The sequence below is a fragment of the Aeromonas sp. s3 genome (assembly GCF_040907805.1).
Taxonomy (GTDB): domain Bacteria; phylum Pseudomonadota; class Gammaproteobacteria; order Enterobacterales; family Aeromonadaceae; genus Aeromonas; species Aeromonas dhakensis.
On the sequence record NZ_JBFOCQ010000033.1, the window covers coordinates 288,358 to 400,897 of the forward strand.

101 protein-coding genes, 5 tRNA genes, 1 other RNA gene and 2 pseudogenes (2 of these 109 running past the window's edge) are annotated in these 112,540 nt (G+C 62.4%); 64 read left to right on the forward strand and 45 right to left on the reverse strand.

The window, feature by feature from the left end:
* From AB5Y98_RS19525 to AB5Y98_RS19555, 7 genes are all read left to right on the forward strand, one after another.
* On the forward strand, positions 1-1,429 hold the 3' portion of the coding sequence (locus AB5Y98_RS19525) for a VWA domain-containing protein (protein WP_368232821.1). It extends 62 nt beyond the left edge of the window; only the last 1,429 of its 1,491 coding nucleotides appear in the window; its start codon lies off the left edge, out of view; its stop codon occupies positions 1,427-1,429.
* Positions 1,426-2,967: a hypothetical protein gene (locus AB5Y98_RS19530; RefSeq protein WP_368232641.1), complete on the forward strand. Its 1,542-nt coding sequence runs from the start codon at positions 1,426-1,428 to the stop codon at positions 2,965-2,967. The genes AB5Y98_RS19525 and AB5Y98_RS19530 overlap by 4 nt, the downstream gene beginning before the upstream one ends.
* 12 nt (positions 2,968-2,979) lie before the next feature.
* Positions 2,980-3,570: a sigma-70 family RNA polymerase sigma factor gene (locus tag AB5Y98_RS19535; RefSeq protein WP_368232643.1), complete on the forward strand. Its 591-nt coding sequence runs from the start codon at positions 2,980-2,982 to the stop codon at positions 3,568-3,570.
* Positions 3,563-4,306 (forward strand): DUF3379 domain-containing protein, encoded by a 744-nt coding sequence (locus tag AB5Y98_RS19540; protein WP_017764402.1) that lies wholly within the window; start codon positions 3,563-3,565, stop codon positions 4,304-4,306. Before AB5Y98_RS19535 ends, AB5Y98_RS19540 begins: the two co-directional genes overlap by 8 nt.
* Positions 4,307-4,716: 410 nt before the next feature.
* Entirely contained in the window at positions 4,717-6,015 is a 1,299-nt protein-coding gene (locus AB5Y98_RS19545) for an outer membrane protein transport protein (protein ID WP_005301224.1), read from the forward strand.
* A 253-nt stretch (positions 6,016-6,268) separates the two neighbouring features.
* Positions 6,269-7,525: an OmpP1/FadL family transporter gene (locus tag AB5Y98_RS19550; RefSeq protein ID WP_010633887.1), complete on the forward strand. Its 1,257-nt coding sequence runs from the start codon at positions 6,269-6,271 to the stop codon at positions 7,523-7,525.
* 129 nt (positions 7,526-7,654) lie between these two features.
* Positions 7,655-8,878, forward strand: coding sequence for an EAL and HDOD domain-containing protein (locus AB5Y98_RS19555; RefSeq protein WP_005301226.1), 1,224 nt, complete (start codon positions 7,655-7,657; stop codon positions 8,876-8,878).
* Here AB5Y98_RS19555 and AB5Y98_RS19560 read toward each other — a convergent pair.
* Positions 8,875-10,038 carry an acetyl-CoA C-acyltransferase gene (locus AB5Y98_RS19560; protein ID WP_368232646.1) on the reverse strand — a complete coding sequence of 388 codons (1,164 nt, stop codon included), beginning with the start codon at positions 10,036-10,038 and terminating at the stop codon, positions 8,875-8,877. The genes AB5Y98_RS19555 and AB5Y98_RS19560 overlap by 4 nt on opposite strands.
* A gap of 121 nt (positions 10,039-10,159) precedes the next feature.
* Here AB5Y98_RS19560 and AB5Y98_RS19565 point away from each other — a divergent pair, with 121 nt between their 5' ends.
* Positions 10,160-10,555, forward strand: a complete 396-nt coding sequence (locus tag AB5Y98_RS19565; protein WP_005301228.1) for a MerR family DNA-binding transcriptional regulator — start codon at positions 10,160-10,162, stop codon at positions 10,553-10,555.
* 56 nt (positions 10,556-10,611) lie between these two features.
* Here AB5Y98_RS19565 and AB5Y98_RS19570 read toward each other — a convergent pair whose 3' ends face one another.
* Positions 10,612-11,850: a dicarboxylate/amino acid:cation symporter gene (locus AB5Y98_RS19570; RefSeq protein WP_005301229.1), complete on the reverse strand. Its 1,239-nt coding sequence runs from the start codon at positions 11,848-11,850 to the stop codon at positions 10,612-10,614.
* A 269-nt stretch (positions 11,851-12,119) separates the two neighbouring features.
* On the opposite strand from AB5Y98_RS19570, the gene AB5Y98_RS19575 reads away from it, so the two are divergent.
* From AB5Y98_RS19575 to AB5Y98_RS19585, 3 genes are all read left to right on the forward strand, one after another.
* Positions 12,120-12,404 carry a pyrimidine/purine nucleoside phosphorylase gene (locus tag AB5Y98_RS19575; protein ID WP_005301230.1) on the forward strand — a complete coding sequence of 95 codons (285 nt, stop codon included), beginning with the start codon at positions 12,120-12,122 and terminating at the stop codon, positions 12,402-12,404.
* Between the two features lie 204 nt (positions 12,405-12,608).
* Positions 12,609-13,991 (forward strand): L-serine ammonia-lyase, encoded by a 1,383-nt coding sequence (locus AB5Y98_RS19580; protein ID WP_005301231.1) that lies wholly within the window; start codon positions 12,609-12,611, stop codon positions 13,989-13,991.
* A gap of 276 nt (positions 13,992-14,267) precedes the next feature.
* Positions 14,268-15,638 carry an L-serine ammonia-lyase gene (locus AB5Y98_RS19585; protein WP_005301233.1) on the forward strand — a complete coding sequence of 457 codons (1,371 nt, stop codon included), beginning with the start codon at positions 14,268-14,270 and terminating at the stop codon, positions 15,636-15,638.
* Between the two features lie 163 nt (positions 15,639-15,801).
* Here AB5Y98_RS19585 and AB5Y98_RS19590 read toward each other — a convergent pair whose 3' ends face one another.
* Both AB5Y98_RS19590 and AB5Y98_RS19595 read right to left on the reverse strand, forming a co-directional pair.
* Positions 15,802-16,761: a lytic transglycosylase domain-containing protein gene (locus tag AB5Y98_RS19590; RefSeq protein ID WP_042051712.1), complete on the reverse strand. Its 960-nt coding sequence runs from the start codon at positions 16,759-16,761 to the stop codon at positions 15,802-15,804.
* Positions 16,758-17,039 carry a YcgL domain-containing protein gene (locus tag AB5Y98_RS19595; protein ID WP_017764394.1) on the reverse strand — a complete coding sequence of 94 codons (282 nt, stop codon included), beginning with the start codon at positions 17,037-17,039 and terminating at the stop codon, positions 16,758-16,760. The genes AB5Y98_RS19590 and AB5Y98_RS19595 overlap by 4 nt, the downstream gene beginning before the upstream one ends.
* 107 nt (positions 17,040-17,146) lie before the next feature.
* Here AB5Y98_RS19595 and minC point away from each other — a divergent pair, with 107 nt between their 5' ends.
* The 6 genes from minC (at position 17,147) to AB5Y98_RS19625 (ending at position 20,870) form a co-directional block, all read left to right on the forward strand.
* A complete protein-coding gene (gene minC, locus AB5Y98_RS19600) occupies positions 17,147-17,857 on the forward strand; it encodes a septum site-determining protein MinC (RefSeq protein WP_005301245.1) in 711 nt (236 codons plus the stop codon).
* An 18-nt stretch (positions 17,858-17,875) separates the two neighbouring features.
* Positions 17,876-18,688, forward strand: a complete 813-nt coding sequence (minD, locus tag AB5Y98_RS19605; protein WP_005301248.1) for a septum site-determining protein MinD — start codon at positions 17,876-17,878, stop codon at positions 18,686-18,688.
* 2 nt (positions 18,689-18,690) lie between these two features.
* Entirely contained in the window at positions 18,691-18,957 is a 267-nt protein-coding gene (gene minE / locus AB5Y98_RS19610; protein ID WP_005301252.1) for a cell division topological specificity factor MinE, read from the forward strand.
* A gap of 198 nt (positions 18,958-19,155) precedes the next feature.
* Positions 19,156-19,482, forward strand: coding sequence for an HI1450 family dsDNA-mimic protein (locus AB5Y98_RS19615; RefSeq protein WP_005301255.1), 327 nt, complete (start codon positions 19,156-19,158; stop codon positions 19,480-19,482).
* 53 nt (positions 19,483-19,535) lie between these two features.
* Complete coding sequence (mtgA, locus tag AB5Y98_RS19620; protein WP_017784788.1) at positions 19,536-20,243, forward strand: monofunctional biosynthetic peptidoglycan transglycosylase; 708 nt, start codon at positions 19,536-19,538, stop codon at positions 20,241-20,243.
* A 303-nt stretch (positions 20,244-20,546) separates the two neighbouring features.
* On the forward strand, positions 20,547-20,870 hold the full coding sequence (locus AB5Y98_RS19625) for an HI1450 family dsDNA-mimic protein (RefSeq protein ID WP_005301259.1): 324 nt from the start codon (positions 20,547-20,549) through the stop codon (positions 20,868-20,870).
* A 43-nt stretch (positions 20,871-20,913) separates the two neighbouring features.
* Here the strand turns inward: AB5Y98_RS19625 and AB5Y98_RS19630 are convergent, their stop codons facing one another.
* Together AB5Y98_RS19630 and AB5Y98_RS19635 are read right to left on the reverse strand one after the other, a co-directional pair.
* Entirely contained in the window at positions 20,914-21,225 is a 312-nt protein-coding gene (locus AB5Y98_RS19630) for a DUF1289 domain-containing protein (RefSeq protein WP_368232650.1), read from the reverse strand.
* Positions 21,226-22,323, reverse strand: a complete 1,098-nt coding sequence (locus tag AB5Y98_RS19635; RefSeq protein ID WP_017779730.1) for a S1 RNA-binding domain-containing protein — start codon at positions 22,321-22,323, stop codon at positions 21,226-21,228. It abuts the gene before it with no gap.
* Here AB5Y98_RS19635 and AB5Y98_RS19640 point away from each other — a divergent pair.
* The 4 genes from AB5Y98_RS19640 (at position 22,314) to AB5Y98_RS19655 (ending at position 24,696) form a co-directional block, all read left to right on the forward strand.
* Positions 22,314-23,528 (forward strand): UPF0149 family protein, encoded by a 1,215-nt coding sequence (locus AB5Y98_RS19640; RefSeq protein ID WP_214455177.1) that lies wholly within the window; start codon positions 22,314-22,316, stop codon positions 23,526-23,528. The two genes, AB5Y98_RS19635 and AB5Y98_RS19640, sit on opposite strands and share 10 nt — an antisense overlap.
* 169 nt (positions 23,529-23,697) lie before the next feature.
* Positions 23,698-24,168, forward strand: a complete 471-nt coding sequence (locus AB5Y98_RS19645) for a MarR family winged helix-turn-helix transcriptional regulator (protein WP_005301279.1) — start codon at positions 23,698-23,700, stop codon at positions 24,166-24,168.
* A complete protein-coding gene (locus AB5Y98_RS19650; RefSeq protein ID WP_016350843.1) occupies positions 24,165-24,353 on the forward strand; it encodes a DUF4250 domain-containing protein in 189 nt (62 codons plus the stop codon). Before AB5Y98_RS19645 ends, AB5Y98_RS19650 begins: the two co-directional genes overlap by 4 nt.
* A 163-nt stretch (positions 24,354-24,516) precedes the next feature.
* Complete coding sequence (locus AB5Y98_RS19655; protein ID WP_185450550.1) at positions 24,517-24,696, forward strand: hypothetical protein; 180 nt, start codon at positions 24,517-24,519, stop codon at positions 24,694-24,696.
* A 96-nt stretch (positions 24,697-24,792) separates the two neighbouring features.
* Here AB5Y98_RS19655 and AB5Y98_RS19660 read toward each other — a convergent pair whose 3' ends face one another.
* Entirely contained in the window at positions 24,793-25,380 is a 588-nt protein-coding gene (locus AB5Y98_RS19660) for an FMN-dependent NADH-azoreductase (RefSeq protein ID WP_368232652.1), read from the reverse strand.
* Between the two features lie 225 nt (positions 25,381-25,605).
* Between AB5Y98_RS19660 and AB5Y98_RS19665 the strand changes: the two genes are divergently transcribed.
* From AB5Y98_RS19665 to AB5Y98_RS19685, 5 genes and pseudogenes are all read left to right on the forward strand, one after another.
* Positions 25,606-26,496 (forward strand): DMT family transporter, encoded by an 891-nt coding sequence (locus AB5Y98_RS19665; protein ID WP_368232822.1) that lies wholly within the window; start codon positions 25,606-25,608, stop codon positions 26,494-26,496.
* A gap of 85 nt (positions 26,497-26,581) precedes the next feature.
* Positions 26,582-27,760 (forward strand): formate-dependent phosphoribosylglycinamide formyltransferase, encoded by a 1,179-nt coding sequence (purT, locus tag AB5Y98_RS19670; protein WP_368232654.1) that lies wholly within the window; start codon positions 26,582-26,584, stop codon positions 27,758-27,760.
* Between the two features lie 127 nt (positions 27,761-27,887).
* Positions 27,888-28,547 (forward strand): hexitol phosphatase HxpB, encoded by a 660-nt coding sequence (gene hxpB / locus AB5Y98_RS19675; protein ID WP_024941705.1) that lies wholly within the window; start codon positions 27,888-27,890, stop codon positions 28,545-28,547.
* Positions 28,548-28,555: 8 nt separating this feature from the next.
* Positions 28,556-28,678 (forward strand): annotated as a pseudogene (locus AB5Y98_RS19680) (hexitol phosphatase HxpB); the annotation flags it as partial.
* Positions 28,679-28,810: 132 nt separating this feature from the next.
* Positions 28,811-29,014 (forward strand): CPXCG motif-containing cysteine-rich protein, encoded by a 204-nt coding sequence (locus AB5Y98_RS19685; protein ID WP_005301298.1) that lies wholly within the window; start codon positions 28,811-28,813, stop codon positions 29,012-29,014.
* Between the two features lie 85 nt (positions 29,015-29,099).
* Here AB5Y98_RS19685 and AB5Y98_RS19690 read toward each other — a convergent pair whose 3' ends face one another.
* On the reverse strand, positions 29,100-29,711 hold the full coding sequence (locus tag AB5Y98_RS19690; protein WP_139724478.1) for a riboflavin synthase subunit alpha: 612 nt from the start codon (positions 29,709-29,711) through the stop codon (positions 29,100-29,102).
* 130 nt (positions 29,712-29,841) lie between these two features.
* On the opposite strand from AB5Y98_RS19690, the gene AB5Y98_RS19695 reads away from it, so the two are divergent.
* The 7 genes from AB5Y98_RS19695 to AB5Y98_RS19725 all read left to right on the forward strand — a co-directional run bounded on the left by AB5Y98_RS19695 (position 29,842) and on the right by AB5Y98_RS19725 (position 32,222).
* On the forward strand, positions 29,842-30,048 hold the full coding sequence (locus AB5Y98_RS19695; RefSeq protein ID WP_005301307.1) for a YaeP family protein: 207 nt from the start codon (positions 29,842-29,844) through the stop codon (positions 30,046-30,048).
* Between the two features lie 146 nt (positions 30,049-30,194).
* Entirely contained in the window at positions 30,195-31,574 is a 1,380-nt protein-coding gene (locus tag AB5Y98_RS19700) for an MATE family efflux transporter (RefSeq protein ID WP_017764378.1), read from the forward strand.
* 161 nt (positions 31,575-31,735) lie between these two features.
* Positions 31,736-31,812, forward strand: a tRNA-Val gene (locus tag AB5Y98_RS19705).
* Between the two features lie 12 nt (positions 31,813-31,824).
* Positions 31,825-31,901, forward strand: a tRNA-Val gene (locus AB5Y98_RS19710).
* A 16-nt stretch (positions 31,902-31,917) separates the two neighbouring features.
* Positions 31,918-31,994, forward strand: a tRNA-Val gene (locus tag AB5Y98_RS19715).
* 37 nt (positions 31,995-32,031) lie between these two features.
* A tRNA-Val gene (locus tag AB5Y98_RS19720) sits at positions 32,032-32,108 on the forward strand.
* A gap of 37 nt (positions 32,109-32,145) precedes the next feature.
* Positions 32,146-32,222, forward strand: a tRNA-Val gene (locus tag AB5Y98_RS19725).
* A gap of 136 nt (positions 32,223-32,358) precedes the next feature.
* Here AB5Y98_RS19725 and AB5Y98_RS19730 read toward each other — a convergent pair.
* The gene (locus AB5Y98_RS19730; RefSeq protein WP_368232824.1) at positions 32,359-34,797 is read right to left on the reverse strand and encodes a DNA polymerase II; all 2,439 of its coding nucleotides are present in this window, start codon (positions 34,795-34,797) and stop codon (positions 32,359-32,361) included.
* A gap of 195 nt (positions 34,798-34,992) precedes the next feature.
* On the opposite strand from AB5Y98_RS19730, the gene AB5Y98_RS19735 reads away from it, so the two are divergent.
* The 3 genes from AB5Y98_RS19735 to AB5Y98_RS19745 all read left to right on the forward strand — a co-directional run bounded on the left by AB5Y98_RS19735 (position 34,993) and on the right by AB5Y98_RS19745 (position 37,468).
* Complete coding sequence (locus AB5Y98_RS19735; RefSeq protein WP_368232659.1) at positions 34,993-35,487, forward strand: prolyl-tRNA synthetase associated domain-containing protein; 495 nt, start codon at positions 34,993-34,995, stop codon at positions 35,485-35,487.
* Positions 35,488-35,690: 203 nt separating this feature from the next.
* On the forward strand, positions 35,691-36,929 hold the full coding sequence (locus tag AB5Y98_RS19740) for a GGDEF domain-containing protein (protein WP_368232661.1): 1,239 nt from the start codon (positions 35,691-35,693) through the stop codon (positions 36,927-36,929).
* Positions 36,926-37,468, forward strand: a complete 543-nt coding sequence (locus tag AB5Y98_RS19745) for a GNAT family N-acetyltransferase (protein ID WP_368232662.1) — start codon at positions 36,926-36,928, stop codon at positions 37,466-37,468. Before AB5Y98_RS19740 ends, AB5Y98_RS19745 begins: the two co-directional genes overlap by 4 nt.
* A 51-nt stretch (positions 37,469-37,519) precedes the next feature.
* Here the strand turns inward: AB5Y98_RS19745 and AB5Y98_RS19750 are convergent, their stop codons facing one another.
* The 4 genes from AB5Y98_RS19750 to AB5Y98_RS19765 form a co-directional block, all read right to left on the reverse strand.
* Positions 37,520-38,380 carry a PA4780 family RIO1-like protein kinase gene (locus AB5Y98_RS19750; protein ID WP_211050272.1) on the reverse strand — a complete coding sequence of 287 codons (861 nt, stop codon included), beginning with the start codon at positions 38,378-38,380 and terminating at the stop codon, positions 37,520-37,522.
* Between the two features lie 110 nt (positions 38,381-38,490).
* A complete protein-coding gene (locus AB5Y98_RS19755) occupies positions 38,491-39,486 on the reverse strand; it encodes a lipid A biosynthesis acyltransferase (protein WP_017764372.1) in 996 nt (331 codons plus the stop codon).
* A 170-nt stretch (positions 39,487-39,656) separates the two neighbouring features.
* Positions 39,657-40,646, reverse strand: a complete 990-nt coding sequence (gene lpxM / locus AB5Y98_RS19760; protein WP_368232664.1) for a lauroyl-Kdo(2)-lipid IV(A) myristoyltransferase — start codon at positions 40,644-40,646, stop codon at positions 39,657-39,659.
* A gap of 253 nt (positions 40,647-40,899) precedes the next feature.
* Positions 40,900-41,880 (reverse strand): TDT family transporter, encoded by a 981-nt coding sequence (locus tag AB5Y98_RS19765; RefSeq protein WP_201989117.1) that lies wholly within the window; start codon positions 41,878-41,880, stop codon positions 40,900-40,902.
* A gap of 99 nt (positions 41,881-41,979) precedes the next feature.
* On the opposite strand from AB5Y98_RS19765, the gene AB5Y98_RS19770 reads away from it, so the two are divergent.
* Positions 41,980-42,888 (forward strand): LysR substrate-binding domain-containing protein, encoded by a 909-nt coding sequence (locus AB5Y98_RS19770; protein ID WP_368232667.1) that lies wholly within the window; start codon positions 41,980-41,982, stop codon positions 42,886-42,888.
* 122 nt (positions 42,889-43,010) lie between these two features.
* On the opposite strand, the gene AB5Y98_RS19775 is transcribed toward AB5Y98_RS19770, so the two are convergent.
* The 3 genes from AB5Y98_RS19775 to AB5Y98_RS19785 all read right to left on the reverse strand — a co-directional run bounded on the left by AB5Y98_RS19775 (position 43,011) and on the right by AB5Y98_RS19785 (position 45,993).
* A complete protein-coding gene (locus AB5Y98_RS19775) occupies positions 43,011-44,000 on the reverse strand; it encodes a Gfo/Idh/MocA family protein (protein WP_368232669.1) in 990 nt (329 codons plus the stop codon).
* Positions 44,001-44,033: 33 nt separating this feature from the next.
* Positions 44,034-44,879, reverse strand: a complete 846-nt coding sequence (gene nfo, locus AB5Y98_RS19780; protein WP_368232672.1) for a deoxyribonuclease IV — start codon at positions 44,877-44,879, stop codon at positions 44,034-44,036.
* Between the two features lie 160 nt (positions 44,880-45,039).
* Positions 45,040-45,993, reverse strand: coding sequence for a LysR family transcriptional regulator (locus AB5Y98_RS19785; RefSeq protein ID WP_368232673.1), 954 nt, complete (start codon positions 45,991-45,993; stop codon positions 45,040-45,042).
* Between the two features lie 125 nt (positions 45,994-46,118).
* On the opposite strand from AB5Y98_RS19785, the gene AB5Y98_RS19790 reads away from it, so the two are divergent.
* On the forward strand, positions 46,119-46,874 hold the full coding sequence (locus AB5Y98_RS19790) for an SDR family NAD(P)-dependent oxidoreductase (protein ID WP_010633855.1): 756 nt from the start codon (positions 46,119-46,121) through the stop codon (positions 46,872-46,874).
* Here AB5Y98_RS19790 and AB5Y98_RS19795 read toward each other — a convergent pair.
* Together AB5Y98_RS19795 and AB5Y98_RS19800 are read right to left on the reverse strand one after the other, a co-directional pair.
* Entirely contained in the window at positions 46,871-48,181 is a 1,311-nt protein-coding gene (locus tag AB5Y98_RS19795) for an HD-GYP domain-containing protein (protein ID WP_279484308.1), read from the reverse strand. The genes AB5Y98_RS19790 and AB5Y98_RS19795 overlap by 4 nt on opposite strands.
* Before the next feature lie 244 nt (positions 48,182-48,425).
* Positions 48,426-49,859: a glycoside hydrolase family 1 protein gene (locus AB5Y98_RS19800; protein WP_368232675.1), complete on the reverse strand. Its 1,434-nt coding sequence runs from the start codon at positions 49,857-49,859 to the stop codon at positions 48,426-48,428.
* Positions 49,860-50,015: 156 nt separating this feature from the next.
* On the opposite strand from AB5Y98_RS19800, the gene AB5Y98_RS19805 reads away from it, so the two are divergent.
* The 3 genes from AB5Y98_RS19805 (at position 50,016) to AB5Y98_RS19815 (ending at position 53,317) form a co-directional block, all read left to right on the forward strand.
* Positions 50,016-50,888 carry a LysR family transcriptional regulator gene (locus tag AB5Y98_RS19805; RefSeq protein ID WP_042051692.1) on the forward strand — a complete coding sequence of 291 codons (873 nt, stop codon included), beginning with the start codon at positions 50,016-50,018 and terminating at the stop codon, positions 50,886-50,888.
* A 357-nt stretch (positions 50,889-51,245) separates the two neighbouring features.
* Positions 51,246-51,485, forward strand: coding sequence for a hypothetical protein (locus AB5Y98_RS19810; RefSeq protein WP_235589348.1), 240 nt, complete (start codon positions 51,246-51,248; stop codon positions 51,483-51,485).
* A gap of 8 nt (positions 51,486-51,493) precedes the next feature.
* Entirely contained in the window at positions 51,494-53,317 is a 1,824-nt protein-coding gene (locus tag AB5Y98_RS19815) for an ATP-binding protein (protein ID WP_247653963.1), read from the forward strand.
* A 108-nt stretch (positions 53,318-53,425) separates the two neighbouring features.
* Here AB5Y98_RS19815 and AB5Y98_RS19820 read toward each other — a convergent pair whose 3' ends face one another.
* A complete protein-coding gene (locus tag AB5Y98_RS19820) occupies positions 53,426-54,454 on the reverse strand; it encodes an MBL fold metallo-hydrolase (RefSeq protein ID WP_247653962.1) in 1,029 nt (342 codons plus the stop codon).
* 118 nt (positions 54,455-54,572) lie between these two features.
* Positions 54,573-55,556, reverse strand: a complete 984-nt coding sequence (locus AB5Y98_RS19825; protein ID WP_244366813.1) for an aldo/keto reductase — start codon at positions 55,554-55,556, stop codon at positions 54,573-54,575.
* Between the two features lie 193 nt (positions 55,557-55,749).
* Between AB5Y98_RS19825 and AB5Y98_RS19830 the strand changes: the two genes are divergently transcribed.
* Entirely contained in the window at positions 55,750-56,730 is a 981-nt protein-coding gene (locus tag AB5Y98_RS19830; RefSeq protein ID WP_139430937.1) for a LysR family transcriptional regulator, read from the forward strand.
* A 48-nt stretch (positions 56,731-56,778) separates the two neighbouring features.
* Here AB5Y98_RS19830 and AB5Y98_RS19835 read toward each other — a convergent pair whose 3' ends face one another.
* From AB5Y98_RS19835 to AB5Y98_RS19845, 3 genes are read right to left on the reverse strand one after another with little or no spacing between them, the layout of a single operon-like run.
* Complete coding sequence (locus AB5Y98_RS19835) at positions 56,779-57,417, reverse strand: SDR family oxidoreductase (RefSeq protein WP_368232679.1); 639 nt, start codon at positions 57,415-57,417, stop codon at positions 56,779-56,781.
* Positions 57,418-57,466: 49 nt separating this feature from the next.
* Entirely contained in the window at positions 57,467-58,396 is a 930-nt protein-coding gene (locus tag AB5Y98_RS19840) for an alpha/beta hydrolase (RefSeq protein WP_368232681.1), read from the reverse strand.
* 49 nt (positions 58,397-58,445) lie between these two features.
* Positions 58,446-59,363 carry an alpha/beta hydrolase gene (locus AB5Y98_RS19845; RefSeq protein ID WP_368232684.1) on the reverse strand — a complete coding sequence of 306 codons (918 nt, stop codon included), beginning with the start codon at positions 59,361-59,363 and terminating at the stop codon, positions 58,446-58,448.
* Between the two features lie 123 nt (positions 59,364-59,486).
* Here AB5Y98_RS19845 and AB5Y98_RS19850 point away from each other — a divergent pair, with 123 nt between their 5' ends.
* A complete protein-coding gene (locus AB5Y98_RS19850) occupies positions 59,487-60,407 on the forward strand; it encodes a LysR family transcriptional regulator (protein ID WP_368232686.1) in 921 nt (306 codons plus the stop codon).
* Between the two features lie 410 nt (positions 60,408-60,817).
* Here the strand turns inward: AB5Y98_RS19850 and ffs are convergent.
* From ffs to AB5Y98_RS19895, 9 genes are all read right to left on the reverse strand, one after another.
* Positions 60,818-60,914: signal recognition particle sRNA small type (ffs, locus tag AB5Y98_RS19855), an RNA gene on the reverse strand.
* A 102-nt stretch (positions 60,915-61,016) separates the two neighbouring features.
* Positions 61,017-61,805: a sulfite exporter TauE/SafE family protein gene (locus AB5Y98_RS19860; RefSeq protein WP_368232688.1), complete on the reverse strand. Its 789-nt coding sequence runs from the start codon at positions 61,803-61,805 to the stop codon at positions 61,017-61,019.
* Positions 61,806-61,896: 91 nt separating this feature from the next.
* Complete coding sequence (gene arcD / locus AB5Y98_RS19865; protein ID WP_010633821.1) at positions 61,897-63,333, reverse strand: arginine-ornithine antiporter; 1,437 nt, start codon at positions 63,331-63,333, stop codon at positions 61,897-61,899.
* Between the two features lie 388 nt (positions 63,334-63,721).
* Complete coding sequence (locus tag AB5Y98_RS19870; protein WP_017786952.1) at positions 63,722-64,483, reverse strand: SDR family oxidoreductase; 762 nt, start codon at positions 64,481-64,483, stop codon at positions 63,722-63,724.
* A gap of 56 nt (positions 64,484-64,539) precedes the next feature.
* Positions 64,540-65,460: a 3-hydroxyisobutyrate dehydrogenase gene (gene mmsB / locus AB5Y98_RS19875; RefSeq protein WP_042051663.1), complete on the reverse strand. Its 921-nt coding sequence runs from the start codon at positions 65,458-65,460 to the stop codon at positions 64,540-64,542.
* Positions 65,461-65,487: 27 nt separating this feature from the next.
* Positions 65,488-66,591, reverse strand: a complete 1,104-nt coding sequence (locus AB5Y98_RS19880; protein ID WP_139752855.1) for an enoyl-CoA hydratase/isomerase family protein — start codon at positions 66,589-66,591, stop codon at positions 65,488-65,490.
* A gap of 59 nt (positions 66,592-66,650) precedes the next feature.
* The gene (locus tag AB5Y98_RS19885; RefSeq protein WP_099359326.1) at positions 66,651-67,463 is read right to left on the reverse strand and encodes an enoyl-CoA hydratase; all 813 of its coding nucleotides are present in this window, start codon (positions 67,461-67,463) and stop codon (positions 66,651-66,653) included.
* Positions 67,464-67,602: 139 nt separating this feature from the next.
* Positions 67,603-68,760: an acyl-CoA dehydrogenase family protein gene (locus tag AB5Y98_RS19890; RefSeq protein ID WP_368232693.1), complete on the reverse strand. Its 1,158-nt coding sequence runs from the start codon at positions 68,758-68,760 to the stop codon at positions 67,603-67,605.
* A gap of 80 nt (positions 68,761-68,840) precedes the next feature.
* Complete coding sequence (locus AB5Y98_RS19895; RefSeq protein ID WP_368232695.1) at positions 68,841-70,352, reverse strand: CoA-acylating methylmalonate-semialdehyde dehydrogenase; 1,512 nt, start codon at positions 70,350-70,352, stop codon at positions 68,841-68,843.
* A 245-nt stretch (positions 70,353-70,597) separates the two neighbouring features.
* Here AB5Y98_RS19895 and AB5Y98_RS19900 point away from each other — a divergent pair, with 245 nt between their 5' ends.
* The 9 genes from AB5Y98_RS19900 to AB5Y98_RS19940 all read left to right on the forward strand — a co-directional run bounded on the left by AB5Y98_RS19900 (position 70,598) and on the right by AB5Y98_RS19940 (position 82,671).
* Entirely contained in the window at positions 70,598-71,746 is a 1,149-nt protein-coding gene (locus AB5Y98_RS19900; protein ID WP_368232698.1) for an isovaleryl-CoA dehydrogenase, read from the forward strand.
* Positions 71,743-73,344, forward strand: coding sequence for a carboxyl transferase domain-containing protein (locus AB5Y98_RS19905; RefSeq protein ID WP_368232700.1), 1,602 nt, complete (start codon positions 71,743-71,745; stop codon positions 73,342-73,344). The genes AB5Y98_RS19900 and AB5Y98_RS19905 overlap by 4 nt, the downstream gene beginning before the upstream one ends.
* A 9-nt stretch (positions 73,345-73,353) precedes the next feature.
* Complete coding sequence (locus AB5Y98_RS19910) at positions 73,354-74,193, forward strand: enoyl-CoA hydratase-related protein (RefSeq protein WP_368232702.1); 840 nt, start codon at positions 73,354-73,356, stop codon at positions 74,191-74,193.
* 109 nt (positions 74,194-74,302) lie between these two features.
* Positions 74,303-76,267, forward strand: coding sequence for a biotin carboxylase N-terminal domain-containing protein (locus tag AB5Y98_RS19915; RefSeq protein WP_368232704.1), 1,965 nt, complete (start codon positions 74,303-74,305; stop codon positions 76,265-76,267).
* Complete coding sequence (locus AB5Y98_RS19920) at positions 76,264-77,232, forward strand: hydroxymethylglutaryl-CoA lyase (RefSeq protein ID WP_336289422.1); 969 nt, start codon at positions 76,264-76,266, stop codon at positions 77,230-77,232. The genes AB5Y98_RS19915 and AB5Y98_RS19920 overlap by 4 nt, the downstream gene beginning before the upstream one ends.
* An 11-nt stretch (positions 77,233-77,243) precedes the next feature.
* Complete coding sequence (locus AB5Y98_RS19925; RefSeq protein WP_005301493.1) at positions 77,244-77,666, forward strand: MerR family DNA-binding transcriptional regulator; 423 nt, start codon at positions 77,244-77,246, stop codon at positions 77,664-77,666.
* Between the two features lie 38 nt (positions 77,667-77,704).
* The gene (locus AB5Y98_RS19930; protein WP_368232706.1) at positions 77,705-78,466 is read left to right on the forward strand and encodes a substrate-binding periplasmic protein; all 762 of its coding nucleotides are present in this window, start codon (positions 77,705-77,707) and stop codon (positions 78,464-78,466) included.
* Between the two features lie 48 nt (positions 78,467-78,514).
* Positions 78,515-81,415 carry a DUF748 domain-containing protein gene (locus AB5Y98_RS19935; protein WP_368232707.1) on the forward strand — a complete coding sequence of 967 codons (2,901 nt, stop codon included), beginning with the start codon at positions 78,515-78,517 and terminating at the stop codon, positions 81,413-81,415.
* A 659-nt stretch (positions 81,416-82,074) separates the two neighbouring features.
* On the forward strand, positions 82,075-82,671 hold the full coding sequence (locus AB5Y98_RS19940; RefSeq protein WP_017764320.1) for a GPR1/FUN34/YaaH family transporter: 597 nt from the start codon (positions 82,075-82,077) through the stop codon (positions 82,669-82,671).
* Between the two features lie 82 nt (positions 82,672-82,753).
* Here the strand turns inward: AB5Y98_RS19940 and AB5Y98_RS19945 are convergent, their stop codons facing one another.
* Positions 82,754-83,563 (reverse strand): zinc-dependent peptidase, encoded by an 810-nt coding sequence (locus AB5Y98_RS19945; protein ID WP_017764319.1) that lies wholly within the window; start codon positions 83,561-83,563, stop codon positions 82,754-82,756.
* Between the two features lie 18 nt (positions 83,564-83,581).
* Positions 83,582-84,019, reverse strand: a complete 438-nt coding sequence (locus AB5Y98_RS19950; RefSeq protein WP_026139051.1) for a GNAT family N-acetyltransferase — start codon at positions 84,017-84,019, stop codon at positions 83,582-83,584.
* A gap of 316 nt (positions 84,020-84,335) precedes the next feature.
* Between AB5Y98_RS19950 and AB5Y98_RS19955 the strand changes: the two genes are divergently transcribed.
* From AB5Y98_RS19955 to AB5Y98_RS19975, 5 genes and pseudogenes are all read left to right on the forward strand, one after another.
* Complete coding sequence (locus AB5Y98_RS19955) at positions 84,336-85,835, forward strand: sodium:alanine symporter family protein (RefSeq protein WP_017764317.1); 1,500 nt, start codon at positions 84,336-84,338, stop codon at positions 85,833-85,835.
* Positions 85,836-85,928: 93 nt separating this feature from the next.
* Positions 85,929-86,901, forward strand: a pseudogene (locus AB5Y98_RS19960) (replication endonuclease); the annotation flags it as partial.
* A gap of 419 nt (positions 86,902-87,320) precedes the next feature.
* Positions 87,321-87,620: a hypothetical protein gene (locus AB5Y98_RS19965; protein WP_368232708.1), complete on the forward strand. Its 300-nt coding sequence runs from the start codon at positions 87,321-87,323 to the stop codon at positions 87,618-87,620.
* 67 nt (positions 87,621-87,687) lie between these two features.
* Positions 87,688-90,177, forward strand: coding sequence for a hypothetical protein (locus tag AB5Y98_RS19970; RefSeq protein WP_368232709.1), 2,490 nt, complete (start codon positions 87,688-87,690; stop codon positions 90,175-90,177).
* The gene (locus AB5Y98_RS19975) at positions 90,164-91,153 is read left to right on the forward strand and encodes a hypothetical protein (RefSeq protein WP_368232711.1); all 990 of its coding nucleotides are present in this window, start codon (positions 90,164-90,166) and stop codon (positions 91,151-91,153) included. Before AB5Y98_RS19970 ends, AB5Y98_RS19975 begins: the two co-directional genes overlap by 14 nt.
* Positions 91,154-91,400: 247 nt before the next feature.
* Here AB5Y98_RS19975 and AB5Y98_RS19980 read toward each other — a convergent pair whose 3' ends face one another.
* On the reverse strand, positions 91,401-91,652 hold the full coding sequence (locus AB5Y98_RS19980) for an ogr/Delta-like zinc finger family protein (protein WP_368232825.1): 252 nt from the start codon (positions 91,650-91,652) through the stop codon (positions 91,401-91,403).
* Positions 91,653-92,065: 413 nt separating this feature from the next.
* Complete coding sequence (locus tag AB5Y98_RS19985) at positions 92,066-92,872, reverse strand: crotonase/enoyl-CoA hydratase family protein (protein WP_368232712.1); 807 nt, start codon at positions 92,870-92,872, stop codon at positions 92,066-92,068.
* Positions 92,873-93,039: 167 nt separating this feature from the next.
* On the opposite strand from AB5Y98_RS19985, the gene AB5Y98_RS19990 reads away from it, so the two are divergent.
* From AB5Y98_RS19990 to AB5Y98_RS20010, 5 genes are all read left to right on the forward strand, one after another.
* Positions 93,040-94,827 (forward strand): putative nucleotidyltransferase substrate binding domain-containing protein, encoded by a 1,788-nt coding sequence (locus AB5Y98_RS19990; RefSeq protein ID WP_368232713.1) that lies wholly within the window; start codon positions 93,040-93,042, stop codon positions 94,825-94,827.
* A gap of 2 nt (positions 94,828-94,829) precedes the next feature.
* Positions 94,830-95,456, forward strand: coding sequence for a 3'-5' exonuclease (locus AB5Y98_RS19995; protein WP_368232714.1), 627 nt, complete (start codon positions 94,830-94,832; stop codon positions 95,454-95,456).
* A gap of 109 nt (positions 95,457-95,565) precedes the next feature.
* Complete coding sequence (locus AB5Y98_RS20000) at positions 95,566-95,877, forward strand: DUF485 domain-containing protein (RefSeq protein ID WP_010633800.1); 312 nt, start codon at positions 95,566-95,568, stop codon at positions 95,875-95,877.
* Positions 95,874-97,529 (forward strand): cation acetate symporter, encoded by a 1,656-nt coding sequence (locus tag AB5Y98_RS20005; protein WP_017779662.1) that lies wholly within the window; start codon positions 95,874-95,876, stop codon positions 97,527-97,529. The genes AB5Y98_RS20000 and AB5Y98_RS20005 overlap by 4 nt, the downstream gene beginning before the upstream one ends.
* Before the next feature lie 235 nt (positions 97,530-97,764).
* Positions 97,765-99,357, forward strand: a complete 1,593-nt coding sequence (locus AB5Y98_RS20010) for an ABC-F family ATPase (RefSeq protein WP_010633798.1) — start codon at positions 97,765-97,767, stop codon at positions 99,355-99,357.
* A gap of 247 nt (positions 99,358-99,604) precedes the next feature.
* Here AB5Y98_RS20010 and ppiD read toward each other — a convergent pair whose 3' ends face one another.
* The 6 genes from ppiD to tig form a co-directional block, all read right to left on the reverse strand.
* On the reverse strand, positions 99,605-101,518 hold the full coding sequence (gene ppiD / locus AB5Y98_RS20015; protein ID WP_368232715.1) for a peptidylprolyl isomerase: 1,914 nt from the start codon (positions 101,516-101,518) through the stop codon (positions 99,605-99,607).
* A 151-nt stretch (positions 101,519-101,669) separates the two neighbouring features.
* Complete coding sequence (hupB, locus tag AB5Y98_RS20020; RefSeq protein ID WP_005315375.1) at positions 101,670-101,942, reverse strand: nucleoid-associated protein HU-beta; 273 nt, start codon at positions 101,940-101,942, stop codon at positions 101,670-101,672.
* Between the two features lie 240 nt (positions 101,943-102,182).
* The gene (gene lon, locus AB5Y98_RS20025) at positions 102,183-104,537 is read right to left on the reverse strand and encodes an endopeptidase La (protein WP_005301522.1); all 2,355 of its coding nucleotides are present in this window, start codon (positions 104,535-104,537) and stop codon (positions 102,183-102,185) included.
* Between the two features lie 141 nt (positions 104,538-104,678).
* Complete coding sequence (clpX, locus tag AB5Y98_RS20030; RefSeq protein ID WP_005301524.1) at positions 104,679-105,953, reverse strand: ATP-dependent protease ATP-binding subunit ClpX; 1,275 nt, start codon at positions 105,951-105,953, stop codon at positions 104,679-104,681.
* A gap of 146 nt (positions 105,954-106,099) precedes the next feature.
* Positions 106,100-106,723 (reverse strand): ATP-dependent Clp endopeptidase proteolytic subunit ClpP, encoded by a 624-nt coding sequence (clpP, locus tag AB5Y98_RS20035; protein ID WP_005301526.1) that lies wholly within the window; start codon positions 106,721-106,723, stop codon positions 106,100-106,102.
* A gap of 86 nt (positions 106,724-106,809) precedes the next feature.
* Positions 106,810-108,120 (reverse strand): trigger factor, encoded by a 1,311-nt coding sequence (gene tig / locus AB5Y98_RS20040; protein WP_005301527.1) that lies wholly within the window; start codon positions 108,118-108,120, stop codon positions 106,810-106,812.
* Between the two features lie 428 nt (positions 108,121-108,548).
* Between tig and AB5Y98_RS20045 the strand changes: the two genes are divergently transcribed.
* Complete coding sequence (locus AB5Y98_RS20045) at positions 108,549-108,983, forward strand: YccF domain-containing protein (RefSeq protein WP_017764310.1); 435 nt, start codon at positions 108,549-108,551, stop codon at positions 108,981-108,983.
* A gap of 73 nt (positions 108,984-109,056) precedes the next feature.
* A complete protein-coding gene (gene yfbR, locus AB5Y98_RS20050; RefSeq protein WP_368232717.1) occupies positions 109,057-109,647 on the forward strand; it encodes a 5'-deoxynucleotidase in 591 nt (196 codons plus the stop codon).
* An 86-nt stretch (positions 109,648-109,733) separates the two neighbouring features.
* On the opposite strand, the gene lolE is transcribed toward yfbR, so the two are convergent.
* The 3 genes in view from lolE to AB5Y98_RS20065 are tightly spaced (at most 40 nt apart) and all read right to left on the reverse strand, a layout consistent with a single transcriptional unit that may run on beyond the window.
* Positions 109,734-110,975 (reverse strand): lipoprotein-releasing ABC transporter permease subunit LolE, encoded by a 1,242-nt coding sequence (lolE, locus tag AB5Y98_RS20055; protein WP_005301531.1) that lies wholly within the window; start codon positions 110,973-110,975, stop codon positions 109,734-109,736.
* A complete protein-coding gene (gene lolD, locus AB5Y98_RS20060) occupies positions 110,975-111,673 on the reverse strand; it encodes a lipoprotein-releasing ABC transporter ATP-binding protein LolD (protein ID WP_005301532.1) in 699 nt (232 codons plus the stop codon). Before lolD ends, lolE begins: the two co-directional genes overlap by 1 nt.
* 40 nt (positions 111,674-111,713) lie before the next feature.
* Positions 111,714-112,540, reverse strand: the 3' portion of a protein-coding gene (locus AB5Y98_RS20065) for a lipoprotein-releasing ABC transporter permease subunit (protein ID WP_005301533.1). The gene runs 409 nt beyond the window's last position; only the last 827 of its 1,236 coding nucleotides appear in the window; its start codon lies off the right edge, out of view; it ends in the stop codon at positions 111,714-111,716.

Sequence of the window (112,540 nt, forward strand, 5' to 3'; positions counted from 1 at the left end):
GTGGCGCCGTCGCCGCCAGGCCCCGCTGCTGGCCCCCGCCATGCAGGCCTATCTGCTGCCGGGGCAGCGGCGCCAGCGCCCCTGGCTCTGGCTGGCCTGCCTGCCGGTGATCCTGGCCTTGAGCGGCCCGGCCCTGCGTCAGCAGAGCCTGAGCGTGCCAAGCCCGGCCCTCGACATCTGGCTGCTGGATCTCTCCCGCTCCATGCTGGCCACCGACCTGCTGCCGGATCGGGCCACCCGGGTGCGGGTACTGCTGCAGGATCTGCTGGCCGACAGCGAGCGGCAGGAAGCAGCCCATCCCATCGCCCTCATTCTGTTTGCCGGGGATGCCTACCTCGCCATGCCGCCCACCCGGGATCAGCAGGCCATCGCCCTGCTGCTGCCCGACCTGCGCCCGGCCATCATGCCAAGACAGGGCAGTGCGCCCGAACGCGCCGTGGCACTGGCGCTCAAGCAGATCCCCGCCGGCCGGCAAGCCCGCCTGCTGCTGATCACCGATGACCTGACCGCCCGTCAGGCCGAGCGGATCAAGGCGAGCTGGCCCTGCCAGGGCAACCTCTTTTGCCACCCCGAAGTGCAAGCCCGTCTCGATATCCTGTTGGTCAACGCAGGCCAGCCCAGTCAACTGCCCGCCACCCTGGGCGGCGGCCTTGGCCGCGAGCTGCCCGCCCCGGATGTGGCGGCGCTGCAACAGCTGGCCGGCGATCTCGGCGGTCAGCTGCAGTGGCTGCAGCAAGGATTGCCGCGCTTTGCCCCCCTGCCCATGAGCCAGACCACAGGCGCACACCAGGCACAGGATCTCGGCCCCTGGTTGCTGCTGCCCCTGCTGCCGCTGGCACTGCTGGCCCGCATCGGCAGCCTATGGCTGGTGGTAATGGGGACACTCTTGCTGACGCCCCCCTCCCTGCAGGCCAATCCGGCGCTTGCCAGCACGCCCCCGGTCGGGGACAACCTGGCCTGGCAGGCCTTCTTTCAGGGACGCTATCAGGAGGCGGCCCGCGCCTTTACCGATCCCGTCTGGCAGGGCAATGCCTGGTATCGGGCCGGCGACTACGGCCGGGCCGTTGCCGCCTACGGCCGGGCCAACAGCGCCACCGCCCACTACAACCGGGGCAACGCCCTGGTACAGCTGGGCCAGCTGGCCGCCGCCGAGCAGGCCTATCTGGCGGCGCTGGCACTGGCCCCCAACCATGAAGACGCACTTTACAACCTGGCGCTGCTGCGCGCCCAGCCGCCCGCGGCAGCACCAGAGGCGCAGGATCCCAAGCCTGTCGATACCCCCGAACAGGCCGCTACCCCGGATGCCCCGCTGCCTCCATCTCCCCCCGTACTGCTGCTGGAGCAGCGGCTGCGCAAGGAGGATCAGCGCAGGCGCGAGCAGGAGGCCGACAAGGGCCTTCTCCCCACAAGAGGGGAGGATCCCTGGTGACGCGCCTCTTTGCCCCTTGCCATGCGCTCTGCCTTCTGCTGCTCTGGCTGCTGCCGGCGCAGCTCTTTGCCGCCCCGCCCCGGGCCGAGCTGCTGCCGGGTGCCGATCGCCGCGACTGGCTGCTGATCATCGAAGCGGACGGCGAGCGCCAGAGCGATGAACTCGCCATCACCCCCCTGCTGCGCCGCTTTGCGGTGGGCAAGGTGACCATGAGCCGGGTCACGGCCCCGCAGCAAAACCTGACCCGCTGGCAGATCCCCCTGCACCTGCTGGACGACGCAGAGCAGCAGGTGCCGGCTCTGTCGCTGGGGGCAGAGCAGACACCGTCCATCCCCTTTCCGCCGCGCTCCGAGAGCGGCAGCCTGGTGCCAGCCCCTGCCATCTCCCCCATCGAGTTGCAGGCCCGGGTGCTGCAACAGGGGCCGCTCTACCCAGGCCAGCCCTTTGTCTATCAGCTCAGCCTCTGGCTGCCCGCCAACATGGAGGCCCCCAACCTCACCGAGCCGGCCAGTGATGCCTTCACCATCCGCCGTCTCGGCAACGATCAGTGGCAGCCCCCGGCGAGCCCCGGCCTGCCGGGCCGGCTGACCCGCAGCTGGCTGTTGCAGGCCAGGGAGGCCGGGCGCCATCCGCTGGAGTCCCCCCGCTTTCAGGGGCGTTTGCCGCAGGATGACGGCGGCAGCGACCCCCTCTCGGCCCGGGCCGCCACCCTGTTCGTGCAGATCGACGAGCCCCCGCTGCAACCGGTGGCGAGCCGGCTTACCCTGAGCCAGCGGCTGGATCCCCCCACCGGCGCCAGAGCGGGCGAACCGGTGATCCGCACCCTGACCCTCACCCTGGAGGGGGGGGATGGCAACCGCCTCACCCTCTCCAGAGTGCTCGGGAGCACAACCCTGCCCGCCGGCGTGCAGGCCAGACCGGATGGAGAGCAGCAGCAGGAGCGCTATCTCGCCGAGGGGACGCTGCGCTTCGAGCGCGAGTGGCGCCAGGCCCTGACCGTCGACGAGCCCGGCGATTACCTGCTGCCCGCCATCGAGCTGGCCTGGTTCAACACCCAACACAAGCGCATCGAATACGCGCGCCTGCCCGCCACGCCCCTGCACATCACCGCGGGCGTGCAGGGGCAACCAGCACAGGATGGGCCGAACGACGAGAGCCAGCTATGGGTCATCTGGGCTCTGCTGCTGCGCGCCTGCTGGCGCCACGGGCCGCGCTGGCACGCCTTTTACCGCCTGCAACAGGCGCTGTATCGGGCCGATGCCGAACAGATCCGGGCCCGCTTGCTGGCGTGGGCCTGCCTGCGCTGGCCACTGCCCCATCTTCGTCTCGACACCCTGCCCTGTCGCCGCGATCCCGCTCTTGCGCCCCACTTCGCCGCCCTGGAGCGAGCCTGCTTTGCCACCGTCGTCCCCGTTGGCCATAGTGGGCACGACTGGCGCGGCTTTGCCGCGACCCTATGCGGCCAGGAAACTTTTGCGATAGCCTATGGCCTCAGGCTACTGGCCCGGATCTGTGGTTCCGGGCCTTCATTCAAATAAGGAAGCCCAGCGATGGCTTTAGGATTTTTCAGAAATAAAGGTGCCACGGTCGGAAAGGATCCCACGACCTCTCCGGTCTATGGAGATATGGCCGACAAACAAACCAAATACGAAGCCCTGGTGCATGCCCTGCACGGGGACATCTACCGCTACGCCTACTGGCTGTGCCGGGATCCGCAAGTGGCGGAAGACCTGGTGCAGGAGACCTTCCTGCGCGCCTGGAAGGGGATAGACACCCTGGTGGATGACAAGGCCGCCAAGGCCTGGCTCATCACCATACTGCGGCGGGAGAACGCCCGGCGCTTCGAGCGCAAGCAGTTCGATCTCGTCGATCTCGACGAGCACCCCCAGAGCGATCAGGAGGCGCTGCACAGCGAACAGGAGATGGAGAACGAGTGGCTCAGACGCCACATCGCCCGCCTGCCGGCAGAATACCAGGAGCCCCTGCTGCTGCAGGTGCTGGGAGGCTTCAGCGGCGACGAGATCGCGGCGCAGCTGGGGCTCAACAAGAATACCGTCATGACCCGCCTGTTTCGGGCCCGCAACCAGATCAAAGAGGCCATGGAGTCAACGACCCAACAGAGAGGACACACCAATGGATGAGCTGGAATTTCGCCGTCGGGCCATAGCCCATCCACATGAGCAGGATCCCGCGTTTCTCGAGCAGGCCCAGCGCTCCCCCGCCAACCGCAAGCATCTGGAGGAGATGAAGCAGCTCGATCGCAGCCTGCAGCGGGCGATGGAGGTCGAGGTGCCGGCCGGCCTGGCCGAGCGCATCCTGCTCAGACAGGCACTGGAAGCAGATCAGGAGCAGGTGGTGCCCCTGCCGGTGCGCCCGCATAGCAACTGGCGTGCGCTGGCGATGGCCGCCTCGGTCGCCTTCCTGCTCGGCATGAGCACCCGCTGGCTGAGCTGGCCGCAGGCCACCCCGGACGAGCTCTCGCTGGCCCAGGTCGCCATGGCCCACGTCTATGGCGAGGAGCCCTTCATCAAGGATGTGGACGAGCAGGTGAGCTTGCGCACCATCAACGCCAAGATGGAGAAATATGGCGCCACCCTGATGGGCATGCAGGGGCTGAAGATCACCTATGTCAACCACTGCTCCTTCTATCAGGGGCCGGCGCTGCACATGGTGCTGCAGGGCAAGATGGGCCCGGTCACCCTGTTTCTGGTGCCCAAGCATGTGCCGCTCACCCTGCAGCCCACCTTCGAGGATGGCCAGCTCAAGGGGGAGATCCTGCAACTCAAGGGGGCCAACATGGTACTGATCGGTGACATGGAAGAGCCGCTGGCACCGGTGGCGCAGCAGCTGGAATCCCGACTGCACTGGTCGATTTAACAGGTGTTAACGCAATCCTGACCCGAACGACCTCGGGTCAATCCGACGGGCAGACCAGACAACTTGGCTGCCCGTTTCCGCCCTTATCCCCCACGATTTGCCGCCATTTCCGGCTCATTCACAGCAAGTGCCGAAAAATATTTTTGTGATGCAGATCGCCCTATGTGCGTGTTTTTTATCCAATAAATGGTAAAAGAGACTATTTATGCGGCACATTCAAACAAATGATTAACACTCCAGAAACTTTTATGTATTCTGCTGTCACTGGTCTGATTTCTTACCTCCTACCAGATCCATAGAATCACGCCAGAATTGAATGGGAAGAAGCTGAAATAACAACAGATCTTGTCACATACGGAGGCAAAAAAGCCCCGATGCTGACAGAAAATCTGCCTACAAGAGAGAACACTATGACAACTGCCTTTTTCAAAAAGAGCCTGATCGCTGCCGCCGTCACTCTGGCCAGTACCCAAACCTTCGCCGCCGCGTTTCAGCTGAACGAACACTCAGCCTCCGGTCTGGGCCGTGCGTACGCCGGGGAAGCCGCCGTGGCAGACAACGCCTCCGTGTTGTCCCGCAACCCGGCAGCCATGACCCAGTTTGACAAGATGGCGTTCTCCGTATCCGGCACCTACATCAAGCCGGACGTGGATGTAAATGGTGACATCTATGCAGGTTCCGCCAAGATGGCCGGCGCCAGCGAGAGCGGCATCGCACCGAGCGCCTTCGTGCCCGCCACCTACTTCATCCAGCCGCTGAACGATCAGTGGGCCTGGGGTATCGGCCTGTTCTCCAACTACGGTCTGTCGACCGAGTACACCGAGAACTTCAACGGTGGCTCCATTGCCGGCAACACCGAACTCCTGACCTTCAACATCAACCCGAACATCGCCTACCGCGTCAACCAGCACTTCACTTTCGGTGCCGGTGTGAACCTGGTCTATGCCAAGGCTGAACTGAACCGCCGTGCCGGCGTGCTGGCCGCCGTGCCGCCGCTGAGCAGCGTACCGGGTGTCGGCAAGGACACCATCGTCAGCCACCTGAAGGGTGACGACTGGGGTTACGGCTGGAACGTGGGCACCATGTTCGAAGTCAACGAAAACAACCGCTTCGCCCTGACCTACCGCTCCCAGGTGGATCTGAAGTTCAAGGGTGACTACCAGGGTACCTCCTCCGGCTTCAAGACCGTCGGTGGCGAACTGCCGCTGGATCTGCCGGCCCAGGCCGAGTTCGCCGGTTACCACCGTCTGAACCAGCAGTTTGCGGTGCACTACTCCGTCAACTGGACTGACTGGAGCGCCTTCCAGGAGCTGAAGGCCACCAGCGGTCAGTGCAACAGCACCGACGGTGCCGGTGTCTGCCTCTACAAGCCGGAGAAGTTCAAGGACTCCACCCGTTACTCCCTGGGCGGTACCTGGTACGTCAACCCGTCCTGGGAAGCGCGTATCGGCTTTGCCTACGACAACACCCCGATCGAGCCGGAATACCGCAGCCTGAGCATCCCGGACTCCGACCGCGTTTGGTATAGCGCCGGTGCCACCTACCACATCGACAAGGACATGAGCGTCGATTTCGGCATGGCCTATCTGGACGGCAAGAAAGTGGACGTCAACGAGAAGCTGGTTGAAAGCAACGAAGCCCTGCGCTGGAAAGGCACCTCCCACGGCAACGCCTTCCTCGCTTCCGCTCAGTTCAACATGAAATTCTGATCATCAGCGAATTGACCAGAGCGCCTGCGGGCGCTCTTTTTTTATGCGCAATGCCTGTTTCAGCGTACATCTGTAGTAAACAACTGTACGCTTTTCTTTTTTTATCAAGCTATTAGCAGCACATCCTCCAGCATTTAATCCCGTTTTGAACCACCTGCCTCCGCGCCCGTTGCCTTACTGGTCTTACCATATAAAATCCTGCATCCAATCAGAAAAACGTTCGAACCCAAGGTTCATTTTCAAGGACAATGCAATGCACTCCATCATGAAGCCGTCTCTCATCGCCCTGCTGGTGCTGTCGAGCCAGGCCCAGGCGGCAGGTTTCCAGCTGGCCGAGCAATCCGCCACCGGCATGGGCCGCGCCTTCGCGGGCGAAGCCGCCATCGCCGACAATGCCAGCGTGCTCTCCCGCAATGCCGCCGCCATGACCCGTTTCGATACCATGGCCTTCTCCGGTGGCTTCATCTATGTGCACCCCGATGTCAACATCGAGGGCACCACCCGGGTGCCGACCGCCAGAGGGCCGGTCGACCTGGATGCGGCGGCCCACGACATCGCCGATGATGCCTGGGTGCCCAACGCCTACCTGATAGTGCCGCTCAACGATCAGTGGCGCCTGGGGCTGGCCGCCACCTCCTATTACGGGCTCGGCGTCAAGATGCCGGACAACTACAATGCCGGCCACTTCGGCAACGTCTCCGACATCAAGACCGTGGATCTGGGCGCCTCGCTGGCCTATCGCGTCAACCGCGTCTGGTCCGTCGGGGCCGGCCTCTCCGCCATTCGGGGCGAAGGGGAAGTGGGCGGCACCTTCCCCTCCAACAACCAGATTGCCAAGCACCTCAAAGGTGATGGCTGGGCCATGGGCTGGAACCTGGGCACCCTGCTGGAGCTGTCGGACGCGACCCGCATCGGCCTCTCCTATCGCCACGACGTGACCCTGAAGCTCTCGGGCGATGCCATCGGCATCGATCAGAACGGTCAGCCCTTCACCGATACCGGCAGCCTGGATCTGCCGCTGCCCGCCACCGCCGAGCTGGCCCTGTTCCATCAGCTGACGCCGGCGCTGGCACTGCACTCGAGCATCAACTGGACCAACTGGAGCAAGTTCGTACAGCTGGAGTCCGAGCTCGACCACCACGGCGTCATGCACATCAAGGACGAACACTGGAATGACAGCTGGCGCTATGCGCTGGGTCTGACCTACCAGCTGGCGCCGCAATGGACACTGCGCTCGGGCCTTGCCTACGACCGCAGCCCGGTGCCGGCAGATCGCCGCACCATCTCCATCCCCGACTCGGATCGGGTCTGGTACAGCGCCGGGGTGGGTTATCAGTTCGATCGCAACCTCTCGCTGGATCTGGGGGTGACCCTGATCGATGGCAAGAAGGTGGACGTGAGCGAAACCATGCAGCTCAAACCCGGCATCCCGCAGACCACCTCCACCTTCCAGGGCACCTCGGAAGGGGACGCCTGGCTGGCCGGCCTGCAGCTCAACTACCTGTTCTGATCCGGCGGGCCTCCTGGGGCCCGTCTATTCAAGCACTATGCCAGTTATTGACCGTTTCTGGCCTTCACGCGCTGGCATAGTGCTCTGCTTCACAATAAAATCAATCCAGTACACCCGCTGGAGAGATGCATGTATTCCTACGTAGCAAGGCAGCCCATCCTGGATCGGGAGTTGAAGACCCACGCCTATGAGCTGCTGTTTCGCGACAGTCTGGATAACGTGTTTCCTCCCATCTCCTCCCAGCAGGCCACGGCCAGGCTGGTGGCCGAACAGTTCCTGCAACAGAACATCGATCAGCTGCTTGGCGGTCGCCCCTGCTTCATCAACTTCCCCCACTCCCTGCTGCTGGAAGGACTGGCCGAATGCCTGCCGCCGGAGAAGGTGGTGATCGAGATCCTGGAAGACGCCACGCCTGACGACGCCCTGCTGGCCAAGGTGAAGCAGTTGCACGAGCTGGGCTATCAGCTGGCACTCGATGACTTCACCCTGTCGCCGGACTGGGAGCGCTTCCTCCCCTACATCCACATCATCAAGTTTGACCTGCGCACCACCTCCCTGTTGCGGATCAAGGTGTTCATCCAGCAGCATCAACAGCTCAAACTCACCTATCTGGCCGAGAAGGTGGAAGACAAGGCGGAGTTCGAGCGGGCCAAGCGGCTCGGTATCGACCTGTTCCAAGGCTTCTTCTTCAGCCGCCCCGAAATGGTCAAGCAGGCCACCATGGAGCCAGCCCAGGTGGTGGTGATGCAGTTGCTCAACGTGGTCAACCAGGCCGAGCCGGATCTCAACCGCATCGAGCAGTTGCTGAGTCAGGACATCTCCCTGTCCCTCAAGCTGCTGCGTTACGTCAACCATCTCAAGAGCCACGCCAACCCCATCTCCTCCTTTCGCCAGGCGGCGGTCTATCTCGGCCACACCCAGCTCAAGCGTTTCGTGACCCTGGTGGCCGCCACCAGCGCCGGCCAGGGCAAGAGCGCCGAGCTCTATCAGATGTCGATGATCCGGGCCCGTTTCTGCGAGCTGCTGGCCCATACCCATGCGCCGACCCAGGAGGCCCAGCAGGCTTTCATCACCGGCCTCTTCTCCCTGCTCGACGTCTTGATGGAGCAGCCGATGGACAAGCTGCTCGGCACCATTCCGCTGATCGAGGAGATCCGGGTCGCCCTGCTCGAGCGCAAGGGCAACCTGGGGTTCTACCTGTCGTTTTGCGAAGATTACGAGAATGCGAACTGGCAGCGGATCACCGCCAGAACGGCCCGGCTCGGGCTCAATGAAGAGAAGGTCAGTCAGCTCTATCTGACCGCCACCGCCTGGGTCAACCAGCAACTCCAGGCGATGGCGGAGACAGATTAACCCAGCTCGATGGCGACCGCGGTCGCCTCCCCGCCCCCGATGCACAGACTGGCGAGCCCGCGCTTGAGGCCACGTTCGCGCAAGGCGTGGATCAGGGTCACCAGGATCCGGGCGCCACTTGCTCCCAGCGGATGACCGAGGGCACAGGCGCCGCCGTTCACGTTCACCTTGTCATGGGGCAGCTTGCAGCCCGCCATGGCCAGCATGCTCACCATGGCGAATGCCTCGTTGACCTCGAACAGATCCACTTCGTCCACCTGCCAGCCCACCTTGGCCAACAAGCCCTCGATGGCCCCGATGGGCGCGCTGGTGAACTCAGCAGGCAAGGCCGCGTGGCTCTGATAACCCACCAGTCGTGCCAGCACGGGCACGCCGAGCTGCGCGGCGGTGTCGGCCCGCATCAGGATCAGCGCCGCCGCCCCGTCCGAGATGGAGCTGGCATTAGCCGCCGTGATGGTGCCCGTCTTGCTGAAAGCCGGCTTGAGCTGGGGGATCTTCTCGGGGCGCGCCTTGCCAGGCTGCTCATCCTCGGCCAGCAGCAGGGTCTCTCCGGCCTTCACCGGCGCCAACTCTGCTGCAAAGGCACCGCTGCGCTGGGCCGCCAGTGCCCGCTCCAGCGAGGTGATGGCAAAGGCATCCATGTCGGAGCGGGTCAGCCCGGCGCGATCGGCGCTCAACTGGGCATAATGGCCCATCAGCTGACCTTCGTAGGCATCCTGCAGCCCGTCGAGGAACATGTGATCGAGCACGCTCTGGTGCCCCATCCGAAAACCGCTGCGCGCCTTGTCGAGCAGATAAGGGGCACGGCTCATGCTCTCCATCCCGCCGGCGATCACCACGTTCGTGTCACCGAGTCGCAACCCATCGGCCGCCAGCATCACCGCCTTCATGCCGGAACCGCACACCTTGTTGACCGTGGTGCAGGGGATGCTGTCCGGCAGGCCCGCCTTCAACACCGCCTGACGGGCGGGCGCCTGGCCGACCCCGGCACTCAGCACGTTGCCAAGATAAGCCTCATCGATCTGCTCCCCCTTGAGCCCGGCCTGCGCCATGGCTGCGGTGATGGCACAGGCACCCAGTTCGGGTGCGCTCAGGTTGGCCAGGGCCCCTTGAAAGGCCCCCATGGGGGTACGTTTGGCCGCAACAATCACGATATCCATCAATTGCACTCTCCTTGTTACATTGAGCTAACATATGCCGCCGCCGTCTCGGGAACAAGACTTGCGGGGCAGTTGACGTTTGGGTAAGGTGCCAGCCAGGATTGACAGTCAAGATAGCGCCATGAACCGAACCAAGGATGACAAACGGACCTACAGCATCAGCGAACTGGCCCGTGAATTTGATGTTACGACCCGAAGTATTCGTTTTTATGAAGATCAGGGACTTTTGAATCCTGCTCGTCAGGGGCAGACCCGGATCTACAGCCGTCAGGACAGAGTGCGGCTCAAGCTCACCCTGCGCGGCAAGCGACTGGGGTTCAGCCTGGCGGACATCCGCGATCTGTTCGATCTCTACGATGCAGACAAGAGCAGCCGTACCCAGCTGCAGACCATGCTGGGACTGGTGGCCGACAAGCGGGATACCCTGCAGCAGCAGCTGGAAGACATCAAGATGGTGCTGCTGGAGCTGGACGCCGCCGAGCAGCGCTGCCAGCAGGCGCTGGAGCAGCTCGGCTGAGGCAAACAGACAAGCATAAAAAAGGGGCCCGCGGGCCCCTTTTCATTGCAACTGGATTATTTGTTCCAGCGGTCCGGATCGTAATCCGGGCTGTAGCGGTCGACGATGACGGCGCAGGCCGCATCACCGGTGATGTTGAGGGCGGTACGGATCATGTCGAACAGACGATCCAGCGCAAACAACAGCGGCAGTCCCTCGATGGGGATCCCGGCGGCCAGCAGCACGGCGACCACCAGGAAGCTCGGGCCAGGTACGCCGGCCTGACCGATGGCCCCCAGGGTGGCGGTCACTATGATAGCGGCCCAGGCACCCATGGAAAGATCGATCTGATAGACCTGGGCGAAGAAGATGGCGACCAGACCGTAATAGATGGCGTTGCCGCTCATGTTGATGGTGGCACCCAGAGGCAGCACGAAGGAGGCCGTGGCATTGCTCACCTTCAGCTCTTTCTCGCAGGTCTCCATGTTGACCGGCAGGGTCGCCATGGAAGAGGCGGTGGAGAAGGCGACGATCTGCGGCTTCTTCATGGCAGACAGGTACTTGCGCACCGGGGTGTTGGAGAAGATCATGACCAGCAGCGGATAGACCACGAAGCCGAAGATCAGGATGGCGGCCAGATAGACCACGAACAGCTTGATCACCAGGGTCAGCACGTCGAAGCCGTAGGTGCCGATGGCGTCGGCCATCAGGCCGAACACGCCGAGCGGCGCAATCAACATCACCTTGTTGATCATCCAGACGAAGGCATCCACCAGGGTGTTCAAACCATCGACCAGCGGCTTGGCCCGCTCGCGGGGCTGCTTGGCCAGCGCGATGCCGAGGAACATGCAGAACACCAGGATCTGCAGGATGTTGGCTTCGTTGAGCGACTGGAAGACGTTGGTCGGGATCATCCCGAGCAGGGTGGCAACCGCATCGGGCAGGGCGCCCTTGTCGGAATAGTCACCGGAGAACATGGAGGCCATGGAGCCGAACTCGACCCCGATCCCGGGTTTGAAGATCTGTCCCATCACCAGTGCCAGCAGCACCGCCAGCGCCGAGGTGCCGAGGAAGAAGGCCAGCGTGGTGACGCCAATCTTGCCTGCCGCCGGGCTGGCCCCCAGATTGGCGGCCCCCGACAGGATGGCCACCGCCACCAGCGGGATCACCAGCATCTTGATGAGCTGGATAAAGAGCGTACCGAGCGGTGCGAACACGGTGGCTTGTTCACCCATGAACGCCCCCACCAGTGCCCCCAGCACCATGGCAACCACGACCTGGAAGCCAACGTTCTTAATGAGTCCTTTTGTTAACACAGAATGTTCCTTTATGTAGCAATTATTTACACTTTCCCAGTGCAATCAACCAAACAGGGGAAGAACAGCTGTCCATTCTCCTGAGCGCGCGCTTTATCTCATATTTATTGGCTGTTTGAAATCGCCAAATCGTTAACGGGAGTTATTGATAAGTTTGCAATAAAGTTAAGATTCAAAAGGAACACGGAGATTTTTCCCGCTTTCATCATGACAACTGACAAAACATTGTGCTATTTTGGCTTGGCAAACGTGCATACAGGGATGAAAACATGCTGAAAATTAACGAATATTTTGACGGAAATGTAAAATCCATCGGTTTCGAGCAAAAAGGGGACAAAGCGACCGTCGGTGTGATGGAAGCGGGTCACTACCAGTTCAATACCGCCGCCCCCGAGCGGATGACGGTGGTCAAGGGTGCCCTTACCATCCAGCTGGCCGATGAAGATGAGTGGCACACCTATGAGCAGGGTCAATCCTTCGACGTGGCCGGCCACTCCTCCTTCAAGCTGGAAGTGAAGACCCCCACCGCCTATCTGTGCGAGTTCCTCGACTAAGCGGCAGACAAGATGCAGCCCAGGTGGATAAGAGAGCGGACCCGAGTCCGCTCTTTTTCATCTGCTCCCCTTCCCCGTCTCGGCTGCCCTTCGCCGTAACCACCCCCATTTGCGTGCCGCCATCACACCCCTCGGTTTTCCCGCTTTCCATCGACTACAAAAAATTTACAATATTTAGACGAAACCCATAATCGGAGTGGTGTCATGATCAGTGTCTTCGACCTGTTTTCCATCGGGATCGGTCCCTCTTCTTCTCATACCGTGGGGCCGATGCGCGCCTCTTACGCCTTTGTCATCGCACTCAAGCAACAGGGGCTGCTGCCCCGGACCGAACGGGTAGAAGTGGAGTGCTACGGCTCCCTCGGCCAGACCGGCAAGGGCCATGGCACCGGCAAGGCCATCATCCTGGGGCTGGCCGGTTTTGAACCCGAGTCGGTGGACATCGAGGCCATTCCCGCCTTCCTGGCCGAGGTGGAGCGCAGCCAGTCGCTGCGGCTGGCGGGGGAGCAGCCCAGCCAGTTCGCCCGCAGCGGCGCCATCATCTTCAACCGGCGCAAGACCCTGCCCGCCCACTCCAACGGCATGACCCTGCGCGCCTTCGCCGGTGAACAGCTGCTGTTCGAGCAGACCTACTACTCCATCGGCGGCGGCTTCATCATCGAGGAGAGCCACTTCGCCAACGCCAAGGAGGAGGCCGCCCGCTTCGATGCGGCCCACCCCGTTCCCTACCCGTTCGAGAGCGGCGCCCAGCTGCTGGCTCACTGCCAGGAGAGCGGCCTCTCCATCTCAGGCCTGATGCTGGCCAACGAGAAGGTGTTTCGCACCGAAGCCGAGATCAAGGCGGGCCTGCGCAAGATCTGGCAGGCGATGCAGGGTTGCGTCGAGCGTGGCTGTCGCAGCGAGGGGGTGCTGCCTGGCGGGCTCAAGGTGAAACGGCGGGCGCCGGCCCTCTATCGCCAGCTCAGCTGCGAGACCAATTTCAACAAGGATCCGCTGATGGTGATGGAGTGGGTGGATCTGTTCGCGCTGGCCGTCAACGAGGAGAACGCCGCCGGGGGACGGGTGGTGACCGCCCCCACCAACGGCGCCGCCGGCATCATTCCCGCCGTGCTGCACTATTACGATCGTTTCGTGCGCAAGGTGGATGACGAGCTGCTGCTGAGTTACTTCCTCACCGCCGCCGCCATCGGCATCCTCTACAAGAAGAACGCCTCCCTCTCGGGTGCGGAAGTGGGCTGCCAGGGGGAAGTGGGGGTGGCCTGCTCCATGGCGGCGGGGGCGCTGACCGAGATCCTGGGCGGCAGCCCGGCAATTGTCGAAAACGCCGCCGAAATAGGCATGGAGCACAACCTGGGGCTCACCTGTGATCCGGTGGGTGGCCAGGTGCAGGTGCCCTGCATCGAGCGCAATGCCATGGGGGCGGTCAAGGCGATCAACGCCGCCCGCCTCGCCCTGCGCGGCACCGGCGAACATAAGGTGTCGCTGGACAAGGTGATCAAAACCATGTGGGAAACCGGCAATGACATGAAGACCAAATACAAGGAAACCGCCCGCGGTGGCCTGGCGGTTAACATTACCGAGTGTTAAAAATCGGTAACTTGCCCCATTTGGTTCCTAAATACCCGGCATTGTCGGGTATTTTTATGGGCAAACGCTTAACAAAATGGATAAGCATCAAAATAAATTTTATACTCGCCGCTCTGATTCAACAAAAATAGATCTATTTCAACTTTTTTTGGGCTTTGAGCCGTTACACTGTGGTTATCTGGTTCATTGACCTCGGCGACGACGCCCTCGTCCCATGGATCACCCCGTTTCTGCGAGTGGGCATGGCGCCCCCTTCTATCCTGAGGTAATTGTTACATGATCAGCGTTTTTGATATCTTCAAAATCGGTGTTGGCCCCTCCTCTTCCCACACTGTCGGCCCGATGAAGGCAGCCAAACAGTTCGTGGATGAACTGCGTGCAGGCGGCAAGATCCGTGACATCACCCGGATCCAGGTCGATGTCTACGGCTCACTCTCCTGGACCGGTAAAGGTCACCACACCGATACCGCTATCATCATGGGTCTGGCGGGCAATCTGCCGGAAAATGTCGATATCGACGGCATCCCCGAGTTCATCTCCCGCGTCGAACAGACCGGTCGTCTGCCCATCGGCCTGCACTGCCATACCGTCAGCTTCCCGCGCGACGCCATGGTGTTCCATGACGAAGCCCTGCCGCTGCACGAAAACGGCATGAAGCTGACCGCTTTCATCGAAGATGAGGCCGTCTACAGCAAGACCTACTACTCCATCGGTGGTGGTTTCATCGTTGACGAAGAGAACTTCGGCAAGGGCGACAGCGGCGACATGTCCGTCAGCTACCCGTTCAAGAGCGCGGCCGAGCTCATCGCCCACTGCAGCCAGACCGGCCTCTCCATCTCCGCCCTGATGATGGAGAACGAGAAGTGCTTCAACACCCCGGAAGAGATCTACAAGAAGCTCGGCAAGATCTGGACCACCATGCGTGAAGGGATCGAGCGCGGCTGCCGCACCGAGGGCGTTCTCTCCGGCCCGCTGCGCGTACCGCGTCGTGCTGCGCCGCTCTATCGCCAGCTGACCACCAACGAGAACCTCTCCAACGATCCGATGAACATCGTCGACTGGGTCAACATGTTTGCCCTGGCGGTGAGTGAAGAGAACGCGGCCGGTGGCCGTGTGGTCACCGCGCCGACCAACGGCGCCGCCGGCATCATCCCGGCCGTGCTGGCCTACTACGACAAGTTCATCCAGCCGGTTGGCCGTGACGACTACACCCGCTTCTATCTGGCTGCGGCGGCTGTCGGCATGCTCTACAAGATGAACGCCTCCATCTCCGGCGCCGAAGTGGGCTGCCAGGGTGAGGTGGGCGTCTCCTGCTCCATGGCCGCCGCCGGCCTGACCGAGCTGATGGGCGGCAGCCCCGAGCACGTCTGTGAAGCTGCCGAGATCGGCATGGAGCACAACCTGGGTCTGACCTGTGACCCGGTGGCCGGCCAGGTGCAGGTGCCCTGCATCGAGCGCAACGCCATCGCCGCCATGAAGGCGGTCAACGCCTCCCGCATGGCGCTGCGTCGCACCTCCAAGCCGCGCGTCTCCCTGGACAAGGTGATCGAGACCATGTACATCACCGGCAAGGACATGGACTCCAAGTACCGTGAAACCTCCCGCGGTGGCCTGGCCATCAAGGTGATGCAGGTTGCCTGCGACTAAGCAGATAACGGCAAACGCAAAAGGCGGGAATTCCCGCCTTTTTTATTGCCCATTATTTCCCGCTCATCACCTTCCTCATGGCGCCATTTCCCTGGGGCTGGCTCGCTAATTTCCGGGACCATCCTGCTGCCCGGCCGAGATTGATGGCCAGAGCGCCTCGGGCTTATTCCATCAGGCGATCGGCCAGGGTCCCCACCGCCACCACGAAATAGTGGGAGCGATTCCAGTCACGCAGCACCCGATAATTGGGATAGGCAAGATAGGCAGCGCCCCCTGCCCCGTCGGGCTGCACCAGCGAGGCCTGCATCTTCACCGCGGGCAAATCGCCACCATCTGCCTTGCGTACCCCGAGGGCCTGCCATGCCGACAGCGTTCGGGTATCTTCAAGCCCGACCAGCGCAGGATCCAGACCGGTGGGCACCCTCACCCGGCGCCCCCAGGTTTCATCCCCGTGCCAGCCGTTCTGGCGCAGATAATTGGCTGCCGAACCAAACACATCCGCCGGCGTCCCCCACAGATCCTTCTTGCCGTCACCGTCCTGGTCGACCGCGTATTGACGGAAGGATGAGGGCATGAACTGCACCTGTCCCATGGCGCCGGCCCAGGAGCCCTTGAGCTCGGCCGGGGTGATCGGCTCCTCTTCCAGCATGCGCAGGGTATCGAACAGCTGCCCCTTGAAGAAGGCCTCACGGCGCCCCTCCCAGGCCAGGGTCGCCAGCGACGAGACCAGCGGATATTTGCCGGTCAATTTGCCGAAATTGGTTTCAATGCCCCACAGGGCGACAATAAAGCGGGGTTGCACATCATATTCCGCCCCTATTTTTGTGAGCAGCGGCAAATACTGACGATATAGGCGTTTGGCTTGATTGACTTTCCACTGCGGCACCGCGTTGGAAATATAAGTGGCGAGGGTCTGTTTAAATTCCGGCTGATTTTTATCGTGCCGAATGGCGACCTCGATCAGATGAATATCGGCGAAGGCGGCAGCAATGGTCGCGGGCTGGATCCCGGCGGCCAGGGCCTCCTGTTTGAGGCCCGTCACATAATGGTCAAAATCGGGACTGGCCTGCAGCGGGTGGCTCGACAATCCCCCCATCAGCAGCAGTGCCAGCCGCCTCTTCATTTACGTTCGGCCTTCAATTGAGCCTTGTGCTGCTCCAGCAGGTTTTCCGGCGGAGGGGGCATCTGCAGATAGAAGCCCTGACTCTGCAGCGCCTCCATCACCCGGCTGGTGGAGGCGATCCCCAAGGGCTTGGCTGGGTCCAGTTTGGTCATCAATACCAGTTCGGGACGGCCAAATGTGCTCATCAGCACCTCGGGTACGCGGGAAAAGTCCTCTCTTCTTTCAACAAAAAGATAGGTCTCGGCTTTTTTGCGACTTTTATAGACTGCACACAACATGGAAATTGATATAATCCAACCGGTTTATTGCCTCTGAGGATGGCAAACTATAACATCAGGAATTGAATAACAATAACGGATTACCGTCTCTGTCTCGGGGAAGATTCATGGTTGAGCGCGATAACGAATTGAAAGGGACCACCTTCACTATTTCTGTGTTGCATATCAGCGATGGCAAGCCTGAGCGGATCCGCCAGTTGCTGGCGGCCAAAGTGGCCCAGGCGCCCCAGTTCTTTAATTGTGCCCCCCTCGTCATCAATGTGGAACGGCTCACCGAGATCCCCGACTTCGAACAGCTCAAGGAGCTGGTGGAATCGGAAGACTTTGTGCTGGTCGGGATCACGGGGGCCCAGAACGAGGCGATGAAGACGGCCGCCAAGGCGGCAGGGCTGGCGGTGATGGCCTCCGGCAAGAGCCGCAAGGCCGAACCCCAGCCAGAACCGGCGCCGGCCCCCATCGTAGAAGCGAAACCCGTGCCAGCACCGGTGATAGCGAGCAAGGTGCATGTGGGCCCGGTTCGCTCCGGCCAGCAGCTCTATGCCGCCGGCACCTCGCTGGTGGTGCTGGGCTCGGTCAGCCCGGGCGCCGAAGTCATCGCCGACGACAGTATTCATATTTATGGCACTCTGCGCGGCAGGGCCATTGCCGGCGCCAAGGGCAACCCCCAGGCACGGATTTATTGCCAGCAACTGCAGGCCGAGCTGCTCTCCATCGCTGGCACCTTCCAGCTCAGCGATGCATTGCCGGCCGGCCTCATCCAGCAGCCGGTTCATGTCCGGCTGGATAACGAACAACTCCGTATAGACCGTATCAAATAGAGTTACAAGGAAGCGAGAATGGCGCGAATCATAGTCGTTACATCGGGTAAAGGTGGCGTTGGCAAGACCACAACCAGCGCGGCCCTGAGTACCGGTTTAGCCCAGCGTGGCCACAAGACAGTGGTCATCGATTTTGACATTGGCCTGCGAAACCTGGACCTCATCATGGGCTGCGAGCGGCGCGTGGTGTATGACTTCGTCAACGTCATCAATGGCGAGGCCAACCTCAACCAGGCCCTCATCAAGGACAAGCGCTGCGAGAACCTGTTCATCCTGCCCGCCTCCCAGACCCGGGACAAGGATGCCCTCACCCGCGAAGGGGTCGAGAAGATCCTGGATCAGCTGAGCGAGATGCAGTTCGACTACATCGTCTGCGACTCCCCGGCGGGGATCGAAGCCGGCGCCCTGATGGCGCTCTACTTCGCCGATGAAGCTATTGTCACCACCAACCCGGAAGTCTCCTCCGTGCGTGACTCGGATCGCATCCTCGGCATCCTGGCCTCCAAGTCCCGTCGCGCCGAGCGTGGCGAAGACCCCATCAAGGAGCACCTGCTGCTGACCCGCTACTGCCCGACCCGCGTCAACCGCGGCGACATGCTGAGCGTGCAGGACGTACAGGAGATCCTGGCCATCAAACTGCTCGGGGTGATCCCGGAGTCCCAGGCGGTGCTGCGCGCCTCCAACTCCGGCGAGCCTGTCATCCTGGACAAGGAGTCCGATGCCGGTCAGGCCTATGAGGACGCCGTTGCCCGCCTGTTGGGTGACACCAAGGATTTTCGTTTTCTGGAAGAAGAGAAGAAGGGCTTCTTTAGCCGACTGTTCGGGAGTTAAGCATGTCATTATTGGATTATTTTCGTTCCAACAAGAAACAGAGCACCGCACAACTGGCCAAAGAGCGGTTGCAGATCATCGTGGCTCACGAGCGTTCATCCAGAGGGGGGCCGGATTACCTGCCCCAGCTCAAGCAGGATATCCTCGACGTGATCCGCAAATATGTGGAGATAGACCCTGACAAGATCACGGTCCAGCTCGACAAGAAGAGTGATGAGCTGTCGGTACTCGAGCTCAACATCACCTTCGCCGACGACAAGAAGGGATGAGCCTGACGCCCTATGCGTGACCCTTTCCCCCAATGAAGACCGGATCCTGCTGCCAGGATCCGGTTTTTTATTGTCGCAACCGGGCCAAGGGCGCTGCTGCACTCGCCAAGCCGGTGGGGGACGGCTAGAATACGGCGCGTCACCGTGCGGCCGGGCCGTCGGTGTTTTTCTTTATTTATCAGCTGGAACAGACCGCTTATGTCTTTGAATGACGAAATGCACAGCGTCGAGGAACTGCTCGACACCGCCCTCGAACTCTTCATGGAGCTGGCCTCCGACAACCTGCCGGAGCAGGAGATCGCCCGCTTCAATCAGGAGTTCAACGACCGCGGCCTGCTGGCGGAAACCGATCCGGCCGATGACTGGGAAGCGGACGTTGGCTTCGAGGTCAGCGACGCCGAGTACGCCGAGATCTGGATCGGCCTTGGCAACGAGCAGGAAGAATACGAGCACCTGTTCGCCCGCATGCTGCTCTCCCGCCGTGTTGACGAGAAGTTCTGCCACATCGAATGGCTGCCCCAATAATTCCGGATCCCGATGATCCGAGTCACTACGTCTGGGAGTCGGAGCCAGAGCCCGTGCGGCCCAATCCGGCACGGCGCCTGCTGAACTGGCTCGGCAAGCTGCTGCTGGCGGCGCTGCTCAGCACCATCGTCTCGGTGGCGCTGCTGCGTTTCATCGATCCGCCCATGTGGACCTGGCGCATCGAGCGGGCGCTGTTTCCCCCTGCCAAGGTGGCCGAGGTGAAGCACGACTGGGTGCCGCTCGAGCAGATCTCCCGCGAGCTGCAGCTGGCGGTGATCGCCGCCGAAGATCAGCGCTTTGCCGAGCACAACGGCTTCGACATGGATGCCATCAGCTCGGCGCTCAAGCACAATCAGCACAGTGAGCGGGTGCGCGGCGCCAGCACCCTCAGCCAGCAGACCGCCAAGAACCTCTTCATGTGGAGCGATCGCAGCTTCCTGCGCAAGGGGATCGAGGCCTGGTTCACCCTGCTGATGGAGCTGGGCTGGGACAAGTCCCGCATCCTCGAGGTGTACCTGAATATCGTGGAGTTCGGGCCCGGCATCTACGGCGCCGAGGCCGCTGCCAGACACTACTTTGGCAAGCCGGCGATACGTCTCACCCGCTACGAGGCGTCACTGCTGGCGGCAGCCCTGCCCAACCCCTGGCGCTACCGGGTCAAGCCCCCCTCGCCCTACGTTCAGCAGCGCTCGGCCTGGATCCGCCGCCAGATGGGCCAGCTGGGGCAGGTGACCCTCAACAAGGTGCATCAGGCAGACTGATGCCTGATGGGTGTCGGGTTTGTTCACGGTGCGAGCCCGGCCTCGTCGGTGGAGGGTCCCAAGTGCCCGCCCACCGTGCCCCGATGCAGCGGCAGGTAGTGCCACCACCAGGTCTCCCGCCGCCGCTTGATCTGCTGCCGTCTCGTCCGCCGTTTCATGCCCGCTCTCCCTTGCCCTGCCCCTCTTCAACCATACCCAACTCCGGCCTGCCTTGCCCGGCGCTGGCGCACCCTTCCCACTGGTCTGGCCGCCACCGCCAATAATTGTTACAGTAGCGAACCTCGATGTATCTGGAGTGATTTCATGGAACAGCGTACCCCGGATCAGCTGGTCGAATGGGCCTATGATCAGTTTCTTGAGCAGGCCGCAGACATGCTGGCCCCCGAACAAATCGTCGACATCACCCTGGAGTTCGAACAGCGTGGCGCCGTCGAGGCGACCCTGCCCAATGCCGACTGGTCAACCGAACTCGGTGTGCCGGTGGACATGGAGCGCTGGGTCGAAGTGTGGGTGGGTCTGCTGGACCATCAGGAGGAGTTTGAGGTGATTTTCGCCACCTTCCTGCTGCCCCGTCATAGCAATGAGCACGATGTCCACGTGCGCTGGCACCGTCAGCAACAGGCATGAAAAAGGCGCCATTGGCGCCTTTTTCTTTTGCGGTGATCGTTGCTCAGGGCCGGGCCGCGATGGCCTTCGCCAGACAGCGCCGGCACCAGCAGCTATCGGCCTCCCCCATGGGCAGGGCCGGCAGCTGGCTGCACCAGCACTGGTCGATGGTGGCTCCAGCCGACACGGCGCAAAAGGCCGGTTCACCGCAGCCGGGGCAGTGATGGGTGCTGGTGGTACCATCCAGCTGCGCCATCACCGCCAGCTGGGCCTCGCTCTCCATGGCGGACCAGCGACCAATCTCGGTCAGAGTGCGACCACAGCCAAGGCAGAGACCGTCTTTCGCCCGGCACGCACCGACGCAGGGGCTCGGCACTTATTCGCCGCCTTCGCGCTGATCGTCGCCCGTCAATGTGATGCTGTAGTCATCGATGACCAGCTTGCCCTGCTTGTAGAGGCCGCCGATGGCCTTCTTGAAGGTGCCCTTGCTCATGCCGAGCAGCTTGTAGATGAGCTCGGGTTCGCTCTTGTCGCCCACCGCCAGGCTGCCGCCCTGCTTCTTGAGTCGGACCAGGATCTGCTCGCCGGCATCGTCCAGCCGTGCCACACCCGGCTTTTGCAGGGTCAGATCCAGCTTGCCGTCATCACGCACCTGCTTGACCCAGGCGGTCAGCGGACGACCCGTGGTCACCCGGCCGAACACCTCGTTCTTGAACAGCATGCCGGAGTACTCGCCATTGACGATGGCCTTGATGCCGAGCGGCGTGCGCTCGCCAGGCAGGGCAGTCACTTCGTCACCGGCCTTGAAGGGGGGTTTGTCGGTTCGCAGGAACCGCTCGAGGCGGCTGGTGCCCACCATGCGCCCCTCGTGATCGAGCATCAGCCGCACCAGATAGACATGGCCCACCTGCATCGGCTTGTTCTGCTCGCGGCTTGGTACGAACAGATCCTTCTTCATGCCCCAGTCGAGGAAGGCACCAATCTTGTTGGCATTGACCACCTTGAGGCCGACGATGTCGTCCACCATGGCAAACGGCTTGTCGGTGGTGATCACCGGCTCGCAGTCGGCATCCAGATAGAGGAAGACCTTGACGCCGTCCCCTTCCGCCACCCCTTCCGGCAGTTGACGCTTGGGCAGCAGCAGCTCGCCGTACTCTTCGCCAGCCGCCAGCCAGGCGCCCCGATCTTCGAGCTCGACTACGGTAAGGGTGTTCATCTTGCCAATCTGTAGCATGGTGTTCTCTTCTTTCATTGTCCGGATGGCCAATTTTTCATTGCCTGTATGGGCGCGCATGTTACCCCAAGAGCGGTAACAGGGCCTAGTCCCTTGCCCTGTTCGCGGGTGATTTTCAGGGCCTTTTGGCCGGGGCGTGTCCATATAATCGCCAGTCAGCCGCCCTTTTGCTGCAAATAACCCCACTTTTGGGTAGACTTCGCCGCTGTCAAAATCCAGAGGAACTGTCGATGAATCCATCCACTCGTACCCGTCATCTCAATCAATGGATCCAGACCCACAGTGGGCAGGACATGACCTACCCGGCGCTGCACGGCTTTTTGTGTGCCCGCCTGGTCGGGCCGGATGCCCCTGACTGGCAGGCCCCGCTGGCCGGTCTGTTGCCCCATGACGCCGAGCTGGATGAAAAAAGCGCCGAGGCGCTGCGCCACCTGATCGCCGAGCTGGAAACCCAGGCCGATGAGGCCCAGCTAGCCCTGCCGAGCCAGTGCCGCCTCTCCACCGAGAGCCCGGAACAGGTGTTCGAGCAGAGCCACCCCCTCGGTCAGTGGTGTTACGGCTTCAGCCAGGGCTTTGCCACCTGGCCCAAGCCCAGGGATCTGAACGATCCGACCACCCAGTACCGTTTCAGCCTGGCCGCCGAGCTGAGCCTGTTTCGCGACAAGCCCATGGCGCAGATGCTGCACGCGGCCGCCGGCAGTGACCTCCCCTTCATGGAGTTCTGCAAGCGTCAGCGCCAGAACATGAAGACCGCCCTCAACCAGCTGCTGCAATTAGATGAGTATCAGGCCGTGCCGAGCACGGAGCAGGCGCTGGACAGCCAGCAGGCCGAGCAGTGGCAGCAGTGGTTTGAACTGGCCGATGCCAGCCGCGATCCGCACAGCCGCCTCGGCTGGTTTGACAAGGTGATTGCCGACGCCGAGCCGTTGTTCGACACCGCCTTCTGGCAGCAGATTGCCGGCCATGGCTGGAGTGCTCACGAAGCGCGCCCCCTGCTGGCCGCCCGGGCCGGGCGGGCCGACTGCCTGCTGCGCCTCGGCCAGCTGGAACAGGCGCGCAGCGAATATCTGGCCCTGCTCGAGCTGTGTGTGGCCGATGAGCTGGGTTGCCGTTATCCCCTCTCCAGCCTCTATGCCCTGCAAGGGGACTGGTCGGCCCTGCAGGCTCTGCTGGTGCGCTTTGATGAAGCCTCCAGCTGGCTGCTCTACAACAAGGCGCTGATGACGTTCGTCTGCGCTGGCGCCGAGGCCGCGCAGCCGCTGCTGGCCGCCGCTATCAAGGCCAACGCCCATGTACCGGCCTGTCTGCTGGGCCAGCGCAAGCTGCCCAAACAGGAGCCCCACAACTGGCAGGCTGGCAGCCGTGACGAAGCGGCGCTCTACACCCTGCAAAGCCGCGAGGCCTGGCTCAAGCACAACGCCCTGCTCTGGCTGCGCAAAGGCTGAGCCGGCGACAGTAAAACCAGCTTCGAATAGACCCGGTTGCGGCGGATGACGTGCGCAACCGCACATTTCTCTGGTACTTGTTCAGACAAACGGCCCTGTGTTACGTATCATCAAGGTCAAAGTATCAAGAGAAACTGCACCCGATGCAGCCGTCACAGCAGGATGTCATATGTCAAAGATCATAGAGCTGCTTGCCCACTATCCCCCCTATCAGCTGGTACACGCCGCCGAGATGGTGCGCGATACCTTCGAACAGTTTTACCAACAACGCTATCAGCTGACGGTGCCTCAATGGCGCCTGATGATGGTGCTCGGCCCCCACTACCCCATCAGCCAGAAAGAGCTGGTAGAGGCGAGCGGGATGGACAAGGTGCGGATCTCCCGCGAAATTCACCGGCTGGTGGAAAAAGGGATCCTGTTCACCGAGAGCAGCGAGCACGACAAGCGGGTCAGCCTGGTCTCCTTCACCCAGGCGGGGCTCACCCTGTTCCAGCAGCTCAAGAGCGAAGCGGGCAGCTGGCAGCACACCCTCACCGACTACCTGCCGGCCGAGGCGCGCCAATCCATCCGTCTGCACCTGCAAAGCGTCAGCGATGCCATCGAACAACTTCATCTGCTGGATAACGAGCGACCCTCATGAACCTCAACAACTTTGCCACCATGGACGTCAACATGCTGCTGAGCCTGGTCAACATGCAGCTGCGTGATCGCTTTGATGATCTCGATGATCTCTGCAAGGCGCAGGATCTCGACAAGGCGGCGCTGGTCGCCCGGCTCGCCAGCGGCGATTTCCACTATCAGGAAGATCAGAAGCAGTTCAGATAGGGATCCGGATCACAACCCGGCCCATGCCGCTGGCTCCGGCGGCAAAAGCTGCTATGGTGATGGCTACCCCGGTCAACTGACCTTCGGCAAGAGGTATGGATACATCTTGCTGTCACAGACCGCGGTTAGCCTTCTCTTCACCAGCCGTAGCCAAGGATGACCCATGATGTTTCTGACCCGTCCCGCCAGCCTGATCACCCTCTGTGCCTTGCTGATGATCAGCCTTCTCTCGCCCCGCCTGCCCGACAGCGCCGAACAGTGGCTCACTACTCTGCTGCTGGGCTCCCTGGTGGTGGTCTGCCTGATGATCGGCAGCGGCTGTCGCCGCTTTCTGCGGGATTGACCAGACGGGCCGCTTCATCGGGTCAGGCACCAAAAAAACAACGCAGCCCGAGGGCTGCGTTGTTGCTTTCTGGCGTGTGGCTGGTTGCTCTCTTGATCAGAGCGCCAGGGTCTCCAGCTGGCCCTTGGCCTGCTCGATGCCCTTGGCCTGGGCATCCGGACCCATGCCCATGCCTTCGGCGTAGATGAAGTCCACCTCCTTGATGCCGATGAAGCCCAGCACGGTACGCATGTAGGGGGTCACCAGATCGGTGGCGCTGCCGACGTGCATGCCGCCGCGGGGGCTGATCACCAGGGCGCGGGTGTTTTCCACCAGGCCGACCGGACCGATTTCGGTGTAACGGAAGGTCACGCCGGCACGGGCCACCAGATCGATCCAGTTCTTCAGCTGGGTCGGGATGTTGAAGTTGTACATGGGGGCGGCAATCACCACCAGATCGCTCGCCTTGAGCTCTGCGATCAGCTCGTCGGACTGGGCCAGCACTGCCAGTTGACGCTCGTTGAGGTTTTCACCACCGCGCAGGCCTGACGCCAGCTCGCCATCCAGTACCGGCAGGTTCAGGGCCGCCAAATCACGCACGGTGACGGTGTCGGACTGATGGTCGGCCAGGAAGCCGTCGATCAGGGCGTTGGATTGGGAATATTGGCCCAGGATGCTGGACTTGAGTACGAGGATATTGGCCATGGTGAAACTCCATTAGGTTGTCGGTTGAACAGCGGTGCTGTCGATGGAGGTCACTCTAAACATTGGGCTTCTATACAGATAGCGAAAATAGATGCTCAACTTATTCAAAAATTTTGATGGTAGTGCATTCTCTCGCCAGCCGCCTCTCTCACGCCCCGCCAAGGCTTGGCAGAACAAACGATTGCCGTTATGATCCGCCGCACTTTTATCAGCGACCCGGATCCCATGACACCCTCGCGCAGGCACTCCCCCTTTGCCGGTGCAGTCTGGATGATGGTAGCGGGCCTCTGCTTCGCCGCCGTCAACAGCCTGAGCCAGTATGTCAGCTTCAAGCTCGGCCTCCCCTCGACCCAGGTCGCCTTCCATCAATATCTGATTGCCTTGGTCTGTCTGCTGCCCTGGCTCATTCGCCACGGCCTGCGCCAGTCGCTGATGACCAACCAGCTGCGGCTGCACCTGCTGCGGGTTGCCCTGGCGGTGGTCGGCATCCAGTTCTGGCTGTGGGCGCTGGCGGTCCCCGTCCCCATCTGGCAGGGGATCGCGCTGCTGATGACCTCGCCGCTGTTTGCCACCCTAGGCTCTGCCCTCTTTCTCAAGGAACAGGTGAGCCGGGCCCGCATTCTGGCAACCCTGGCCGGCTTTGTCGGCGCCATGCTGATCCTGGCCCCCTGGACCGACGATTTCAGCTGGGCTTCCCTGCTGCCGGTGGCGGCGGCCCTGTTCTGGGCCGGCTACTCCTTGCTGGTGCGCTATCAGGCTGCCAGCGAGTCGTCCCACACCATCGTCGTCTACCTGCTCATCTTCAGCACCCCGTTCAACGCCATGCTGGCGCTGCCGGAGTGGCAATGGCCGAGCGAAGCCCAGTGGCTGCTGGTAGCCGCCTCCGGCGTGCTGTCGGCGCTGGCCCAGATGTCCATCGCCCGCGCCTACAGCGTGGCCGAGGCCTCGTTCGTGCAACCCTTTGATTTTGCCAAGCTGCCCATGAACGTGCTGGCCGGCTGGCTGGTGTTTGGCTGGGTGCCGCCCGGCCGATTGTGGCTGGGAGCCGCCATCATCATCGGCGCCATCACCCTGCTCACCCATCTGGAGCAGCGCGCCCACAAATCCGTTTCCTGAGGTACGCCATGCGTGCCTCTTTTTTTGCCCGCTATTCGTGCGATAGCGGCCCTCAATCACCACCCACGACATCAGGAGAGATCACATGTTTGGAACCGCTACCCGCCCCGGCGCAACCCGCGCCCTGCTGCTGGGCTCCGGCGAACTTGGCAAGGAGGTCGCCATCGAGCTGCAACGCTTCGGCATCGAGGTGATCGCCGCCGACCGCTATGCCGATGCCCCCGCCATGCAGGTGGCGCACAGAGCCCATGTGCTGGACATGCTGGACGGCGCCGCCCTGCGCGCCCTGGTCAACGAGGTCAAACCGGATCTGATCATCCCCGAGCTTGAAGCCATCGCCACCGATACCCTGGCCGCCCTGGAGCAGGAAGGGGTCAAGGTGGTGCCGAACGCCCGCGCCACCCAGCTCACCATGAACCGGGAGGGGATCCGCCGCCTCGCCGCCGAAACGCTGGGCTTGCCCACCTCCCCCTACCGCTTTGCCCAGAGCAAGGAGGAGTTCGTCGCCGCCGTCGAGACCATCGGCCTGCCCTGCGTGGTGAAGCCGGTGATGAGCTCGTCCGGCAAGGGGCAGAGCGTGCTGCGCGATCTCGCCAAACTCGACGAGAGCTGGACCTATGCCCAGGAGGGCGGTCGCGCCGGTCGTGGCAAGGTGATCGTCGAGGGCTTCGTCCCCTTCGAGTACGAGATCACCCTGCTCACGGTACGCGCGGTGGACGGCATCCACTTCTGCCAGCCCATCGGCCATCGCCAGGAAGATGGCGACTACCGCGAATCCTGGCAGCCGCAAGCCATGAGCGAACTGGCTCTTGGCCGCTCCAAGGAGGTAGCGGCCAAGGTGGTTGAGGCGCTGGGCGGCTACGGCCTGTTCGGGGTCGAGCTCTTCATCAAGGGTGACGAGGTGTGGTTCAGCGAGGTCTCGCCGCGCCCCCACGACACCGGCATGGTGACCCTCATCTCCCAGGATCTCTCCGAGTTCGCCCTGCACGTGCGCGCCATTCTGGGGCTGCCCATCGGCACCATCACCCAGTACGGGCCGAGCGCCTCCGCCGTGGTGCTGCACGAAGGTCACAGCCAGGACATCCGCTATCAGGGGATTGGCGAGGCGCTGGCGCTGGTGCCGGGTGCCCAGCTGCGGCTGTTTGGCAAGCCGGAGATCGCCGGTCGCCGCCGGCTCGGCGTGGCGCTGGCGCGAGCCAAGCAGTGCGACGAGGCGGTAGAAAAAGCCAAAGCGGTTGCGGCCGGCGTCAAGGTGCTGTTCTAAGCCCACTTTTTGGCACACGAAATCAAACGTTTGCCAGCATGATCCAGCGCAAGGGGCATGGCAATGCCCCTTTTGCATTGAGGCACCTTGTTTATAATCCCCCCTTCACCTATGTCAGGAGTACAAGATGTTAACTGCCGTGATCTTCGATATGGATGGTGTTCTGATCGACTCGGAACCCTTTTGGCAACGAGCCCAGATGGCTGTCTTCTCCGAACTGGGCCATCCCCACACGGTGGAAGATTGCGAATCGACCATAGGCGTGCGCATCGATCAGCTGGTCGCCCACTGGTATCGGTTGCGCCCCTGGAGCGGCCCCAGCCAGGAAGAGGTGGTGCAGCGCATCCTGGATCGGGTCAACGCCCTGATCCTCTCCGAAGGTCAGGCCAAGGCTGGCGTGCTGGAGGCACTCGACCTCATCGAGGCGCAAGGCCTTAAAATCGGTCTGGCCACCTCCTCCCCCTTTGCCATGGTGGAGGCCGTGCTCGGCAAGCTCGGCATTCGCGATCGCTTCCTGGCGGTTCACTCCGCCGAGGTGGAGCGCTTCGGCAAGCCACACCCGGATGTCTATATCCACGCCGCCGAGAAGCTGGGAGTGGAGCCGGTGCATTGTCTCGCCATCGAAGACAGCTTCACCGGTCTGCTGGCGGCCAAGGCGGCCTCCATGACCGCGCTGATTGTGCCGGACCCGGCGCTGGTGGGTGACCCGCGTCTGGCCATCGCCAACCATCAGTTGCGCTCGCTGGCCGAGCTGGATGCCCAGATGCTGGCCAACTGGGTCAAGTAAACGACCAGCAGGCGCTGATCGTTCCCATGTACCCAGCGCTGGTGGGTGACCCGCGTCTGGCCATTGCCAACCATCAGCTGCGCTCGCTGGCCGAGCTTAATAGCGAGATGCTGGCCAGCTGGGTCAAATAAACCACGCTCTGGCGGACTGACCTCCTGCCTCCCTTGATCCCGGTCATAATCGTGCGCTTGCTCGCGGTCAGGCAGGTGCGATCCAGCTAGAATCTGGGGAGAGAGGCGGCCCACGGGCCCGAGGAGGTCATCATGATCGAGTACACCAGCAAGCGCATCGTCTGCCCCCACTGTGGCCATCATACCCGGGTCGAGCTGGATGCCAGCCAGGGGGATCAGGAGTTTTATGAGGATTGCATGGCCTGCTGCAACCCCATCCACCTGCGACTGCACCGGGATGAGGCGCGCGACTGCCTGCAACTCTTCGTGGATGCTGACGACGAACAGATGTTCTGAGTCGCCCTGACAGGGGATAGCGCAAAACAAAGCGGGGCCCACTGGGCCCCGCTTTCCTTTTTGCCTAAGCGGCCGCGCCTGCGCCTTATTGGCGGGCCGCCAGCACCCGCTCCACCGTGTCGACGATGGCCTGAGTCTGGGGGTCAATCTCGATGTTGGTCTGCCAGCCGGCCTTGACCCAGCCGAGGTTGGTGCGGGCCAGGGTCTCGGGGATCAGGTTGACGCAAAATTCGCAGCCGCGCACCTCGCCCACGGTAAGGCTGATGCCATCGATGCCGATGTAGCCCTTGGTCAGCACGTATTTCATCAGCGTTGGGGCCAGGCGATACCACACCTGCCGGTTGTTGGGGGTGTCGATGACCGAGATCACCTGCGCGGTGCCCATGATGTGGCCGGACATGGCGTGGCCGCCAATCTCGTCGCCAAAGCGGGCGGCCCGCTCCACGTTGACCTTGTCCCCCAACTGCAGCTGGCCGAGGTTGGTGAGGCGCAGGGTCTCCTGCATCAGATCGAAGCTGACCAGCTCTCCTTCGACCCGGGTGACGGTCAGGCAGCAGCCGTTGTGGGCCACGGAGGCGCCCAGCGCCAGCCCCTCGCCCCAGGTCGGGCTCGGCATGCGGATCACATGGGTACGAAAGTTGGGCAGCTCCTCGATGGCCACCAGTTCGGCGGTCCCCTGCACTATGCCGGTGAACATGTCTCGTCTCCTGCTACGAAAAAAGGCAGGGTAACCTCGCCACACGACCCAGACAAGCGCAACCGCTGACAAGCAGGTGGCCGATCGCTATAGTGACGGCATTCAACCAAGTGCTGACAAGGAAACAAAAATGCAGGTATATCAATGCTGTGAGGCCATTCGCATCGCCTACAACCAGATTGGCTCCGGCGAGCAGGGCTATGTGCCGCAGGCCATCGCCGCCACCATCAGGGCGCTCAACGCCGTGGCATCGGACGAGCGGGTGCCGGCGGATCTGCGCGAGCAGGCCGCCTACGCCGCCGCCAACCTGCTGATCAGCGATCACGAAGACGCCTGATCCCGGGCTTGCACCAATCGTTTCGTCCCGGATGAATTTCAGGCTAGAATGACCCCCCCGCACTTTGCACTCCCGCTTCCGGAGTGCAAAGGCTCTTCCCGATACCCGCTCTTTTTACGCTTTATCTGATCCACTCGGAGGTGTCAGTGCAACGTTATTGGTCCGAGGCGAGGCAACTCGTTCGTCTAGCCAGCCCCATTCTGGTCGCCCAGGTGGCCCAGATCGCCATGAACTTTGTCGATACCGTGATGGCGGGACAGGTCAGCGCCGTCGATCTGGCCGCCGTGTCGGTGGCCTCCAGCTTCTGGTTGCCGGTGATCCTGCTGGTGCAGGGCATCATCATGGCGCTCACCCCCATCGTCTCCCAGCTCAATGGCGCCCGCAAACGGGACGAGGTGCGCCCGGCGGTGCATCAGGGCTTCTGGCTGGCGCTGATGGTCACCCCCATCGCCATGGTGGCGCTCTATTTCAGCCCGCTGGCGCTGCAGTTCATGGAGGTGGATCCCGTGATGGCCGCCAAGACCACCGGCTACCTGCACGCCATCCTGTGGGGGCTGCCCGCCTTCGTGCTGTTCCAGGTGCTGCGCAACTTCAGCGAGGGGCTCTCTCACACCATGCCGACCATGGTGATCGGCTTCGTGGGGCTGGCGGTCAACATCCCGGCCAACACCATCTTCATCCACGGCCTGTTCGGCATGCCGAAACTGGGCGGGGTCGGCTGCGGCGTGGCCACCGCCATCGTGCTGTGGGCCATGCTGCTGGCGATGATCGTCTATGTGAAGCTCTCCCGCCACTTCAAGGAGATCAACCTGTTCGCCCAGCTCGCGCGCCCCAACGGCAGCCGGATCTGGCGCCTGTTCCGGTTGGGTTTCCCCATCGCCATGGCCATCTTCTGCGAGGTGACCCTGTTTACCGTGGTGGCCCTGATGCTGGCCCCCTTTGGCGCGGAGACGGTGGCGAGCCACCAGATAGCGCTCAACTTCTCCAGCCTGGTGTTCATGCTGCCGCTCTCCATCGGGGTGGGCGTCACCATCCGGGTCGGTCACAGCATCGGCGAAGGGCTGCCTGATCACGCCCGGGTCGCGGCCCGCACCGGCCTGATGCTGGGCATGACGGTGGCCGCCGCCACCGCCGCCCTCACCGTGCTGCTGCGCGAGCAGATCGCCACCATCTACACCGAGGACCTGCAGGTGATCACCCTCGCAGCCACCCTGCTCTTCTTCGCCGCCATCTACCAGATCTCCGACTCGGTACAGGTGGTGGCGGCGGCGGCCCTGCGCGGTTACAAGGATACCAAGGCGATCTTCTACGTCACCATCGTCGCCTACTGGGGACTGGGGCTGCCCACCGGCATGATCCTGGGCCTGACCGACTGGGTGGTGCCGCAGATGGGGCCCCAGGGGTTCTGGGTCGGCTTCATCGTCGGCCTCACCTCCGCCGCCCTGATGCTGGGTACCCGGCTGCGCTATATCTATGGCCGCTTTGCCAGCCCGGAGGCCTGCAGCGCCCTCTCCAAGGCGCAATAAGGGGAAACTCGCCTGCAAAATCAACAGGCTGCGCAAGAACTGGGCAAACAGTCTCCTTTGTGCGTGCGGCCTGTTGACAGCCTTGGGGGGCATGGGTAGTATGCCGACCACGCCAGCAGTGCTGGCGGGATAAAACGGGTTTTCAATCCGGTTTATGAAGTGGGTTTATAGCTCAGTTGGTTAGAGCACTACCTTGACATGGTAGGGGCCGTTGGTTCGAATCCAATTAAACCCACCACTTTTCCGCGATGCGTCCTTAGCTCAGCTGGTTAGAGCACCACCTTGACATGGTGGGGGTCGGTGGTTCGAATCCACTAGGACGCACCATCCGGAACACTGTTATGCGTCCTTAGCTCAGCTGGTTAGAGCATCACCTTGACATGGTGGGGGTCGGTGGTTCGAATCCACTAGGACGCACCATAACAGTTTGAATAAATTGCAGATATGAATTTGATGTGGGTTTATAGCTCAGTTGGTTAGAGCACTACCTTGACATGGTAGGGGTCGTTGGTTCGAATCCAATTAAACCCACCACTCCCCTGCAATCACACAAAGTCGCCTTGCGCACCCTGCGTCCTTAGCTCAGCTGGTTAGAGCATCACCTTGACATGGTGGGGGTCGGTGGTTCGAATCCACTAGGACGCACCAGATTTGAAAAGCCCGCTCCTCGAGCGGGCTTTTTGCATTTCTCTTCTCTGACGATCCATGCTTTCCCCTCTCATCTGCCTCCTCTTGACCCGCTGCGGCCATTGTCGGGCCATGGCCGCAGCGTTCCCTTGCCCAGTCAGAAGAGATCGAGCTGCTGGCCGCAGATCCGCTCGAACGACTCGCCGATAAAGGGGAGGATGGCATCGGCGATGGGTTTGAGCTGCTTGTCGATGTAGTGCTCGTAGTCGATGGCGCTGCGCCGGTATTCCAGCGGCTCGGGGCCATTCAGAGTCACCAGGTAGGCGATGGAGCCCCTGTGCTGGTAGCGCTGGGGCAGACCGCGGCGCAGGTTCTCCTCGTCCGCCAGGCGCGCCGCCCGCACGTGGGGCGGCACGTTCTTCTGGTACTCCTCGAGCTTCTGGCGCAGCCGCTTGCGATAGACCAGCAGCTCGTCGTGAAGGCCGGCGCGGGTCTCGTCCACCATGGTGCGCACATAGCCGCTGGGATCCTGGTCGTGAAACACCATCTCGTAGAGGCGGGTCTGGAACGCCTTGGCAAGGGGCGTCCAGTCGGTGCGCACCGATTCTAGCCCCTTGAACACCAGCTGCTCCTCTTCACCTGCCTGATGGCCTGCCACCAAACCCGCATAACGCTTCTTGCTCCCCTTCTGCAGCCCGCGAATGGTGGGCATCAGGAAGCGGCGATAGTGGGTCTCGTACTGGATCTCCAGATAGCTCGGCAAATCGAACTCCCGCTTGATCAGCGCAGTCCAGTTGTCGTTGATCATGCGGGCCAATCGCCGGCCAATCTCGTCCGCCTGGGCGGGGCTGGTCTCGCGCCCCAGGTGGACGAAGGTGGAGTCGGTATCACCATAGATCACCTCGAAACCCTCCCCTTCGATCCACTCCCGGGTCTGCTGCATGATGCCGTGACCGCGCAAGGTGATGGAGGAGGCAAGCCGCGGGTCGTAGAAGCGGCAGCCCCCCGAGCCCAGCACCCCGTAGAAGGAGTTCATGATGATCTTGATGGCCTGGGAGAGCGCCTTGTTGCGAGCCGCCTTGGCTCTATCCCGCGCCGCCCACAGGGTGGCGATGAGATCCGGCAGGAAGTGGCGCTCGCGGGAGAACAGGGCGCCGCGAAAACCCGGGATGGCATGGTCGGGATGCTGCAGCCCCTCGATGAGCCCCATGGGGTCGATGCAGAAGGTGCGGATGATGCTGGGATAGAGGCTCTTGAAATCGAGCACCAGCACGTGGCGATAGAGCCCAGGTTTGGAGTCCATCACATAGCCGCCGGGGCTCGCGAGCCCCCCATCGGCCGGCAGGTTGGGGGCCACATAGCCGCCGCGGTGCAGTCGCGGCAGATAAAGATTGGTAAATGCCGCCACCGAGCCCCCTACCCGGTCGAGCTCGAGGCCGGTGAGGGAGGCGCGCTCGATGGCAAAGGGGATGAGGTGGCAGTAGTCGAAGATCTCCCACACCAGCTTGCAATCCTCCAGGTTGTAGCGGGCCAGCGCCTCCTTGTCGGAGTGGAACAGCTCGGTGATCTTCTCCCCCCGGTTGGCCACGTCCTCGATGTCCTTGCCCCGGCCGAGCAGCTCGCTCGCCACCGCATCCAGGCTGTAGCTGGGGAACTGCCAGGTGGCGCTTTTGAGGGTGTCGATGCCATCCAGCACCATGCGCCCCGGGATGATGACGCTGCCGCTCTGGGGGTCGTTGCGCGATGAGCGCCAGAAGCAGAGCTCGTGGCCGCGGCCGAGTCGCAGCCGCCGCTTGTTGAGCTCAGCGCGGCGCAGCAGCAGGCGAAAGTCGAAGTTCACCACGTTCCAGCCGATCACCAGATCCGGGTCGTGCCGCACAAACCAGCGCTCCAGCGCACTCAGCAGGGCGCTCTCGTCCGCTACCCACTCGACCTGGGTGGCCCAGCTGTCGGCATCGGCCTCAGGCACGCCGATCATGATGACCCGCGCATCCTCTTCGCTATAGAGCCCCACCGAGAAGAGGGCCCCGTCCATGGCGCACTCCACGTCCAGCGACACCCAGGAGAGGGTCGGCGTCACCGCCTGGGGCGCGCAGCGCGCCTCGTTCACCTCCCAGTAGCCCTGCTTGCCCCCCTTCTTGCGCGCGCGCCCCTCGAAGCGCACGCCGGCGGTGATGAAGCGCTCCATCAGGAAGCGCTCCGGCAGCCGGATATCCGCCTCGAAGTGCTCCAGCCCACGGATGAGCAGCAGCTCGATGGCGCGGTGAAAGGCGCTCAGGGTGGCAAAATAGCAACCCACCACGGCGCGACCGTCGAAGGTGTGCATGGGCAGGCGGCGAAACCGCCCGCTCACCCCGGCCCCCTTGAACAGCTCCGCCGCCTCCGCCATATGGCTCTGCGGCAGGAAGAAGACCGGCTCCTGCCCCGGCACCACCACCCGCACCGGCCCCTGTTCGCTCCAGAGCCACATCACGATCTCGGTGCGCTCCGGCTGCTCGCCACGGCCGCGCACATCCCGCCCGTGACGGGTCAGGATAAAGCCGTCGCGCGGCGGGGTAACGGGAGAGATGGGAGGGTGGTCGGTCATGCCAGTCATCGGGATCAACATAGGTGTGGGACTATTGTACGTTCATACAGTGCTTTACTGCAATTGGCACGCCAGGCTGCCATTGCCACGCAGGCTGCCAGGGGCGGCGCAAACTGGTATGCTCGGCCAGACGGACACGCGCAGCCGGTGGCAGTGGTGTTCGCCCATCGACTCACCCCGCTTGTCAGCCAACATCAGGAGGTCATGGTGGCGCTTTATTCTCTGCTGGATCAGCTGGCCATCCCCTATCAGCGCATCGATCACGCCCCTGTCTTCACCTGCGAGGAGGCCAGCCGGCTGTTGCCCAACCTGCCCGCCGCCAAGACCAAGAACCTCTTCCTGCGCGACCCCAAGAGCGAACGGCTGTTTCTGGTGGTGACCCCTGAGCAGAGCCGGATCGATCTCAAGGCGCTGGCCGCCCGCCTCGGGGTCAAGCGGCTGAGCTTCGGCTCGCCCGAGCGGCTGGAGGCGGTGCTCGGCCTCACCCCGGGCTCGGTCACCCTGCTCGCCATGGTGCGAGACAGGGAAAACGCGGTGGAGCTGGTGGTGGATGAGACGATCTGGCAGGCCGAGCGGGTGCAGTGCCACCCACTGGTCAATACCGCCACCTTGCTTATTCGCCTCGACGACGTGCGCCGTCTGCTGGCCCACCTCGGCCGGGAAGCCACCGTCATGCGGCTGCCGGTGGTGGTCGACTGAGGTCGACGTGTGCGGGGGATGGCCCTTCGTCACTCCCCGTCCCTGATTAATCGTGTCAGCCGCCGGCAACTGGGGGGGTTGGCACTATCCTGCCCAGACCATCCAAGCCATTGCTCAGCGGCACAATTCATGCTGTGATCCGCCCCAGTCACCCGGCCCTGAGACCACAGCGCCGTTACCGGCAGGAAGAGCCCACACCCTTGATGCAGAGTCTGTTTTCCTCGGCCCAGTTGCTGAGCCTGGTGCTGTTTGTCAGCCTGTCCCACGTCGGGGTCGCGGCCATTTTCGCCTACCTGTGGCATACCCAGCGACCGCTGCGCGCCCTGCTCTACTGGTCGGCCAGCGAGCTGGCCATCGCCGCCGCCTTTGGCTGCCTGCTGCTGCGCCCCCTCACGGGGGAGACGTCCCTTACCAATATCCTGCTCACCAACCTGCTGATCATCGCCACCCCGCTGCTCTATGAGCGGGGCTTGCGCCACTTTTTCCGGCGCGAGGCCGACCGCTTCGGCTGGCTCTGCCCGCTCCTCGCCCTGGCCGGCTTCCTGCTGTTTGCCCTGGTTGCCTCGCAGCAACCGCTGGCCGATGTGCACAGCCGGATCATCACCCTCTCCGGCGTGCTCTCGCTGCAGATTGGCCTGCTGCTGTGGCAGCTCTGGCGCTACCAGCGCCTGGCCCCCGCCTACCGGGTGCTGCGCTTCGCCATCCTGCTGCTCGCCTTGCAACTGGCTCTGCAGCTGCTCAGGATGGCCAAGCATCAATGGTGGCCGGAGTCGGCTGCCTCCAGCCTCACCGACCCCCTGCTCGGCCCGGTGATCCTGCTCAGCCTGCTCTTTACCATTGCCCGCAGCTTCATCCTGCTGAGCCTGGTGCACACCCGCCAGCAGCAGGCCATGCTCGCCACCCAGCGCGAGCTGGAGCGGCGTGCCAACCAGGATGCCCTGACCGGGCTGGACAGCCGCCACCATTTCGAGCAGCAGCTGGCGGCGCGGGCCTGCCGCAGCGCCCGCCCCTGGCAACTGCTGCTGATCGACCTGGACAACTTCAAGCAGATCAACGACCGCCACGGCCACCCCGCCGGCGATGCCATGCTGCGGGCGGTGGGCCGGGTGATCCGGGAGAGCCTGCCGCCGGCGGCACTGGCCGGGCGCCTCGGTGGCGACGAGCTGGCGCTGCTGGTGATGGAGACGCCGCAGACGCTGCCTGGCTACTGCCACGCCCTGCAACAGGGGGTCACCGAAGCCACCCGCCCGCTGGCGGGCGGCCCCATCGGCCTTAGCATGGGGCTGACCTCGCTGCAGACGGGAGAGAGCTTCGAGCAGGCCTATCTGCGGGCGGATCAGGCGCTCTATGCCGCCAAGCAGAACGGGCGTATGCGCGCCTGCATCCGCGAGGCCCACCACAGCGAGCCACGCCTGCTGCAAGCGGCAGAGCTGCACCCGTGACAGCCGTCATCGAGTGCCGTGCCGCGCAGCCTGCCGATGCCCCCGCCTACCGCCGCTACGTGGCCGAGTGTGGCGCCGCCGGGTTGCCGCTCTATCAGGTGGCGCTATTCGACCCGGATCAGTGGCTGCAGGAGCTGCTCGCCCATGCTGCTGGCGAGCGCCTGCCGCCGGACTACCCGCCCACCACCACCTACTTTGCCCTCGAGGGGGAAGAGATCCTCGCCACCTTGCGCCTGCGCCACGGCGACACCCCGGCGACCCGCCAGTGGCTCGGCCATATCGGTTACGAAACCCGCCCCTCCCGCCGCGGTGAAGGGGTGGCCCGCACCCTGCTCGGCTGGCTGCAACGCCATGTCCTGAGCGGCCCCGTGCTCATCAGCTGTGACGCGCACAATCACGCCTCCCTCAAGGTGATCGCCAGCGTCGGCGGGCAATTGCTGGATCGCCGCTACCATGCTGGCGATCGCTGCTGGGTGAACTTTTACCGGATCCAGCCCCACCCCGCCCGCCAGCAAGGCGCCGCTGACTCGCAGCCATAAAAAGAGCGCCCGCAGGCGCTCAGTCGTCTCTTGGTTGCAGGGGCCTGGGCGTCAGTAGCCCTCCTCCTGCTCCGCCTTCAACCGCGCCTGGCGGGCCAGGGCCTCCTCCTCGGCGCTCTCGATCTCGTGCAGTACGGCGTCAAGATCCACCCGCTCGTTGCTCTCTTCGAACAACCCGGTCAGTTCGCTGTCGGGGGTGAGCTTGCCATCTTCATAGAGGGCCCACATCTCCTTGGCGTAACGGGTCTTGAGCAGCTCGGGGGCATACATGCCGTAGTAGTTGCGCATGTTGTCGACGTCCCGCTCCAGCATGGACTTCGCCTGGTTGTTGGCGGCGGCATCCACCACCTGGGGCAGGTCGATGATGACAGGCCCCTCTTCATCCACCAGCACGTTGAACTCCGACAGGTCGCCGTGAATGAGGCCAGCGCAGAGCATACGCACCACGTAGCGGATCACCCTGGCGTGGTCGGCCAGCGCCTGTTCGCGGCTGAGGGCCACGTCGTTGAGGCGGGGCGCCACGTTGCCATCGGCATCGGTCACCAGCTCCATCAAGAGCACGCCGTCGAGGCAGACATAGGGCCGTGGCACCCGCACGCCGGCGGCGGCCAGCTTGAACAGGGCATCCACCTCGGTGTTCTGCCACACCTCTTCGTGCTGCTTGCGGCCGTACTTGGAGCCCTTCTCCATGGCGCGGGCATCGCGGCTGCTGCGCACCCGGCGCCCTTCCTGATAGACCACCGCCTGCTTGAAGCTGCGCTTGGCGGCCTCCTTGTACACCTTGGCGCAGCGGATCTCGTCGCCGCAGCGCACCACGTAAACATCGGCCTCTTTGCCGCTCATCAGCCGGCTGATCACCTCGTCAACCAGGCCGTCGTCAACCAGAGGTTGGATTCGATTTGGAGTTTTCATGCCCGCCCTTTCACCCTGTGTGCGCCCCCGAAGATAGCCTCTTCCGGTGCGCTTGCCTATTCCAGATTGTGCCGTGCCACCGGCGCCCGGGCGCCGGTCCTTCAGTTGCGTCAGTTTTCGGGGGGCAGGTCGCCGCGGATCCGCTTAATGCCCTCTTCGTAGAAGCCCTCGTGCCCCTGGGGATGCTCCATGGTCTCGAAGATCTTGAGAAACCACATGTACTGCTCCGGGTGCTGGCGCAACTGCTGCTCCACCATGTCATTCATGGCGCGAACGTCGGCCTCCAGATCGGTGCCTGGGTAGGGATCGAAGGGGGCCTCGATCTCCAGCCGGTAGCAGCCCTCCTCCTCGTCATAGCAGGCGAGGATGGGCACCGCCTTGGCGCCGGTCAGTTTGACCAGCTTGGGCAGGGCCGGCAGGGTCGCCTTGGGATGGCCGAAGAAGGGCACGAAGATGCTGGCCTCACGGCCGTGATCCTGATCTGGCAGGTAGAAGAAGCTGGCGCCGCCGCGGATCGCCTTGATGGCCGGTTTGATGCCGGCACTGCGCTCATACACCTTGCCCCCCTTGGCCCGCTCCCGGTTGATGTACCAGTCGAAGACCTGATCCTTGGCGCTCTTCATCATGGTGCACATGGACATGCCCCGGATGGCGAAGTAGCGGCCTATCATGTCCACCGCCCAGGTGTGGGGCACCACCAGGATCACCGGCCGGCCGGCGGCCTGCTCTGCCGCTATGTGCTCCCAGCCGCGCACCTTGATGCGGCCGGCCAGGTGATCGGCGCTGCGCAGGGTCAGCTCGGCAAAGCCCATGAAGGTCTTGAGCCCCACCCGGATCGATTTGAGCAACAAGGCCTGGCGGCCCGCCTCGTCAAGCTCGGGAAAGCAGATCTTGAGGTTGGTGTCGGCGATATAGGCCTGCTTCCTGGACAGACGCAGCAGGGGGGGAGCCAGCCGGTCGGCCAACCGGTCACGCAGGCCATGGGGCAGCAGCCCCAGCAGGCAGAGCAGGCCGAGCGCCAGCCAGCTGCCCCACCAGCGCGGATGGAGCAGACGGGGATGAAATGAGGTGTCGAAAACCGGATCGTGTGAGGACATGGCCGCCATCAAGTCATAGAAAATAAACGGTTATTTTAATTATCCTGACAAAATTTTCCACTTTGGGCTGGCGCGGGCCCGGTTGGGGCAGGCGCCGGCTCGACGCCTCGCCCTGCCAACCGGCAGAGTGCCAATAAAAATGGCCCCGCAGGGCCATAGTACCAACAAGGAATTGCTCATCAGGAGAGCGGCTGCAACCCGCGACGGATCCGCTGGATCCCCGCCTCGTAGCGGCCATCCAGCCCGACCTGATCCTCGCGGGTATCGAAGATCTTGAGAAACCACATGTACTGGCCCGGATCCCGGCTGAGCTGCTGCTGCACCATGTCGTTCATCCGGCAGGTGTCGGCCATCACATCGTCGGTGGGATAGTTGTCAAAGGGGGCGTCTATCTCCAGCCGGTAGCAGTGGTGCGCCTCGTCATAGCAGGCCAGCAGCGGCACCGCCTTGGCGCCGCTCACCTGCACCAGTCGCGGCAGGGCCGGCAGGGTTGCCTTGGGCTGACCGAAGAAGGGGGCGAAGATGCTCTTCTCGCGGCCATGATCCTGATCCGGCAGATAGAAGAAGCTGTTCCCCTCCTTGATGGTGCGGATCACCGCCTTGATGCCGGCGCTGCGCTCATAGACGCGGCAGCCGTTGCGGGCCCGGGCACGGTTCAGATGCCAGTCGAACACCGGGTTGCGCGCCCGCTTCATCATGGTGCACATGGGCACCCCGCGTTGGGTGAAGTAGTAACCGGCCGCGTCCACCGGCCAGCTGTGGGGCACCACCAGGATCACCGGTCTGCCGGCCGCCTGCTCCGCCTCGATATGTTCCCAGCCAGTGACCCGCATCCGCTTCATCAGATAGGCGGGACTGCGCACCGAGAACTCGCCAAAGCCGAGCAGGCTCTTGAGGCCGACCCGGATAGAGGTCATCAGGATGGCGTCGCGCTCAGCCTCGCTCTTTTGCGGGAAACAGAGGGCCAGGTTGGTTCTGGCGATGTAGACCTGCTTTTTCGAGATGCGCAACACCAGCGGCGCCAGGGCGGCGGCCAGCCGATCGCGCAGCCTCACCGGCACGAAGGCCAGCAGCATCAGGACGCCAAGCGCCAGCCAGCTGAACCAGTAACGCGGATGCAGGAATCGGGTCTCGAAACGAGAGTCAAACACGGGATCATGGGAAGACATGGATGGGGTCAAGCATGGGAAAGGGAGCTGCATTGTATTCATCCTGACAGGTAATACCAGTTAAATTCATCATGGCTTTGGCGAAGGTGCCACCCCGGTCGGGGCACGCGAAGCGGGCCGGTTTGCGCAGGCAAGACCATAAAAAAAGCGCCCCACCCGAGGTGGAGCGCCTTGTCGTCATCTGTTCGGTGGCGTCCGTCTTGCGCGGACCTGCTCACCGGACCCCTTATCCCGGCCCTCTTGCGGCCATTTCCTAGCGACGAACCATGCCGGATGCCAGCTCGTCGCTGCCCAGCGGCAGGAAGAACATCAGGTAGCGCAGGGCCACGTAACCGACGATCAGGGTGGCGGCGCCCAGTTCGAAATGGGCCAGCAGCCGGATCTGCTCGACGTACTCGGCCGCCTGGGGCCACTGTTCGACCAGATGGCTCACCTTGAACAGGGCGGTGGCACCGATCACCAGCGGGAAGGTGAAGGCGGCATAGCCCGGCGAGAACGGCAGACGCAGCAGCTTGATGAAGGCCAGGTAGATGATGCCGGTCATCAGCACGGCGATCCCCAGCAGCACGGCTACCAGCAGCAAAGACGGTTGCTCGCTCACGGTCAGGTAGCCGGCCAGTGACAGGCTGGCGGGCGCCGCCAGGATGGCGATGGTCGGTTTGGCGGCATCCGGCACTTCATGGCTGAAGATGAGGCGATAGAGCATCAGCGGCAGCATCAGACCGTAGCAGAGCATGCCGAACCAGAGCAGGCCGTTGGCCAGCGCGGCAAACTGGCCGCCCGGGAAGGCGACGTCTGCGACTATGATCCCCACCGGCGGCACGAACCAGCTCGGCACCATGTGGTGGATTTCAAACTGTTTGGCCCGATGCCAGACGAAGGTGGCCAGGAACCCCAGGTGCAGCAGCACTGCAAACAGCCAGAGCCCCTCCCCCAGACCGGCGTTGAGCATGCCGACCGCCTTGGAGACCACCATGGTGCCCATGGCATAGGTGGGCACCACGCTGCCGACCACGGGGTGGGCCAGATCCTGCCACAGCAGGCGCGGGTGCAGCAGAAACTTGAAGGTCAGGATCACCAGCAGCACGGCGGCAATGGCGGCGCCCAGCAACTGCAGGCGGCCATCGAAGTGACCGGCATTTTCCCAGCACCAACCGAGACTGGCGATCCCGAGCGCCAGTCCTGCCATGGGGGTCGGAGCAGCGGCCAGGGATTGACGGGTTCTTGCGATCATGTCTGAAACCTCATGTGAGAGACGATGGGCATAGGATAATGAGCGGCCATCGTTTACGATATCTAAATGAATTAAATCAATCGTTCAGGATTTCCAAACATGAAGCTGACCCTGCAACAACTCAAGGTCTTTGCCACCATCGCCCGTTACGGCAATCTGGGGCTGGCCGCCAATGAACTGTGCCTGAGCAAGGGCGCCGTCTCCCAGTCGTTGCAGGAGCTGGAGCGTCAGCTCGCCACCCCGCTGTTCGATCGCATTCACCCCAGGCTGCAGCTCAACAACGAGGGACGCCTGCTGCAACCGGCGGCCGAAGAGCTGCTGACCCGGATGCAGGACATCGAAACCCTGTTCAGCCCGGATGCCGAACCGAGCGGCCAGCTGCGTCTGGGCGCCAGCCAGACCATAGGCAACTACCTGCTGCCGGCCCTGCTCGCCACCAGCAAGCAGGAGCTGGGACAACCGCCCAGGGTCACCATCACCAACACCCACCAGCTCTGCCACCTGCTGGCCAACTTCGAGCTGGATCTGGCGCTGATCGAGGGGGAGAACCACCACCCGGATCTGGTCAGCGAGCCCTGGCTCCACGACGAGATGCTGATCGTGGCCCAGCCCGATCACCCCCTCGCCGGCCGCCATCGCCTCTCCCTCGCCCAGCTGAGCGACGAAACCTGGGTGCTGCGCGAGCCCCAGTCCGGCAGCCGCGAGCAGTTCGAGCAGCAGATCCAGCCCGAACTGCCCCGCTGGCAGGCGGGGCTCGAGCTCAACACCCTGGAGGCGGTGATGCTGGCGGTCGAGAAGGGGCTCGGCATCTCCTTCATCTCCCACCTGGCGGTGTCGGATCGGTTGCAGGCCGGCCGTCTGGTGGCCCTGCCCCTGACCCGTCACTTCCCCCGCCAGCTCTCCCTCATCTGGCATCGGCAGAAGTATCACTCCGCCACCCTGCGCCGCTTTCTGCAATTTTGCCGCGCCCAGGAAGATGTGTTGCCCAGCCAGATCAGCAGCACCTGAGCCAATGGGATGATCGGGCAGCCTATTCCCGGCATAGCCCTTGCCGCCAGGTATCGGCAGCAATAGCAGCAATAGAAGAGGGAGAGCCCTGGCTCTCCCTCTTGGTCATTCTGCCTTGTGACTCAGCATTCAGCGGGTTGCAATCCCCGCTCGACCCAGCCCAGCACCTGTCTGGTCAGTGCCTGCGGCACCCAGGGGGAGTCGGTCAATCCTTCTCTGACACAGGCGGCAAAGTGATCCGCCTCGTGCTGCATGCCGCCGCCACCGACCGGCAGCGCGATGTCGTGGGGCCAGGCCGGCAGAGGGTCACCACCAAGCCAGACTATCTGCTGGGGATTCCACCACTTGCCCACCAGCTCCAGCGCCCAGCCGGGCCCGGACAGCCAGGCCGACTTGTCGAGATCCTCGACGATGGAGGCCACCAGCTCGGCCTTGAGCGGGCCGGCAAAATCAAAGCGGGCGGCTTCATCCACCTCGCCCTCACGGCGAGACAGCGTGACCTCGGGCTCACCCGCCGCCAACCCCAACTGGTGACAGAGGGCGGCATAGAGCCAGAGCGGGTAGACCCCCACATCCCAGGCGGCGCCGCCATCCAGCGCCGGATCGAACAGCTTGCCGTCCCGCGTCTGCACCGAGCCGAAGGCCGCCTTTAGCCTGTCGGGGGCTGGCAGGGCCGACAGGCGCCCCAGCAATGCGCGCATGGCGGGGAAGCACATCACCTTCATCGCCTCCATCAGCAGCAGGCCCCGCTCGACGGCGAACCGCACCAGCCGGTCCCAATCTGCGACGCAAGTCACCGCCGGTTTTTCCACCAGCACGTGCTTGCCCGCCAGCAGCATGCGTTCGATCAGGGCGGCGTGCTCCGGGTGGATCACCGCCACGTAGACCGCCTCCACCAGGGGATCTGCCGCCAGCGCCTGATAGCTGCCATGGGCGTGGGGCAAGCCCTGCTCGTCGGCAAAGGCCTGCGCCCGCCCCTGATCACGGGCGGCGATCGCCACCACCCGGCTGCCACTGGCGTGTCCGTTCACATCCTGACAAAAACGGCGGGCGATGGCCCCCGCGCCGGCAATGCCCCAGCGCAGCGGCTGTTCGCTTGATCTCTGTTGCATCCCTGTCTCCTTATGCGCTCTGCCGGTCAATCATCATGCCTGCGCCAGGCTGCGCAACCAGCGGATCTCGTCGCCCCAGATGGACTCGTCAATGGTCTCCAGGATCAGCGGAATGCCGTCGAAGCGATGATCATTCATGATGTGATGGAACACCGCCTCCCCCAGGTTCCCCTCACGCAGGCTGTGGTGGCGATCGACCCGGCTGCCGAAGGTGCACTTGGCGCCGTTGATATGCATCCCTTTCAGGTACTGGAAGCCTACCGTCCGGTCGAACTCGGTAAAGACGGCGGCACAACTCTCCGCAGTGCGCAGATCGTAGCCGGCGGCAAAGGCGTGGCAGGTGTCAAAGCAGATGCCGACCCGGCTCTTGTCTTCCACCCCGTCGATGATGGTGGCCAGGTGCTCGAACGACCAGCCGAGGTTGGTGCCCTGACCGGCGGTGTTCTCGATCACCGCCGTCACCCCTTCACTGCGCTCCAGCGCCCAGTTGATGGATTCGCTCACCAGCTTGAGGCTGGCCGCCTCCGGGATCTGCTTCAGGTGGCTGCCCGGATGAAAATTGAGGTAGCAAAGACCCAGCTGCTCGCAGCGCTTCATCTCGTCCAGAAAGGCATCGCGGGACTTGGCGAGGCCATCGGGGTCGGGATGACCCAGATTGATGAGGTAGCTGTCGTGGGGCAGGATCTGTTCGGGGCGAAAGCCCCCCTTCTCGCAGGCCAGCTTGAAGGCGCGGATGCTGGTCTCGGAGAGCGGCGCCGCCTGCCACTGGCGCTGGTTCTTGGTAAACAGGGCGAAGGCGTTGGCCCCGATGGCCTGGGCGCGGGCGATGGTGTTCTCCACCCCGCCGGCCGCACTGACGTGGGCTCCGATAAATTTCATCACATCTCCTCTGCACTGTTGCTGGGGCCGGCCACACCGCAAAGGGGCGGCCAACCCGTGTGGGGCGCCATTATGCCAAGCCGCCCGGCCGGCGCCAAACCGGGATTGTCGATGGCAGCCATAGAGAGACCCGCCGCAGGTGGGGATTGGCGTCAAGCCATCAATCGGCTGCGTCCATCCCTGCCCGCTTCGCCAGGCCATCGCGCGGGCCGTCAGGACCCAGCGCTGACGCCAGGATGCCGCTCAGCCACTGGATGAAGGCCTGCACCCGGGGGGCCAGCTGACGGCGATGGGCATAGAGGGCGTGAATGGGCAGCGGGGGCGCCTGCCACTTTGGCAGGATGGCCACCAGCTCGCCGCTGGCCAGCAGTGGCTCCACCCCGACTCGCGGCTGCTGGATGATGCCAAGCCCGGCCAGCGCCGCCGCCAGATAGGATTCGCTGTCGTTCACCGTGAGCGCCCCGCTCATCGCCAGCACGGCGCGCGAGCCATCCGCCTGCAGATACTCAAAACCGCTCTCTCTGGGCCCGCTGCTGCTGCCGTAGTGCACCAGCCGATGGCCGCTCAGCTCGCTCAGGCTGCGGGGCGTCCCGTAGCGGGCCAGATAGGCGGCGCTGGCGCAATTGATCTGGCGGTAGTGGCCGAGGGGGCGCGCCACCAGGCTGGAGGGCTCAAGCGCCCCGACCCGGATCACGCAGTCAAACCCCTCCCGCACTAGGTCGACCCGCCGGTCCGTGCTGCTCAGCATCAACTGCAAGGCGGGATGCGCCGCCAGAAAAGTGGGTAGCGCCGGCATCACCAGATGGCGGGCCATCCGGCCCGGCATGTCCACCCGCAGCTGGCCGCTCAGCTGCCCCTGCTGGCGAAACAGCCCGTTGAACTCCTCCATGTCCGCCAGCAGATCCTGACAACGGGCATAACAGAGCCGGCCATCCGTGGTCAGCTGCACCCGCCGGGTGGTGCGCTGCAGCAAGCGGGTGCCCATCTGCTCCTCCAGCCGGCGGATGGCCGCCGAGAGCGTCGCCTTGGGGACTCCTAACTGTTCGGCACTGCGGGTAAAGCTCTCCAGCTCCGCCACCCGTACAAACATCCTCATCGCATCCAGTTGATCCATGGCGCCATTGTCTCGCTAATCGGAACAGTGCATTCATTATCGCCTTATTTATCCAATCAACAACGGGCAATAGAGTGATCACACCGGCTCATCCCGAGCCCATGACCACAGACAGGAGTCCTCTCATGACCCATCCCATCGCACTCATCACCGGCGCCAGCCGCGGCCTTGGCAAACAGGCGGCGTTGGCCCTCGCCGCCCGCGGCGTCGACCTCATCATCACCTATCGCAGTCAGGCCGAAGAGGCGGCGGCCGTGGTGGCCGAGGCGACCGCCCTCGGCGTCAGAGCCCATGCCCTGCCCCTCGATGTGGCCGACAGCAGCAGCTTTGCCGCCTTCGCCAGCCAGGTGCGCGAGCAGCTGGGCGCGTGGCAGCGGGATCGGTTCGATTTTCTGGTCAACAACGCCGGCATCGGCATTCACGCCAGCATCGAGCAGACCAGCGAGCAGCAGTTCGACACCCTGTTCAACATTCACCTCAAGGGGGTCTTCTTTCTGACCCAGCAGCTGCTGCCGCTTCTGCGCGATGGCGGGCGCATCCTCAACCTGTCAAGCGGCTTGACCCGCTTCGCGCTGCCCGGTTATGCCGCCTATGCGGCCATGAAGGGAGGGGTCGAGGTGCTGACCCGCTATCTGGCCAAGGAGCTGGGGCCGCGCGGCATCGCCGTCAACGTGGTGGCGCCGGGAGCCATCGAGACCGATTTTGGCGGGGGTGTGGTACGGGACAATCAGGCGGTCAACGACTTCATCGCCAGTCAGACCGCGCTGGGTCGGGTGGGCCAGCCGGAGGACATCGGCGGCGTCATCGCCGCCCTGCTCTCCCCCGACAGCCGCTGGATCAATGCCCAGCGCATCGAGGCCTCCGGCGGCATGTTCCTCTAAGGCGTCCGCTCACCGACGCCGAGGACTCTCTGGGCCGCCTGCGTCTGACCGCTGGCGGCCTGGTGAGCCTCGGGCAGGTGCGCCGCCAGGGTAGCCACGGCGTCGACATCGACCCGCCCCTGGCTCGCCAGCTGTTGCAAGAAGCCGAGCGCCGCGTCGGCGCTCAGCCCCGCCCGATAGGGTCTGTGCTGCACCATGGCCTGGAAGATGTCGGCCACCCGCAAGATCCTCGCCTCCAGCGGCATCGCCTCGGCGGTCAGGTGGAAAGGATAGCCGCAGCCATTGGGCTCCTCGTGATGATAGGAGGCCCACAGGGCAATCTCCTCGAAGCCGTCGATGTGGCGCAAAATCTGATAGGTTTCAAAGCTGTGGGTGTTGATGATGGCCCGCTCCCGCTCATCGAGTTTTCCCGCCTTGTCGAGGATCTCGTCGGGTACCCGCAGCTTGCCGAGATCGTGCAGCAGCCCGGCGATCTCCAGCTGCTCGCAGCGTCCCTCCTCAATCCCCATCCATTGGGCCAGCCGCCGGGCCAGCCTGGCCACCCCGAGGGAGTGGGCCACGGTGAAGGGGCTCTTGGCATCGACGATGGCCGAAAAGATGCGCGCCAGCTGCTTGAGCTCGCCGTTGCTGGTGAGGCAGGGCTCCCGCTCGCTCAGCATGCCGCGCATGTAGTCGGTGATGGCGCGCCCCTCCAGCTGCAGCCAGAATGCCTCCGGCAGAGAGGCCCGCAAAAAGGCCGCCACCAGCTCGGGGTCGAAGAACTCGCCGGCGCACGCCTCGATCCGCTGCCGGATCTCCTGGGTGTGCATCAGCAGGGAGCCGTCCCCATAATGCGGGGCCGCCAGGGCATCGACCCGGTCGACCAGAAAGATGAGGTTGGCCTGGCGCCGCACCGTGGCTGTCACCCCCTGCTGCCGAACAAGTTGATGCCAGTGGGTGTGGTGATAGCGGATGGGCTCCGCCAGCGGGGCCAGCGGCGGGAAATCCTTGAGCAGATCGTAACCGACCTCGCAATGACGCTGGGAAGACTCCCAGTCGAATTCGCTGACCAGATGGCTGTGGATAAAGGTGGAGGAGACGCCGATGTCGTGCAGCACCCCCAGCTCGAACAGGCAGGCCTGCTCGCTCTCACCGGCCCCCAGAGCCTTGCCACACTCGGCGGCCATGATGCCGACCCGCTTGCCGTGTGCCACATCGCCGATGCCGACCAGATCCAGCGACGCCGACAGGGCATATACCAGCTGGCGCAGATCAACCTGCTGGGCAACCGGCCCGCCGCAGCGGGGATGAGAGCTGTTGTGGTGCATGATGCGCTTCCACCTCTGCCAAGGTGATAGATCCCTCTTCGGGGCCGCGTAAACATATTGAATCTAAACCAGATTGCCCCTCCCGCCGGTTTGCAGCCGCCATCCGCACACGCTAATTGACAAAAAGATGAGTTGGATCAATCCGGCAAGTGCCATGCCCGGATGCGGCGCGGGTCGGCCCGGCAGACGGACAAAAAAAACGGGCCCCGCCAGTTGGCGGGGCCCGTCGAGGGGATGGATTTGGTTACAGTGTCTTGCCGCCCGAGCTTATCACCGTCTGGTACCAGTAGAAGCTGTCCTTCTTGAGCCGGCGCAGGGAGCCCCCCTGCTCGTCCCGCTCAACATAGACGAAGCCGTAGCGCTTCTGGTAGCCGTTGAGCCAGCTCAGGATGTCGGTGAACGACCAGGCGCAATAGCCCAGGAGCTCCACCCCGTCCTGCAGCGCCTCCTGGCACGCCTTGACGTGGCTGCGCAGATAGTCGATGCGGTAGTCGTCGTGCACCCGATCTCCCTCTACCAGCTTGTCGAACTCGCCGAGGCCGTTCTCGGTGATCATCAGCGGCAGGCCGTAGCGAGAGGAGAGCCGGCGCAGGGCGATGCGCATCCCGGTCGGATCGATGGCCCAGTCCCAGTTGCTGGTCTCCAGGTGCGGGTTGGGCGCCGTCTTGTAGAGGCCGGGAATGCCGCTTGGCGGCGTAGTGCCCTTCTTGCCCGTGGTGTTGATGCGCTGCATCGTCTGGCCGCCGAGCGGGTTGTCGGTATAGGTCAGGGTGTAGTAGTAGTTGACGCCTATGTAGTCGGGGGTTCCTTCCCGCAACAGCTCGAGATCGCCCGGCAGGATCTGGGGCGCCTCGCCGTTCTCCCGCAAGTAGGCGAGCGCCGCCTGGGGGTAGCGGCCGAAGCAGTAGGCATCCAGCCACCAGAGGTTGGTGAACTCCTCGGCATTCTCGTAAGCCAGCATGTCTTTGGGATCGCTCGAGGCCGGATAGGCGGGGGAGTACGCAAAGCTTGGGCCGATCAGTCCCCCCGGCACGTGCTGGCGAAACGCCTTGATGACCCGGGCGTTGGCCAGAAACGCGATGTGGTTGGCGGCAAAGAAGCGCTTGCGGTCTTGCACTGCAGGCGGATGGGTGCCGAGCTGATAGGCGTTGGTCAGGTTGTAGTTCTGCTCGTTGAGCGACACCCAGTACTTCACCTTGCCGGCAAAGCGCTGATAGAGGGTCACGCAGTAGTGCTCGAAATCGGCGATGATCCGTCTGTCTTCCCAGCCGCCGTATTCGTCCTGCAGCGCCTGGGGCAGGTCCCAGTGATAGAGGGTGAGCACCGGCTCAATCTGGTGGGCCAGCAGGGTGTCGATGAGTTTCTCATAGAAGGCGAGCCCCGCCTCGTTCACCTCGCCGCGACCGGTCGGGTAGATGCGCGGCCAGCTCACCGAGAAGCGGTAGGCCTTGAGCCCCATCTCGGCCATCAGCGCCACGTCCTCCTCCATGCGGTGGTAGTGATCCACCGCCACGTCGCCGTTGCTCCCCTCAAAGGTCTTGCCCGGCAGCTTGGTGAACAGATCCCACACCGAGGGCCCCTTGCCATCGGCGTCCCAGCCCCCTTCCACCTGATAGGCGGCGGAGGCGGCGCCCCACAGAAAATCTTTCGGGAAGTCATTGAACTTGTGGTGATGCATCTGGGGTTGCTCCTTCTGCGGCGGTGGGCTGGCCACCTTGATCGCACCGACTGGCGGTGCCCAATGGAATTGGCATTAGCATCGAACAGTTCTAAAATTCCGTCCAATGACAAATTTAACCATTCAACATTCCAAACAGGAATCAAAGGAGCCGACATGGAGCTGCGGGATCTGAAGGCCTTCGTCACCCTGGGGGAGGTACTGCACTTCGGTCAGGCGGCGGTGCGCCAGCACGTCACCCAGTCGGCGCTGAGCAAGCAGATCCGGCGGCTGGAAGAGGAGCTGGGCGGCGAGCTGTTCGAGCGCAACGCAAGCAGCACCCGTCTCACCGTGCTGGGGCGCGCCCTTTATGAGGATGCCCGCGCCCTGGTGGCCGCCAGCGAGCAGCTAGCACGCAGCGCCCGCGACGTGCTGGCCGGCAACAGCGGCACCCTGCGCATCGGCTTTGGCGTTGCCACCAAGCTGCTGGTGCCCGCCGCCATCGCGCAATTTCGGGCCGAACGCCCCCAGGTGACCATAGAGCTCAACGATCTCTCCACCCACCATCAGTTGCTGGCCCTGAGCGAAGGCAAGCTGGATCTCGGCTTCTGCCGCCTGCCCGCCCCCAAGGGGTGGCCGTGTCTGCCGGTGGTGCGGGCCCATTTTGTCGCCGTGCTGCCCGCCAGTTACGCCGGCGTGAGCAAGCTGGCTGATCTGGTGGACAAACCGCTGGCGATCCTGCGCCGGGACAAGGCCCCCTCGTTTTACGATCACCTGATGCACTACCTGGCCCAGAGCGGGCTGCGTTTTCGCGATATCCAGTACGTCAACGACTTCGCCGCCGGCGTTGCCACCGCCGCCGCCGACATCGCCTGGACCCTGGTGCCCTCCTCCACCACCATAGAGCACCCGGACGTACTGACCCTGCCGCTGACCGAGGGGGAAGCCTGCTGGACCATAGGCCTTATCCGCCCGCCCCACAGCAAGGGGCCGCTGATCGAGGCCTTCTGGCAGACAGTCGCCAGCATGAGCGAGCCGGCCCTGCCATAAGGAAAGGTCCGGGCAAGGACCAGCGGGCAAACATCTATGAGGGCGGCAGGGATGGCGCAGCGGGGCATCGCGGCATGCTGTCTGGCATTCCCCCCTATGACCACATTGGGCATCTCCAAAGGGGTACATTGGTAATCTAAAGGAAAAATGTACTTATCAATTTGCAACAGCTCTCATCCTTCTGATTGCAAAATGCGATGAAATAGTGATTTTCTCCCTCCTTCACTCCCAACAACACCACGCCATAACTGATTTCTACTATCAGGCACACTTATTGCCTTTCCTCTCATGCCTAGTTTGCTGTTGCCCTGGCATCTGTTTCTCACGACTTCATGGAGGAAAGTAATGAGGTTCAATGTGTTTGAAGCCCCCCAGCTGACCATCACGGCGCTCAACGACTACTCGATCCAGGTGCCCACCAGCGATGCCGCCCAGTATCAGGTGATCCTGGCCCGCAGCATCGATGGCAAGCCGCTGTCGGTGCGCGACAAGGGGCCCCTGTTCCTCATCTACCCGTTTGATCAATACCCCGAGCTTCGCAACAAGCTCTATTACGGCCGTGCCATCTGGCAGATCAACAAGATCAAGGTGGAGTGAACCGCATCATGCAATCCATGGCAGCCAGTCAGCGCTCCCTGTTCGTCGTGCTCTGCGTGCTGTTGCTGGCGTTTGCCGGTATCGGTACCGTCCAGTACCGGCAGTTCGAAGAGCTGCAGCACAGCACCAGTCAGGGTGAAGACAACGTCATGTGGAACTATTTCCAGCTCTACAACGAGGCGCTGCGCTTTCAAAATGCCCTGAAAAATGAGCCGCGGGTCAAGTTCCAGCTCAGATACGACATTCTGGTCAGCCGGATTGAGCTGGTGCTGGAGAGCAAGGATCGCAACCTGCTGCAACATACCCAGATTTATCAGCAGGCCAGCAAGGAGATGCGCCGCTTCATCGCCCTGGCCGATCTCTGGCTCGGGCCGATCCAGCACAAGCCGCTGGATCAGGCGGCCCATCAGCAGCTTGATCAACAGCTGACCGCCCTGCTCCCCCAGCTCCACCAGCTGACCCTGGAGGTCAACGAGCAGGCGACCCTGCTCGACGTCGCCCGCCGCGAGGGGGTCCGCCAGCAGATCATCACCACCAGCCTGATCGCGGCCCTGCAGTTTGCCCTGCTGTTCGTGCTGGCCCTGCTCATCTGGCGGCAGATGAATATCTCGTTCCTGCAGCACAAGCTGATGCAGCAGCTCAACGAGAAGCTGGTGCGGGCCAACCGCGAGGCCGAAGCGGGTCAGCGGGCGAAAAGCAGCTTTCTGGCCAACATGAGCCACGAGATCCGCACCCCCATGAACGGCATACTCGGCATGTTGTCGCTGCTGGCGGATCGCACCATGGCCCCCAGAGAGCGGGAGTACCTGGAGACGGCCCGGGAGTCAGCCAACCATCTGCTGGGGCTGCTCAACGACATTCTGGATATCTCGAAACTGGAAGAGGGGCGCATCGAGCTGCAGCTCGTGCCCCACCATCTGCCCAAGCTGCTGGAGGACATCCGGGCCCTGATGCAGAGCAATTGCGATGCGAAGGGGATCAAGCTCAGCCTGACCCTGGCCCCCAACACGCCGGAATGGCTGATGATGGATCCCCTGCGGGTGCGCCAGATCCTGTTCAACCTGCTGAGCAACGCCATCAAGTTCACCCACCAGGGCGAGGTGAACATCAGGGTGGACAGCCAGCCGCTGGACAAGGAGCGTCATTCGATTCGGATCGCGATTCAGGACACCGGCATCGGCATGAGCAAGTACCAGATGGGCAACCTGTTCCAGCGCTTCTCCCAGGCCGACATCTCCATCACCCGCCAATATGGTGGCTCGGGGCTGGGCCTCGAGATCTCCCGCAACCTCGCCCGCCTGATGGGGGGCGACATCTCGGTCGAGAGCCACGAGGGGTTCGGCAGCACCTTTACCTATCTCTGGCCTGCCCAGGCGACCACCCCGTCGATGACCAGCCTGCCCAGCAAGCCGATCAGTCAGGAGAGTTATCGCATCTTGCTGGTGGACGACAACGCCACCAATCGCAAGGTCATCGGTGCCATGCTCGCGTCTGCCGGCCATCGGGTGACGCTGGCGCTGCAGGGGGAAGAGGCGCTGGCCAGACTGGCGCAAGAGACCTTCGACATCGTGCTGATGGATGTGCAGATGCCGGTGATGGACGGGCTGGCAGCCACCACCCATATTCGCGCCTCGCGCCAGAGCTGGGCCGACATTCCCATCATCGCCCTGACCGCGGATGCCATGCCCGAATCGAAGCAGTACTACCTGTCCCACGGCATGAACGGCTACATCACCAAGCCCATCAGCAAGGAGACGCTGCTGGGCGAGATCAACCGTCACCTGGTGCGCGAACAGCGCAAGCGCACCATGACCCTGGGCAATCAGGCTTGAAGCGGCGCCGTGCGCTCGAACGCAGCGGTATGAAGGTAGCAGGCGCTGGCTCGACGATGCGGGCGCCCGGCATGGGCGCCCGTTTTCACGCTTGAGCCAGATCCAGGTTCACTCCCGCCACCAGGGGTTGCCGCCATGAGGGGCCTGCAAGGTCAACGGTTCCCCCATCATGGGGGTGGTCAGCGGGATCAGCTGCTCGGCTGCCAGCCGGGTGATCTGCTCCAGCGGCTCATCCCATGGGTGCATGGCAAGATCGAAGGTGCCGTTGTGGATGGGATAGAGCCAGGCTGCGCGCAGATCGTGAAACGCCTGCGCGGTCTGGGCCGGAAACATGTGCACATGGGCCCAGCGCTCGTTGTAGGCCCCCGTCTCGAGGAAGGCCATGTCAAACGGGCCATGGCGCTCCCCTATCTCCTTGAAGCCGGTGAAATAGCCGCTGTCGCCGCTGAAGAACAGCTTGCACTCATCGCTGCGAATGACCCAGGAGGCCCAAAGAGTCTGGTTGCCATCGCTCAGGCCGCGGCCGGAGAAGTGCTGGGCCGGCGTGGCGATGAGTTCAATGCCATCGACCCGGGTCTGCTGCCACCAGTCCAGCTCCCTGATCTTGTGTGCCGGCACGCCCCAGGCGCGGAGCCTGGCCCCGACCCCGAGCGGGGTGATGAAGTGCGCCACCCTGCCCTGCAGCGCCACTATGGTGGCGTGATCCAGGTGGTCATAGTGATCGTGGGAGAGGATCACCCCAGCCAGGGGCGGCAGATCTTCCAGGGCCATGGGCGGGGCGTGCCAACGTTTGGGGCCAAGCCATGAGAGCGGTGAGGCACGCTCGCTGAAGACGGGATCGGTCAACCAGAACTGGCCGCGCAATTTGAGCAGCAGGCTGGAGTGACCCAGCCGCCAGACGCTGGAATCCGGAGCCGCCATGACATCCGCAAGGGTCATGGCCTGCACCGGAATGGCGCGATCCGGCAGGGTGCCGGCGGGCTTGCCAAACAGGAAGTCACGCCAGATCCCGACCTCTTGCCAGACACTGCGCGCGGGGGGCGCCACCAGATTGTGAAACCGGCCTGCCCGATACTGGGTTGAGTCCTGGTGTTCGGGCAGACCCGATTGCAATACAGACGAGATAATACCGGCCATCGCGGCTCCTGTGAGTCATAACAACATAAGGGCCCCGGCGAACCGGGGTGACACGAGCTGTGCAAGACACGCGGCAGTGGCCGGGTGCCTTGCACAGCTCGCTTTCAAACAGGGCGCCTCAGCGCCCCACCAGTTTTCCCAGGTGCGCCGGGTAGCGCCCCCCTTCCAGCTCGATGCCTGCCACGGCGGCGTCTATGTCGGCCAGCTCGCGGCTGCCGAGCCTGATGGCGGCGGCTCCCAGGTTCTCTTCCAGCCGGTGCAGCTTGGTGGTGCCCGGAATGGGCACGATCCAGGGCCGCTGGGCCAGCAGCCAGGCTAGCGCAATCTGGGCCGGCGTCACCCCCTTGCTGGCGGCCAGATCCCCCAGCACCTCCACCAGGCGCAGGTTGGCGGCGCGGGCCTCCTCGGCAAAGCGCGGCACTATGCTGCGAAAATCGTTCGCCTCGAAGCGGGTATCGGCCTTGATGGCCCCGGTCAGAAAGCCCTTGCCAAGCGGGCTGAACGGCACGAAACCTATCCCCAGCTCGTCGAGCAGCGGCAGGATCATCTGCTCGGGCTCACGCCACCAGAGGGAATATTCGCTCTGCAGCGCCGCCACCGGCTGCACCTTGTGGGCGCGGCGGATGGAATCGACGCCGGCCTCGGACAGACCGAAGTGGCGCACTTTCCCCTCGCGGATCAGGTCCTGTACTGTGCCGGCCACCTCTTCCATCGGCACCTCGGGATCGACGCGGTGTTGATAGAAGAGATCGATGACATCGGTGTTGAGCCGGCGCAGGGAGGCCTCGGCCACGGCGCGGATATTCTCCGGCCGGCTGTCCAGCCCATCGGGTACCTTGCCGTGCTTGAAGCCGAACTTGGTGGCGATCACCACCTTGTCGCGAAACGGGGCCAGCGCCTCCCCCAGCAGCAACTCGTTGTCGCCAGGGCCATAGGCTTCGGCGGTATCGAAGAAGGTGACCCCGAGCTCATGGGCGCGCCGGATCAGGGCGATCGCCTCCGCCTTGTCGGTGGCGGGGCCATAACCAAAGCTCAAGCCCATGCAGCCCAGACCGATGGCGGATACCGTCAGCCCGTTGTGACCCAATTGACGTGTTTGCATGCTTGCTCCTTTTCTCACAATGCAGCCGAAACTGCCCTGGTAACCATGGATGCACAGCCCCTTGTCTCAACCAACCCGAAGGGGAGTCAAGCGCTAAAGGCTGGCGCGGTCGATGGACGCACTATAGAGATGGGATAAACATCGAACTAGACGGTAAATGACGGAATCAGTTACAACCAAATGATGTAAATCCATGAGCCAGACCATGATCAACGAATTGCGCTCCATCACCACCTTCGTACACACGGCCGAGCTGGGCAGCCTCAGCAAGGCGGCCGAGGCCCAGCAGATCTCTCCCCAGGCCGCCAGCAAGGCGCTCGGGCAGCTGGAAAGCTATCTGGGGGTACGCCTGTTTCATCGCACCACCCGCAGCATGTCGCTGACCGAAGAGGGGCAACGATTTCTGGAGGCGGCGCAGCCTGCCCTGCTCGGCCTGCAGCAGGCCCTGACGGCGGCGCGCCAGACCCGTGAGGAGTTCGCGGGCCCGCTGCGAATAGTGGGCCCGCGCTCCGTGGTGCAGACGGTCATAGGGCCGCTGCTGGAGGAGTACTGCCGCCGCTATCCCGATGTGCAGCCGGATATCCGGCTCGATGACAGGGTCGGCAACTGGGTGGAGGAGCGGGTCGATGTGGGGCTGCGCATCGGCATCTCGCCCCAGGAGGGGCTGATCGCGCGCCGCCTGTTCCCCATGCAGCTCATCATCTGCGCCGCCCCCGCGTATCTGCGCAAATATGGCGTGCCCCTCACCCTGCACGACCTTGCCCTGCATCGCTGCAGTGCCTTTCGCCACGCGGGCAACGGACGCCTGATCCCCTGGTACGTCAAGATGGGGGACGAACTGCAGGAGCTTCCGGTGCGCCCGGCGCTCTCCACCAACGACGAGATGGTGGAGCTGGGGGCCGTGCTGGCTGGCGATGTCATCGGCCAGCTGGCCGGGCCGACGGCGGCGGCGCATATCCGCGCCGGCCGCCTGGTGCCCTTGCTGCTCGAGCACATGACCCAGCGGCTCGGCCTGTTTCTCTACTACGGCAGTCGCGCCGCCCAGCCCGCCCGGGTACGCCACTTTATCGAACTGGCGATAGCCAGCCTCGCGGACAACCGCGCCTATGTACTCGACCTGGATGAGCTGGAGCAGGCCCATCGGGCCGGCATGGCGTCGCTGCAAGCGACATGACGCCCGCGCCCCCGTCCCGGCACCGCAGACCAGCGCCCTCGCCCCCCCCTACATGAAGTACGGCTTGTCGCCCTCGCTGCCGGGTTGGTGGATGCCAAGGTTCTCCCCCAGATGCAGCTCGGGCGAGACCAGGATCCGGGTGATGAGATCCCCCACGCTCCTGCGCGACACCACTGTGCCCTGGAAGGGCTGGCCCTTGGCGGTCAGTGCGTAATCCACCTGATCCTCATCGGTCAACCAGGCCGGGCGCAAGATGGTGTAATCCAGCCCCGATGCCTCGATGGCGTCCGCCGCGCGTCGGTAGGGTTTAAGCTCCTCGCCGATGATGCCACGATTCCACTCGCCGAACTTGCCGGGCACCTCGTCGTAGATCCCAAGGGATAGCACGAAGACCAGGCGCTTCACCCCGGCGGCCTGCATGGCGGCGATGACCGCCTGGGCCTGCTTGTCCAGGTTGTCGCCACTGAGGTTGGCGTAGACGATCTCTTGTCCTGCCATCGCCTCCTTGAGCAGCGGCTTGTCCAGCACGCTGCCGATCACCACCCTGGCGTTGGCCGGCTCACGGCCGCTCAATTTTTTGGGATCGCGCAGCAGCAGGGTCTGGCGGATGTCGCGCTGCCCGGCGAGCCCCTTGACCACCCACCGGGCTATCTGGCCGCTGGCGCCGAGGATCAGTACGTTTCGCATATCGGTTTACCTTGTCGCTTGAATGGGTGGGGATGCCCCCACCGCGGGATCACAGGGTGCGCTGGAAGAAGGGCACGAGGCTTGCCATGGCGATGGCCACCGGCTCGGGTTTATCGTAGAGGTCGTAGTGGGACCAGCCTTCGGCCACGACAATGTGCTTGTCGGTGGAGGCGGCGCGGCCGTAGATCTCCCAGCCGTCCCGATAGGCCCCAAAGCCCCCCGCCTTGTCGCCGATGACCACCATCAACGGCTGGGTCAGCAGCACCTCGGCATGGAGGAAGGCATCCCATCCCATGGCGGCGCCGGTGAAGGACATCAGCTGGCGGGTCGCGCCGTGAGGCTGCTGGCCGCGCGCCGTCTTGTAGTACTCGGTGGCCTCCAGCACGTCGATGTCGGTGATGCCTGCCGCGGTGGCCGCCGCCACGGACGCCGGCAGCAGATCGGCGGGCTCAGTGGCGTCACCTTGTGCCTGCGCCGTGCGCATCCGGGCGATGCTCTGGGCCAGCTCAAGAGGTTTGAACTGGGCGAAGCCTTCGCGGATCAGGCGGCCATAGTTGACCCCGGTGATGGAGACCAGCGCCTTGAGGCGGTGATCCGTGATGCCCGCATGGATGGTGTAGGCGCCGCCGCCGCACACGCCGATGGCACCGATGCGATCGCTATCCACATAAGAGAGGGATTGCAGGTAGTCCACCGCGAAGCGGATGTCGGAGACCCGAATGGCCGGATCCTCGATAAAGCGCGGCTCACCGCCGCTGGCGCCCTGGAAGCTGGCGTCATGGACCAGTACCACGAACCCCGCCGCAGCCAGCCCTTTGGCGTAGACATTGCCGGCGGTCTGCTCCTTGCAGCTGCCGATGGGGTGGGTGCTGACGATAGCCGGGTAGCGCTTTTGCTCGTTGAAATCGGGCGGCAGGTAGAGGTCGGCCGCCGTCTGCCAGCCCAGGTTCTGATAGGTCAGGTTCAATACATGGCTCATGATGATGCTCCTCGATAAGCGAGAGGGGCTTCCCCCTCTCGCGGGCCGATTAGTTCAGGGTCCGCAGGAAGAAGGGGGCCAGCTTGGCGACGGCCTCGTCGACATGGCGGGGCATGTCGTAGAGGGACATGTGGTTGGCCCCCTCCACCACATGCAGGGTCTTGTCAGTGCTCGCGGCGCGCGCCAGCAGGTCATCGCTCATCCACTTGCTACCAGCCACACTGCCAGCCACCGCCAGGATCGGCTGGGTCAGGAAGGCCTCCGCCTTGTGATAGGCGTCGTAGGTGATGATCTGGTTCAGGTTGCGGGTCAGCGCAAAGCCCGGCGCATTGGGGTGCTCGCAACGCGGGGTATGGTAGTACTCCCAGGCTTCGCGCAGCTCCTCGTTGGGAGCATCCTCTTCACGCAGGGGGGCCAAGGGGATGGTGGCGTAGCCGCTGCCGGTCGCATCTGCGGTGCGGGCCTGGGAGCCGAAGTCCAGATACCCCATGGCATCGGCATCCTTGACGCTGTTGTCCCAGCCATTGCGGAACATCTGGCCGATGTTGACCGCGCTGACCATGCCGAGCGCCTTGATGCGGCGATCCTGGATGGCGGCATTGGCGCTGTAGCCGGCACCGGCGCAGATGCCCATGGCCCCGATCCGGTTCTCGTCGACATAGGGCAGCGTGGTCAGGTAGTCCACCACGGCGCTGACATCCTCGGTGCTGACATGGGGGTTCTCCAGCTGGCGCGGCTCGCCCGAGCTCTCGCCCTGATAGGAGCGGTCAAAGGCGATGGCAACGAGGCCCTGCTCGGCCAGCTTGCTGGCGTACAGGCCCGCGGTCTGCTCCTTCACCCCGCCGCCGGGGTGGGAGACTACGACCGCCGGGTATTGTTTATGCTCATCAAAATGGGCGGGGAAGTGAACGATGGCGGCCATAGTGATGCCTTGGCCGTTGCGATTGAGGAAGGTGACGTGGGACATGGTCGGGCTCTCCGTTAGGTTCAGGGGCGTCATGCTTGACGCGAGTTCGAGCTAATAGTAGTAAGTCTATTGAGCTAGATATACGCACCTATCAAGACATGACTGATTAGCCAGGCTAAACAAATGCCCATAGAACCTTCACTCGTCGCGTCACTGACGTGGTTTGCCCACATCGCCCGTCACCGCAGCTTCACCAAGGCCGCCACCGAGATGGGGGTGACCCGCGCCGCCCTCTCCCAGCACCTCAAGGGGCTGGAGCAGCAGCTGCAGGTACGGCTGCTCAACCGCACTACCCGCGACATGTCGCTGACCGAGGAGGGGCAGCGCCTGCTGGACGTGCTGCAACCCTCCCTCACGGCCATCGAGCGGGTGGTGAGCGAGCTCAATGACTCCCACCTTGAGCCCTCGGGCCTTATACGCATCAACAGCTCGCGCATCGCCGCCAGGCTGCTGCTCGAGCCGCACATGGGGGAGTTTCTGGCGCGCCATCCCAAGCTGCGGCTGGAGCTGGTGATGGCGGACGGGTTTTCCAACATCATCGCCGACGGGATGGATGCCGGCATTCGCCTGGGGGAGAGCCTGGATGAACACGTGGTGGCGGTGCCCATCACCCCCCCTCTGACCATGGCCATCGTCGGCTCACCCGACTATTTCAGGCAGCATGGCACGCCGCAGACCCCGGGCGATCTCACCCGGCACAACTGCCTGGCCTACCGCTTTACCTCCAGCAATACCATCGACCGCTGGTCGTTTACCTCCCCCGATGAGGAGCAGCACACCCAGATCGTCGATCCCAAGGGCAACGCCGTGTTCAACGACGACGACAGCATGCTGCAGGCGGCCCTGCAGGGGGTGGGGTTGGTCAAACACCTGGATCTGCGGGTGCGCCAGCACCTGAGTGACGGCTCACTGGTGCGGGTACTCGCCCCCTGGTGCCCCCCCTTCCCTGGGTTTTATCTCTATGTGCCGTCGCGGGCCCAGATGCCGGCCAAGATCCGGGCGCTGATGGATTTCCTGATCGAGAAGCGAGCGCTGCTGTCCTGATCCCCCAGTGCTGGCCGTTGCCCGTCAGGCCAGCAAGTGGTTCACGCGCCACCAGTCAGTGCTCGGGCTTGCCGACGGTCTGGCGCTTTCCAGCGCCTGGCCGTAGGCATACGGCAAGCCCTTCTCTTTCAAAAAAGGGGTTGTAGCGTGGTGAGAACAAAGAGAATGCAATGGCAATAGAGGCCACGGGCAGTGACTGAGGGAAACATGATCCCAAGGGAACTACGTGGAAGATCAAGAGGACGTTTGCGCTGGACGCCAGAGCCACCTTGCGGTCGCACCTGAGAGCTTGCGGCAGAGAATCGGAAATATGGGATGAAGACACCAGGCTCATCCACATCAAGTGGATGACCAAGAGGTCTGAAGAGAGATTGATAGGTAACTTATTGAATTGCAGAAACAAGTGGTGGCCCTACCAGCCACATCCCGGCACTCGAGTCCCCCGCCTTGGCTGCTACCTTCCGGTCCTGACCAGGTCGACGGGTTATCAATGCGAGAGGACCAATAGGACCACCGGCGAGGAGAATAGGCAAACTGGCCCATCAATGCAACGGCTTTCTGCCCTCGCTCATGCCGTTCGCCTTATTTTTCAACAATCTGGCCAAGGGTTCAGCTAAACAGCATGAATTTGGCACCCACCAGCAGCATCAGCAGGGCGAACGCCTGCTTGAGCCGCTGGGGAGAGAGTCGGTGCGCCAGCCTGGCGCCGACCCGGGCAAACTGGGTACTGGTGAGCACGATGCCGAGCAGCGCCGGCAGATAGATATAACCCAGGCTCCAATCTGGCAGATCCGGGTTGCCCCAGCCGGCGTAGAGGTAGCTGAGGCTGCCTGCCAGGGCGATGGGCATGCTGCAGGCGGCGGAGGCCGCCACGGCGTTGCGCATCGGCACGCTGTTCCAGCTCAGATAAGGCACGGTCAGCGAGCCGCCACCGATGCCAAACAGTGCCGACATCCAGCCGATGAGGGTGCCGGCGATGCCGGTGCCGAGTGCCCCCGGCAGATGACGCTCCGCCTTGGGCTTGAGATTTAGCCCCATCTGCAGTGCCATGGTCCAGGCGAAGCAGCCGATGATGATGTTGAGGGTGCTGGCGCTGAGCAGATTGGCGGTCATGCCGCCGAGCCAGGCCCCGACCAGCATGCCGGCGCCAAGCCGGCGGATCATTACCCAGTCCACCACCCCGGCCTCCTGGTGGGCGCGCAGGGAGCTGAAGCCGGTGAAGATCATGGTGGGCAGCGAGGTGCCGAGTGCCAGATGGGTAATGATATCGGGGGCAACGCCCTGGGCGTGGAAGCTCAGCACCAGCACGGGCACTATGATGAGACCGCCGCCGATGCCGAACAATCCCGCCAGCATGCCGGCGAACGCCCCCAGCAGCAGATAACCCATAAACAGCATAAAAATTCCTTCCGAGGCTCTGCCGCGCACCGAGTCGTGTGCAGCACATAAAAAAAGAGATGGCCCTTGGGCCATCTCTTCATTGTGCCGGTTAACTCAAGGGAATGGTACCGTCCATCACCTTGTAGAAGGCCAGCACGGCGCAACCGAGCAGGGCCGCCGTCATCCCCTGCTCCAGCCGGTTGAGGCCGCGCAGCCCATGGTGCTGGCGCGCCTTCCAGTAGATGAAGATGCCGGGGCTGTAGAGCAGCGCCACCAGCAGCAGGTACTCGACCCCGGCGGCATAGACCAGCCAGCAGCCATAGACGGTCGCCACCAGCGCCAGGAAGAGGTCGCGCTTGCGCTGATGAGGCTGACCTGCGTAGGTCTCCCCTTTCAGCGCCAGCTTCAGCCCGTAGGCACCAGAGAAGACGTAGGGTACCAGCGCCGCCGAGGTGGCGATGTTGACCAGCGCCAGATAGGTGCTGCTCTGGAAGTAGATGATGATGAGGAAGGTCTGCACCAGGCAGGTGGAGCACCAGAGCGACACCTGCGGCGAGCCGTTCTTGTTCTCCTTGGCGAACCAGCCGGGGAAGACGCCGGTCTTGCCCGCGATGTAGGGCACTTCCGCCGCCAACACGGTCCAGCTCAGCAGAGCCCCCATCACCGAAATGACCAGGCCGATGTTGATGAGCCAGGCGCCCCAGGGGCCGACCACGGCTTCCAGGATCATGGCGGTGGAGGGGTTCTTGAGGGCCGCCAGTTGCGGCTGGTTCATGACCCCCAGCGAGAACAGGGTCACCATGACGTAGAGCGTCAGGGCCCCCAGCAGCGCCAGCACGGTGGCCCGGCCTACGTCCTTGCGATGGCGAGCACGGGCGGAGACCACCACGGCCCCCTCGATGCCGATGAAGACCCAGAGCGTCACCTTCATGGTGGACTTGACCTGATCCATCACGGAGCCCAGCTCAGGGGTGCCCTGACCCCAGATGTCCAGGGTGAAGGTATCCATGTTGAAGGCGAGCAGGATGGCCACGCAGAAGACGATGAGGGGCACCATCTTGGCGATGGTGGTGACGATGTTCACCAGCGCCGCCACCTGGATGCCGCGCAGCACCAGGGCGTGTACCGACCAGATGAGGATGGAGGCGAGCGTGATGGCCACCGGGGTGTTGCCGTCACCGAAGATGACGTTGTCCGGCGTGTCGAAGAAGTAGCTCAGTGCGCTGAACACCACGATGGCGTAGGAGACGTTGGCCAGCAGCTGGCAGAGCCAGTAGCCCCAGGCGGCGTTGAAGCCGATGAAATCGCCGAAACCGGCCTTGGCATAGCTGAAGATGCCGCCATCGAGATCCGGGCGACGCATGGAGAGATTCTGATACACCAGCGCGAGGCAGATCATGCCGATACCTGTGATGGCCCATCCCAAAGCGACGGCCCCGGCACTGGCATGAGCGGCGATGTTTTGCGGCAGACTGAAGACCCCGGCACCGACCATGGAGCCGATCACCAGCGAGATGAGGGCGCCAAGCCCCAGTTTCTTGTCCATCTCAATCCTGTTTAATTAGGCGGCGGCAGAGCGTCCGTATTCATACTGCGCGCAATATGGGAGGGGCTAGAAATCCGTACCCCGTGAAAAAGGCGGCAACTATATTGCATGACTATTCCGACCGCAATCCCTCGTACCGTCAATCATGCACCGCCTTGACCGCGCGCAATTTTACAGCACTGACCCCGGGGGCCTGTGAGCTGGTTCAAATTAAGAAAGACCCGTTGATATTTCACATTTTTCCATGACCTGAGCCCCCTTTTGCGGATAAGACCTGCATGAGAATGCAGCTTGCAGCCGAGCTCGGCAAACCTGACTGCTGACAAACGTTTCAATAAAAATGCCCCTGCGCCGAGGGCCAGGGGCATCTGCAAAAGAGAGCTGGAATCTAGAGGCGCAAGCCGCCGTCCAGCTCGATCATCCGACCCGACAGATAGTCATTGGCGAGAATAAAATGCACCGTCTGAGCCAGCTGCGCCGCCTGCCCGAGGCTCCCCACCGGGATGGCCTGCTGCATGCGGGCCATGGCTTCGGGCTTCATCGCCGCCGTCATGTCGGTGGCAAACACCCCGGGGGCGATGCCCATCACCCGGATGCCGTGGCGGGCCAGCTCCTTCCCCCAGGTGACCACCAGCGAGGCCACCCCCGCTTTGCTGGCGGCATAGTTGCTCTGACCCATGTTGCCGGCGCGGGCGATGGAGGAGATGTTGATGATGACGCCCCCCTCCCCGCCGGTGGCCATCAGCGCCGCTCCCTCGCGCCCGCACAGGAAGGTGCCGGTGAGGTTGACGTCGATGACGCTCTGCCACTGGGCCAGGCTCATCTTCTCCGCAAGCAACCCCTCCTTCACCTTGATCAGCATGCCATCGCGCAGAATGCCGGCGCAGTTGACGAGGCCGTGCAGGGCACCGAACTGATCCTTGATGGCGGCGAAGGTCGCCTCGACCTCCGGCTCGCTTGCCACGTTGCAGACGAACAGGGCACAGCGGCCGTCACGGCTGCGCACCTCCGCCTCGGTCACCTCCAGATCGGTGCGGTTGACGTCGATGAGCGCAAGCTGCGCCCCCTGCTCCGCCAGACTCAGGGCGATGGCGCGACCCAGCCCCCTGCCCGCCCCCGTGATGGCGATGACTTTTTGTGTGATATCCATAAATGCTCCTGGTGAGATGGCCGGTGACTATCGGGTAAAAAGGTAGATAGCGGCCCTTAACCCGGCTCTGTCTTGTCCAGATAGAGTTCGACGATGCTGGAAAAATCCCGGGCCCCCTGTCCCTTGGTGGCGTGCAGGTTGAACAGGTTGCGCGCCAGCGCCCCCATGGGCACGGCGCTGTGGGCATGCTCGGCCAGGGCCATGGCGAGCCCCAGGTCTTTGACCATCAGCCGGGTCATGAAGCCCCCCTGATAGTTGCGCGACGCCGGTACGTTCTCCATCACCCCGGGCCAGGGGTTGTAGCGCTCCAGGCTCCAGTTGTTGCCCGAGCTCTTGCCCATGATGGTGGAGAGCACGCCCGGATCCAGCCCCTCCTTGACCCCGAGCGCCAGCGCCTCGGCGGTGCCCGCCATGTGGATGGCAAGCAGCATGTTGTTGCACATCTTGGCGATCTGGCCGGCGCCGAGCGCCCCGGCGTGAAACAGGTTCTGCCCCATGCAGGCGAGCACGGGTTTGGCCGCCTCAAAATCCGCCTGTTCGCCGCCGACGATGAAGGTGAGCGTCCCCGCCGCCGCGCCGGCCACCCCTCCCGACACCGGAGCATCGAGGAAACGGATGCCGCGCGCCTGCGCCGCCGCCCCCACCTGGCGGGCCGAGGCCACGTCTATGGTGGAGCAGTCGATGACCAGGGCGCCGTGCGGCAGGGCCGCCAGCAGATCCTGCCCACCCCGCTCACCGGCGCTTTCACCCAACCAGAGGCTGCGCACATGCTCCCCCGCCGGCAGCATGCTGATCACCAGCTCGCAGCCGCTCACCGCCTCGCGGGCATCGCCGGCGGCGATGCAGCCAGCCTCGATGGCGCGGGTCAGGCTCTCGGCCACCAGATCAAACACCTGCACTGTGTGCCCCGCCCTGGCCAGGTTGGCGGCCATGGGGCCCCCCATGTTGCCAAGCCCGATAAATCCAATCCTTGTCATGGTCTGTTCCTTGTGTGTGATCCCGCGTCAGCGGGGGCGCAAGGGGTTGTCCCCCTCGGGCCAGCGATAGAAGGCATCCAGCCAGGCCTCGCCCGTCTGCGGGGCCTGCCAGCGGGGGGATTTGTCCTTGTCGATGAGCAGGGCCCGCACCCCTTCCACGAAGTCCCCTCTGAGCACGCAGTTGACCGAGAGGGTCAGCTCGTCGGCAAACACCTCGGCCAGCGACTGGCGCCGTGCCTGCCAGAACTGGCGCCAGAGAATAGCGCGGCTGATGGGGCTGCCGCTCTGGCAAGTTGCCCGCGCCTGGGCCAGCGCCGGTTCGTCCAGCTCGGCCCCCTCGAGGCGTGCCAACACCCCTTGCAGGGAGCGGCCGGCCAGCAGCGCATCGATGCGAGCCTGGTGGGGCAAGAGCACGGGGGCCGGCAGCGTCTGGCCAAGAGATCGCTGCAAACCGGCCAGCAGCCCCTCGATCTGCTCGCTGGCATCGACAGCGCCGGACCAGTCGAGGGCGGCGAGGCGCGCCGGCAGCTCCATCCGCTCGTGACTCGCCATGGCGTGATCCGCCAGACCCAGACCGATGGCGTCCGCCCCGTTGAAGCGGGCCCCGGTGAGACCGAGCCAGAGCCCGAGCCGGCCCGGCATGCGGCTCAAAAACCAGCTGGCCCCCACATCGGGGTAGAGGCCGATGGTCACCTCCGGCATGGCGAACAGGCTCTTCTCGGTCACCACCCGAAAACCGGCCCCGGCAAAGAGGCCGATGCCGCCGCCCATGCAGATGCCGTCCGCCACGCAGATGAGGGGCTTGCTGTAGCAATGGATGTGGTGATCGAGCCGGTACTCCTGCTCAAAGAAGTCGCGAGCATAGCCGAACAGTGCCGACTCGCTCGCCTCCTGCTTGCGGTAATAAAAAGAGCGGATGTCGCCGCCGGCGCAAAACGCCTTCTCGCCGGCCCCCTGCAGCAGCACGCAGACGATGGCCGGATCCTGCTCCCAGCGGGTCAGCGCCGCCTGCAACAACTGGATCATCTCAAGGCTCAGGGCATTGAGGGAGGCGGGGCTGTCCAGGGTCAGCATGCCGATGTGGCGACCATCCGCGGTGGGGTGGGTCTCGATGCGCACAGGCTCACTCATGGCTGGCCTCCGCAGACAGGGTATCAGCCCCCGCGACACGGCGGGCCGCCATCATTACCTCATTCATCCTTCACTCCCTCACTCTTCACAGGCTTCGATTGGTCGTAGTGCCAGCGCGGGGCCCGCTTCTCGAGGAAGGCGGCCACCCCTTCGCGCTGGTTGGCATCCTCAAACAGGGTGAGGAACAGGCTGCGCTCGAGCGGCAGCGCCGCGTCCCGATGGCCGCTGCGCCCCTGATTGATGAGGGTCTTGCAGGCGCGCAGGGCGCTCGGGCTCTGGCGCTCCACCAGCTGGGCCATCTGGTGCGCCGCCTCCCAGGCGTGGCCCTCCTTCACCACCTCCTCCACCAGCCCCATCTCGTAGGCCAGGGTGGCGCTCACCTTCTCGCCGCAGAGGATCATCCGCTTGGCCCAGCCCGGTCCCACCAGTTCGGTGAGGCGCTGGGTACCGCCGGCGCAGGGCAGCAAGCCCACCGAGGCCTCCGGCAAGCCCAGCTTGGCCTGCTGCTCGGCGATGCGGATGTCGCAGGCCAGCGCCACCTCGAGGCCGCCCCCCATGGCATAGCCATTGATGGCGGCGATGCTGACCCCGTGAAAGCGGGCCAGCGCCTCGAAGGCGCGGCCAAAGGCCTCGGCCACTTCGCGGGCGTGCTCGACGTTGCCGTCGGCAAACATGTTGAGATCGGCGCCGGCACAGAAGAACTTGTCTCCGGCCCCGCGGATCACCAGCGCCACCACGTCGGGGCGGCCGTCGAGCTCCACCATCATCTGCAGGAAGGCCTGCAGGCTGGCGAGCGTCCAGGTGTTGGCGGGAGGATGGTCGAGGGTGATGTAGGCCACGTGACCGTGATATTCGAGCCTGATCCTTGTCATTGCGTTGTCCTTGTCAAAAAACCTGCCTCATGATGACAGGGTTGAATGGAGCCGACCTGCGGCTGGCTCACAAAGCCTGACGACGAGTCACGCCAACCGCGTCGTCAGGGCGGGCTCCGAGCACGACGGCCCCACCTCGCTACTCCAGCACCAGACCGGGCTCGGCCAGCAGACGGCGGGCGATGATGAGCCGCATCACTTCATTCGTCCCTTCCAGAATGCGGTGGACCCGGGTATCGCGCAGGTAGCGCTCGAGCGGGTACTCGCGGATATAACCATAGCCGCCAAAGAGTTGCAGGGCGTCGTCGCAGATGCGGTGGCCCACATCGGTGGCAAAGCGCTTGGCCATGGCGCACCAGGCGCTCTTGTCCGGCACCCCGGCATCGAGTCTCGCGGCCGCCTGACGCACCAGCAGCCGGGCAGCGGCGAGCTCGGTGGCCATGTCGGCCAGGCGAAACTGCACGCTCTGGAATTCGCTGATCGGGTGGCCAAATTGCTGGCGCTGCTGCACATGGGCCAGGGCATCGTCGAGGGCCTGCTGGGCGGTACCGACCGAACAGGTGGCGATGTTGATGCGCCCGCCATCGAGCGCCTGCATGGCGAACTTGAACCCCTCGCCCTCCTGCCCCAGCCGGTAACGGGCGGGAATGCGCACGGCGCTGAAGTTCACCTCCCGGGTCGGCTGGCTGTTCCAGCCCATTTTCTCCTCCGCCTTGCCGTAACTCACGCCGGGGGTCTGGGCCGGCACCATAAAGGCGGAGATCCCCTTCGCCCCCTCGCCGCCGCTGCGCGCCATCACCACCAGCACGTCGGTGCTGCCGGCGCCCGAGATGAACACCTTGCTACCGTCGATGACGTAATCCTCGCCATCGCGCACGGCGCGGGTCTTGAGGGCCGCCGCGTCGGAGCCGGCCCCCGGCTCGGTGAGGCAATAAGAGCCCAGCAGCTCACCGCTGGCCAGCCTGGGTACCCACTCCTCGGCCACCTCGGCAGGCAACCAGCTGCCCAGCATCCAGCTCACCATGTTGTGGATGGTCAGATAGGCGGTGGTGGAGGTGCAGCCCATGGCGAGGCGCTCGAAGATAAGGCTGGCATCGAGTCTCGGCAGGCCGAGCCCGCCGTACTGCTCCGGGGTGTAGAGGCCGCAAAAGCCAAGCGCCGCCGCCTGCTTGATGGTCGGGACGGGAAACTCGTGATCCTTGTCCCAGCGCGCGGCGTGGGGCTTGAGCGCCTCCTCGGCAAAGGCACTGGCGGCCTCCACATAGGCCTGCTGATCCGGGGTCAGGTTAAAATCCATCTTGTTTGCTTCCTTGTACTTGTTCGGTCGTTCCGTTGCTGTCAATGAGTGCGCCCGGACAACCCGGGCTGCATCCGCCATCAGCGCAGCTGGATGGTCATATTGGGGCCGGTCGGGATGTCTTCATCGAACCAGCGTTCGGTCACCGTCTTGGTCTCGGTGTAAAAACGCACCGCCTGCTTGCCGTAGGCGTGCAGATCCCCGTAGAAGGAGCCGCGCCAGCCGGTGAAGGAGAAGAACGGCAGCGGCACCGGGATGGGCACGTTGATCCCCACCTGGCCCACCGCCACCTCGTGACGGAACTTGCGGGCGGCGGCGCCGCAGCCGGTGAAGATGGAGGTGCCGTTGCCGTAGGGGTTGTCGTTGATGAGGGCGAGCGCCTCATCGAGACTCCCTACCTCGAGGCAGGTCAGCACGGGCCCGAAGATCTCCTCCTTGTAGATACGCATCTCGGGAGTCACGCCGCGAAACAGGGTCGGCCCCACCCAGTTGCCCACCGGGTAGCCGGGCACGTCGCAGAAGCGGCCGTCCAGCAGACACTCGGCCCCCTCGGCGATCCCCGCCTCGATAAGCCCCTCCACCCTGATTTTGGCCTCCGGGCTGATGAGGGGACCGTAGGCGGCTTCGGGATCGTGCCAGACACCGGGTTTCACCTTGGCGAACTCGGCGGCGAGCTCGGGGATCCACTCCCGGGCGCTGCCCACGAACACCGCCACGCTGATGGCCATGCAGCGCTGACCGGCGGCGCCGACCCCGGCCCCCACCAGGTTGCTCAGTACCTGCGCCTTGTTGGCATCCGGCATGATCACCATGTGGTTCTTGGCACCGACAAAGCACTGGGCCCGCTTGAGCTGGGAAGTGGCGCTGCGATAGACGTGGCCGCCGACCCGGGCCGAGCCGACGAAACTGACCGCCTTGATATCGGGATGGGCCAGCAGGGCATCCACCTGCTCGGCGCCGCCATGCACCACCGACAAAATGCCCCTGGGGGCCCCTGCCTCGGCAAACAGCTCGGCCAGGCGCATGGGGGTGAGCGGATCCTGCTCGGAGGGCTTGAGCACGAAGCCGTTGCCGCAAGCCACCGCCAACGGGAACATCCAGAGCGGGATCATGGCCGGAAAGTTGAAAGGAGTGATGCCAAGGCAGACCCCGAGCGGCTGCACCCAGGAGTGGCCATCGACCCGGCGGGCCACGTTGCCCATGGTCTCCCCCAGGGTCTGGCTGGCGATGGCGCAGGCCTGCTCCACCACCTCGATGCCGCGCCACACATCCCCTTTGGCATCCGCCAGGTTCTTGCCGGTCTCCTGGGCCAGCAGGGCCGCCAGCTCGTCGTGATGCGTCTTCAACAGATGCTGGTAGTTGAACATCACCCGGGCCCGCTCGGAGGCCGGCACCTCCCGCCACAGCAGATAGGCGTCGTGGGCGGTGCGCACCGCCAGCGCAATTTCTGCCGAGGTGGCCTTTGGCACTCGCGCCAGCAGGCTCTGATCCGCCGGGTCGGTCACCTCGATCCACTGCTCGCTCGCGGAAGGGTACGCTTCCCCGCCGATGTGCAGCGGCACGTCACCGAACCGGGTCTGATGGTTGTTCATGGGCACTCTCTCCTTGCTGGCGCATCATGGGCCGTTTGCGGGCGGGCCATGGGCACTCCTGTGACGGGGACCATCACGACCGGGCAATCGCCCTTGCCGTCATGGCGCAACAAATTTACCTTAGACTAACAATCAATTTACGTTTACGCTAACGTAAACTTAAATCACAAATGGACTGACCAGTTTGGCCCCCTGTTTCGGCTCGGCCGCCAGGCTGTCACCCCCTTCATATGAGGAGAGCAAGGATGCATGCAGTGATGGACGAGACCCTGTGCGCCCTGACCGAGCAGGTCGAGGCCTTCTGCCAGAAAGTGATCGCGCCGCGGGCCGGCGACATCGATCAGAGCAACGTCTTCCCCCGCGATCTCTGGCCCCGGATGGGTGAGCTGGGGCTGCACGGCATCACGGTGGCGGAGGAGTATGACGGGGTGAACCTCGGCTATCTGGCCCACGTGCTGGTGATGGAGCAGGTGAGCCGCGCCAGCGCCTCGGTCGGCCTCTCCTACGGCGCCCACTCCAACCTCTGCATCAACCAGATCCACCGCCACGGCACGGCGGCGCAGAAAGCGCGCTACCTGCCGCCGCTGGTGAGCGGCGAGCATGTGGGGGCGCTCGCCATGAGCGAGCCGGGCGCCGGCTCTGACGTGGTGAGCATGCGCCTCACCGCGGTGCGCGAGGGGGATCACTTCGTGCTCAACGGCAACAAGATGTGGATCACCAATGGGCCCGATGCCGACACCTTCGTCATCTATGCCAAGACCGATGCCACCGCCGGGCCCAAAGGGATTTCCGCCTTTATCGTCGAGGCGGGGACCCCAGGTTTTTCCACCGCCCAGAAGCTCGACAAGCTCGGCATGCGCGGCTCCAGCACCTGCGAGCTGGTGTTCGACAACTGCCGGGTGCCGCAGGAAAACCTGCTGGGCCCCCTGCACGGTGGGGTCAAGGTATTGATGAGCGGGCTCGACTACGAGCGAGTGGTGCTGGCGGCCGGCCCGCTCGGCATCATGCAGGCCTGCATGGACGTGGTGCTGCCCTATGTGCGCGAGCGCAAGCAGTTCGGCCAGCCCATCGGTGAGTTCCAGCTGGTGCAGGGCAAGCTTGCCGACATGTATACCCGCCTCGCCAGCAGCCGGGCGCTGGTCTATTCGGTGGCGAGCGCCTGCGATCAGGGCCGCACCAGTCGCAAGGATTGCGCCGCCGCCATCCTGTTTGCCGCCGAAAATGCCACCCAGATGGCGCTCGATGCCATCCAGCTGCTCGGCGGCAACGGTTACATCAACGAATACCCCACCGGCCGCCTGCTGCGGGACGCCAAGCTCTACGAAATAGGCGCCGGCACCTCGGAGATCCGCCGCTGGCTCATCGGCCGCGAGCTGATGGGAGATAACGCATGAGCAGGCTCCACTCCCGTCTCGACACCGCCAGCCCCGACTACGAGGCCAATCAGGCCGCCATGCAGGCCCTGGTCGACGATCTCAATGCCCGCCTGGAGGCGATAGCCTTGGGCGGCGGCGCGGCCAACAACGCCCGTCATCAGGCCCGCGGCAAGCTGCTGCCCCGCGAGCGCATCAACCAGCTGCTGGACCCGGGCTCCCCCTTTCTCGAGCTCTCGGCGCTGGCCGGCTGGCAGGTCTATGACGAACCGGTGCCCGCCGCCGGCATCCTCACCGGCATCGGCCGGGTCTCTGGGCGCCTGTGTATGCTGGTGGTGAACGATGCCACCGTGAAGGGCGGCACCTACTACCCGCTCACGGTGAAAAAGCACCTGCGCGCCCAGGCCATTGCCGAGCGGCTGCGCCTCCCCTGCCTCTATCTGGTGGATTCCGGCGGTGCCTTCTTGCCGATGCAGGATGAGGTGTTCCCCGACCGGGATCACTTTGGCCGCATCTTCTACAACCAGGCCCGCATGTCGGCCCAGAACATCCCCCAGCTGGCGGTGGTGATGGGGCTCTGCACCGCCGGGGGCGCCTATGTGCCCGCCATGGCGGACGAATCCATCATGGTCAGGGAGCAGGCCACCATCTTTCTGGCGGGCCCGCCGCTGGTCAAGGCAGCCACCGGCGAGGAGATCAGCGCCGAGGCGCTGGGCGGCGCCGAGGTGCACTGCGCCCACTCCGGGGTGGCGGATCACATGGCCCGCGACGATGCCCACGCCCTGGCCATCGCCCGCACCCTGGTAACCCACCTGGGCAATGAGCCGGTAGAGACCAACCCCGGCTACGAGCCCCCCTGCTACCCCATCGAGGAGCTCTACGGCCTGGTGGGCACCAGTCTCAAGCGCCCCTATGACGCGCGGGAGCTGATCGCCCGGCTGGTGGATGGCTCGGACTTTGACGAATTCAAGGCGCTGTTCGGCACCACCCTGGTCACCGGTTTTGCCAGGATCTGCGGAATGCCGGTGGGGATCCTCGCCAACAACGGGGTGCTGCACAGCGACAGCGCCCAGAAGGGAGCCCACTTCATCCAGCTCTGCAACCGGCGCGCCATCCCGTTGCTCTTTTTGCAGAACATCACCGGCTTTATGGTGGGCAGCTCGGCTGAGCGCGAAGGGATCGCCAAGCACGGCGCCAAGCTGGTCACCGCGGTGGCCTGCAGCCGGGTGCCCAAGATCACCCTGGTCGTCGGCGGCAGCTTTGGCGCCGGCAACTACGGCATGTGCGGGCGCGCCTACGACCCTGATTTTCTGTTCAGCTGGCCCAACAGCCGCATCTCCGTCATGGGCGGCGAGCAGGCGGCCGGGGTGCTGGTGCAGGTGCGCCGGGACAAGCTGGCGGCCGAGGGCAAGCCGTTGAGCGAGCAGGAGGCGGCCGCCATCCGCTCCCCGGTGATCGAGCAGTATGAGCGTCAGGGTCACCCTTATTACGCCAGCGCTCGCCTGTGGGACGACGGCGTCATCGACCCGGCCCAGAGTCGCACCGTGCTGGCGTTGGCGCTGGCGGCCTGTCAGGGGGCCGAGACCGGCCCGGAACAGTACGGCATCTTCCGGATGTAAGGAGTTCACATGTCCGATCCATTCAGTCACGACGTCCAGCCCGGTTTTCGGCTGGAGCGACACGGCCCGCTGGCCGAGCTGGTGCTGTCGCGCCCGGCCCGCCACAACGCCTTCGACGCCGACCTCATGCTGGGGCTGCTCGACTGCCTCGACGAGCTGGCCCACACCCACGGCCAGGCCCTCGCCGACCGCCCCCACGCCTTGCTGCTGCGCGCCGAAGGCAAGCATTTTTGCGCCGGCGCCGACCTCAACTGGATGCGCAACCAGGCCCACTCCGATTTCGAGCACAACCGGGAAGACGCCCGGGTGCTGGCCCGGCTGATGCAAACCCTGGACGAGCTCCCCTTCCCCACGGTGGCGCTGGTGCAGGGGGCCGCCTACGGCGGGGCGCTTGGCCTGGTCTGTGCCTGCGATCTGGTGCTGGCCGCCGATGACGCCCGCTTCTGCCTCTCCGAGGTGAGCCTCGGGCTGGTGCCCGCGGTGATCAGCCCCTACGTGGTGCGCGCCATGGGAATGCGCCAGGCCCGCGCCCTGATGCTCAGCGCCGAACCGTTCGATGCGGTCACTGCCTGCCGGCTCAACGTGGCGCACCGGCGCTGCCCGCCGGATAAGCTGCTGGCCGAAGGACGCGCGCAGGCCCTGCGCCTGTGCCGCAACGGGCCGGAGGCGATGAAAGAGACCAAGCGGCTGCTGGCCGCCCTCGAGAGCCACAGCGCCAGCCTGCACGAAGAGAAAACCGTAGAGACCATCGCCCGGGTACGGGTCGGTCTCGAAGCCCAGGAGGGGATGCAAGCCTTCTTCGACAAACGCTCCCCCAACTGGCGTCCCCGTTTCAAGGACGAAACATGACTCAATATCACCCTATCCAGCGTCTGCTTATCGCCAACCGCGGTGAGAATGATCGCTGTGCGCATCACGACATCGGGCCACTGTGCAGCCTTATGAACGAGGAGCAACAATGACACATCAGGCTCCCATCCAGCGCCTGCTGATCGCCAACCGCGGCGAAATCGCCGTGCGGATCATCAAGACCGCCCGGCGCCTCGGCATTCACACCATCGCCCTCTACTCGGACGCCGACGCCAGCGCCATGCATGTGCGCGAAGCCGACGAAGCCTGGCATCTGGGGCCGGCCCCCGCCCGTGAGAGCTACCTCGACACCGGCAAGGTACTGCGTATCGCCCAGCAGGCGAACGCCGACGCCATCCACCCGGGCTACGGTTTTCTCTCAGAGAACAGCGACTTTGCCGCCGCCTGCGAGCAGCGGGGCTTGCGCTTCATCGGCCCAAGTGGCGCCGCCATTCTCGCCATGGGCGACAAGTCCGGCGCCAAGGCGCTGATGCAGGCCGCCGGCGTGCCGGTGCTGCCCGGTTATCACGGCGCGGATCAGCACCCCGACTTTTTGCGCGATCAGGCTAGCCTGGTGGGCTTTCCGCTCCTTATCAAGGCGGCCAGTGGCGGCGGTGGCAAGGGGATGCGCCGGGTCGATCAGCTGGCCGACTTTGATGACGCCCTGGCGGCGGTCAAGCGGGAGGCAAGTTCTGCCTTCGGTGACGACCACGTGCTGCTGGAGCGCTATCTCGCCTGCGCCCGCCACGTGGAGGTGCAGGTGTTTGCCGATACTCTCGGCAACGCCATCTATCTGGGGGATCGGGACTGCTCGTTGCAGCGCCGCCACCAGAAGGTGATCGAGGAGGCCCCCGCCCCCGACATTGCTCCAGCGCTGCGCCGCGCCATGGGCGAGGCGGCCGTCGCCGCCGCCCGGGCCATCAAGTATCGAGGAGCCGGCACCATCGAATTCCTGCTGTGCGGGGAGGAGTTCTTCTTCATGGAGATGAACACCCGGCTGCAGGTGGAGCACCCGGTCACCGAGGCCGTCACCGGCCAGGATCTGGTGGCCTGGCAGCTGGCGGTAGCCGAAGGCAAGCCGCTGCCGCTCACCCAGGATGAAGTGATGCTGCGCGGCCACGCGGTGGAGGCGCGCCTCTACGCCGAGGACGTGGCTGCCGGTTTTCTGCCCGCCAGCGGCCCCATCAATTGGCTCAGCTGGCCCAAGGGAGTGCGCATCGATACCGGCGTCGGCGCCGGCGATGCGGTAAGCCCCTATTACGACCCCATGATCGCCAAGCTGATCGCCCATGCACCGAGTCGCAGCGAAGCCTTTGCCAGCCTGGCCGACGCGCTGGCGGCGCTGGAGCTCGGCCCCCTGGTACACAACGGCCCGCTCTTGCTGCGCCTGTGCGAAGAGCCAGAGGTGCTGGCGATGGGCCACCACACCCAGTGGCCCATTCCCACCGATACTCTGCCCGTTCCAGCGCTCACCTGGCCGCTCGCCGCGCTCTGGCTCGCCAGTCGCCAGCGCGATGCCTCCCCCTGGCAGCAGGCAACAGGCTTTCGGCTCGGCCCCAGCCGCAGCTTCAGCGCGGCGGTGCGCATCGACGAGGAGGCCCGGGTGCTGACCCTCACCGAGCGGGCAGGCGCCCTGCTCTGGCAGGGTGAACAGATCCCGTTCGAGCTTGGGCCGGATCACATACGCCTGCAGCAGGACGGCAACTGGCTGCGCTACCCGCTGCAGTCCCTCGGCGAGGGCGACTATCTGCTGCAACTGGCGGGCAGACGCATCCGCTTCTCGGCCGATGATCAGCATCATCAACTGCACCATGATCACGAGATGGGCGGCGGCGCCGGCATCCTGGCCCCCATGCACGGCATAGTGGTGGCGCTGCAGGTCGAGGCCGGCCAGCCGGTCAGCAAGGGGCAGCCCCTGCTGGTGCTGGAGGCGATGAAAATGGAGCACGTCCTCAAGGCCGACCGGGATGGGGTGATCGAAGCGCTGCAGTGCCGCCAGGGCGAACAGGTGAGTCAGGGCGCCGTGCTGGTGCGCTTTGCCGAAGAGCAGACCGAGCAGGAGGTGCGCTCATGAACCGAGCACAGGAGAACCGGGACGACAAGGTCAGCCTGGTGGAGATGGGGCCGCGGGACGGCCTGCAAAATGAAACTGCGATCCTCTCGCTGGTGCAGCGGCTGGAGCTCATCGCCCGGCTGGCCGAGAGCGGGCTGCAGCGCATCGAGGTGGGCGCCTTCGTCTCCCCCAAAAAGGTGCCGCAGATGGCGGATTCCGCCGCACTGTTCGACGCCCTGCCGCGCAAGGTTGCAACCCGTTACGGCGCCCTGGTGCCCAATCTGCAGGGGCTGCAGGCCGCCATCGCCGCCCGCGCCGACGAGATAGGCCTCTTCACTGCCTGCTCCGACGGCTTTACCCGGGCCAACATCGGCATCAGCGTGGAGGAGTCGCTGGTGCGCTTCGCCCCCCTGGTGCAGGAGGCGCGCAGCCTTGGCATCAAGGTGCGCGGCTACCTCTCCACCGTCATCGCCTGCCCGTTCGACGGCCCGACCCGGCCCAAGCGGGTCGCCGCCATGGCTGAGCGACTGCTGGATCTGGGCTGCCACGAGATATCCCTCGGCGACACCATAGGCGTCGGCACACCGGGCACGGTGGCCCCCATGCTGGATGCGGTGCTGCACGAGATCCCGGCCGGCCGGCTGGCGGTCCATTTTCACGACACCTATGGCCAGGGGCTGGCCAACCTGCTGCCGGCGCTGGAGCGCGGCATCCGCACCATCGACAGCTCGGTGGCCGGACTCGGCGGCTGCCCCTATGCCCCCGGCGCCTCCGGCAACGTCGCCTCGGAGGAGGTGGTCTATCTGCTGCACGGCCTTGGCATGAGCACAGGTGTCGATCTCGACAAGCTGGCCGCCACCGGCCAGTGGGTGAGCGAGCAGCTCGGCCGCCCCAACGGCTCGCGAGTCGGCCGGGCCCTGCATGCCAACGCCGAGCGGCTGCGCACGCGGCTGTGCCAACCATCTCCGCACTCATCCCCGCACTAAGGAGCCCCGCCATGCCCAACACCCTCGCCCACGGACTCGCCGGCAAGGAGGTGACCTACAGCATCTCCGAGCTGGCTCACGAGTTTGACATCACCCCGCGCACCATCCGCTACTACGAGGACGAGGGGCTCATCACCCCGACCCGGGAGGGGCAGACCCGCATCTACAGCCACAAGGACAAGATCCGCCTGAAATTGACCCTGCGCGGCAAACGCCTCGGCTTCAGCCTGGCGGAGATCCGCGAGCTGTTCGACATGTATGACACCGACCGTTCCAGCAAGACCCAGCTCAACTCCATGATCCAGCTCATCGAAACCAAGCGCCACTCCCTGCGCCAGCAGCTGGAGGATATCCAGATGGTGATGGCCGAGCTGGAGGCGGCCGAGCAGCGCTGCGTAAATTCCCTTAACGGCTTGAAAACTGGCGCAGATTAACCGAATCTGGGGTTATTTACCCCCTCCCGGGAGCCCCGATGAAACGCTGGTGCTGGTTGTTGCTGCTGCTCTGCTGCGGGGCATGGGGCCACCCTGTGATCCGGGTCGGCGGCTACCCCTATGCCCCCTTTGTGATCAAGGATGCGAACGACGGCTATCACGGGCTGACCCTAGATCTTATCGCCCAGCTCAACGACATCCAGCGGGACGTGCGTTTCGTCTTCGTGCCCACCTCCGCCACTCACCGCTACCAGGCGCTGGCCCTCGGTCGTTTCTCCCTGATCCTGTTTGAAGACATCCATTGGGACTGGCATGCCGATGAGGTGCTGATGACCCGTCCGCTGCTGCTGGGTGGGGAGATCTATGTTGCACTCAAGGCGCCGGGGCGGGATCAATCCTTCTTTGATCATCTGGAGCAACGCCAGCTGATCGGGGTCAGCGGCTATCACTACGGCATCGCCGACTTCGACGCGACACCGGGCAACATGAAGCAGCGCTTCAGCATCACCCTGGTCAAGGACAACGTCAGCGCCCTGCAGGGGCTGTTCAAGGGGCGCGGCGAGGTGGCCATCATCAACCTCTCCTACCTCAACGAGTTCGAGAAAGAACAGCCGGAACAGGCCGCACGACTGCTGCGATCGGACAAATGGGATCAGCAATACGTGCTGCGAGCCCTGCTCAGCCCGGATAGCAGAGTCTCGGTGCAGCAGCTGGAGTTGTGGCTGGATGCGCTTGAAAAGAGCGGAAAACTGGCAAGCCTCTGGACAAGGTACGGCGTACAGAATCAAGTGGCACCATGATAATGACCTGAAAGTTTGTTACCCTATGCGCATCAATTGGAGACCCTCATGCCCAAGCCCCTGCGTGCCCGCCTGCTGCGCTACGCTCTCTACTTCTGCGCCGCCCTGCTCTGTTCTCTGCTCATTCTGTTATGGCAAGCCCCCACCCTCACCCAGCGCCACCTGCCGGCCTGGCTGGCCAAACACTACGGTCTGTACCTGAGCCTGGGGGAGATTGACGTCGGCCTGCGCCACCCCTCCCTCGCCATCGGCCCCACCACCCTGTTCGATGACCAGCAGCAGCCCCTCGTCGCCTTCGATCGCTTGCAGCTCACCCCCCTGATAGGGGAAAGCTGGCGCCAGCGCGCCCTGATCCTCGATGAGGCACTGCTGGTCAAGCCGACGGTCAATCTGGTGCGACTGGCGGATCGCGGCCAAGACGCTCGCTTCAACCTGACCGAGGCGCTGGCCAGCCTGCTCGCGCCGGGTGACGCCGCGACCACCGACAGTGGCGCCCCCCTGCTGGTGCAGATCAACCGGCTGGCGGCCGAGCGGGGTCACATCACCTATCAGGACAGCCGCAAGCAGAGCAGCCCGGGCTGGGTGCCTACCCTGGCCCTGAGCGGGCTCGACCTGCAATTGCCGACCTTCTCCACCGCCTCGGGCCGCACCAACCCTTTCGTGCTCGGAGCCACCCTCAATAAGCAGAGTCCACTCAAGGCGAGCGGTGAGCTCGACATCATAAACGGCGCCGGCAAGGGCAAGATCAGCCTCGGCAAACTGGCGCTCGCCCCCTTCGCCCCGCTCTGGGCCCCTTATCTCGACGTCAAGCTGGCCAGGGGCGAAGCCAGTGCCGAAGTCTCCTACCAGATAACCGAGGGCAAGCAGGGGCTCAGCTGGCAGCTATCCAAGGGCAAGCTGACCCTCAATGACTGGCAGCTTCAGCGCAGCAAGGGCGGCGAATTTGCCCGCTTCAAGCAGCTGGCGCTGACCGGCATCGCGCTCGACGGCAGCAAGCAGGCGCTGCAAATCGACCGGGTGACGCTCAAGGCCCCGGCCGTCAGTGCCGTGCTCGATGCCAACCAGCAGCTGGATCTGGCGACCCTGCTGATCCCGCAGCCGCCGGTCAAAACCAGTAAAGCCGCCAAACCGGCCGCCCCGGCCAAACCCTGGCGCTGGAGCCTCAAGCAGACCCGCATCGAACAGGGCCAGCTCAAGCTGACCGAATCGAGCAGCGGCAAGCCGCTGCTGCGCGAGCTCTCCGCCCTGACGCTGGCCCTGGGTCCGCTGGGCAGTCAGAGCGGACAGAGCAGCCCGCTCACCTTGAGCGGGGCGCTCAACAACCAGGCAAAACTGGACTTTGACGGCGACCTCGCCCTCGCCCCCTTCAGCCTAAACGGCGAGATCAAGCAACAGGGTCTGCCGCTCAGCTGGGCCCAGCCCTATCTGCAAGATCTGCTGCGCATCAGTGTGCGCGACGGCCAGCTTGCCAGCCGCACCAAGCTGGCGCTGGCCACCGATGCCAAGGGGGCATTGAGCAAGCTGGAGCTGAGCGGCGGGCTCGACATCGATCGGCTCAACGTGCTGGATCGGGCCGACAACCAGCGCCTGCTGCAAATTGAGCAACTGCAACTGAGCGGCCTGCACTACGACGGCATCAGCCAGCAGGTGAAGATCGACGACATCCTGCTGCGCAAACCCTTCGCCCGCATCGAGATCAACGAGGACAGGGTCACCAACGTGCAGCAACTGCTGCTGCCGCAACCGGCCACGGCCAAGCCCGCCAGCAGCGGCCCGGCCCCCCGCGTCAGCATCGCCCAGGTACGCACCGAGCAGGGCAACCTGCGCTTTGCCGATCGCAGCCTGAGCCCGGAATTCGTGGTGGACATCGCCTCCCTCAGCGGCCAGAGTCGCCACATCAGCAACATCCCGGGCCAGCGCTCCGAGCTGGCCTTCAACGGCAAGGTGGACCGCTATGCCCCGGTAACCATTCGCGGCGGCACCAACCTGCTGATCGAGCAGCCGGTGCTGGACGTGGCCGTCACCTTCAACAACCTGGAGCTTACCACCTTCACCCCCTACTCCAGCACCTACGCCGGTTACGCCATCGACAAGGGCCAGCTCTCCATGAAGCTCAACTACCAGTTGCACGGCAACCGGCTGGAGGGGGACAACGACATCACCATCAAGAAGTTGCAACTGGGGGAAAAGGTCAAGAGCGAGCAGGCCAAGGATCTGCCGCTGGGGCTGGCGGTTGCCCTGCTGAGCGATGCCAATGGCGTCATCCAGATGAACCTGAAAGTGAAGGGCAACCTGGATCAGCCTGACTTCAGCCTCGGCAACATCTTCTGGGACGTGCTTGGCAACACCCTGCGCAAGGCGGTCACCTCCCCCTTCTCGCTGCTCGCCTCCCTGGCGGGTGGCAGCGAGGATCTGGACGAGTTGCCCTTCCTGCCTGGTGAGCCGGATCTCACCCCCACCCAGCAGGAGAAGCTGACCAAGCTGGCACAGGCCCTCAAGGACAGACCCAAACTCAGCATGAACATTCGCGGAAAGGTCAACTTCAACGAGGAGCGCCCCATCTTGCAGCGCCAGAAGCTCGAGCGGGTGCTGGCCAAGATCACCGGCAACCCGGTGGATCTCGATCTGCTGGAGCAGGACCCCGCCATCCAATCGGCACTGGTAGAGGCCTATGAGGCCCGTTTCAACGAAGATCTCGGGGATCTGGCCGATCGGCTGAAGCTCGATGAGGCGAGCCCGGCCCTGCGCGCCCAGGCGGTGCTCCTGCTGCGGGATCAGCAGCTCATCACCGCCAAGTCCCTGCGCAATCTGGCCATGCGCCGCGCCCAGAACACCAAGGAGTTTCTGGTAGACCGCCAGGGGATCGCGCCGGAGCGGCTGTTTGTGCTGGACAGCCAGGTCAGGGAGGCCGACAAGGAGGCCAAGGTGGTGCTAACCCTGGACGATTGAGCCGGTGACATCAGCAGGATGAGGGGGATGCCATTCCCCCTCTTCTTCGGGATTGAGCCCCCCTTTCGAGAGCAATTGCCGAACACATGCCTCGCACTCCTGCTCTTCTCCCTTCATCCGGCCAGCTCTCTCGGCTATCCAGCAACAATCTGCGTCACTGCATAAGGCCAACTGCAGGACCCAAGCTCGCGTTCAACACTTTATCACCCCATCCTGACCCTTTTTTCAGATATCCACCTCGTCAGCTCACTCGCCCGGCGCAATGCCCCTTGCTCAGCCATGCCGAAGCCGCGGACAGGCAGTCAGGCTGCTTGCATTGAACCGGTCATTGACGCCTCTCGTCTGATGGCATATGAGAGTGATTTTTGGACTCAGGGGTGCTCAGGCTTGGCGATGGAAATAGGTAGACAGCGCGGCTCAGCCCATCGCCTCGAGATGTATGAAACTTTCAGGAATGTTCTTCTCAATACAATTTTTCAACTTTGCTCGCACCATTCATTTACCTGCCATCTACCTGGATCGCACGAATGGTCAGCCGGGTAAAAAATTCCGTTATTTTTTTACTGTTTCGTCCCTTCCACCTCTTGCCCGGGGCCAAGAGCCTGCCTAAAATCGCGCGTCTTTTATCAACCCCCACCTCTATTTTTGGAGAACGCCACGTGAGCGAAAAATTGGCCAACCCTGCCCCTCTGGGTCTGATGGGTTTCGGTATGACCACCATTCTGCTGAACATCCATAACGCAGGTTTCTTCCCCATCAGCGCCATGATCCTGGCCATGGGCCTGTGCTATGGCGGTCTGGCCCAGATCATCGCCGGTATCATGGAGTACAAGCGCGGCAACACCTTCGGTGTGACTGCCTTCATCTCCTACGGCACCTTCTGGTGGAGCCTGGTGTTCCTGCTGGTGATGCCGACCATGGGTCTGGCCGAAGCCACTCCGCACGCCTACATGGGCTGGTACCTGCTGATGTGGGGCATGTTCACCCTGTTTATGCTGATCGGGACCGTCAACTACCCGCGCGTGAAGCAGTTCGTGTTCGCCTCCCTGACCGTGCTGTTCTTCCTGCTGGCCGCCCGTGACTTCACCGGCAGCACCCTGATCGGCACCATCGCCGGTTTCGAAGGCATCATCTGCGGTGCCAGCGCCATCTACCTGGCCATGGCCACCGTGATCAACGAGCAGTTCGGCCGCACAGTGCTGCCGATCGGCGATCACAAGAAAGCCGCCGCCGTTCAGCTCAAAGCCGCTGCCTAAGCACCCGGCCGACACAGCTGTCACGAAAAAGGCACCCCGCGGGGTGCCTTTTTGTTAGGCGCGATTTGCCAGGTTCACCCGACTAGCCGTGATACTCGGGCTCCCCCGCCAGCAGTCGGGTCGCCGGAAAACGCGTCGCCGGCTGCTGGCCGAAGAAGCGGGTGAACTGCTGGTACACCGCCGGATAGGTGTCGCGCAGGCGCAGCGGATCGGTAAAAAAGCACTCGCTGCACACCGCCAAGAACTCGGCCGGGTGCGAGGCGGCGTAAGGGTCGATGGCGGTGGGTTCGTGGCGATCCAGCTGCGCCTGCATGGCATCGAATGCCGACTGCAGCGCACTCGTCCACTGGCGCGGATCCATGCCTGCCGGCAGCGGCGGCGCCCCGTCGGCCTCCCCTCCCAGCATGTCGAGCTTGTGGGTCAGCTCGTGGATCACCAGATTGAAGCCGTCCCAGTCACCGTCCTGCTGCAGCTCGCTCCAGGCCAGTACCAGCGGCCCCTGAGGCCAGGATTCGCCGGCGTTCTCCTCTTCCACCTCGCTCACCAGCCCGAACTCGTCCTGTACCTGCTGGCGGCGCACCACAGGCTCGGGGATCAGGATGATCTCGTGAAAGCCCCGATACCAGTCGAGCCCCAGATGGAGAATGGGCAGCACCGCCTGCAGGGCCAGCACCGCCTGCTGGCGGGAGGTAAGCGTCACCCCGATCTGGGTGAGGGTCTTGCGGGCCAGCAGCTGCTGCGCCAACCCGATCAGGGTCTGCTCCTCCTCCCGGGAAAAGCCCTGCAAAATGGGCACTGCGGCCAGGGCCTGCTGCCACTCCAGGGCATCCGGCCCCTGCTCATCTTGCCGGGACGCACCACCAAACACACTTCGTAAGCGAGACCAGAACACGCAGACTCCTCTTGCTGATCAGACTGTTTTCACAAACCGTTTCGGACGCTCGACATACCCCTGCGCCAGATAGAAGCGATGGGCCCCTTCCCGCTTGAGGCTGCTGGAGAGCTCCAGCTGGCTGCACCCCCGCGCCTGTGCATGGCTCTCTGCCACGGCCAACAGGGCGGCCCCCACTCCGCTTCCCCTTGCCCCCTCATCGACAACCAGCGCCGAGATCAGGCCCCACTCTGGTGCAACGTGCAGCGGGTTCAGCCAGTGCCACACCAAGACGCCTGCGATCCCCTCATCCAGGCAGGCCACCAGCACCTCGCTGGCCGGATCCGGCGTCAGCCAGCGGTCTTCCAGCTCCTGTGGGCTGACCGGGTAACCCAGCTGGCCGAACAAGTCGGCCATGGCGGCCACATCCCCGGCGCAGGCCGGGCGGATCACCGCCGTCTCTCTCTCTGTTTGCATCCTTGGCCTCGATTTTGCTCTGCTTCTCCCCCACGGGCATGCCGATAAAAGAGGAGATGATACCGGGTTGACACCGCATTTTGTCCAACCACATCACGATTTGTTAATGTCAATTCACAAATTAACAAGGTGACAACATATTTCGCTAGGAAGCCCTTGCACAAATCGATATGTTAAAACCCGCGGACTGGCCAGTGGAAACTTCCGCCACCGACCGGTCCCCAATCATAACGAGTGACTCCAGGGTCACCTGAAATTTAAGGGAGCGGGGCAGAGACCCCGCCAACAAGACAGCACAACAAAGGAGTTGTTGTACATGAATGAGATCGTCAATGCCATCAATGGTGTGATTTGGAGCCCTGCGCTCATCTACCTGTGTCTGGGGGTAGGCCTCTACTTCTCCCTGCGCAGCCGCTTTTTGCAACTGCGTCACATCAAGGAGATGATCCGCTTGATGTTTGATGGCAAGAGCACGGATGCGGGGGTCTCCTCCTTCCAGGCGCTGGCCATGACCCTGGCCGGTCGCGTCGGTACCGGCAACATCGCCGGGGTCGCCACCGCCATCACCTTCGGTGGCCCGGGCGCCCTGTTCTGGATGTGGATGGTAGCCTTCCTCGGCGCCAGCTCCGCCTTCGTGGAGTCCACCCTGGGTCAGGTCTACAAGGAGAAGATCAACGGCGAATACCGCGGCGGCCCGGCCTTCTACATCGAGAAAGGGCTCGGCATGAAGTGGTACGCCTGGACCTTCGCCATTGCCACCGTGTTTGCCTGCGGCGTGCTGCTGCCAGGGGTGCAGGCCAACTCCATCGGCGCCAGTCTGCAAAACGCGTTTGATATCGATCCGAACGTCACCGCCGCCGCTCTGGCGCTGCTGCTCGGTTTCATCATCTTCGGCGGCGTCAAGCGCATCGCCAGCTTCGCCAGTACCGTGGTGCCCTTCATGGCGCTGGGCTACATCATCGTCGCCTGCGTCATCATCGCCCTCAACATCCATGCGCTGCCGGGCGTGATCCTGCTGATCTGGAAGAGCGCGTTCGGGATGGATGCCGGCTTCGGTGCCATTCTGGGTCTGGCCATCATGTGGGGGGTCAAACGCGGGGTCTACTCCAACGAAGCAGGCCAGGGTACCGGTCCGCACGCCTCCTCAGCCGCCGCGGTAAGCCACCCGGCCAAACAGGGCCTGGTGCAGGCATTCTCGGTCTACATCGACACCCTGTTCGTCTGCTCCGCCACCGGCTTCATGCTGCTCATCACCGGCCTCTACAACGTGCAGGGTCCGGATGGCGCAGCCCTCTACACCGGCATTGCCGGCGTGGCTGCGGGCCCGGGCTATGTGCAGACCGCCATGGAGAGCATGATGCCGGGCTTTGGCAGCATGTTCGTGGCCATCGCGTTGTTCTTCTTCGCGTTCACCACCATCGTTGCCTACTACTACATCGCCGAGACCAACATCGCCTACATCAACCGCAAGATGAATCGCCCCTGGCTCACCTTCCTGCTGAAGATTGCCCTGATGGCCGCCACTGTCTACGGCACCGTCAAGACCGCCGATCTGGCCTGGGGCATGGGTGACATCGGGGTCGGCCTGATGGCCTGGCTCAACATCATCGCCATCCTGCTGCTGCAAAAGACCGCCTTCACCTGTCTGAAAGACTACGAGGCCCAGCAGGCCCAGGGGCTGGATCCGGTGTTCCACCCGGAGAAGCTCGGCATCAAGAACGCTGACTACTGGTCTGGTCACCGCTCCGAAGACAACCTGGAGCAGGAGAAATCCGGTCACTCGTTCGAACCGGACCAGGATCGCAAGATCTCCTGATCGCTTAAGACTCACCCAACAAAAATGGCAGCCTCGGCTGCCATTTTTATTTATTTAAATTCAATGCCTTGCATTAATATCAATTAGTTGCGTGCCAAGAACATCGACGGCGCCTACCTGGACGATGACGAAGAGGTCGGTACTGCCGCCGATGAGGGCGCCCCTGCATGCCGTGGCCTGGGCCAGTTGGTGGGGCATTCGCACCTTCCAGCAGATCGGTGGCGCCCCGGTTGGGGTATGGCGCGAGCTGCGCCGCATCAGCAACGCCAAGAAGCATGCCGAACTGGTTGGCCCACCCAAGCCCGTGCTGCAAGACCCGCGCTTCGAGGCAGCCCGCTTTGCCGCAGATAACGGCATCTTTCGCTGCTACCTGCACGCCATGGGCGGCGCACTGGCCACCCGTGCCGAACACCCCATCAAGCTGGCCCACCTCATCGAGGAGCTGGCCAATGCTCAAGGCGAAGACATCAGGCGCCTGATGGGCATTACCTCCGCTCGCCTTGGCATCAAGACCCGCCTGCAAGGGTGGGAAATTGTGCCCGCTGGCACCCATGAAGCCAGGAAAGCCGCCGAGGCTGCAGCGAGGGGGGTTGGGGTTAAGACCGGCGACAGCCCGGCCCCCTGGAGCTCTGACAATAACTGTACGCGGCCAGATCCTGATGCCTTCACAGACCAGATCATGAGGGCGCAATGGGGGTTATCACCCTTCTCAATCGACCGTTTGCGAGCTAGCGCCAGTGTCAACACGGACGGTTTCACCCTCTGGCTGGAGAACGGCCAGGTGCAGTCGCTCAGAACCGTACCAAGCGAGCCGGACTGGGTGCCAGAGGGCCCGTCGCCAGCCGAGCCGAACCAGCCGGATGAGTACGCAGTACCAGAAGGGGATCAGGACTGGCCGATGCTGGTTGATCTCTGCGGCAAGGTCTACCAGGCGCAGGGTCATCCCGGCACCCGCCGCTGGATAGAGATGCTACCGCAGCCATACCAGTCAGAGATGTGGCGGGTATTGGAGGGGCTGGACACACAGGAGTGGCAACAGGATGACTACAGCGGTGAGTGGGTATGAACAACACACCGAATGCTTGGTGGTGTTTTTCGTCGCCACTCCTTGGTTGTGTTTTTACTCAGCGGCAGAGGTAACGCCAAAAGAAGCCAAACGAATACACCTAGACATATGAGATACACTGGTAATATCATGTTCTAAAAGAGGTTTTTTACTATTAGTTATGAGGGCGTGGTGGGGCTATACAGAAGGCTATATTAACGGATTAATACCTCCGTCCATCTAATTACTGTTCAGCACCACAAGTAGGATTTGCAAATGTCACTAATACAAGAAATCTCACGTGTCCTAGCTGAAAGCCGTGTAGAACGACTGAAAATGATTGTTGCCTTGTTAGCTGGCTTACTCAGCATTGGCGTTTCTTTTTACCAAGCATATGAGAAAGCGCAGTTCAAAAAGAGAGCCTGACGTTTGAATCTCAAATGGAGACCCTTACCAAAGTTCAAAAAAGTATAAATAACTTATCCACATTTGTTGCAACTCAAAAAGAACAACTAAGACAATCAGAAGAAGCCATTAATTCACTAAAAAAAGAAGAAGAAGCCCTTAAACCCATGGTTAACGCTGATCGAGATGTTGTCGACTCAATATTGAGACTACAAGCCGAACGAGCAGCTTCAAGTGCTTGGCAGGAACGACTCATCGGGTTTGGTTTAGGAATTGTAGGTTCACTTATTGCCTCACTAATTTGGTCTGGGTTCAGGCGAGGTAAAAGCGTCTAACCAATGATTCAACAAGCGCAACGTTTTATAACATAGATTGGATATAAACATATAACAGGAGAGCTTTTTGATTGACAGATTTAAAATCTGGGTGAGTTCCAAATCCTGGTTTTGGAAGTTCCTAGCAAGGTTAGGGAAAATTAGTTTTTCCTTCGAGCGCAGCGCGTACAAGATAAGATCCTCCGCCTCAAAAACAAAGGGAAATACTCGCATTTTAGGCTCTTTTATATGGGACGGAGTGAAAGGCTTGTTTTGGGTTATTTTGTGGTTGGCAATCTTAATGTTGGTTGAACATCTCACCAATAACAACCTATCTTCTCTCCCACTACTTAGCGAAGAAGACAAAAAATTTAATATCGATCAGCTCAGACTGTACGCCCAACTGCTCACTGCAATATTCTCAATCTATTTTGCGACAATTGGCATTATACTGAGCGCTGGTTACACTAGGCTTCGCCGGGATATCATCCAAATGCTCACTAACGAGCAAGTCGGTAGCGTCTACTCTCGAGTTTTGGTTTTTTCAGCTATGTTCTGTTTAGCCGCAACAGCCTTACCTTTGTTTGGCTTAGAACCCGGCCTTTTCGTTTATGTCAGTGGTACTATTTTGACTCTGTTGAGCACATTGGTTTTATTTCCATTGGGCCAGAGATTATTTAATTTCTTTGACCTAAACATTCTAGTTCATAGTGAAATACTTCCCAACATTGTGCGTCATATTGAAGGTGCTTCAAACCATAATAATTCAATTTCTTTAGCTAACCATCATTCAAAGGCTGCAAGACTAGGTCTTGAACAACTCTCATATATTGATGAACGTGTAAAATCTAGCAATGAAGGTTTAGAAGATAACCTTCCTGCGTTGACCGACGACTATACTGCTTTGCTTTTTCATTACCTTCAACGAAAACACTCAATAGACCAGGAAAGCTATTGGTTTCCAAGACGGCGCAAGCATAAGCAATGGTTTTTTGCGGATGACACAGCCACTTCGATGGCACTTAAGATGAGTAGCCAGCAACAGCTAATTGAAGAAAAACCTGATTATCAATGGCTCGAAAACGAGATTATCGACAGATTGGCTGGCCATATTGAGCTCGCATTTAAAATCGGAGACCTTGATCTCGCATTAAAACTCATAGCTCGTTTTTCGACTCGAATTCCAGCTTATGCTGCACGGTTTCAATTCGATATTGGCATGCAAGAGATTAAGAGATTCAAGGGCATAATTGAACAGGCTTTCGCCTCATTGAATCCCATGGCTGATGACATTTCAATGAAGGCGCAGATTGGTATTGCTGACATATGGGCTGCACTAGGGAGCAATCTCTGTTTAGAAACACTACGCGGAATAATTACCTTTGAGAAAGAACTGAAAACATTCTTTGAGAAGGACGAGTGGACCGAGCAGTCTCTACGCCGTCTACCCGCCTCTTTGCAAGTAGATCTCGCCTTTATCGTCGAACGTATTGAATTTGAGAAAATGGTCGAAGGGAAACGCCTATCCAAGCCAAAATACGTCCAGCAATTGGCAGTCCAGAGATTGTTGCAGCACTATGCGAACGTTCTACCTGCAGTATGCGACTTTTACCAAAGTTTGCTTCCAGACTTTGTGGACTCACTATCAAAACTCAATATGTCCGAGTCCGCAACACAAGTTGTCCTAGCAAGCTTACATAGTCATTGGAAACTACCAAGATGGTTCGACAATATTACCGAGCTCTTGGAGCGGTATTATGAATATGAGCACTACACCCAAGATCAGTACAAACTACCGGAGATAAACACTGCAGAGATGACTCAGCAGCTTTCCTCTGCCCGAGATGTTGCAATTACCAGGCTCGGCAATGGAACCATGGTCAGACATATTTTCGAACAAAAACACAACGATGAACTGCCAGACCATTTTGGGCAGATTTACTTCGAGCTTGCCGAAGCATGTATAAGTGCTCTTGAGCAAAATGATATAAGCAAGCTGGATAAGGTTCTACCGACATTCATGTCCCTTGCGATTCTTGCGGCAGATTCGAGATTTGTGGACCCATCGCTGGATGTAAGCAATGAGTTCAGATTTCATCTCATTTCAACAGTGATCAATGATTTGGCTTCGGTCTTAGGCTTTGCCATTCTTTACGGGGCATACTTCGACAACAAAAAGTTATCTGCGGGTGCAATAGAGAAGTTCGATGCTTGGATTGAGCACGTCAATGACAAGCAGCAGTACTTCAAGAGAATGATACTCCTATCAAACCCGCACAATTTTAGTATGAGCACATCACCGCGAGATCTAATCAGAATTAATTGGAAAATATCGTTTGAACAGCGTGCAAGGCGCGATGGTTTTGAGGTCAAAATGGGAATGATGCGAGGGAAGCTGCACCCAAACAAAATTGTGAGGGAATTCTTGATGACGCATTCCGATGCGTCTCACTTGTTTTTCGCAAAACATGTCCTGCCGCAACTCGGCCCAATAGACTTCGAGATAGACTACCGTATCACTAATCTTACTCGCCGGTTGCAAGAGGAAGGTAAAGAGGTTCAGAATGAAAATATTTAGGGCCGAACCTTTACTTTGGTACCATCATGAGGCAGACCTTGGGTTAATTGACAAGCTCTTTATTAAGAGCGTTCAAGAGAGGCCTAATTTCAATCGCCAAATGTTTGACGAAGATTTTACGCGATTCTTTGATTTAATAAATCATCGAAACGGAAATATCTTCGCAATCGTGTCGAATGATGACAAACTAATGCGAAAGCTACTTGGCAATGATAATACGAGATACGCACCATATACGATTGACGAGTCAATAAATAACGTAGTTAAGGATATTGCTCAGTCGCTAATATGGTCCGGGAAAGCGTACTTCTTCCTTCATGAGGATACAGAGCAAGAAGAAATCCACATACATTCAATCAGCTCATGTGGCGTTATACGCTTCTGTGGTGTAAATATTCAGTGGGTACCCAAAAGATGGGAAAGACACTGGAATCAAGAGGACGAGAAACTTCCAAGAGAAATACGTATCTTGGATGAGACCAAAGTAATGCGTTTCGACATTCCCACACCAATCAAACGCATGTTGTCCACACAGAACAGGACTTTGGCAGTCCTTGACAAAAACCAACTTGGGGATGCTAACTTTTACTCTCAGGCAACATACGAGAACCCGAATCCAACCAGCTATTTCGATTTTCGTGTGTGGAGAGATATGCAAGATCAGGTTTTGTATCGTGCCACTCGAAGAACTGGCTGGAACGGTAGAAAGTATGACTCGAAAAAGCGTTCAGACTTCTTCGATTGTCACCGCCTTATCCGCTTTCGACGAAACCAACTTTTGCTCAGAGACAATATTTTGAACCAGCTCAGCAGTGAGCTCTCGAGGATTGGTAGAGGTTACAATGCCAAATTCTCGATTAAAATATCGGTAACTGATGAATTACCTAATGTTGCACACCTTAACGAATTGGAGGAAAGGCTGGTGCATGAGGAGGTGGGATTCGATGAAATCATCGATTATTGCTACAATCGTTGATTAGCTGCTTCGAAGGCCGCAATGCAGTACGCGAAAGTCTGATGAATGCCAGGTGTGAGCAAGAAATAGTCGTAGATGATTACGTTTATTGATTGCATGGCATACATAACAATGCAAAATTACTCAGGCGCTAAATGCGTTTCTCGTTTCTCACTTTGCATTTTACGTTTTTGATTTTCCGATATTAGGTCGCGACGAAACAACATGAAAAATTTTATTACGATATAGAGTGTAACGAACAAGGGGGCTACTGCGCCCCCAATCCTTTCAATACTAACTGCCGCCCCTCTGGCGTGAGCGACCCCATCAAGCTGAGTACCAGCTGATTGGTGGTCTTGGCCGAAGGGCTTAGGGTGTGGGCGAACGACAAGGTGGCCACCCAGCTGTGGCCACACTCTGCATCGGTGCACTGGCAGTAGAGATCGGAGACATCATCGCCCAGTCGGTTGGTTTTGGTAATGCGGCCATGCTGGCCACGCACTTTGCAACAACCCCGCATTGCCCCCTTTGCTATCCAAATCAACAGCCTGTCTTGCCACAGCAAACGCTGAGTCCTAGGATCCGGCCTATTACACCTCCGTCATCTGGCCGAAGCACGATCGCGGGTCCGGCTACGACACCCCGTGCAAGCGCTCAAAACCGAAGAGGTCGATGGCAAACTCAAGCTGTACGCCATCCCCTGCCCGAATCGGGATCTCATCTACTACAACCAGTAGCGGCCAGTATCAGCTCTGCTCCATCGAGCCGATCGAACAACTCACCGATTTGGGGCATATACCTGTTGGGCCTCGGCGTCACCGATAAGCCCAACCCGAGGATAAGGAAATGAAACCAGAACGGTTCGATCAGATGCTGGGGGCCCTCAATGGCCTTGGCACCAGATCGATACCATTTCTTGTTGATCCCTGCCTGTCAGAGCGCGTTGCGGCGCGGCCCGAACGGCAGGCGCCAGCGAAACAGGCTGTTGAGGGTGGCGCGCCACTGGTTGGGGCGTCCCAGGATCTGCTTTTGCAACCGGGTCTCTTCTTTGAGCATCGCCTCGTCGCTGCGGGCCCAGGCCTGGTTGTAGAGCTGCTTGATCCCCGCCAGCGCGTCGGGGGACTTGGTGATGAGGGTCCTCGCAAACTCCCGCGCCTGGGCCAGCGGATCGTCGCAGACCCGGCTCACCAGCCCGAGAGACTTGGCCTCCGGCGCCGCCAGCTCGCGCCCGCTCATGGCCAGCTCCATGGCGGTATCCACCCCCATCAGGTTGCGCATGGTGACGCTGCCGCTCATGTCTGGGATGATGCCCCACTTGATCTCCATCACCGAGAAGCGGCAATCGGGGGTGCTGAACCTAAAGTCGGCGCCAAGGGCGATCTGCAACCCGCCACCAAAACAGACCCCTTGGGTCACCGCGATCACCGGCACCGGCAGCTGATGCCAGCCATAGGCCACCCGCTGGGCCAGGTTGGTGGCTTCGTCCGCCTCGCGTTTCAGGATCTCGAGCGCCGCCACCGGCTGCTTGAGCATGGATTTCACATCCAGCCCGGCGCAAAAGGCCCGCCCCTCCCCGTGCAGGATCACCGCCCGCAACCCCTTGCGCTGGCGCAGCTGCTCGAGTACTCCGTCGATGGCGCTGAACATGGCCCTGTCCAGCGCATTGAGCTTGTCGCCCCGCGCCAGCATCACCTCGGCGATGCCGTCCCGGATCTCGCATTTGACCCTTGGTTTTTCCATTTTCCCCTGTCCTCTCCTGAGCTTACACTGGTCATACCACCACGTTATCAGAGTGTTATCATCAGGTACAGCGGCCCATGGGATCGGCTGGCCGTGCGACTAAAGTCGGCTGGCCGGCAGCACGCCGCTTTGTCAGACTGATTTGACGCCACCGGCCAAGGATTGCCATGACCACTCTGTTCAACTTTGCCCGTCCGCCGTTTGACTGCCTGAGCGAGCCTGAGCGCCAACAACTGGGGCAGGCCCTCTCCATCTGCTACTTTCGCGCCGGCCAGCCTGTGCTCAAGGCGGGCGATGTGCCCCCCGGCCTCTACCTCGTCATCAAGGGGGCGGTGGAGGAGTCGACCCCCCACCATCAGTTCGGCGACTACGGCGAGGGGGACATGTTCGACGTGCGCGCCCAGTTCGACGGCCACTGTCGCCACCAGTTCAACGCGCTGGAAGATCTGCTCTGCCAGCTGATCCCCCGCGATACCTTCCTGGCCTTGTGTGAAGGCAACGACGCCTTCGCCCGCTACTTCACCGCCAGCCTGGCACAGCGACAGCAGCTGCAGGAGCAGCGCGCCCAGCTGGGCCAGAAGAATCTGGCGGAGTTCATCCTGACCCGCATCGAACCCGGCCATCTGCAGCCGCCGCTCATCGTCGACAGCCGCCTGTCGCTCCTGGCCGCCACCGAGGCCATGGTGGCCAGGGGCACCGACTGCCTGCTCTACCCCGCCACGGACGGCAGCCTGAGCCTGGCAACCCGCAAGACCCTGCTGCACGCCCTGACCCTCAAGGGATTGCCGCTGACGGCGCCGCTGGCTGTGCTGACCCCCACCCCGCTGATCGGGCTGGCCCAGGGCAGCTATCTGTTCGATGCCCTGTTGCTGATGACCCGTCATCGCATCAAGCGGCTGGTTGTCTGGCAGGGACAGGAGGTGGCGGGGATCCTGCACCTGACCCAGGTGCTCGGCCTCTTCTCCACCCACTCCCATGTGCTGACCCTGCGCATCGCCCGCGCCGACACCCTGCCAGCACTGGAAGCGGTGGCCCGTGAACAGCAGCAGCTGACCCGCTCCCTGTTCGCCCAAGGGATCCACACCGCCTTCTTGATGAAGCTCATCGCCACCATCAACGAGCAGCTAATCGCCAAGGCCTTCGCGCTGGTGATCCCGCCCGAGGTGCAGGAGCGGGTCTGCCTGCTGATGCTGGGCTCGGAGGGGCGCGGCGAGCAGATCCTCAAAACCGATCAGGACAATGCCCTGATCCTGCCCGCCGACCTGTCCTGGCCCACCCAGCAGGCCGATCTGGCCGCCTTCAGCGAGCTGCTGGCCAGGCTCGGCTACCCGCCCTGCCCCGGCCGGGTGATGGTCAACAACCCCGCCTGGGTCAAACCCCTCGACGGCTGGCTGCAGGAGATCGAGCGGGCCTGCGTCGAAGCCAGGGAGGCGGATCTGCTCTGGCTGGCCACCCTGGCCGACGCCCACCCCATCGCCGGCGATCGCGCCCTCCTTCCCCCCGTTGCCCGCAAGTTGCGCGAGCAGCTGGCCGAGCGGGGAGATCTGCTGGCGGAGATGGTGCGGCCGGCGGTCGCCTTTCACGCCCCCCTCACCCTGTTTGGCCGGCTGGAGCGGGCACCGGAGGGGCTGGATCTGAAACGTGGCGGCCTCTTCCCGCTGGTGCACGGCATCCGCATGCTGGCGCTGGAAGCGGCTATCCTGGAAACTTCCACCCTGGGGCGCATCGAGGCGCTGGTGGCGGCAGAGCGGCTCAGCGCCAGCTTTGGCGCCGATCTGGCGGAGGCGTTCAGACTGTTCGTGCGGCTCAGGCTGCGCAGCCAGCTCAAGGAGGGGGAGAGCCGGGTGCAGGTCAATGACCTCAGCCATGGCGAGCGAGACCTGCTGCGCCAGGCGCTGCATCAGGTGAAGAAATTCCAGCAGTGGCTCACCTTGCACTTTCGTCTGAGGCAATAGCCGTGTTGAGCCGCCTGCGTCGTCACTGGCTTGGCCGCCGCTTTCACGCCTCGGCGTTCGCGCCGCTCTTTGCCGCCCCCCCGGCCGACGAGTGGGTGGCCCTCGACTTCGAGACCACCAGCCTGGATCCCGACCGGGCCGAGATCGTCGCCGTCGGGGCGGTGCGCATTCGGGGCAACCGGCTGCTGACCGGCGAAGCGCTCTCCCTGCGGGTGTTGCCACCCGGCAACCTCACCGCCGAGTCAGTGGTGATCCACGGTCTGCGCCATCAGGATCTGCAACAGGGCATGGAGCTGGAAGCCGCGCTGCATCAGCTGCTTACCTTCATCGGCCCCCGTGAACTGGTGGGGTATCACATCGCCTATGATCTGCGCATCCTCAACCTGGCCTGCCGCAAGTTGTGGGGGTTGACCCTGGCGCAGCGAGGCATAGAAGTGAGCCGGCTCTACCACGATCAGCTCTATCGTCGCTATCCTGAGGCCGTCATCGACCTTCATCTCGCGGCGATCTGCCGCCATCTGGCACTTCCCCCCCTGCCCGCCCACGACGCCCTCTGCGACGCCATCACCGCGGCCCTCATCTTCCTGCGCCTGCATCAGGGCGGGCCACTGGCTTATCCCAAAGTCTAATTGTCCATAAATAACATTTGATTCACATTTTGGTTACATGGGCAGCTTAGGCTGCCCGGTAGGGAACCCCCTCATCCACCGCTGACACTCAATGTCATGGAGCACTGCAATGGAACAGCAACCTTATCTTCGGATCCAGCAAGATCCCAACTTCCAGGCGCTGGTCGCCAAGCGCCAGCGCTTCGCCTGGACCCTCTCCATCCTGATGCTGGGGCTCTACCTGGCGTTCATCCTGCTCATCGCCTTTGCCCCCGGCTGGCTTGGCACTCCCTTGAGCGAAGGATCTTCCGTCACCCGCGGCATCCCGGTCGGGATAGGTCTCATCCTGTCCGCCTTCGTGCTGACCGGTGTCTACGTGTTTCGGGCCAACGGCGAGTTTGACGAACTAAACCAGAAGATCCTCAAGGGAGTGAAATCATGAAAGGCAAGTTTCTGCTGCTGCCGGCCCTGCTGGCATCGTTCCCCCTGCTGGCAGCCGATGCGCTGACCGGCGAAGTGCATCGCCAGCCCCTCAACATCCCGGCCATCATCATGTTCGTGGTCTTCGTGGCGGCGACCCTGTTCATCACCTACTGGGCCTCCAAGCGCAACCGCTCGGCCGCCGACTACTACGCCGCCGGCGGGCGCATCACCGGCTTCCAGAACGGTCTGGCCATCGCCGGTGACTACATGTCCGCCGCCTCCTTCCTCGGCATCTCGGCGCTGGTCTACACCTCCGGCTACGACGGTCTCATCTACTCCATCGGCTTTCTGGTGGGCTGGCCCATCATCCTGTTCCTGATCGCGGAGCGGCTGCGCAACCTTGGCAAGTACACCTTTGCCGATGTGGCCTCTTACCGCCTCAAGCAGACCGAGGTGCGCACCCTCTCCGCCAGCGGTTCCCTGGTGGTGGTCGCCCTCTACCTGATCGCCCAGATGGTCGGTGCCGGCAAGCTGATCGAGCTGCTGTTCGGCCTGCAATACCACGTGGCCGTGGTGCTGGTCGGCATCCTGATGGTGCTCTACGTACTGTTTGGCGGCATGCTGGCCACCACCTGGGTGCAGATCATCAAGGCTGTGATGCTGCTCTCCGGTGCCAGCTTCATGGCCATCATGGTGATGAAGTCGGTCAACTTCGACATCGGCACCTTGTTCAGCGAAGCGGTCAAAGTGCACGAGAAAGGGATCGCCATCATGAGCCCGGGCGGCCTGGTCGCCGATCCCATCTCCGCCATCTCGCTGGGTCTGGCCCTGATGTTTGGCACCGCCGGCCTGCCCCACATCCTGATGCGCTTCTTCACCGTGAGTGACGCCAAAGAAGCCCGCAAGTCGGTGTTCTACGCCACCGGCTTTATCGGCTACTTCTATATCCTCACCTTCATCATCGGCTTTGGCGCCATCCTGCTGGTCAGCACCAACCCCGACTTCAAGGATGCCACCGGCGCCCTGCTGGGCGGCACCAACATGGCGGCCATTCACCTGGCCGATGCGGTAGGTGGCAGCCTGTTCCTCGGCTTCATCTCCGCCGTGGCGTTTGCCACCATACTGGCGGTGGTGGCCGGGCTGACCCTGGCCGGTGCCTCTGCGGTCTCCCACGACCTCTACGCCAGCGTCATCAAGAAGGGCAAGGCCAACGAAGCCGACGAGCTGCGCGTCTCCAAGCTCACCACCATAGTGCTGGGTGTGGTTGCCATCGGGCTGGGGATCCTGTTCGAGAAGCAGAACATCGCCTTCATGGTGGGACTGGCCTTCTCCATCGCCGCCAGCTGCAACTTCCCGGTGCTCTTCCTCTCCATGTTCTGGTCACGCCTGACCACCCGCGGCGCCGTCTATGGCGGCTGGCTGGGGCTGGTGAGCGCAGTCAGCCTGATGATCCTGGGCCCGACCGTGTGGGTGAAGGTGCTGGGTCACGCCCAGGCCATCTTCCCCTACGAGTACCCTGCCCTCTTCTCCATGGGGCTGGCGTTTGTCGGGATCTGGTTCTTCTCGGTGACCGACAAGTCACAAAATGCCGCCGACGAGCACGCCAAGTTCTTCCCGCAGTTCGTCCGCTCCCAGACCGGGCTTGGCGCCGCCAGCGCCAGCTCGCACTGAGCCTTCCATTGGCAGTTGCAAGCCGGCCTCAGGGCCGGCTTTTTTCATGCCGAGAGGCAGCGGTCAGTGCCCGTTGCTGTCCGAACGACGCGGCCATGGCCGCCAGGGTGCGCGAGTGCTCAGCACCACCATCCAAATCCCCCCTGCAATAGGCCCGGATCACAGTTCTTGCTAAAACTTTCGGGGGATCTGTGCCATAATGCGCGCCATTTGACAGATCAACCGGGACATTCCAGTGCTTTCAAGCAACAACATCACCATGCAGTTCGGCGCCAAGCCGCTGTTTGAGAACATCAGCGTCAAGTTTGGCGGCGGCAACCGCTACGGCCTCATCGGCGCCAACGGCTGTGGCAAGTCCACCTTCATGAAGATCCTCGGCGGCGATCTGGAGCCCACTGGCGGTAATGTGAGCCTGGACGTCAACGAGCGGATCGGTAAGCTGCGTCAGGATCAGTTCGCCTACGAAGAGATGCGCGTACTGGACGTGGTCATGATGGGTCACACCGAGCTGTGGGCCGCCATCGCCGAGCGCGACGCCATCTACGCCAACCTGGAAGCGACCGACGACGACTACATGAAGGCCGCCGAGCTGGAAGGCCTGGTCGCCGAGTATGACGGCTATACCGCCGAAGCGCGCGCAGGCGAGCTGCTGCTGGGTGCCGGCATCCCCATCGAGCAGCACAACGGCCCGATGAGCGAAGTTGCGCCGGGCTGGAAACTGCGGGTGCTGCTGGCACAGGCGCTGTTCTCCAACCCTGACATCCTGCTGCTGGACGAACCGACCAACAACCTGGACATCAATACCATTCGCTGGCTGGAACAGGTGCTCAACGATCGCGAGAGCACCATGATCATCATCTCTCACGACCGTCACTTCCTGAACTCCGTCTGCACCCACATGGCGGATCTGGACTACGGCGAGCTGCGCGTCTACCCGGGCAACTACGACGAGTACATGACCGCCGCCACCCAGGCCCGTGAGCGCCTGCTGGCCGACAACGCCAAGAAGAAGGCCCAGATCGCCGATCTGCAATCCTTCGTGTCGCGTTTCAGTGCCAACGCCTCCAAGTCCAGCCAGGCCACCTCTCGCCTCAAGCAGATCGACAAGATCAAGATTGAGGAAGTGAAGGTCTCCAGCCGTCAGAACCCCTTCATCCGCTTCGAGCAGGAGAAGAAGCTCTACCGCAACATCCTGGAGATCGAAGGCGTTTCCAAGGGTTATGGCGACGGCCCCCTGTTCAAGGGGCTCAACATGATGCTGGAAGTGGGTGAGAAGGTCGCCATTCTGGGTACCAACGGTATCGGTAAATCCACCCTGATCAAGACCCTCGTTGGGGCACTGGCACCGGATACCGGCACCATCAAGTGGTCCGAAAACGCCCAGATCGGCTACTACGCCCAGGATCACGCCGAGGACTTCGACACCGACCTCAATGTGTTCGACTGGATGGCCCAGTGGAAACAGGAGAACGAAGACGAGCAGGCCGTACGCTCCGTGCTGGGCCGTCTGCTCTTCTCTCAGGACGACATCAAGAAGCCGGTCAAGGTGCTGTCCGGTGGTGAACAGGGCCGCATGCTGTTCGGCAAGCTGATGATGCAGCGCCCCAACATCCTGATCATGGATGAACCGACCAACCACCTGGACATGGAATCTATCGAATCCTTGAACCTGGCGTTGGAGATGTACAAGGGCACCCTGATCTTCGTCTCCCACGACCGTGAGTTCGTCTCCTCCCTGGCGACTCGCATCCTGGAGCTGACCGAGAACGGGATCCGCGACTTCGGCGGTACCTACGAGGATTACCTGCGTACCCAGGGCGTGGTATAACCCCCTGCCCGCACATCCCGTCAATGAAAACCGGCACCTGAGTGCCGGTTTTTTTATGCCTGTTGGCAAGACTCCCTCTTGGGATGCAGACCAGAAGAGCCAAGGGTTTGGCTCTCGCAGCTCATCTTCGGCCTGGCAGCTGGTCTTCGGCCAGAAGGGGCAGCACATCCCGCCCCTTCTGCCGCGCGCAGATAAAAAAACGGCCCCATCAAGGGGCCGTTCTCATATCGACTGGGATCGGTTCGACTTATTCGACCGTGGCTTCCACGTCGGTGAAGTACTCGATCTTGGCAGACTTGCGCAGCTCGTCGATGAGAGACTTGTAGCTCACCTGAGCCTTGCCCTGACCCAGCTGGCCTTGCAGCAGCTTGGCCATGCCGGACGGCTCCTTGGCGACGGTCACCTTGTCCAGGGCCACCACCACGCGGTCGCCATTGGCTTCGGTCACCAGCTCGACGCTCGGCTTGCCATCGGCCGGATGAGGCATGCGGAAGGCCTGTGCCACCAGATTCTGATCCAGATCCTGGGCGAAACGGGCGACGCCATCGTGGTTCTCCACCTTCAGACCCAGTGCAGTCAGCTCAGGCTGGATGTTCTCACCGGCCTTGAGCTTGTCCAGCAGACCCTGCGCCTTGCCACGGGCCACTTCACTGGCCTTGTCGTGCTTGATGGCGGCAATCACCTGATCTTTCACCTCCGCCAGCGGCTTGGCCGCTTTCGGCTGGTGACCGGTGATGTGCATCACCAGCGCCTTGCCGTCAGCCAGCTCGATCACGTCGGAGTTGGTGTTGTCATCGCGCAGCTGCTCGGAGAAGGCCGCAGAGAGCGCCTTGGGATCGTTGAGCGGTGCCGGTGCATCAGCCTGGCTGAAGTAACCGGTGGACTGCACCTTGAGGCCCATGGTCTCGGCGGTCAAGTCCAGCGAGTCCGGGTTTTCGAAGCTGCTGTCGGCCATCTTCTGCTGCTCGGCAAAGAACAGCTCCTTGGCCTTGTCGCTCTGCAGACGGCTGATGGTCTCTGCCTTCACATCGGCAAACGGCTTGGTCTGGGCCGGTTCAACCCCCAGCAGCTTGATGACGTGGAAGCCGAACGGGCTCTTGACGACGGCGGAGAGATCGCCGGCCTTGGCCAGGGCAAAGGCCGCCTTCTCGAAGGCCGGATCCATCACCCCTTTCTCGAACCAGTCCAGCTCGCCGCCCTTCTTGGCGGAGAAGGTATCGGAGGAGTCGGCCTTGGCCAGGGCGGCGAAGTCGTCGCCCGCCTTGGCTTTCGCCAGTACGGCCTCAGCCTTCTGCTCGGCGGCTTTCTCGTCCTTGCCAAACGGGATCAGGATATGAGCCACGCGGCGACGCTCGGCACGCTGGAACAGATCCTGGTGCTGATCGTAGTAGTCCTGGGCATCCTGCTCGCTCACCTTGACGTCTTTGCCAAGGGTGGCGGCGTCCAGCAGCAGATAGTCGACCTTGACCTGCTCGTCGTTCATGAAGCGGTTGCTGTTGGCCTTGTAGTACTGCTCCACCTCTTCATCGGAGACTTTTACGTCACCCAAATAGGCGGAGGCGGCCAGGCGCACCAGACGCAGATCGCGAGTCTGGTTGTAGAGCTTGTCCAGTTGCTCGGCTTCACCCTTGAGCGCAAATTCGGTGCCCAGCAGGGCGCCCATCAGTTGCTGACGCACCATGTCCTGGCGCAGGGAGTCACGGAACATCTCGGGGGTCATGCCGGCACGGCGGATCAGCTGCAGGTAGCGATCATTGTTGAACTTGCCCTCTTCGGCAAACTCGGGCATGGCTACGATGGCCTGCTTGATCTGCTCATCGCTGACCCGCAGACCCAGTTCACGGGCCTTGCTGTCAAACAGGGCCTGATCGATCAGACGGTCCAGTACGCCGCGACGGAACTGTTTCATGTAATCGGGATTGGCGGCCAGCTGATTGAAGGACTCCCCCATTTGGGACTCCATGCGGGCGCGCTCGTTGCGGTAGGCATTTTCCAGTGCCGCGGCAGTGATATCCGTGCCGTTGACGGTGGCGGGGGCGGTACGGGCCGGACCGTTCAGATAGCTACCTACACCGGCCAAGGCAAAGGAGAGGATGATCAGGCCCAAGATAACCTTGGCCACCTTGCCCTGCGCCCCTTCGCGTAGTTTATCCAACATCATGTTTGTACTTATGCTCCCGAACTCGATGGGCGTAAATAATGAAAAGGCGCACCGATTGCGATGCGCCTTGGTCAATCAGTATGAGGGAGAGCCCTCTCACTTGTCTGGTCTATGACCAAGGACGGTAGCCGATGTAGAATCAGCGCCCGGCTTAGTTGACCGCGTCTTTCAGGGCCTTACCGGCTTTGAAGGCAGGAACTTTACCAGCGGCGATTTCGATGGTCGCGCCAGTTTGCGGGTTACGGCCAGAACGGGCAGCACGTTCGCGCACGGCGAAAGTACCGAAACCAACCAGAGCAACCTGGTCACCCTCTTTCAGAGCTTCACCGACGGCGTCAATGAAAGCATCCAGCGCACGGCCAGCAGCGGCTTTGGAGATATCAGCACCGTCTGCAATCTTGTCAATCAGTTGAGATTTATTCACTCTTATATTCCCCTTTTATCGAACATCGCTGCGGCGCCGATTTCCCTGGCCACAACAAGTGGAGGTTTTATAGCAAGCCTCCTGATCAGTTGCAAGTGACAATCTGGCGCAAACCCGCGCCACATCACGCCTTGCGACTCATCATGAGTTCCCGATCGGTGGTCAAGGCTACTTCCGTTATCCAGAGCATGCAAGCCTTAACCACCGCCCGAATGCGCCAAATTTGCGGCGCATCAACATTTATACGACAGAAACGCGCTCAAACCCTTGCGGATTGTCCTGCAACGCCAGTTCCAGTACCTCGTCAATCCAGCGAACCGGATGAATTTCAAGGTCTTGTTTGACGTTGTCCGGGATCTCCTCGAGGTCCCGCTCGTTCTCTTTCGGGATCAGCACACGCTTGATGCCACCACGATGAGCCGCCAGCAGCTTCTCTTTGAGACCGCCGATGGGCAACACTTCTCCGCGCAAGGTGATTTCCCCCGTCATGGCCACATCAGCACGAACAGGATTACCGGTCAAGCTGGAGACCAGGGCGGTACACATGGCGATACCGGCGCTAGGACCATCTTTGGGGGTGGCCCCTTCCGGCACGTGCACGTGGATGTCGCGCTTCTCGTAGAAGTCGGCATTGATGCGCAGCTTCTCGGCACGGGCCCGCACCACCGTCATGGCGGCCTGGATGGACTCCTGCATCACGTCACCGAGGGAGCCTGTGTAGGTGAGCTTGCCCTTGCCCGGCATGTTGGTGGTCTCGATGGTGAGCAGATCGCCCCCCACTTCGGTCCACGCCAGACCACAGACCTGACCCACCTGGTTCTGGTCGGTCGCCTTGCCGTAGTCAAAGCGCTGCACCCCGAGGAACTCCTTGAGGTTGGCCTGATTGACCTGAACATGCTTGATGCTCTTGTCCAGCAGGATGCGCTTGACCGCTTTGCGACAAATCTTGGAGATCTCGCGCTCCAGGCTACGCACCCCCGCCTCGCGGGTGTAGTAGCGGATCACCCCGACCAGGGCGGAATCCTCGATGGTAATCTCGGACTCTTTCAGGCCGTTGCGCTGGATCTGCTTGGAGACCAGGTGCTGCTTGGCGATGTTGAGCTTCTCGTCTTCGGTGTAACCGGACAGACGGATCACTTCCATCCGGTCCAGCAGCGGACCCGGGATGTTCATGGAGTTGGAGGTAGCCACGAACATCACGTCCGACAGGTCATAATCCACTTCCAGGTAGTGATCGTTGAAGCTGTTGTTCTGCTCGGGATCCAGCACTTCCAGCAGGGCGGAGGCGGGATCGCCACGCATGTCCGAGCTCATCTTGTCGATCTCGTCGAGCAGGAACAGCGGGTTCTTCACGCCGACTTTAGCCATCTTCTGGATGAGCTTGCCGGGCATGGAGCCGATGTAGGTACGACGGTGACCGCGGATCTCCGCCTCGTCACGCACGCCGCCCAGCGCCATGCGCACATATTTGCGACCGGTCGCCTTGGCGATGGACTGACCAAGCGAGGTCTTGCCCACACCGGGAGGCCCAACCAGACAAAGGATGGGGCCCTTGAGCTTGTTGACCCGCGCCTGCACCGCCAGATACTCGAGGATGCGATCCTTGACCTTCTCCAGGCCATAGTGATCGGCATCCAGCACCTCTTGCGCCTTGCCCAGGTCTTTCTTGACCTTGGAACGCGCCTTCCACGGCACCTGCACCATCCAGTCGACGTAGCTGCGCACCACGGTGGCTTCCGCCGACATGGGGGACATCATCTTCAGCTTGGCAAGCTCGGCCTGCGCCTTCTCACGGGCATCTTCCGGCATGCCGGCCTCTTCAATCTTGCGATTGAGGGCCTCGAACTCATCCGGACTGTCTTCCAGCTCACCCAGCTCTTTCTGGATGGCCTTCATCTGCTCGTTGAGATAATACTCGCGCTGGCTCTTCTCCATCTGCTTCTTGACCCGGGAGCGGATGCGCTTCTCGACCTGCAGCAGGTCGATCTCCGACTCCATCATGGCCATCAGAAACTCGATGCGCTCGGACACAGAGGCGATTTCCAGCACCTTCTGCTTGTCTTCGAGCTTGAGCGGCATGTGGGCAGCCATGGTATCGGCCAGGCGCGCCGCATCGTCGATCGCCGAAATCGAGGTGAGCACCTCGGGCGGGATCTTCTTGTTGAGCTTGATGTAACCTTCAAACTGACCGATGGCAGAACGTACCAGCACGTCCTGATCCTTCTCGTCGATCGCCTTGGAGGCGATGTACTGCGCCTCGCCAACGAAGAAGTCCCGGTCGTCGATCATCCGCTCAAGACGGGCACGCTGGCCCCCTTCCACCAGCACCTTGACGGTGCCGTCGGGCAGCTTGAGCATCTGCAGAATATTGGCCACTGTCCCGACGGAGAAGATCTCCTCCACCGTCGGCTCATCGGTTGACGCATCCTTCTGGGCCACCAGCAGAACTTTCTTGTCCTGCTCCATGGCCGCTTCCAGACAGCGAATGGATTTTTCCCGCCCCACAAAGAGTGGAATGACCATGTGGGGATAAACCACCACGTCACGAAGAGGCAGGACGGGAATCTCGATGCGTTCTGAACGCTCTAGGTTCATATATGTCCTCTCGGCTTGTTATACCGTTGGCAAAGCGCTTGGCTGAGTATATGGGGGCGCTTAGATGAGATTCAATCGCCGAAACCGCAAAAAGCATGAAAGGGGCAAAAAGCCCCTTTCATTTGATTAAAAATCAGACATTTACTCTGATGCGGCGGCCTGGGTCTCGGGATTTTCGTAGATCATCAAGGGCGCGGAGTCCCCCTTGATCACGGTCTCGTCGATCACCACCTTGCTGACACCGTCCAGCGACGGCAGGTCATACATGGTATCCAGCAGCACGGCTTCCACGATGGAACGTAGACCGCGAGCGCCGGTTTTGCGCTCCATCGCCTTGCGGGCAATGGCGTTCAAGGCGTCGTCACGGAACTCCAGCTCCACCCCTTCCAGATCGAACAGCGCGGCATACTGCTTGGTCAGCGCGTTCTTCGGCTCTTTCAGGATCTGGATGAGGGCAGCCTCGTCCAGCTCGGTCAGGGTCGCGACCACCGGCAGACGACCGATGAACTCGGGGATCAGACCGTATTTGATCAGATCTTCCGGCTCCACCTTGGCAAAGCTCTCGCTCAGGGTCGCCTTGGCGCTCTTGGACTTGACCTCGGCACCAAAGCCGATGCCGGTGCCCTTGACGGAGCGCTGCTCGATCACCTTGTCCAGGCCGGCGAAGGCGCCACCACAGATGAACAGGATCTTGGAGGTATCAACCTGCAAGAACTCCTGCTGCGGGTGCTTGCGACCACCTTGCGGCGGCACGGAAGCGATGGTCCCTTCGATCAGCTTGAGCAGGGCCTGCTGCACCCCTTCCCCGGAGACGTCGCGGGTGATGGAGGGGTTGTCCGACTTGCGGGAGATCTTGTCGATCTCGTCGATGTAGACGATGCCACGCTGGGCCTTCTCCACGTCGTAGTCGCACTTTTGCAGCAGCTTCTGGATGATGTTCTCCACGTCCTCGCCCACATAACCGGCTTCGGTCAGGGTGGTGGCGTCGGCCATGGTGAACGGCACGTCCAGCAGACGGGCCAGGGTTTCGGCCAGCAGGGTCTTGCCGCTGCCGGTCGGACCGATCAGCAGGATGTTGGATTTGCCCAGCTCCACACCACCGGACTCGCTGCCGCTGCGCAGCCGCTTGTAGTGGTTGTAGACGGCCACCGCCAGCACCTTCTTGGCGTACTCCTGCCCGATCACATAGTCATCCAGATGAGCGCGGATTTCATGAGGGGTCGGCAGCTCGCTACCATCGCGCTTGGGCGAGATCTCGCGGATCTCCTCGCGGATGATGTCATTGCACAGCTCGACGCACTCATCACATATGTAGACGGAAGGGCCAGCGATCAGCTTGCGCACTTCATGCTGGCTTTTGCCGCAAAAAGAGCAGTAGAGCAGCTTATCACCCTCACCCTTGCGTTTTTCTGTCATTCAGCAACCTCGTTTTATCAATAGAGGATGGATTGTCCTGTTGAGTTTACAACAGTCCGGAACACCCTGCCCATGCCTGATCTGCCGATTGAGGGCATCACCAAGTCAGATGATGTCCTCAATGATGGTACGGGCTAGCTCGTGGCTCAGCCGCGGCGGCTCAGGACACCATCAACCAGACCATAGGCCACGGCCTGCTCGGCCGACATGAAGTTGTCACGGTCAGTGTCACGCTCGATGGTGGCCATGTCCTGTCCGGTATGGAAGGCAAGACGCTCGTTCAGGGTATTCTTGATCTTCAGGATCTCCTGGGCGTGGATCTGGATGTCAGATGCCTGGCCCTGGAAACCGCCCAGCGGCTGGTGGATCATCACCCGGGCATTGGGCAGGCAGAAACGCTTGCCCTTGGCACCACCGGCCAGCAGGAAGGCGCCCATGGAGCAGGCCTGCCCCATGCACACAGTGCTGACGTCCGGCTTGATGAACTGCATGGTGTCATAAATGGACATGCCGGCCGTGACGGCCCCACCCGGAGAGTTGATGTAGATGCTGATGTCCTGATCCGGATTTTCGGACTCCAGGAACAGCAGCTGAGCCACCACCAGATTCGCCATGTGATCTTCGACCTGACCGGTCAGGAAGATCACCCGCTCCTTCAGCAGACGAGAATAGATGTCGTAGGAACGCTCCCCTTTCGCGGTTTGCTCTACCACCATCGGGATGAGCGCATTGCGTGGGGATTCAGTCACATCGTTATAGTTCTTGTACATAAGGCATTGTCCCTAAAATAAAATGGCCCGAGTGGAGATCACACGAGCCATTATACTTAACAGTCTTGACCTTAAGTCAAATGTTCTTAGGCAGCGGCACCGGACTTGTTGATCACTTCGTCAAATGCAACTTCTTTCTCGGTCACCTGGGCCTTGGAGAGGATCAGGTCGATGGCTTGATCTTCTACCGCCAGGTTGCGAACGCCGTTCAGCATCTGCTCGTTCTTCTGGTAGTACTCGATCACTTCCTTCGGATCTTCGTAGGCAGTGGCCATGGATTCGATGATGCTGTTGACGCGGGCGTCGTCAGCTTTGATCTCGTTGGTACGGATCACGTCGCCCAGCAGCAGACCTACGCGTACGCGACGCTCGGCCTGGGCCTGGAACAGCTCGGCCGGCAGTTCAGGTGCGTTGCCGCCCTGGAAGCCGCCGAAACGCTGCAGCGCCTGCTGACGCAGGGCATCGATTTCCTGAGCAACGGCAGCCTTCGGCAGATCGATCTGGTTGGCTTCAACCAGGCCATTCAGCACCTGCTCTTTCACGCTGTTTTTCAGGGCTTGAGCCAGTTCGCGCTCCATGTTCTTGCGCACTTCGGCTTTCAGCTCTTCAACGCTGCCGCTCTCGATGCCGAAACGCTTGACGAACTCTTCGGTCAGCTCAGGCAGGATCTGCTCTTCCACCTTGTTCAGCTTGGAAGCGAACTTGGCAGCTTTGCCTTTCAGGTTTTCAGCGTGGTAGTCAGCCGGGAAGGTCACGTCGATGGTGAACTCGTCGCCTGCTTTCTTGCCCATGATGGCGTCTTCGAAGCCAGGGATCATGCGGCCGGCGCCCAGCACCAGGTTGAAGCCTTCGGCCTTGCCGCCGTCGAACTCTTCACCGTCGATGGAACCAACGAAGTCCATGGTCACACGCATGCCATCGGCAGCGGCGGCGTCCACTTCGCTCCAGGTCGCGTGCTGCTTGCGCAGGGTGTCGATCATGTTGGCCAGATCTTCATCCTTCACGGTAGCAACCGGCTTCTCGACCTTAATGGTCTCCAGACCGGCAACTTCGAACTCCGGATACACTTCGAAAGTGGCGGTGAATTCGAAATCCTGACCTTCTTTGATCTCTTTCGGATCCATGGTCGGGGCACCGGCCGGGCTCAGTTTGTTGTCGATGATGGCCTTGATGAAGTTGCTCTGCATCATTTCGTCAGCAACGCGAGCATGAGCCATGGCGCCGAACATTTTCTTGATGATGGCAACCGGAGCCTTGCCAGGACGGAAACCGTCGATGCGACGGGTTTTGGCCAGGCCGTTCAATTCTTTGCGCACGGCGGCGTCAACGGTAGCGGCCGGTACGGTGATGGTAAGACGGCGTTCCAGACCCTGGGTTGTCTCTACAGAAACTTGCATTCTTCTACCTCGTTCAACTCAGCACTGCGTGCTGACCCTTTATTGCCCCTGGGCAAAGCCCGGAGTCTTCCTGTTTATAAAGACAACGACTGTCTTTGTGATGAGAAAATATGACGCGACATTATAGCGGCGCACTTTGATCGAGTCGAGCCACACGTCCCCAAACCGGGCTGGCAATGGCACAATTCGCGCAAAACTGCCCCTTATATGGGGAAAACCGAGCCCGACTTCAAGGATGCAGACTGCAAGAATTTGCACTTGCTCACCTTTTTTCGTGCAAGAGCCTACTTTTTCATCTCATCAGCCGGCAGACCGGCCGCGGCGTGCAAGCTGCGACCCAAATTGTCCGCCCCGCCCCTTCAACCATTGCGTCCATGACCATCGCTCGTTATGGTGGCAGCCATCTTGATAAGTCTGGAGTCACCGACATGGCCTTTTTCCGCTTCTTGTTCAATCTGCTCTGGTTCGTACTGGGAGGCGTCTTCATGGGGCTGGCCTGGTGGCTGGCCGGACTGCTCTGTTTCATCTCCCTCATCGGCATCCCCTGGGGACGCGCCTGCTTCGTCATCGGCACCTTCACCTTCTTCCCGTTTGGCAAGCAGGCAGTCAACCGCAAGACCATGACGGGGCTGAGCGACATGGGCACCGGCACCATGGGGCTGATTGGCAACATCATCTGGTTCGTGCTGATCGGGATCTGGCTGGCCATCGGCCACATCGCCTCGGCGCTGGCCTGCTTCGTCACCATCGTCGGCATCCCGTTCGGCATTCAGCACCTCAAGCTGGCGCTCATCAGCCTGGCCCCCATCGGCCAGATGATCGTCACCAATCAGGAAGCCGAATCCGGTCGCTATATTCGTTAAGGGCGATGCCGCCGACCGCAAAAAAGGGCAGACTAGGGTCTGCCCTTTTTCATTGCCATCTTTGAGGTACCCCATGCTGCCCAGCCACTTCTTCGCCAATCTCGCCCGCATGAAGCTCATCTACCGCTGGCCGCTGATGCGCAACATCCAGCCCGAGAACATCGCCGAGCACAGCCTGCAGGTAGCCATGGTGGCCCACGCCCTCGGCCTCATCAAAAACCGGCTCTTTGGCGGCAATGTGGATGCCGATCGCGCCGCCGTGATGGCGCTTTATCACGACAGCAGCGAGGTGCTGACCGGCGATCTGCCCACCCCGGTCAAGTACTTCAATCCCGAGATTGCCCGCGAATACAAGAAGATTGAGTTGGCGGCCGAGCAGCGCCTGCTGGGCATGTTGCCGCCGGAGCTGGTCGAGGATTTTCGCCCGCTGCTGGACTCGGGTGCCCAGGACAGCGAGCTGGCCAGGTTGGTGAAGGATGCCGACACCCTCTGCGCCTATACCAAGTGCCTGGAGGAGATCAACGCCGGCAACCGGGAGTTCGAGCCGGCACGCAAGCGCCTCGAGCAGATGCTGGCCGCCCGGATGAGCGACGAGATGCGCTACTTCATCGACATCTTCGTGGCGAGCTTCTCGCTGCCGCTGGATGAACTCAACGCTCACTGAGCCAGCCAGCTCCCCTCAAAACAGAAGGACCCGCCGGTTTGCGCCGGCGGGTCCTTCGTTTTTCTCAGCAGACAGGATGCCGCGTATCAGTGCCCCAGCTCGCGCGACGGCACCAGCCCGCTCGCCCGCCAGGCGGGGTAAAGGGTCGCCACCAGGCTCATCAGGATGGCGGCGCCGGTCACGATGAGCAAGTCCTGCATGTGCAGCTCGGTCGGCAGAAAGTCGATGAAGTAGATGTCCGGATTGAGGAAACGGTGGCCGATCACCCCTTCGATGGCGCTCAGGATCTGGGTCAGCTTGCTGGATAGCAGGCCACCGAGCAGGGCGCCGAGCAGGGCACCCGCCACCCCGTTCACCATCCCCTGAATGACGAAGGTGAGCCGGATCTGGCCCGGGCTCGCCCCCATGGTCTTCAAGATGGCGATCTCGCTGCGCTTCTCGTTCACCGCCATCACCAGGGTGGAGACGATGTTGAAACAGGCCACCGCCACCACCATCAGCATCACCACGTACATCACGGTGCGCACCATCTGGATGTCCTGATAGAGATAGCCTTGGCGGCTCATCCAGCTGCTGATGTAGACGTAGTGCGGAAACTTCTGGGCGGCCGCCACCGTGATGGACTGCGCCTTGAGCACGTCGTTCACCTTGAGACTGAAGCCCTCTACCGCGCTACCCATGCCGGTGATGGCCTGGGCATCGGCCAGATGCATGAAGCCGAGCACCCCATCGAGCTGGCCACCGATCTCGAGCAGCCCCACCACCTTGAGGGTCTCCCGCTTCGGGTTCTTGATGCCGGTGGCATCGCCCCCCTGAGGCAGCAGCAGGGTGACGGTATCCCCTATCTTGACCCCCAGCTTGTCGGCGATGGTCTTGCCGAGAATAAGGCCGTGCTCGCCGGCTTGCAGTTCGCGCAGGCCGCGCCCCGTCATGTAGTTGCCCGCATCGGAGAGATTGGCCTCGAGCTCCGGCAGCACGGCGCGCACTTGCAGCCCCTTGAGGGCGCTGCCGTGCTCCAGCAGGCCGTCGAGCCGGATCACCGGGGCGGCAGCCTCCACTCCGGGCTGGGCCAGCAGGTAATCCCGCAGTTTGGGCCAGTTTGGGAGCGGCGCCTCCATCCCCATCAGCTCGCCGTGGGGCACCACGGAGAGCACCCGGTTTTTGAGCTCCCGCTCAAAGCCGTTCATGGCGGAGAGTCCCAGGATCAGCGCCATCACCCCGAGGGCGATGCCGATGAGGGAGGAGGCGGAGATAAAGGCGATGAAGCCGTTGCGACGGCGGGAGCGGCTGTAACGCAGGCCCAGAAACAGGGGCAGCGGTTTGAACATCAGGCGACCTCCGCCATCACGCCGCTCACCAGGGTCACCCGGCGATGGAGCTTGGCCGCCAGGCTCAAGTCGTGGGTCACCACCACGAACGCGGTGCCGAGCTCGCGGTTGAGCTCGCAGAGCAGCTCATAGACGGCGGTGGCGCTGGCGTGATCCAGGTTGCCGGTGGGCTCGTCCGCCAGCACCAGGCTGGGTTCGTTGACCAGGGCGCGGGCGATGGCCACCCGCTGGCGCTCACCACCGGAGAGCTCGGACGGTCTGTGGTTGAGACGATGGGAGAGACCTACCCGCCCCAGCATCTTGCTCGCCTTCTCGGTGGCGCTCGCCACCGACTCGCCGGCGATCAGCAGCGGCATGGCAGCATTTTCCAGCGCACTGAATTCGGAGAGCAGGTGGTGGAACTGGTAGACAAACCCCAGCTCCTGGTTACGAAACTTCGCCTGGGTGCGGCTGTCCCAGCGGTGGATGTCCTGCCCCTTGAACAGCACGGCGCCGCTGGAGGGGTTGTCGAGCGCCCCCATCAGGTGCAGCAGGGTGGTCTTGCCGGAGCCCGAGCTACCCACCACCGCCAGCATCTCACCGGGCGCCACGCTAAGATCGATGCCCTTGAGTACCTGGGTCTCCAGATCGCCCTCTTTGTAGACATGGTTGAGGGCCTGACAGCGCAGCAGCGGCTCGCAGGAGACGGATTGATTCATAAAGGGGGCTCCACTTGCACCAGTAACAACAGAAGATGAATTATTCATAGCGCAGCGCCTCCGCCGGTTTGACCCGGGCCGCACGGGCTGCCGGGTAGAGGGTGGCGCTGAAGCTGAGCAGCACGGCGCCCAGCAAAATGGTCACGACCTGGGCGGGTTCGACGATGACCGGCAGGCCCGAGCCGCCGGCCGTCATATAGAGGTTGAGCCCCACCGCATTGAGCAGAGGGTTGAGCCCCATGGAGAGTGCCAGCCCCGCCAGCCCCCCGAACAGGGCGCCGATGACGCCGCTGGAGGCTCCCAGCACCATGAAGATCTTGACGATGCCAGACTCGCTCATGCCCATGGTTCGCAGGATGGCGACCTCCCCTTCCTTGTCGGTCACCACCATCACCAGGGCGGAGAGGATGTTGAAGGTAGCGACCGCGATGATCAGCACCAGCATCAGCCCCATCATCCGCTTCTCCATGGCCACCGCCTGGAACAGCTCGCCGCGCTCGCGGCGCCAGTCCTGCCACTCCAACCCGTCCGGCAGCGCCGTCTTCACCACCTCGTCGGCGGCGAAGGGATCATCCAGCCAAAGGCGAATGCCGCCTACCTTGTCCGCAGGCAGGCGCAGCAGACGCTGGGCATCTCCCAGCGCAATCAGGGCAACCTGGCTGTCCACGTCGGCGCCGACCCCGAAGATGCCGGAGACGGTGAAGAGGCGCTGGGCCGGCACCCGGCCAAACGGGGTGAAACGGGTGCCTTCGGTCAGGATCAGACGGACCTGGTCGCCCATGGAGACCTTGAGACGATTGGCCACCCCCTGCCCCAGCACTATGTGGTATTCGCCAGCTTGCAGGCTGTCCAGACGCCCCATCTGCA

What these genes read in the sequence shown, in the direction of transcription:
- AB5Y98_RS19535 (WP_368232643.1), top strand. Translation starts at nt 2,980, where the DNA reads ATGGCTTTAGGATTTTTCAGAAATAAAGGTGCCACGGTCGGAAAGGAT.
- AB5Y98_RS19540 (WP_017764402.1), top strand. Translation starts at nt 3,563, where the DNA reads ATGGATGAGCTGGAATTTCGCCGTCGGGCCATAGCCCATCCACATGAG.
- AB5Y98_RS19545 (WP_005301224.1), top strand. Translation starts at nt 4,717, where the DNA reads ATGACAACTGCCTTTTTCAAAAAGAGCCTGATCGCTGCCGCCGTCACT.
- AB5Y98_RS19550 (WP_010633887.1), top strand. Translation starts at nt 6,269, where the DNA reads ATGCACTCCATCATGAAGCCGTCTCTCATCGCCCTGCTGGTGCTGTCG.
- AB5Y98_RS19555 (WP_005301226.1), top strand. Translation starts at nt 7,655, where the DNA reads ATGTATTCCTACGTAGCAAGGCAGCCCATCCTGGATCGGGAGTTGAAG.
- AB5Y98_RS19560 (WP_368232646.1), bottom strand. Translation starts at nt 10,038, where the DNA reads ATGGATATCGTGATTGTTGCGGCCAAACGTACCCCCATGGGGGCCTTT.
- AB5Y98_RS19565 (WP_005301228.1), top strand. Translation starts at nt 10,160, where the DNA reads ATGAACCGAACCAAGGATGACAAACGGACCTACAGCATCAGCGAACTG.
- AB5Y98_RS19575 (WP_005301230.1), top strand. Translation starts at nt 12,120, where the DNA reads ATGCTGAAAATTAACGAATATTTTGACGGAAATGTAAAATCCATCGGT.
- AB5Y98_RS19580 (WP_005301231.1), top strand. Translation starts at nt 12,609, where the DNA reads ATGATCAGTGTCTTCGACCTGTTTTCCATCGGGATCGGTCCCTCTTCT.
- AB5Y98_RS19585 (WP_005301233.1), top strand. Translation starts at nt 14,268, where the DNA reads ATGATCAGCGTTTTTGATATCTTCAAAATCGGTGTTGGCCCCTCCTCT.
- AB5Y98_RS19590 (WP_042051712.1), bottom strand. Translation starts at nt 16,761, where the DNA reads ATGAAGAGGCGGCTGGCACTGCTGCTGATGGGGGGATTGTCGAGCCAC.
- AB5Y98_RS19595 (WP_017764394.1), bottom strand. Translation starts at nt 17,039, where the DNA reads ATGTTGTGTGCAGTCTATAAAAGTCGCAAAAAAGCCGAGACCTATCTT.
- minC (WP_005301245.1), top strand. Translation starts at nt 17,147, where the DNA reads ATGGTTGAGCGCGATAACGAATTGAAAGGGACCACCTTCACTATTTCT.
- minD (WP_005301248.1), top strand. Translation starts at nt 17,876, where the DNA reads ATGGCGCGAATCATAGTCGTTACATCGGGTAAAGGTGGCGTTGGCAAG.
- minE (WP_005301252.1), top strand. Translation starts at nt 18,691, where the DNA reads ATGTCATTATTGGATTATTTTCGTTCCAACAAGAAACAGAGCACCGCA.
- AB5Y98_RS19615 (WP_005301255.1), top strand. Translation starts at nt 19,156, where the DNA reads ATGTCTTTGAATGACGAAATGCACAGCGTCGAGGAACTGCTCGACACC.
- AB5Y98_RS19625 (WP_005301259.1), top strand. Translation starts at nt 20,547, where the DNA reads ATGGAACAGCGTACCCCGGATCAGCTGGTCGAATGGGCCTATGATCAG.
- AB5Y98_RS19640 (WP_214455177.1), top strand. Translation starts at nt 22,314, where the DNA reads ATGAATCCATCCACTCGTACCCGTCATCTCAATCAATGGATCCAGACC.
- AB5Y98_RS19635 (WP_017779730.1), bottom strand. Translation starts at nt 22,323, where the DNA reads ATGGATTCATCGACAGTTCCTCTGGATTTTGACAGCGGCGAAGTCTAC.
- AB5Y98_RS19645 (WP_005301279.1), top strand. Translation starts at nt 23,698, where the DNA reads ATGTCAAAGATCATAGAGCTGCTTGCCCACTATCCCCCCTATCAGCTG.
- AB5Y98_RS19650 (WP_016350843.1), top strand. Translation starts at nt 24,165, where the DNA reads ATGAACCTCAACAACTTTGCCACCATGGACGTCAACATGCTGCTGAGC.
- AB5Y98_RS19655 (WP_185450550.1), top strand. Translation starts at nt 24,517, where the DNA reads ATGATGTTTCTGACCCGTCCCGCCAGCCTGATCACCCTCTGTGCCTTG.
- AB5Y98_RS19660 (WP_368232652.1), bottom strand. Translation starts at nt 25,380, where the DNA reads ATGGCCAATATCCTCGTACTCAAGTCCAGCATCCTGGGCCAATATTCC.
- AB5Y98_RS19665 (WP_368232822.1), top strand. Translation starts at nt 25,606, where the DNA reads ATGACACCCTCGCGCAGGCACTCCCCCTTTGCCGGTGCAGTCTGGATG.
- purT (WP_368232654.1), top strand. Translation starts at nt 26,582, where the DNA reads ATGTTTGGAACCGCTACCCGCCCCGGCGCAACCCGCGCCCTGCTGCTG.
- hxpB (WP_024941705.1), top strand. Translation starts at nt 27,888, where the DNA reads ATGTTAACTGCCGTGATCTTCGATATGGATGGTGTTCTGATCGACTCG.
- AB5Y98_RS19685 (WP_005301298.1), top strand. Translation starts at nt 28,811, where the DNA reads ATGATCGAGTACACCAGCAAGCGCATCGTCTGCCCCCACTGTGGCCAT.
- AB5Y98_RS19690 (WP_139724478.1), bottom strand. Translation starts at nt 29,711, where the DNA reads ATGTTCACCGGCATAGTGCAGGGGACCGCCGAACTGGTGGCCATCGAG.
- AB5Y98_RS19695 (WP_005301307.1), top strand. Translation starts at nt 29,842, where the DNA reads ATGCAGGTATATCAATGCTGTGAGGCCATTCGCATCGCCTACAACCAG.
- AB5Y98_RS19730 (WP_368232824.1), bottom strand. Translation starts at nt 34,797, where the DNA reads ATGACTGGCATGACCGACCACCCTCCCATCTCTCCCGTTACCCCGCCG.
- AB5Y98_RS19735 (WP_368232659.1), top strand. Translation starts at nt 34,993, where the DNA reads ATGGTGGCGCTTTATTCTCTGCTGGATCAGCTGGCCATCCCCTATCAG.
- AB5Y98_RS19740 (WP_368232661.1), top strand. Translation starts at nt 35,691, where the DNA reads ATGCAGAGTCTGTTTTCCTCGGCCCAGTTGCTGAGCCTGGTGCTGTTT.
- AB5Y98_RS19750 (WP_211050272.1), bottom strand. Translation starts at nt 38,380, where the DNA reads ATGAAAACTCCAAATCGAATCCAACCTCTGGTTGACGACGGCCTGGTT.
- AB5Y98_RS19755 (WP_017764372.1), bottom strand. Translation starts at nt 39,486, where the DNA reads ATGGCGGCCATGTCCTCACACGATCCGGTTTTCGACACCTCATTTCAT.
- lpxM (WP_368232664.1), bottom strand. Translation starts at nt 40,646, where the DNA reads ATGTCTTCCCATGATCCCGTGTTTGACTCTCGTTTCGAGACCCGATTC.
- AB5Y98_RS19765 (WP_201989117.1), bottom strand. Translation starts at nt 41,880, where the DNA reads ATGATCGCAAGAACCCGTCAATCCCTGGCCGCTGCTCCGACCCCCATG.
- AB5Y98_RS19770 (WP_368232667.1), top strand. Translation starts at nt 41,980, where the DNA reads ATGAAGCTGACCCTGCAACAACTCAAGGTCTTTGCCACCATCGCCCGT.
- AB5Y98_RS19775 (WP_368232669.1), bottom strand. Translation starts at nt 44,000, where the DNA reads ATGCAACAGAGATCAAGCGAACAGCCGCTGCGCTGGGGCATTGCCGGC.
- nfo (WP_368232672.1), bottom strand. Translation starts at nt 44,879, where the DNA reads ATGAAATTTATCGGAGCCCACGTCAGTGCGGCCGGCGGGGTGGAGAAC.
- AB5Y98_RS19785 (WP_368232673.1), bottom strand. Translation starts at nt 45,993, where the DNA reads ATGGATCAACTGGATGCGATGAGGATGTTTGTACGGGTGGCGGAGCTG.
- AB5Y98_RS19790 (WP_010633855.1), top strand. Translation starts at nt 46,119, where the DNA reads ATGACCCATCCCATCGCACTCATCACCGGCGCCAGCCGCGGCCTTGGC.
- AB5Y98_RS19795 (WP_279484308.1), bottom strand. Translation starts at nt 48,181, where the DNA reads ATGCACCACAACAGCTCTCATCCCCGCTGCGGCGGGCCGGTTGCCCAG.
- AB5Y98_RS19800 (WP_368232675.1), bottom strand. Translation starts at nt 49,859, where the DNA reads ATGCATCACCACAAGTTCAATGACTTCCCGAAAGATTTTCTGTGGGGC.
- AB5Y98_RS19805 (WP_042051692.1), top strand. Translation starts at nt 50,016, where the DNA reads ATGGAGCTGCGGGATCTGAAGGCCTTCGTCACCCTGGGGGAGGTACTG.
- AB5Y98_RS19815 (WP_247653963.1), top strand. Translation starts at nt 51,494, where the DNA reads ATGCAATCCATGGCAGCCAGTCAGCGCTCCCTGTTCGTCGTGCTCTGC.
- AB5Y98_RS19820 (WP_247653962.1), bottom strand. Translation starts at nt 54,454, where the DNA reads ATGGCCGGTATTATCTCGTCTGTATTGCAATCGGGTCTGCCCGAACAC.
- AB5Y98_RS19825 (WP_244366813.1), bottom strand. Translation starts at nt 55,556, where the DNA reads ATGCAAACACGTCAATTGGGTCACAACGGGCTGACGGTATCCGCCATC.
- AB5Y98_RS19830 (WP_139430937.1), top strand. Translation starts at nt 55,750, where the DNA reads ATGAGCCAGACCATGATCAACGAATTGCGCTCCATCACCACCTTCGTA.
- AB5Y98_RS19835 (WP_368232679.1), bottom strand. Translation starts at nt 57,417, where the DNA reads ATGCGAAACGTACTGATCCTCGGCGCCAGCGGCCAGATAGCCCGGTGG.
- AB5Y98_RS19840 (WP_368232681.1), bottom strand. Translation starts at nt 58,396, where the DNA reads ATGAGCCATGTATTGAACCTGACCTATCAGAACCTGGGCTGGCAGACG.
- AB5Y98_RS19845 (WP_368232684.1), bottom strand. Translation starts at nt 59,363, where the DNA reads ATGTCCCACGTCACCTTCCTCAATCGCAACGGCCAAGGCATCACTATG.
- AB5Y98_RS19850 (WP_368232686.1), top strand. Translation starts at nt 59,487, where the DNA reads ATGCCCATAGAACCTTCACTCGTCGCGTCACTGACGTGGTTTGCCCAC.
- AB5Y98_RS19860 (WP_368232688.1), bottom strand. Translation starts at nt 61,805, where the DNA reads ATGCTGTTTATGGGTTATCTGCTGCTGGGGGCGTTCGCCGGCATGCTG.
- arcD (WP_010633821.1), bottom strand. Translation starts at nt 63,333, where the DNA reads ATGGACAAGAAACTGGGGCTTGGCGCCCTCATCTCGCTGGTGATCGGC.
- AB5Y98_RS19870 (WP_017786952.1), bottom strand. Translation starts at nt 64,483, where the DNA reads ATGGATATCACACAAAAAGTCATCGCCATCACGGGGGCGGGCAGGGGG.
- mmsB (WP_042051663.1), bottom strand. Translation starts at nt 65,460, where the DNA reads ATGACAAGGATTGGATTTATCGGGCTTGGCAACATGGGGGGCCCCATG.
- AB5Y98_RS19880 (WP_139752855.1), bottom strand. Translation starts at nt 66,591, where the DNA reads ATGAGTGAGCCTGTGCGCATCGAGACCCACCCCACCGCGGATGGTCGC.
- AB5Y98_RS19885 (WP_099359326.1), bottom strand. Translation starts at nt 67,463, where the DNA reads ATGACAAGGATCAGGCTCGAATATCACGGTCACGTGGCCTACATCACC.
- AB5Y98_RS19890 (WP_368232693.1), bottom strand. Translation starts at nt 68,760, where the DNA reads ATGGATTTTAACCTGACCCCGGATCAGCAGGCCTATGTGGAGGCCGCC.
- AB5Y98_RS19895 (WP_368232695.1), bottom strand. Translation starts at nt 70,352, where the DNA reads ATGAACAACCATCAGACCCGGTTCGGTGACGTGCCGCTGCACATCGGC.
- AB5Y98_RS19900 (WP_368232698.1), top strand. Translation starts at nt 70,598, where the DNA reads ATGCATGCAGTGATGGACGAGACCCTGTGCGCCCTGACCGAGCAGGTC.
- AB5Y98_RS19905 (WP_368232700.1), top strand. Translation starts at nt 71,743, where the DNA reads ATGAGCAGGCTCCACTCCCGTCTCGACACCGCCAGCCCCGACTACGAG.
- AB5Y98_RS19910 (WP_368232702.1), top strand. Translation starts at nt 73,354, where the DNA reads ATGTCCGATCCATTCAGTCACGACGTCCAGCCCGGTTTTCGGCTGGAG.
- AB5Y98_RS19915 (WP_368232704.1), top strand. Translation starts at nt 74,303, where the DNA reads ATGACACATCAGGCTCCCATCCAGCGCCTGCTGATCGCCAACCGCGGC.
- AB5Y98_RS19920 (WP_336289422.1), top strand. Translation starts at nt 76,264, where the DNA reads ATGAACCGAGCACAGGAGAACCGGGACGACAAGGTCAGCCTGGTGGAG.
- AB5Y98_RS19925 (WP_005301493.1), top strand. Translation starts at nt 77,244, where the DNA reads ATGCCCAACACCCTCGCCCACGGACTCGCCGGCAAGGAGGTGACCTAC.
- AB5Y98_RS19930 (WP_368232706.1), top strand. Translation starts at nt 77,705, where the DNA reads ATGAAACGCTGGTGCTGGTTGTTGCTGCTGCTCTGCTGCGGGGCATGG.
- AB5Y98_RS19935 (WP_368232707.1), top strand. Translation starts at nt 78,515, where the DNA reads ATGCCCAAGCCCCTGCGTGCCCGCCTGCTGCGCTACGCTCTCTACTTC.
- AB5Y98_RS19950 (WP_026139051.1), bottom strand. Translation starts at nt 84,019, where the DNA reads ATGCAAACAGAGAGAGAGACGGCGGTGATCCGCCCGGCCTGCGCCGGG.
- AB5Y98_RS19955 (WP_017764317.1), top strand. Translation starts at nt 84,336, where the DNA reads ATGAATGAGATCGTCAATGCCATCAATGGTGTGATTTGGAGCCCTGCG.
- AB5Y98_RS19965 (WP_368232708.1), top strand. Translation starts at nt 87,321, where the DNA reads ATGGAGACCCTTACCAAAGTTCAAAAAAGTATAAATAACTTATCCACA.
- AB5Y98_RS19975 (WP_368232711.1), top strand. Translation starts at nt 90,164, where the DNA reads ATGAAAATATTTAGGGCCGAACCTTTACTTTGGTACCATCATGAGGCA.
- AB5Y98_RS19980 (WP_368232825.1), bottom strand. Translation starts at nt 91,652, where the DNA reads ATGCGGGGTTGTTGCAAAGTGCGTGGCCAGCATGGCCGCATTACCAAA.
- AB5Y98_RS19985 (WP_368232712.1), bottom strand. Translation starts at nt 92,872, where the DNA reads ATGGAAAAACCAAGGGTCAAATGCGAGATCCGGGACGGCATCGCCGAG.
- AB5Y98_RS19990 (WP_368232713.1), top strand. Translation starts at nt 93,040, where the DNA reads ATGACCACTCTGTTCAACTTTGCCCGTCCGCCGTTTGACTGCCTGAGC.
- AB5Y98_RS20000 (WP_010633800.1), top strand. Translation starts at nt 95,566, where the DNA reads ATGGAACAGCAACCTTATCTTCGGATCCAGCAAGATCCCAACTTCCAG.
- AB5Y98_RS20005 (WP_017779662.1), top strand. Translation starts at nt 95,874, where the DNA reads ATGAAAGGCAAGTTTCTGCTGCTGCCGGCCCTGCTGGCATCGTTCCCC.
- ppiD (WP_368232715.1), bottom strand. Translation starts at nt 101,518, where the DNA reads ATGATGTTGGATAAACTACGCGAAGGGGCGCAGGGCAAGGTGGCCAAG.
- lon (WP_005301522.1), bottom strand. Translation starts at nt 104,537, where the DNA reads ATGAACCTAGAGCGTTCAGAACGCATCGAGATTCCCGTCCTGCCTCTT.
- clpX (WP_005301524.1), bottom strand. Translation starts at nt 105,953, where the DNA reads ATGACAGAAAAACGCAAGGGTGAGGGTGATAAGCTGCTCTACTGCTCT.
- clpP (WP_005301526.1), bottom strand. Translation starts at nt 106,723, where the DNA reads ATGTACAAGAACTATAACGATGTGACTGAATCCCCACGCAATGCGCTC.
- tig (WP_005301527.1), bottom strand. Translation starts at nt 108,120, where the DNA reads ATGCAAGTTTCTGTAGAGACAACCCAGGGTCTGGAACGCCGTCTTACC.
- AB5Y98_RS20045 (WP_017764310.1), top strand. Translation starts at nt 108,549, where the DNA reads ATGGCCTTTTTCCGCTTCTTGTTCAATCTGCTCTGGTTCGTACTGGGA.
- yfbR (WP_368232717.1), top strand. Translation starts at nt 109,057, where the DNA reads ATGCTGCCCAGCCACTTCTTCGCCAATCTCGCCCGCATGAAGCTCATC.
- lolE (WP_005301531.1), bottom strand. Translation starts at nt 110,975, where the DNA reads ATGTTCAAACCGCTGCCCCTGTTTCTGGGCCTGCGTTACAGCCGCTCC.
- lolD (WP_005301532.1), bottom strand. Translation starts at nt 111,673, where the DNA reads ATGAATCAATCCGTCTCCTGCGAGCCGCTGCTGCGCTGTCAGGCCCTC.